A 113,537-nucleotide genomic window follows, 5' to 3' on the forward strand; every position below is an offset into this window, starting at 1 on the left:
CTGTCGCCGTGAAAACATGGCCGTCTCCCTAAATTCGCCGTGGTTTACATGGAACACAGCCTAGGCTTGAGTTGATCGCCAAATCCTCACGTGGAGTTAAACAATTCGTGATAACTCGCCGAGGGAAAACCCCGCACAATACGTGCACTGCGCAACAGGATTAAGCCCAGATGGATCAACCCAAACGCGTCCTGGTGGTCGAGGACGACAAACACATCGCCGACCTGATTTGCCTGCACCTGCGCGACGAGCAGTTCGAGGTCGTGCACAGCGCCGATGGCAACGAAGGCTTGCGCCTGCTCGAACAAGGCAGTTGGGATGCACTGATTCTCGACCTGATGCTGCCAGGCGTCGACGGTCTGGAAATCTGCCGCCGCGCCCGCGCCATGGCCCGTTACACCCCGATCATCATCACCAGCGCCCGGTCGAGCGAAGTGCACCGCATCCTCGGCCTGGAGCTGGGGGCCGACGATTACCTGGCCAAACCGTTTTCGATGCTTGAACTGGTGGCACGGGTCAAGGCCCTGTTGCGGCGGGTCGACGCCATGGCCCGCAACCTGAGAATGGACGCTGGCAGCCTGACCAGCGACGGACTGTTCATCGACCCGATTACCCGCGACGTGTCGCTCGACGGCAAGCGCCTGGACCTCACCCCACGCGAGTTCGACCTGCTGTACTTTTTCGCCCGGCAGCCAGGCAAGGTCTTCTCGCGCATGGACCTGCTGAACGCCGTCTGGGGTTACAGCCACGAAGGCTACGAGCACACCGTCAACACCCACATCAATCGGCTGCGGGCCAAGATCGAAACCGATCCGGCACAGCCGGTGCGCATTCTCACGGTGTGGGGCCGTGGCTATAAATTCGCCCCGGCGCAGGAGCAGCCATGAGACTGACACTCACCCAGCGCCTGTCGGCGGTGTTCGCTCTGTTGCTGTTGGTGTGCAGCGGCACCTCGGTGTGGATGCAGGTGCGCTCCAACCACATGCATGAGCTGGAAGTGGTGCAAGGCTTGTCCCGGGATCTGGCGCAGCACATCGCCCACGACACCCAGTTGATGGACGCCAATGGCTTGAAACCCGATGCGCTGCGTGAGTTGTTCAGCCAGTTGATGCTGGTGAACCCGAGTGTCGAGGTCTATCTGCTCGACAGCAGCGGCCGGGTGGTCGGCAATGCGGCACCCGAAGGCCACCTGCGGCGCGAGCAGGTCGATCTGACGCCCGTGTGGCGCTTGCTCAACGGTGAGGCCCTGCCGATTCTCGGCGACGACCCGCGCAGCGTCGACGGGCGCAAGGTGTTCAGCGCTGCACCGCTCAAGGTCAACGGTCAGCAAGCCGGCTATCTCTACGTGGTGCTGCTCAGCGAAGAACACGACCGCTTCGCCGAACGCGGTGCCACCAGCGTGGCGCTGAACACCGCGCTGTGGTCGATCGGTATGGTCGCGTTACTGTGCCTGATTGCCGGTCTCACCGCGTTTACCCTGATCACCCGACCGCTGCGCCGTTTGACCGACACGGTGGCGCATTTCGACATCGACGGCGCCCCGGTCGCCCCGCCGTCGCCGGCGCCATCAGGCACACCGGACACCCTCACCAGCCACGACGAAATCGCCGTGCTCGATGCCGCGTTCCGGCAGATGCAAAACCGTCTGGGTGAACAATGGCGCTCCCTGACCCGTCAGGATCAGGAGCGTCGCGAGCTGGTCGCCAATATCTCCCACGACTTGCGCACACCGCTGGCATCGCTGCATGGCTACCTCGAAACCCTGTCACTGAAAGACGCCAGCCTGACCCCGGCCGAGCGCCGCCGCTACCTGGGCATCGCCCTCGACCAGAGCCGCAAGGTCGGCGGTCTGGCGCAGTCGTTGCTGGAGTTGGTGCGCCTGGAGCACGGCTTCGTCCAGCCGGTGCTTGAGCGCTTTTCACTGACTGATCTGGTGCAGGACATCTTTCAGAAATTCGAGCTGACCGCCGAAGCCCGGCAAGTGCAGCTCAAGGCGAGCTTCGCACCGAATGTATCGGCGGTATGCGCCGACCTTGGGTTGATCGAGCGCGTACTGACCAACCTGTTCGACAACGCCTTGCGTCACACACCCGGCGGCGGGGAGATTGATATAAGCCTCGCCCCCCAAGGCAAGTTCGTCGAGATCACCGTCAGCGACAGCGGCCCGGGCATCGCCGCAGAACTGCGCGAAGGCTTGTTCCTGCGTCCGTTCAACATTGGCGGTGCGCGCCGTGACGGCGGTTTGGGATTGCGCATCGTGCACCGGATTCTACAACTGCATGGCCGCGAAATTCGCTTGATTGATATGCCGGGCCAGGGCGCGACCTTCCGCTTTTCGTTACCGGTGGATGAGGAAACGGCGAGCGCGTTGGCGGTTCGTTCGATGAATTTGAACTCGCCCCAGCGATAATCCGCTAGCCTCCCTGACACCCCTACTCTAGCAAGGACGCTGACCATGTTTTACCAAACCACCCCGCCTCAACCGCGCGCAGGTATCCACTGATGCTCGATACCCTGCAAGGCACGCCGCTATGGGTTTACGGGGTTTTCCTGCTGATCTGTTATTACGGGCTCAGGGCCAGAACGCCCAGCCGGGAAAGCAAACTCTCCCTGCTGATCACACCGGGCATCCTGACGATCTGGTCGTTCTTCTCGCTGAACTACCACGAACACACCGAGTTGGCGCTGGGCAGTTGGGTGGCCGGCATCGCGTTGGGCAGTCTGACGGCGATTACGCTGTTCTCACGCCGCGGGGTGACGCTGGACAGCGACGGTAAAGGGTTGATCGTTCCCGGCACCTGGAAGATCCTCTGCATCTCGCTGCTGTTCTTTGCGGTGAAATACTTCATCGGCTATCAAGCCGCCGTTCACCCGGAACGCTCGGTCAGCGTGCAGATGCTGGCGCTCACCGGCACCGCCTCGGGGTTTACGGTCGGGCTCTTTTGCGGCCGGGCAATCACGCTGTACTGTGAGTTGATGGCGCTGCTGGCACTCAAAAACACTTCCGTCGCGTAAAGAAAAGCCCGCACTTCATCGCGAAAGCGAAGGCGGGCTCCTTTCAATGGTGACCGAACCTAGCCGGCCACCACAACCATGTACACAAACCCAGCCAGCGCAAACGCCAGCGCAAACTTTGCGTGGCTTTCAAAACTGACCTTCCACGGCGATTCATTTACCGACGCCGCAGCCGTCACTGCGCTGATGGACACCGGCGAGATCAATTGCGAAATCATGAACATCGCGATCCACGCCTGATACTCGACCGTGACGGGAAGCTGAGTAATGGGATGGAAGATCGGAAATGCCGCAGCAAACAGAATCATCGGGTGAATGCCAATGATCGTCAGCAGTGGCATCAGCCCAAGGATCAACAGCAGTTGCACCTGAGCCGAGCTCAACAACAGTTTGAAGTCGCCGCTCAACGGGCTGAACAACTGCGCGGTTTCCGGCGCGCCAAGTGCCACTTGCAGCGTTCCGCAGGCGATGAACAGCAGGATTTCGGCACTTGAACGCTGAAAACCATCAGCTATGGTCTCGGCCAATTGCGCGATGCCATATTTGGCCCACAGCGACACCGCGCCGGTAATCGAAACCGCCAGCGCAACCGTCGTCACCGTGGCGTAACCGAGCAGCAGCTTACCGACCACAATCACACTGATGAAGATGGCCATCGGCAGCATCAATCCGCGGGAAGCGCCGTCTTTTTCCACAGGCACCCGTTCGATCGCCGGCTCTTTCTCGCTGCGGGTGAACAGCAGGCACAACAATGCCAGCGGCAACCCCGTGAGCAAGGCTTGCGACCAGCTCAACCCAGGGAACATCGCGCTGACCGCCGCTGCCCCCGCTGTGGTCGGCGCAATGAACATCGTTGCGCCCACCGCACGCATGGCCAGACGCAGGTGGTACATATGATTCAGGCGGGTGCTGCGGGTGAGTGAGCCGACAATCGGCACGGTCGCCAGGCTCAGGAAAAACGCCATCGCGCTATAGAGAAGAAAGATCGGCCGCGCACTGCGCCGAACGGCCGGGTGACTGAGTGCCCGCTCGATCCGGCCTTTGATGTCCTGTCGATCCAGGTAAGCGCGCAATTGCCCAATCCCCAGCAACAGCAAAATCACCCCTTCAAACGAACCGGCGCCGCGCACCGGACTAAAAGGAATGGCGGTGAAGACCGCGAGCGCGGCAACAATCACCAGCAAGCCCAGCCCCAGACGTGCAGAGGTTTTGCCGAGCCAACTGCTGAAGGTCAGCGCCAGCCCGGCGACGATCAGGCCGAAGGTCAGTGCATCCACCACCTTGCCGTGAGGAATGACCAGCGCCTTGGCCATCAACCCCATCACCAGCGCCGTGGCGATCACCGCCAGCGCGGTGCTGCGTGTCCGCCACTTCGACGCCACAGAAGAGTGGAGAGAGAGCGTGTCCCTGGACATTACAAATTCCTGAGCTGAGCCGTATCACAGTGAGCGATGGCAATCGGCAGCCGCTCCTTGGCCAGAGCGTTGGTAATCACCAGTGCATCGCACACCGTTTCAGAAAACGACGCCATGGCCGGCGTCCAGGTGTTCTGCTGCGCCGCCGCAAAATAGGTGTCGACGATCGCATAGCGCTCCGGCAGGTCGAGGCTATAGATGTTGAAGCGAGATCTCTGGGCCTCGACCGTGGACTTTGGCAGCACGGCGTACCCCATGCCCGCCGCGACACAGCCAAGCATGGCGTCCTGTGTGCCGAAATCGATGATACGCACGGCCGAAACACCGCAAGAGGCCAGCAGCAATTCAATGCTGTGGCGATAACTGCAGCCCTGGCGGAAGGCCAGGAAGGTGGCCGTCAGCAGGGTTTCCTTGGGCGGCATTTTCTCCAGCGGCCGGGAGGAAATCAGCACCAGCTCCTCGGTGAAGGCTTTGTACATGTGGAACCGTCGATGATCGACTTTGCCGGCCACAAACACACAATCGAAGCGTCCTTCCGCCAATCCCCTGACCAGATCTGCCGTCGGCCCGGTGGTGAGCTTGATATCGACTTCCGGATGATTGCCGTGAAAGCTCGCCAGGATTCCCGGCAAGCGAAACGCCGTGGTGGTCTCCATCGCGCCGATGCGCAACTCACCACTTAGGGACTGGTTGCCTCGGAAAAAGGCTACAGCCTCGTCGTGATTTCGCTGAATTCTGTCAGCGTATTCGCTAAGTGCGTGACCGGCAGAGGTGAGACGCGCCCGACCATTGCGGTCGATCAGTTGAGCACCCAACTCGGTTTCGAGTTTCTTGATATGTGCGGTGACGTTGGACTGCACGGTGTGCAGGCGTTCAGCGGCCGCCACAAAGCTGCCCGTCTCAGCCACAGCCAAAAAAATACGCAGTGATTTGAGCTGCATGGATCTGCCATCCCTGGACGCGAACATCTCGAAAAGTGATGCACAGTATCTCGGATAATCGTTGGCAAAGCTATTTTTGCGCTGCGTATCCTGCCCCGGATTTAAACGCATACGAGGTGGCGCTGAGCAGAACACGGCCTGATTCCAGGAATTGTCTTGCAAGACGTCGAGGTAACGCCTCTCTAAAAACAAGGGAGTTGGGCAGATGCAACACGCTACGCCAGCGATCGCGATTATCGGCATGGGGCCACGGGGCCTGAACGTGCTCGAACGAATCACCGCCTACGCTTGCGATCAAAAAACCGACAAGAAAATAGCCGTGCATCTCATCGACCCCGGTGTACCGGGCGAAGGCATTCACCACTCCTCGCAACCTGACTACCTGCAACTCAACACGGTAGCGTCGCAGATCACCCTGTTCATGGACCCGACCGTGGTCGATGCCGGGCCGTTGATTGAGGGGCCAAGCCTGTACGAATGGGCTGTCGGCAACTGGAAGCACCCGTTACCGCTGGGGCCCGACACCTACCTGCCACGCAGTGCTTTTGGCGAATACCTGAACTGGGTTTTCAAGTTCCTGATCGACCGACTGGAACAACACTGCGACGTGCACCTGCATACGTGCACGGCCACCGATATCGAGCAGACCGCCACCCAATCGTTTGTCATCCAGACTGCGCACGGAAAAACGATCAACGCCGACTACCTGTTCCTGACCACGGGCCACTCGGAAAATCATCCGGACGCGCTGGACATCGACCGTCGCGCTTTTGTCGCGACCCACCGTTTCAACAACGCCAACCTGCGCTACGTGGTCACCGGGCCACTGCCGATCCACAAGCAACTTGATGAGATTGCCCCTGACGCCTCGGTGGCTATCGAAGGCATGGGCCTGACGGCCATCGACGCGATCACCGCGCTGACCGTGGGTCGTGGCGGTCGCTTCAAGCGTGACGAAGCAACCGGCGTGTTGAATTATCAGCCGTCCGGTGCAGAGCCGTCGCTGGCGCTGTTCTCGCGCAGCGGCATTCCGTTCGCCGCCCGCGCAGTGAACCAGAAGGGTGTCTCGGGCCAATACCAGGCACGGTTCCTGACCCTCGACCGGATCAATCAATGGAAGCAGACCCACAAGCCCGGTGAGCTCGATTTCCACGGCCATATCTTCCCGCTGATTCTGCGCGACATGGCCCATGCTTATTACTTGTCCCATGCCACTCGGCTGCATGGCAGCTCCTTCGCCGAGTTGCTCGACACCACCCTGGTCCATCTCGACACGCCCGCAGCCGAAAACGTGCTGCGCCAATGCTGCCCACAGATTCCGCGTTTTTCCTGGGACAAACTCGCCAACCCCATCAGCCGCAATGACCTGACCAGCAAGGAACACTTCCATCAATGGCTGACTGACTACCTGGAGCAGGACCTGGCCGAAGCGCGCGAGGGCAATTGCGAAAGCCCGATCAAGGCCGCCTGCGATGTGCTGCGCGATATTCGCGACAACCTGCGCCGAGTGGTCGATTTCGGCGCGCTGTCAGCCACGTCGCACAAGCGCTTCATGAACGAGTTCATCCCGGTGATGAACCGCCTGGCCGTTGGCCCGCCACTGCAACGCACCGAAGAAATGCTCGCACTGATGCGTGCAGGTTACCTGATGGTCAGCTTCGGCCCTGGGGCTCGTGCGTACATGGACAGTGCGTCTTATTCGTTCGCGATCAAAAGCACGAGCCTGCCCGACCGCGAGTTCCTCGCCGATGTACTGATTCGTGCCCGGGTGCCGAAGTCGTCGCCCAACCAGGACAAATCACCGTTGCTCTATCGCTTGCTGGAAAGAGGCCTGGTTCGCCCGTTCACCAATCAGGGGATGGAGGTCAGCGGCATTGATGTCGATGAAGGCCTGCACATCGTCCCGCTGAGCGGCAAACCACTGAGCAATGCCTGGGCGTTGGGGACGATCTGCGAAGGTGCCAAGTTCTACACCTACATCGTTGCGCGACCGTTCGTGAACTCCACCGCACTGGTGGACGCCGGACGCAGCGTGGGCGAGTTGTTCCGGCAGATCAACGCGCCACAAATCGTGAAAAAACCGGCCGTCTACGTCATTGACTCATCGGCCACCCACAACCGGGAAAGGACCTTGGCGTATGAATGAGCACCGCAACCCTACAAACCTGACGCTGACGCAACGGCTCGGCATCCAGTACCCCATCATCCAGGCGCCCATGGTTGGCGTGTCCACACCGGCACTCGCGGCGGCGGTGTCGAATGCCGGGGCCTTGGGCTCGATCGGGATCGGAGCCAGCAACGTCAGCCAGGCCAAGGCGATGATTGCCGATACCCGAGCGCTGACCAACAAGCCCTTCAACGTCAACCTGTTCTGCCATCGCACACCCGAGCCGGACCAGGCCCGTCAGGCCGAATGGCTGAAGCACCTGCAACCGCTGTTTGCCGAGTTCGACGCGCCTGCACCCACCACGCTGAATGAGATCTACACCAGTTTCCTCGATGACCCGGACATCCTCGACATGCTGCTGGTCGAACGTCCGGCCGTGGTCAGCTTTCATTTCGGTTTGCCGCCAGCGGCCTGGATCGATGCCCTGAAGAGGGCTGGCATTGTGCTGCTGGCCACCGCGACCGATCCACACGAAGCCGAGCTGATCGAACGCGCCGGCCTCGACGCGATTATCGCCCAAGGTGTCGAAGCCGGCGGCCACCGTGGTGTGTTCAACCCGCAGCAGGACGCCCAGACCGGCACCCTGGCGCTGGTCAGAACCCTCAGCCAGCAGCGTACGATCCCGATCATCGCTGCGGGCGGGATCATGGACGGCCAGTCGATCAGCGCCATGCTCAAACTCGGCGCGCAAGGTGCGCAGTTGGGCACCGCGTTTATCCTGTGCCCCGAGTCCGCCGCCAATGCGCGCTACCGCGCCGACCTGAAAAGCCCGAAGGCCGCCCACACCCGCATCACCAGCGCGATTTCCGGACGACCGGCGCGGGGCATGGTCAATCGCCTGATCACCGACCTCGACGCCGCCGGCGCACCGCAATGCCCGGCGTACCCGCTGACTTACGACGCCGCCAAAGCCTTGCACGCCGCCGCCAGCGCCAAGGGTTGCAATGAGTTCGCGGTGCAGTGGGCCGGCCAAGGTGCCGCGCTGGCACGGGAAATGAGCGCGAAGGCAATGGTGGAAGTGCTGGTCGCCGAGATGAACTGATCGTCCGTTGGTCCGTGACAACATCGCAGCGGTCCAATAGATTAGGCGACCCGAAAACGCCGACGCCGTTCTCGTCTCAAATTCTGTTTAAAGAAGTAGTGAAATTTCAATGCCAGATTCCAACACCGCTGAATCCGTAATCACCTTGTCGTCCAAAGCGGAATACGAAAACTCCATCAATCTTTCACAACACGTGCCGCAGGCCAAAACCATCAGCGAGATGGTCCTGGACGCCTTCCACACCTCGAAAGAAAGCGATCAGATTCGCGAGCTGCGCACGGCTATCCGCCAGGCTCACGACCGCTTCGACGACGACACAGCCTACGAACTGATGGGCGAACTCAAACAACTCAAGGACGCCGAGGCCGCGGACATCGCCGCCCTGGAAGACCTGAGCAGCAAATTCCCGATCAGCCGGATTCTGTCGAGCTTCAAGGATGACCCAAGCTTTCAGGAGCTGGTCTACGGCTTGGCGCTGAAAGTGCTGAACCAGACTCATCAGGCGATCAGCAACCCAAGCAGCGGCAAAAGCAAGGCTGCGCGTGCCAAGAAAGAAATCGAAGTGTTCAGCATCAGCAAGGACGGCATCAGCGTCAGCCTGCCATTGCGCAATCCACGGATTAAACCGAACGCCGATCGTGAAGCCTTCGAATTCCTCGGCTTCACTTTTGTCGGTGAAGGCGATGAGGCGGAGCTGGAAAGCGAGACGTTCATCGACAATGCTGGCGCCGAGCAACCGGCTACGCGCAAGGCCATCGTTACTGCGCTTCAGCAGCAAACCGCTTTCGTCGGTTACAGCATCGCTGTGCAGTAAACACCAACACCGCCCGGCTCCTGTAGGAGCTGCCGCAGGCTGCGATCTTTTGACCTTGATGTTCAGCACGTTTGAAAACGTCAAAAGATCGCAGGCTTCGCCAGCTCCTACGGGGGGCTGCGGTGTCTGGCGGTTCCCACACAAAATCTTACATAAGCCAGTACATGGCTACGATTGCGCGCCCTCACCCTACCTACTAGCCTGAAACCGTTGCTGACCATTCAGCGACCGGGCCTGAGAACCCGGGTAATATGCGCGCGCACCAGCGCCAAAAATCACGATTGCCGGCGTTTTTTATGTCTGCATTTCCGTGTAATGGCGGCTGTGCGTGGGAGACCTTCGGGTCTGCCGGGTCGTGCATACCGGTTTCTCAGCCTGCGCACAGCTGCCACCCATTCGCCTGAGAACGAACGTGGCCGCTCTACTTTGATTCTGGAGTACTGCTAATGCACGCTATTGATCCGTCCAAAGTTCGCGCTTCTGCTCCGCCGGTCATCACCTCCCAACCCTCGGAGGTGTCCAATGACTAACCCCCAAGACCTGAAAACCGCCGGCTTCACCCCCTTCTCCATCCACTCCGACCAAGCGCTATTCCGCGTCAACAGCGGCGTCCCGATTCTCGAAGCCCTGTCCCACGTTTCCGACTTGCTCCACCTCTCCAAACTGCTGGCCGAAGACGCGGCAATGGAACGCGGCAAGGACCGTTATGCCTGGGCGTCGCATTATTTGCAGGAGATGAGTAAAGCGGTGATCGATGATGTGGTGAAGGTGCTGGGTGCGCCGGGTAACAACCGCAACTGAATAGAAAAAGCCCCGTGCTTCTCTTGAAGGCGGGGCTTTTCAGGTGTTCGGTTATCTGCTCAAACGGCGCCTAACCGCTCAACCATGTCGGGGAATTTCTCCACCAGCCTGATCAACAAGGCGGCCTGAGTATTGGGCGTCGACGTTTTCTTCCGCCCCCCTCACCAGATCCGGTTTGTCCTGCAGGGAATTACTGCGCAGCACGGTCTCGCCTTCGCGCTGAGCCACCATCTCGTCAACGCCCTGCATTAACTCTGCAAACAGGTCGCGCTTTTTCATCGAGCTACCTCGTGCTTTCAACTCTGCCTCAGTGGCTTTTTTGAGCCCATCGTCTTGGTCCACGACCATCGCAAAACTATAGGCATGTTGCTGAGAGCTCGGCAATTGGTGGCAGACCGCCAAGATCAAAAGATCGCAGCCTGCGGCAGCTCCTACAGATATCACCCACCCACCATGAAGTGGCGCGCCCCAACCACTCAGGCCGGCTGTCAGGCCGCCGTGCTTTGCTTTTGATCTACCCGCCCCTTCGGGAGGCCGAGTGGAGGTGTTCATCAGGGGGTTGGCGCGCAGCGCCGTACGGCGCAGCCGGACACATCGAGAGGAGGTCGTCGCGAAGCAGACCGGAGGCGATGCCCCCTGATGAATGCCGGAGCGAGGGAACGCCGAGCCTAAGCGAGGGGCCGGACGCTTGGGGCGAAGCCTTTTGGTTCCTTTTTGGCGTTTGAAAAAGGGACTCGCTGTAAGAGCGAAACCGTAAGTGGCCGTTACCGCAGGAATGGATATGTACACCTGCAAGAGGTTGGTCGGCTATCAGTCCGCCATCGCGAGCAAGCCCGCTCCCACAGTTTTGATTGGTGTACGTCTGCGGGAGATTGGTCGGCTTTCAGGCCGCCAAGATCAAGAGATCGCAGCCTTCGGCAGCTCCTACAGGGGGGGGCGGAAAATTCATGGCAATAAAAAGCCCCGCGTTTCTCTCGAAGCGCGGGGCCTTTAGTACAACCGCAAAACCTTAAGGCGCGTAAGTCAGCAACAACTCGCTCGGCACCTTGAAGTCCAGCGACATCATCACGCTCAAGGCCGTGATGGTGAAAATCGAAAACACGAACAGCTTACGTGCCCAAACCGTGTCATCCACCGCCTTGTAACCAGTCCAGGCCATGTACAACCAATACATGCCCATGGCCGCCGCAACAGCGAGGTAACTCATGCCGGCATAGCCGCTGAACGTCAGCATCAAGGTCGCCACCAGGAACGCCAGGATGTAGAGCAGGATGTGCCTCTTGGCCACCTGAATCCCACGCTTGACCGGCAACACCGGAATCGATGCCGCCAGATAATCATTGAAGCGGAAAATCGCGATCGCATAGGAATGCGGCATCTGCCACAAGCTGAACATCACCAACAACGTCAGCGCCGCCATGTCAAAGCTATTGCTCACCGCGACATAGCCAATCACTGGCGGCATCGCCCCCGACAAACTGCCCACCAGCGTGCCGTGAACCGACTTGCGCTTGAGGTACAGGCTGTAGAAGCCGACATAGATGACAAAACCGATCACCGCGAACAACGCCGCCAACGGATTCGCCACGCGGTACAACAGTGCAACGCCGACAACACCCAGCACAGTCGCGTAAACCAGTGCCAGTTTCAGGGAGATCAGGCCCTGCACCAGCACGCGGTTCTTGGTGCGCTCCATCTTCAGGTCGATGTCACGGTCGATGCAGTTGTTGAACACGCAACCCGACGCGACCACCAGGGACGTGCCGATCATCGCAGCCAGGAAAATGGCCAGATCGACATGCCCTTTCGAGGCCAGGAAAAACCCGCCTGCCACAGAAAGCACGTTACCGAAAATGATCCCCGGTTTGGTGATTTGGATAAAGTGCTTTAAGGACATCCGGACTTTCCTCAGTGCGCCATCATGACGGAATGGATGCTGAACATGATCCACAGCGACAGACCGACCAACAGGACGATCACCAGCGCAGCGAAGATAAACGCAATCACGTTGTTTCGCTGGGCGGCAGAGCGGTCCAGGTGGAGGAAGTAGACCAGGTGCACCAGCACCTGGATCACTGCGAAGGCCAGCACGATCCACAGGGTCATGGCTTTCGGCAGCGATGGGTACATCACCAGGCCGAACGGAATGACGGTCAGGATCACCGACAGGATAAAACCGATGGCGTAGGACTTGACGCTGCCGTGGCTGTCGTCGTGGCCATTGTGTGAGTGAGCTGCGTTAGCCATTTACAGAGTCCCCATCAGGTAAACAACGGTGAATACGCAGATCCACACAACATCCAGGAAGTGCCAGAACAGGCTCAGGCAGCTCAAACGGGTTTTGTTGGTCGACGTCAGGCCATGCTTGTTGACCTGATACATCATGATCGCCATCCAGATCAGACCGCTGGTCACGTGCAGACCGTGGGTGCCGACCAGGGTGAAGAACCCGGACAGGAAGCCGCTGCGGTTCGGACCGAAGCCTTCGGAGATCAGCGAGTGGAACTCGTTGATTTCCATGCCGATGAAGCCCAGACCGAACAGGAAGGTAATCGCCAACCAGCCCAGTACCTGAGTCTTCTTGCCTTTGAACAACGCCAGCATGGCGAAGCCGTAGGTGATCGAACTGAACAGCAGGCAGGCGGTTTCACCCAGCACGTACGGCAGTTCGAAGATGTCGTGGCCCGACGGGCCACCGGCTACGTTGTTTACCAGTACCGCGTACGCCGCGAAGATCGACGCAAACAGAATGCAGTCGGTCATCAGGTAGAGCCAGAAACCGAATACGGTCATCTCGCCCGAGTCGTGGTGATGGTCATCGTGCCCATGGTCATGACCATGGGCGTGTCCAACATTGGTCACTAAGTTCGACATGGTTTAAGCCTGTTCCAACGAGGTTTCAACACGGGTGGCGGTGGCCGGAATCGCTTTGGCCGCAACCAGACGCTTGTGCTGCTCGGCTTCAATGCGCTCGATCACATCGACCGGCACCATGTAGCCTTGATCATCACGGGCAGCGTGGATCACGAAATAGATCACGGTGCCAGCCAGGCCAAAGATGGCCATCCACCAGATGTGCCAGATCATCGCGAAACCGAACACCGTCAACAGAGCACCCATGACCACACCGGTCGCGGTGTTGTTTGGCATGTGGATCGGTTCGTAACGGCTTGGAGCCTGGTACGCAGTACCGTTTTCCTTGGCTTCGCTGAACGGGTCGATACCGTCGGCTTTCGGCAGTACCGCGAAGTTGTAGAACGGTGGTGGCGACGAGGTCGACCATTCCAGCGTGTGGGCATTCCACGGGTCGCCGGCTTCGCACATGTTCTGCGGCAGCTTGCGATCACGAATACTCACGTAGAGCTGGATCAACTGGCAGGCAATACCGAAGGCGATCAGTACCGCACCGACCATTGCCACGTGCAGGTACGGCGTCCACTCAGGGTTGGTGGTGCTGTTCAGACGACGGGTCATGCCCATGAAGCCCAGTACATAGAGCGGCATGAACGCGACGAAGAAGCCCGAGATCCAGAACCAGAACGCTGCCTTGCCCCACCCTTCGTGCAGCTTGAAGCCGAACGCTTTAGGGAAGTAGAAGCCGAAACCTGCGATGTAGCCGAACACGGCGCCGCCGATGATCACGTTGTGGAAGTGCGCGATCACGAACAGGCTGTTGTGCAGTACGAAGTCAGCACCCGGGATGGCCAGCAGTACGCCGGTCATGCCGCCGATGGCGAAGGTCACCATGAAGCCCAGCGTCCACAGCACCTGGCTGGTGAAACGCAGACGGCCCTGGTAAATGGTGAACAGCCAGTTGAACAGCTTCACCCCCGTCGGGATCGAAATCAGCATCGTCGCCAGACCGAAGAAGGCGTTGACGTTGGCACCCGAACCCATGGTGAAGAAGTGGTGCAGCCAGACCATGAAGCCGAGGATCGAGATCGCGCCGCTGGCGTAGATCATCGAGTGGTGGCCGAACAGTTTCTTGCCGGAGAAGGTCGAGATGACTTCGGAGAAGATCCCGAACGCCGGCAGAATCAGGATGTAAACCTCGGGGTGACCCCAGGCCCAGAACAGGTTGACGTACATCATCGGATTGCCACCAAGTTCATTGGTGAAAATGTGGAAATCCATGTAACGGTCAAGCGTCAGCAGTGCCAGGGTAGCGGTCAGGATCGGGAAGGAAGCGACGATCAGTACGTTGGCCCAGGTGCAGGTCCAGGTGAAGATCGGCATGTCCATCATTTTCATGCCCGGGGTACGCATTTTCAGCACAGTGGCCAGGAAGTTGACCCCCGTCAATGTCGTACCCAGTCCAGACAGTTGTAATGCCCAGATGTAGTAGTCCACACCCACGCCCGGGCTGTAGCCCAGTTCCGACAGCGGTGGATACGCAACCCAACCGGTACGGGCGAATTCGCCGACACCCAGGGACACGTTCACCAGCACGACACCGGAGACCAGCAGCCAGAAGCTCAGGGAGTTCAGGAACGGGTAGGCCACGTCGCGTGCGCCGATCTGCAGCGGCACGGCAAGGTTCATCAGGCCGGTGAAGAATGGCATCGCCATGAAGATGATCATGATCACACCGTGAGCGGTGAAGATCTGGTCATAGTGTTCAGGCGGCAGGTAGCCAGGCGAACCCTCGGTGGCCAGGGCCAACTGGGAACGCATCATGATGGCGTCGGCAAAACCGCGCAGCAGCATGACCATGGCGACGATGATGTACATCACGCCGATTTTCTTGTGGTCGACCGACGTCAGCCATTCGGACCACAAATAGGTCCACTTCTTGAAGTAGGTGATCAACCCGAACACCGCCAGACCACCGAGCGCGATCATGGCGATGGTAATCATCACAATCGGCTCGTGGAACGGGATCGCTTCCCAACTTAATTTACCAAACATCGTTTACTCCTCTGCCCTGGCAGCTGAATGCGAACTCATGTCCATCCCTTCCATACCGGCCACTTCCTTCTCTTCCTTCTCGTGGTGCATCGGCTTGCCCGGTTTCATGCCTTCATACTTGTCGATGATGGTCTGGAACAGGTTCGGCGCGTACGAAGAGTAGAGTTCAACCGGGTTGTTCTGGCTTGGTTTGGAAAGGGCTTCGTATTCAGCTTTTTCAAGCTGTTTAGGTGCCTTCTTGACATCACTGACCCAGGCATCGAAATCCGCCTGAGAGGTGGCGATTGCTTTGAATTTCATGCCAGTGAAGCCAGCACCGCTGTAGTTGGCGGAGATACCGTCAAACTCGGCATTCTGATTGGCGATCAGGTGCAACTTGGTCTCCATGCCCGCCATCGCGTAGATCTGACCGCCCAGGCCCGGAATGAAGAACGAGTTCATCACGGTGTCGGAGGTGATTTTGAAGTTAACCGGCGTGTTGGCCGGGAACACCATCTTGTTGACGGTGGCGATGCCTTGTTCCGGGTAGATGAACAGCCACTTCCAGTCCATGGCGACTACTTCAATGGTGATCGGCTTGACGTCGGACTCCAGCGGACGGTAAGGGTCCAGGGCGTGGGTCGACTTGTAGGTGACATAACCCAGGGCAATGATGATCAGCACTGGAACAGCCCACACCGCGACTTCAATCTTGGTGGAGTGCGACCATTTCGGGGTGTAGACAGCGTCCTTGTTGGAAGCGCGGTATTTCCAGGCGAACAGGAAGGTCATGACGATGACCGGAACCACGACCAACAGCATCAGCAGCGTTGCGGTGATGATCAGGTTGCGCTCATCCAGGCCGACCTGGCCCTTGGGATCGAGCAGGGTCATGTTGCAGCCTCCCAGCAACAGCGTGCCGAGCAGCGGCAATAAGCCTAGTAGTCTGGGGTACCTGTTTTTACTCATCTCACGACCTCTAAAGCAGCTTGCGCAATGCAGTTGGGTTTTGATCGCCAACACTTCACCCTGCCAAGGGTTGGCATTTCTCTTGGATTGAATAAGGGCTTGCCCGTCGCGCGTTAAACGCTGGTCGACACATCCTGGGCGAGCGGTGAGTTCTTATTCGATTTCGTGGTCAAAGGCCTTGTTACAGACCAATTCCATTTGGTGCGGATAGTTGGAAGGCGCCGACACCTGGCGTCGAATGAAGCCCGTTAAAGCCCCACGACCGCCCCTTGTGCCAAGGAGAGCGCCGCGCCGGAATTTCAGTGCGGGCGATTGTAGATATGTAACGTTGTATAAACCATGTCTCAACTCGAAATAATTTTTATCAGATACGGCAACAATCATTAACGAAATCCGCAAAGATCCGCCATGATATCGCGATTAATTCTCAACAAGAACCCCGAAAAATGTAGGTCTACTGTCCACAGTTCAGACAGCTTCAGCACCTCTCGAAGCATCGCCGACCTCGCCCAATCCCCCTTGTCACAAGGCCTTTGGCCATTCGTCCGGGCCTGTTAAAACTGCCTGCTGCAATGCATTTGCTGGCTTCCGGAGAGGCCCGTCAGCAAGGTAAATTCCTTGTCAGTTTCAGCGACGACAATCGTCTTTGAAATGAGTTGCGACACATGAGCTGTGACAACATGTCGCACGCTCGCCACACCCTTCTTTGCCGCACATCACAATCCTTTTACAAGGCCGCTGAAACGCAAAGCGCCCCGGCCTCTTTTCGAGGTCCGGGGCGCTTTATTCAAGGCCTGTGGCTGCGGCGAGAAGCCTCAGTTCAGGTGTTTGCGGTTACGCGAAATAAGCAGTGGCACCAGCACGACGGTCAACACGAAAGCCACCAGCGCCCACTGCGCCAGCGACAGGCCAAGGATCGGCGGGTACGGCGTCTCGCAGAAGCCGTCGACCTGGAAGCCCAGCGGAAAGATCTTCGCCAGCGGCAAGCCGTCGACAATCGGTTGCAGCACATCGATGCCGCAGCTGACCGCCGGGTAAAACTGCGTATAGACGTGATGCCCAGCCGCTGCAGCACCCGCGAGGGCGAAGATCACCACTAGCGTTTCAAACAGGGTGATGCTGCGACGGGTACGCATGGCCGCACCGATGAAGGCGCTGATCGCGATCAGCAACAGTGCGTAACGTTGCAGGATGCACAGCGGGCATGGCGCCTCGCCCAGCACCACTTGCATGTACAGCGCCCCACCGATCAGCGCCAGGCAGATGATGCCCAGCAACACCAGAAAGCGCCGCTCACGTCCCAACCGCCTCATTTCCTCATTCATCGCGTTTCCCTTCTAGATATCTGTTGCCGGGAAGTCTACACGCTGGCTCTGACGTTTGAGAGCCTGGCGCGTGCCGGTGGACAGGGGGGAATAGACGATAAGCCGGTTAAGAAGGGATTAACTTTCAAGTGTTTTGCAAGCATCGGGACCGCGGCGCGGCCATCGCGAGCAAGCTCGCTCCCACACTGGGCCGATGCGAACACACATCTTGCGTACGTCGCAGTTCCAATGTGGGAGCGAGCTTGCTCGCGATGAAGGCGACTCGGTCCCCCGAGTCGCCTTAGTACGCTTACTCCAGCGCAGCAGCCGGGCCGAAGAACTCGTAGCGGCTCTGCGTCTCTGGCACGCCCAGGGCCTTGAGGTGGCGCTTGATCGCGGTCATGAAACCTTTCGGGCCGAGGAAGTAAGCGTCCAGGTCGCGCTCTTCAGGCAACCAGTCCGCCAACTGCTCCTGGCTCAACAACCCGACCTTGTGCGCCGCCGGGCTGACGCCGTCATCTTCGGCGTAGCAGTAGAAGCGCTTGAGTTGCGGGTGACGCTCGGCCAGGCCATCGATCCAGTCGCGGAAGGCATGCACGCCGCCGTTACGCGCACAGTGAATAAAGTGCACTGGACGCTCGGTGGCCAGCGCCGCTTCAAGCATCGGCAGGGTTGGCGTGATACCGACGCCGCCGCTGATCAGCACCAGCGGCTTGTCGCTGGCGGTCAGGGTGAACTCACCTGCTGGCGGGAACAGCAGGATGCTCGCGCCGACAGGGAACTGGTCGTGCAGGTAATTCGAAGCGCGACCGCCCGCTTCGCGCTTGACGCTGATGCGGTACTGACCGTTGTCGCCCAGGGACGACAGCGAGTAGTTGCGACGAATTTCTTCACCGTCGAGGATCAGTTTCATGCCGATGTACTGGCCCGGTTCTGCCGCGAGAATCGGCCCCTTGTCCGCCGGTTCAAAGTAGAACGAGGTGATTTCCGCGCTCTCTTCCACGCGCTTGGCCAGTTTGAATTCCCGCGCCCCGCGCCAGCCACCATGGGCTTCGGCTTTCTGGTCGTAGATTGCGGTTTCGGCACCGATCAGGATATCGGCCAACTGGTTGTAGGCCGCGCCCCAGGCGCTCATTACTTCTGGCGTGGCGATCTCGTCACCCAGCACTTCGGAAATGGCCCGCAGCAGGCAAGTGCCGACAATTGGGTAATGCTCCGGAAGAATTTGCAGGGCCACGTGCTTGTTGATGATCTTCGCCACCAGGTCGCCCAACTGGTCGAGCTGATCGATGTGCCGCGCGTACATCAGCACCCCGCGCGCCAGGGCGCGAGGCTGGTCGCCGCTGGCCTGGTGCGCCTGGTTGAACAGCGGACGAACCTCCGGGTACTCGGAGAGCATCATGCGGTAGAAGTGAGTGATCAGGGCTTCGCCACCGCTTTCCAGCAGCGGTACGGTGGATTTGACGATGGCACGGTCTTGAGCGCTAAGCATTAAGGGGGGACTCCTGAACGACTGGGTTTATAGTTTTCTGCCCATGACGTATCAGTTTCCATGCCAAGAATTAAAACTATATAAATCAATAAGTTAATAAACAGGTAGTCATAACGACACAAGCGGATTTATAGTCACCTCGACTACATGGAGTCAATATGACTGCAAAATCCCTGCTCACCGCACTGCTGCCGCTGGTCTCCGACCTTTCCCGCGAACTGCCCGAAGGCGAGCGCTACCGGCGCCTGCTCGAAGCCATGCGCGCCCTGCTCCCCTGTGATGCCGCCGCCCTGCTGCGGCTCGACGGTGAATGGCTGGTGCCGTTGGCCGTGGATGGCCTGAGCACCGACACCCTGGGCCGGCGCTTCAAGGTCAGCGAACACCCGCGCTTTGCAGCACTGCTCAGCAGCTCGGAGCCGACGCGCTTCCCCAGCGACAGCACCTTGCCCGATCCCTATGACGGTTTGGTCGACGGCCACGGCGATCACCTGGAAGTCCACGACTGCATGGGTTGCCCGCTGTTTATCGATGAGCGTCCGTGGGGCTTGCTGACCCTCGATGCGCTGGACCCGGAGCGCTTCGAGCCGATCGAACTGGACGCCCTGCAAGCCTTTGCCAGCCTCGCCGCCGCCACGGTCAACGCCGCGGAACGCATCGAGCGGCTGGCCAATCGCGCAGAGGACGAGCACCAGCGCGCCGAGGTCTATCGCCAGGCCAGCGGCCAGCAGAACCGCGAAATGATCGGCCAGAGCAAAGCGCACAAGCGTTTAGTGGAAGAGATCAACCTGGTCGGCGGCAGCGACCTCACGGTGCTGATCACCGGCGAAACCGGGGTCGGTAAAGAGCTGGTGGCCCAGGCGATCCACGCCGCGTCACCGCGCGCCGACAAACCGATCATCAGCCTCAATTGCGCCGCGCTGCCCGACACCCTGGTGGAAAGCGAGCTGTTCGGCCATGTGCGCGGCGCGTTCACCGGGGCGATGAACGACCGGCGTGGCAAATTTGAACTGGCCAATGGCGGCACGCTGTTTCTCGATGAAGTCGGCGAGTTGTCGCTGACGGTGCAGGCCAAATTGCTCCGTGTACTGCAAAGCGGCCAGCTGCAGCGGCTCGGATCGGACAAGGAGCATCAGGTCGACGTGCGCCTGATCGCCGCGACCAACCGTGACCTCTCCGAAGAGGTGCGCAGCGGCCGCTACCGCGCCGACTTCTACCATCGCCTCAGCGTCTACCCGCTGCTGGTGCCGGCGCTGCGGGATCGCGGTCGGGATGTGTTGTTGCTCAGCGGTTACTTTCTTGAACAAAACCGCTCGCGGATGGGCCTCAACAGCCTGCGCCTGAGCAGCGACGCCCAAGCGTCACTGCTGGCTTACAGCTGGCCGGGCAACGTCCGCGAACTTGAGCACTTGATTGGCCGCAGCGCGTTGAAAGCGCTGGGCAACTCACGGGAACGGCCGAAGATTCTCAGCCTGAGTGCGGCGGATCTGGACTTACCCCACACGCCCCTTGAAACACCCCCACCGTCAGCGAGCACTGACCCGGCGCCCACCGGTGAAGTGTTCGGCGACCTGCGCCAGGCCACCGAACACTATCAACGCCAGCTGATCACCGCGTGTCTTGAACGCCACCAGAATAACTGGGCCAGCGCCGCCCGTGAGCTAGGCTTGGACCGGGCGAACCTTGGGCGGATGGCCAAGCGGTTGGGGATGAAATAGTCAGGCCAAAGCAAAGATCGCAGCCTTCGGCAGCTCCTACGCCGATCACATTTCCATGTAGGAGCTGCCGAAGGCTGCGATCTTTTGAGTCCGTCCGATATTCATTGGAGCTAAAGCCAGCCTCCAATACGTCGATAACCCGATATCAATAGTTGCTGGCGGTCCCACAATCGCCCATCACCTTTTTCCACAGAAGGTTTTTATGTCCTCCAACAAAGCCCGCGCAGATTCACTTTCGCTTCTGCTGTTTACCTTGCGCAGCGGCAAGCTGATGGCGATCAACCTGCTGAAAGTCAGTGAAATCATTCCCTGCCCGCCGCTGACCAAGCTGCCGGAGTCGCACCCGCACGTCAAAGGTATCGCCATCCTGCGCGGTGCCTCGTTGTCGGTGATCGACCTGAGCCGGGCGATCGGCGAACGGCCGCTGGTGGACCCGGACGGCGGCTGCCTGATCGTCACCGACGTCAGCCGCTCCAAACAGGGCCTGCACGTTCAGGCGGTGAGCAAGATCGTCCATTGCCTGACCACCGACATCCGCCCGCCGCCCTTCGGCTCCGGGGGCGTGCGCTCGTACATCACCGGCGTGACCTCGGTCGACGGCACGCTGGTGCAGGTGCTCGACATCGAGAAAGTCATCCACGGCATCGCCCCGGCGCAGATCGAAATGGCCCCGACCGAGCTGAGCATGGAAGACGCTGAAGTGCTGGGCAATGCACGCATTCTGGTGGTCGATGACAGCCAGGTGGCGCTGCAACAATCGGTACACACCCTGCGCAACCTCGGCCTGCAGTGCCACACCGCGCGCAGCGCCAGGGAAGCCATCGACTGCCTGCTGGACCTGCAAGGCACCGCGCAGCAGATCAACCTGATTGTCTCGGACATCGAAATGTCCGAGATGGACGGTTACGCCTTCACCCGAACCCTGCGTGAAACCCCGGATTTTTCTCACCTCTACATCCTGCTGCACACCTCGCTGGACAGTGCGATGAACAGCGAAAAGGCCCGTTTGGCCGGGGCGAACGCGGTGCTGACCAAGTTCTCCTCGCCAGAGCTGACCAAATGCCTGATCGAAGCCGCAAAAGCCGTCGCGCAGCAAGGTCATTGAGCCTTGGCTGAAGCGTATTGTTTGTTATTGCGGCGCTGCCTTGCCGGGGCGTTGCCGCCAGTTGTCTGGCCCGACGGTATCCAGCTGAGCCTCTATTGCCCGCAATTGGCTGAAGCCGTTCATGAGCTGATGGAGCAGGGTTATCAGCACGGCGGCGGTCGCGTACCGACGCTGGAGGTTTGGCGCGAGCGCTTTGAACGCGATGCCGAATATGACCCGGCGCTGTGTTTCATCGCCTCGGATACCCAAGGCATTGTTGGCGTGGCCCAATGCTGGACCAGCGCCTACATCAAGAACCTGGTGGTGCATCCACGCGCGCAGGGCCAAGGATTGGGACGAGCGCTGTTGTTGCATGCCTTCAGTGTGTTTCAACAACGACGCGAAGGCTTCGTTGATCTGAAGGTGCTGGAAGACAACCAGCGCGCTCGGCGCTTGTATGAAAACGCTGGAATGCGCGTAGTACGTCGGGAACTCGTTCCTGACTGACCCCGCTATCGCAAAGACGCCCCCACAACCCTCCTCAATCCTTCAGGCATACTTCATCCCTGGCCAAAACTCACCCAAGGATGCCCGAACCATGAAAGCCTCAAGCCTGATATTCATCAGCCTGACTGCAATCGCCAGCCAGGCCCTCGCTTCCAGCCCCGATGCCTGGGCCGCCCATGACACAGCCGTTCTTGCCAGCTGCACCAAGGCCAGCCAATTGAGTCATGTCAAACCCGTTGGCAATGCCGCGCAGTTCGATGATCGCGTCGGCTACACCGCGCTGTTGCTGCAAGGCCAGTACCCGCAAAAACACATGAAAGGCCAACAGGGCACTGAACTGTGCCTCTACAACAAGAAGAGCAAAACCGCGTATATCACCGAATGGGATTCGGTGCGTCCATGACTGGCGCACAACTTGCTTCGGGAGAGTCCCTCGCGGTGGTTTTTCGTCATCGCTGACGCCTCTGGAATGTGACCGGTCGCCCAATGAATACGACGTTTTCCTGCGTAGGTTGCGGCAAGTGCTGCAACGACCACCATGTACCTCTGACCCTCGCCGAGGCCCGGATGTGGGCGGCTGACGGTGGTGCCGTGATCGTGTTGGTGGAAGGTTTTCTCGGCAATGGTCTGGGCCTTCCGGCCTTGCAACGCGAGCACGCCGAACGCCGTTGCGTGGTGGTGCCCAGCGGCGCGACTCACGCCCATGTCGCGATCACCTTCGCCGCGTACAACGCCGGTCCCTGCCGGAATCTTGACGAAGACAACCTCTGCCGTATCTACGAACGCCGGCCTTTGGTCTGTCGTATCTACCCGATGGAAATCAATCCACACATTCCACTGACGCCAACGGCCAAGGATTGTCCGCCCGAATCGTGGGAACAAGGTCCTGCGTTGATCGTCGGCGGTCAGTTGGTCGATCAGGCGCTGGCCCATCTGATCCAACGCTCGCGTCAGGCGGACCGTGACGATATTCAAACCAAGGAAGCGATTTGCGAACGGTTGGGGATTCGAACCACGGCCCTCAAGGGGGACGGGTTTACCGCGTACCTGCCGGACATGGCGGCGTTTGCTTCGGCGATTGATCAGGTTCAGGCAGAGCCGTTGCCAGGTTCGGCCGGTGAATGGCAGTTCCATGTGTCGGGCAACGACATCGCCGAGCAACTACAGGCCGCCGGGGTGCAAGTGGCCACGGCAGAACCGCTGAACTATGCGTTTATCTCGTTGCGCGCGGCCTAGCCGCGCCTGTGCCAGAACTCCCGCGCCAGCGACCGCAAATCATCCGCCAGCCCCGCCACATCCCCCGAGTTGATATGGCTGCGCTGCCCCGCCAGCACCGTCACTTCGCTCGCCTGACGGATGCTGATGATGTTGCGGTTGATGTCTTCGCTGACTGCACTTTGCTGCTCTACCGCAGCGGCGATCTGCAGGCTCATTTCGGTGATCTGATTGACCCGCTGGCTGATGCCGTCCAACGCAGCGGTAGCACGTTCGGCCTGATCGACGCTGCTCTCGGCATGCTGACTGCTTTGCTGCATCACCAGCACCGCATCGCGCGCGCCGTTTTGCAGGGTGCTGATCATGCGCTGGATCTCGTTGGTCGACTGCTGAGTGCGCTGGGCCAGCCCGCGCACTTCGTCGGCCACCACCGCAAAACCACGACCGGCATCACCCGCCCGGGCCGCTTCGATGGCAGCGTTGAGCGCCAGCAAATTGGTTTGCTCGGCGATGCTGCGAATCACCTCCAGCACACCGGAAATGTCGCTGCTGTGGCCTTCGAGCTGATGAATCACCTCGGTGGCGCGCACCAGCTCGCTGGCCAGGCGCAGCACCGCGCTGCGGCTCTCTCCCACCAACTGATGACCTTCACAGGTTTCGCCTGTGGCCTGATCGGCAGCCTGAGACGCTTGCTGCGCATGACTGGCGACCTGTGCGACGCTGGCGGCCATCTGATGAATCGCGGCGGCGACCTGGTCGGTTTCCGCCTGCTGCTCCAGGATGCTGCGATGACTGCTTTGCAGGTGATCAACCAGCTCGGCGGCATGCCCGGCCAAGCGTTGCGAGGCATCGCCGATACGCCCGACCACCGCGCCCACCTGAGCCTCAAGCATCTGCAAGGCGAATTCGATCTGCCCCACTTCATCGCGCCGCCCGGTGTAGATCCCTTGGCTCAACGGGTTGTCGGCCATCAATCGGGCGCGCTCGGTCAAGCGCGCAAAGGGCCGCAACAGCAGGCCGACGCCAAGCCCTGCGGCCACACTGCCCACCGCCAGCACCGACAGTAACAACCACGGTGAAACAACCGTCAGCCAAACGGCGGCAACCAGGGTCAACGCCATCACCGCGCTGAACATCGCCCACAGCTTGAGGTTCATTCCGACTGCTGGCAGAGAACTCCATAGCGTTGAACGACGGCTGCGCAGTTGTGCGTAGGCTTTTTCCGCCGCCTCGATCTGCCGGACACTGGGCTTGGTTCTGACCGATTGATACTCCACCGCCGCCCCATTGCGAGTCACTGGTGTGACAAAAGCACTGACCCAATAGTGATCGCCGTTTTTGCAGCGGTTTTTCACCAGGCCCATCCACGAACGGCCACGCTTGAGTGTCTGCCACAGATGCTCGAACGCCGCCGTCGGCATGTCCGGGTGGCGCAACAGGTTGTGTGGGGAGCCCAGCAACTCTTCGCGGCTGTAACCGCTGATCTTGATGAAATCAGCATTGGCGTAGGTGATTGCGCTGGTCAGATCGGTGGTCGAGAGAATGTTCGCATCGGGGGCAAAATCCACATTTCGCCCCGTTACCGGGAGATTGATCTTCATGGAAAGCGCGCTCGTTTTAAGGGAAGAGTCGGCAGGGCTGCTGACTCTAAGCGCACTGATTCCGCAAACACTGATCTGGCTCAGCAAATGAGCACTTAGCCATCATTGGCGTTATACGCCGCCAATAATGGCCAAATCAGCCCAGGTTTCGACTCAGCGCTTACCCATCGAGCGACGGGTGCCAGGAGGCGCTGCGCCAGGGGTCTTGGTATGGCCATTCTTGGCGCCGTTCTTGTACCACGGCTGATTGGCGTTTTTGGCGGCTGCCAGCTCGCCCGGCTTGAACGGGAACTTGAAGGCCGGGATGGCGGCGCGGGTTTCGCTGTCGGCGCTGGAGTCGACGCTGTCTGGCAGGTCAGCCTGTTCGTCAGCAGCAGGCGCTTGTGTCGGGGAAGTCATGAATGCTCCGGGTGATGCACATAGAGTCGGGCCCGATGGGTGGACCGCGTAAGGCCGGCAGTATACCTGCGCGCCCCTGATCTTTAACCTCCCGACGCATGAATGGTCGCCTTTGCTGACAGCCCTGTCAGTTAGCGGTCACCCTGCTGACCGCAACGAAGGACTATAAATAGGCCATTATTCTCCGTCTTTTTTGCCCCGGCGCTCGATGCTCATGCCCATTCCAGGAAAAAAACTGCTGATCGCCGCGCTGCTGGTGACTGTCACTGCCGTGGCCATTGGGGTTGCGCTCAAACCCGCGACGAGCAAACTCTCGGCACCCACTGCGATTCCGGTCCGAGTGGTCAGCGTCGTCGAACGCGATGTACCGCGTTACGTCAGCGGGATTGGTTCGGTGCTGTCATTGCACAGTGTGGTGATACGTCCGCAGATCGACGGCATTCTCACCAGACTGCTGGTCAAGGAAGGCCAGTTGGTCAAGGCCGGTGATCTGCTGGCGACCATCGACGATCGCTCGATCCGCGCCAGCCTCGATCAGGCCCGTGCGCAACTGGGTGAAAACCAGGCACAGTTGCAGGTTGCGGAGGTCAATCTCAAACGTTACAAATTGCTGAGTGTCGATGACGGCGTCTCCAAGCAGACCTACGACCAGCAACAAGCCCTGGTCAATCAGTTGAAAGCCACCGCGCAGCGCAATCAGGCGGCTATTGATGCGGCGCAGGTGCAGCTCTCCTACACACAGATTCGCTCGCCGGTGACTGGCCGCGTCGGTATTCGCACCGTGGATGAAGGCAACTTCCTGCGCATGAGCGATACCCAAGGGCTGTTCTCGGTGACCCAGATCGACCCGATTGCCGTCGATTTCTCCCTGCCGCAGCAAATGCTGCCGACGCTGCAACAACTGATCAGCGCAACGACTCCCGCCGACGTGAACGCCTACCTCGGTGCCGACACCAATGGCCAGACCGGCGACTTGCTTGGCGAAGGCCACCTGACGCTGATCGACAACCAGATCAATACCAACACCGGGACCATTCGCGCCAAGGCCGAATTCAACAACGCCGGGCAAAAACTCTGGCCGGGACAACTGGTGACCATCAGGATCCAGACCGCCCTCGACAAGCATGCCCTGGTGGTGCCGCCGAGCGTGGTCCAGCGCGGGCTGGATCAGCCTTTCGTTTACCGGGTCAACGGCGACAAGGTCGAGTCCGTTCCGGTGCAAATGGTCTATCAAGACAGTGGGCTGAACATTATCAAGGGTGTGCAGGCCGGTGATGTGCTGGTCAGCGATGGTCAGTCGCGGCTCAAGCCCGGTGCCAGCGTGCAGATTCTCAGAGAGCCGCCAGCGCTCACGCAAAGCACTACGGCGGAGCAGCAACCATGAAGGTCCATGGCGGTATTTCTGCCTGGTGTATCGACCATCCGGTCGCCACGGTCCTGCTGACCTTCGCGCTGGTGCTGCTCGGTTTGATCGCCTTCCCGCGCCTGCCCATTGCACCTTTGCCAGAGGCCGAGTTTCCGACCATTCAGGTCGCTGCCCGATTGCCCGGCGCCAGCCCCGACACCATGGCTTCGTCGGTAGCGACGCCGTTGGAGGTGCAATTCAGTGCCATTCCCGGCATGACCCAAATGACCTCCAGCAGCGCCTTGGGTTCGACCAACCTGACCCTGCAATTCACCCTCAATAAAAGCATCGACACCGCCGCGCAAGAAGTTCAGGCCGCGATCAACACCGCCGCCGGCAAACTGCCCAAGGACATGCCGACGCTGCCGACCTGGCGCAAGGTCAACCCGTCCGACAGCCCGGTGCTGATCCTCAGCGTCAGTTCGACGCAAATGCCCGGTACCGAACTCAGCGACTACGCCGAAACCCTGCTGGCGCGGCAACTGAGCCAGATCGACGGCGTCGGCCAGATCTACATCACCGGCCAGCAACGTCCGGCGATTCGGGTCCAGGCCTCGGCCGACAAACTCGCCGCCATCGGCCTGACCCTGGCCGATGTACGCCTGGCCATTCAGAAAACCAGTCTCAACCTGGCCAAAGGCGCGCTGTACGGTGAGTCGAGCATTTCCACGTTGTCGACCAACGATCAGCTGTTCCATCCCGACGAGTATGGTCAGCTCATCGTCTCTTACAAGAACGGCGCACCGGTCCAGCTCAGGGACGTGGCCACCGTGGTCAGTGGCTCGGAAGACGCCTACGTCCAGGCCTGGTCCGGCGATCGGCCGGGAGTCAACCTGATTATCCTGCGGCAACCGGGCGCGAACATCGTCGACACCGTGGACCGGATTCAAACCGCATTGCCGAGCCTTCAAGCGATGCTCCCGGCGTCGATACAGGTCAGCGTGCTGATCGACCGGACCCAGACCATCCGCGCTTCGCTGCACGAGGTGGAAGTCACGCTGCTGATCGCGATTCTGTTGGTGATTGCGGTGATGGCGCTGTTCCTGCGCCAGTGGTCGGCGACGCTGATCGTCTCCAGCGTGCTCGGGGTTTCGCTGATCGCCAGTATCGCGCTGATGTACATCATGGGCTTCAGCCTGAACAACCTGACCCTGGTGGCGATCGTCATTTCCGTGGGTTTTGTGGTCGACGATGCGATTGTGGTGGTGGAAAACATCCACCGCCACCTGGAGGCCGGCGACGGCATGCGCGAAGCGGCAATCAAGGGCGCTGGCGAGATCGGATTTACGGTGCTCTCGATCAGCATCTCGCTGGTCGCGGCGTTCATTCCGCTGCTGTTCATGGGCGGAGTGGTCGGCCGGTTGTTCAAGGAGTTCGCCCTCACTGCGACCTCGACCATTTTGATTTCGGTGGTGGTTTCTCTCACCCTGGCACCCACCATGGCCGCCCTGTTCATGCGTGCGCCGGTACACGACGCCGACGCCAAACCGGGTTTCGGCGAACGCCTGCTGGCGCTCTATGAGCGCGCACTGCGCCGCGCCCTCGCCCATCAAAAGCTGATGCTGGGCGTCTTCAGCCTGACGTTAGGCATGGCGATTGCCGGGTATGTGTTCATCCCCAAAGGTTTCTTTCCGATCCAGGACACCGGGTTTGTCCTTGGCACCACGGAAGCAGCGGCTGATGTCTCCTACCCGGAAATGGTCAAAAAACACCAGGCCCTGGCCGAGATCGTCGCTGCCGACCCGGCGGTGCAGACCTTCTCCCATTCGGTCGGCGTATCAGGCAGCAACCAGACCATCGCCAATGGACGCTTCTGGATTTCCTTGAAAAAACGCGGTGACCGCGATGTGTCCGCCAGTGCGTTCATCGACCGGATTCGTCCGCAACTGATGAAGATTCCGGGCATCGTGCTGTACCTGCGCGCCGGACAAGACATCAACCTCAGCTCCGGCCCCAGCCGCGCTCAGTACCAATATGTGCTCAAGAGTAACGACGGCCCGACGCTGAACCTCTGGACCCAGCGCCTGACCGAAAAGCTGCGCGGCATTGCGGCATTCCGCGATATTTCCAACGACCTGCAACTGGGCGGCAGCATCACCCACATCAACATCGACCGTGCCGCTGCAGCGCGCTTCGGGCTGACCGCCAGCGATGTCGACGAAGCGCTCTACGACGCCTTCGGCCAACGGCAGGTCAACGAGTTCCAGACCGAAATCAACCAGTACAACGTGATCCTCGAACTCGACACCCGCCAACGCGGCAAGGCTGAAAGCCTCGCCTACTTCTACCTGCGCTCGCCGCTGAGTGGCGAGATGGTGCCGTTGTCGGCACTGGCCCGTTTCGATGCGCCGACCATCGGCCCATTGTCCATCGCCCACGACGGCATGTTCCCGGCCGCCAACCTGTCGTTCAACCTCGCTCCTGGCGTGGCGCTGGGCGATGCGGTGATTTTGCTCAATCAGGCGAAGAACGAAATCGGCATGCCGGCCTCGGTCAACGGTAATTTCCAGGGCGCGGCCCAGGCATTCCAGAGTTCTCTGGCCAGCCAGCCGTGGCTGATTCTGGCGGCGCTGGTGGCGGTGTACATCATTCTTGGCGTGCTTTATGAGAGTTTCGTGCACCCGCTGACGATCATCTCGACCTTGCCTTCCGCTGGCCTCGGCGCCTTGATTTTGCTGTGGCTCCTCGGCCAGGACTTCTCGATCATGGCGCTGATCGGCCTGGTGCTGCTGATCGGTATCGTCAAGAAGAACGGCATCCTGATGATCGACTTCGCCCTCGATGCCCAGCGCAATCGTGGGCAGTCCTCGGAAGAAGCGATCTTTGAGGCGTGTCTCACGCGGTTTCGGCCGATCATGATGACCACCCTCGCCGCCCTGCTCGGCGCCCTGCCGCTGATGCTCGGTTATGGCACCGGTGCCGAACTGCGCCAGCCGCTGGGGATCGCGGTGGTCGGCGGTTTGCTGGTCAGCCAGGCGCTGACGCTGTTTACCACGCCAGTCATATACTTATGGCTTGAGCGAGTGTTCCATCGGTCCACACCAGCGCCTGCGCTGGCGACCACACACTGAGGCGGGTCATGCGCGTTCTGATTATCGAAGACGAAGAGAAAACCGCGGATTATCTGTACCGCGGCCTGACCGAACAGGGTTACACCGTGGACCGGGCCCCGGACGGGGTCGAAGGCCTGCACCTGGCGCTCGAAAACGATTACGCGGTGATCATCCTCGACGTGATGCTGCCGGGCCTCGACGGCTATGGCGTGCTGCGCGCCCTGCGTGCCCGCAAACAGACCCCGGTGATCATGCTCACCGCCCGCGAGCGCGTGGAAGACCGGATCAAGGGCCTGCGCGATGGTGCCGACGATTACCTCGGCAAACCCTTTTCGTTTCTCGAATTGGTCGCCCGCCTGCAAGCCTTGACCCGCCGCAGTGGCGGTCATGAGCCGGTGCAAGTGACCATCGCCGACCTGTGGATTGATTTGATCAGCCGCAAGGCCACCCGTGCCGGCACGCGGCTGGACCTGACCGCCAAGGAGTTCTCGCTGCTCAGCGTGCTGGCCCGGCGCCAGGGTGAAATCCTCTCGAAAACCGCAATTGCCGAGATGGTCTGGGATATCAATTTCGACAGCGACGCCAACGTCGTCGAAGTCGCGATCAAGCGTCTGCGGGCGAAGATCGACGGGCCGTTCGAAGAGAAGTTGCTGCACACCATTCGCGGTATGGGTTACGTGCTGGAGAGCCGCAGTGCGCAGTAACAGTATCGCGTTGCGCCTGAGCGGCATGTTCACGCTGGTGGCGGCGCTGGTGTTTCTGTTGATCGGCTGGGCGCTGTACCAACAGGTCGAAAAGGGCCTGGCGCTGTTGCCGGAAGCCGAACTGGATGCGCGTTACAGCGTGCTCGAATCCACGGTCGGGCGCTTTGGCACGCCGGAGCATTGGCTGAAGATCAACAACAAACTCAAGCTGCTCGGCGAAGAAGACAAGCGCATCAGTTTCTGGATCATCAGCGGCGATGCCAACTACGAATACGGCAACATCACCCCACAGATCCGCGCCTTTGCTGAAGGCCCGATGGGCAGGCGTGACTTGAAACTGCCCGATCACCCCTATCCGCTGAAGGTCCTGGTCAGCCAGTTCCCGGCCAAGGACCAACGGCCACCGCTGCGTTTCATGATCGGCATCGACACCGAAACCTTTTACCAGACTCAGCATCACTTGCTGACGGCCTTGATCAGCCTGGCGATCATCGGCGTGCTGCTGGCTTCGGTGCTGGGTTACTGGGTGGCGCGGATCGGCCTCAAACCCTTGATCAAGTTGTCTCAGGAAGCCCAACGACTGGCGCCGCCGTTGCTGTCCGGACGGCTGCAACTGTCGCCTCTGCCGCCGGAACTCAACCAGTTCGTCAGCTCGTTCAACTCGACGCTGGAGCGGGTCGAGCAAGCCTATACCCGTCTCGAATCGTTCAACGCCGACGTCGCCCACGAACTGCGCTCGCCGCTGACCAACCTGATCGGTCAGACCCAGGTTGCCCTGACGCGTGGGCGCTCGGCGGAACACTACTTCGAAGTGCTGCAATCAAACCTCGAAGAGCTCGAACGGCTGCGGTCGATCATCAACGACATGCTGTTTCTGGCCAGCGCCGACCAAGGCAGCAAGGCCACCCAGCTGACCTCCACCTCACTGGCCGGCGAAGTAGCCACCACCCTGGACTACCTGGACTTCATTCTCGAAGACGCTCAGGTCAAGGTTCAGGTCAGCGGCGACGCCCAGGTGCAAATCGAGATTGCGCACCTGCGCCGGGCGCTGATCAACCTGCTGAACAACGCCGTGCAACACACCGCCCCCGGCCAGGTCATTCAAGTGCAGATCGATGTTCAGGAACACCAGGTGTGCATCGGCGTCACCAACCCTGGCGAGCCGATCGCCAGCGAACACCTGCCGCGCTTGTTCGAGCGCTTCTACCGGGCCGACGCCTCGCGCAGCAACAGCGGTGCCAACCATGGCCTGGGGCTGGCCATCGTCAAGGCGATTGCGCTGATGCACGGCGGCGATGTGTTTGCGCGCAGTGATAACGGCGTAAATACGTTCGGGATCTATTTGCCGGTTTGATACCCCCCAGGTCTCGCTCTTATCGCTCCCACGCCCCCTCCAGGAAAGTTTCTGCACCATGGCCAGCACCTTCGCTGGCCTTTTTTATCTCCGGGATCTATACAGGGAGCTGGGCACAAACGATCAACGAACTGATATCTGCAATGCTGCCCGGCCCGTTCGGGAACTACGCTGATGATGTCCCTCTGCAGAAATCAGAACCATGAGCGCAAGCCGTCCGCACACCCACATAACGGGCACTACCCGTCGACCGGAATTCATGCTGATTCTCGGCAGCTCGCTGACCGTCATCGCGATCATCTCCATCGTCACTTTCCTGCTGATCCGCGAACACGCCACTGCCATGCAAGCAGCCACTCGCGGCGCGACCAACATCGTGCAACTGATCGACGCCGATGTGTTGCGCAACGTCGAACTCTATGACCTGTCACTGCAAGGGTTGATTGCTGCCGCCCAACGCGACGACTTGCAGAAGGTTTCCGCTCAGATCCGTCACCTGGTGCTGTTCGACCGATCCAGCACGGCACGTTTCAAGGGCGATATCCTGTTGCTCGACAAGCGTGGCGAGGTGATCGCCGATTCGTCGCTGGTTCAGCCAAAACCCGCCAACTTCGCCGACCACGACTACTTCCAGGCCCACGTTTCCAACAGCGACACCGGGATGTTTATCAGTCGCCCGTTCAAACCCCATTGCGACTGCGCCGACAGCGATCAGTGGCGCATCAGCTTCAGCCGGCGCATCTCTTCACCCACCGGGGAGTTTCTCGGCGTTGCCGCCGCCTCGATGCGCCTGGCGTACTTTGATGAGCTGTTCAACAGCTTGAACATCGGCGTCGACAGCACCCTCAACGTGCTCGACAAGGACGGCATTCTGCTGGCGCAGAAGCCCATGCTGACGGACGACAGCATTGGCAAGAGCTTCGGCAGTCGACCCAACGTCATCCGCATCATGCGTGCTGGCAGTGGCAGCTTCGTCAGCGTCTCGAACACGGACCACCAGGACCGTCTGTACACCTTCTCGCGCGTCGGCAACCTGCCGTTGACGGTCATCGTCGCGCTCTCCATGGACGAAGTCTTCGCCTCCTGGAAACGCACCGCCTACGTTATCAGTGGTGCCACCGGTGTGCTGTGTATCGGCCTGATGTGGCTGACCTTGCTGCTGTGCCGCGAGTTGCGCCTGCGCCGTCACGCCGAGCAGGAACTGGCGCAACAGGCGGCCATCGATGCCCTCACCGGCGTGGCTAACCGCCGGACGCTCGACCAGGCTCTGAACCGCGAATGGTCCCGTGCTCAGCGCTCAGGCAAGCCGCTGTCGGTGCTGATGATCGACGCCGATCACTTCAAGTCGTTCAACGACCGCCACGGCCATCAGGGCGGCGACGATGCCTTGCGGGTGCTCGCCAGGGTCATCAGCGAAAACCTTCGTCGTCCGTCCGATCTCGCCGCACGGTATGGCGGTGAGGAGTTTTCTGTGGTGCTGGCCGAGACTGACACCGCCGGTGCGCTGCGGATTGCCGAAAATATCCGTGCGGCAGTCGAGCAACTGCCGCCGTTCGAAGGCGACGAGTCACCGGTCACCGTCAGCATCGGCCTCAGCACCTCGACAGGGCAACCGGGCGAGAGCCTGGAAAACCTGATGTACGCCGCCGACAAAGCGCTGTATCAGGCCAAGCACCGTGGGCGTAACCGGGTGGAGGCTGCCAACTGAGGATTTGTGCCGCGGCGACTGGCCTCTTCGCGGGCAAGCGAACGTCGCCCGGACCATCCCACATTTGATCTTCAGTGCCCAGAGCATCTGTGCTCGACGACGATCCCCTGTGGGGCGGGCTTGCCCGCGAAGAGGTCATCACAGACAACACAACAATCAAGGCAATAAAAAAAGGCCACCCGAAGGCAGCCTTTAAAAACTAGAGAGGTTTTTGCTTACACAGCCGCAACTGGACGCATGTAAGAGATCGGTGCAGTGCTGGCGTCTTCAAAGGTCACGACTTCCCAGGCATCTGTCTGCTCAATCAATTTGCGCAGAAGCTGGTTGTTCAGTGCGTGGCCCGACTTGAAGCCTTTGAACTCACCAATCAGGCTATTGCCCAGCAGGTAGAGGTCACCAATTGCATCAAGGATCTTGTGCTTCACGAATTCGTCTTCGTAGCGAAGGCCGTCTTCGTTCAGTACACCATCCGCGTCGACCACGATGGCGTTTTCAACGCTACCGCCGAGTGCGAGGTTGTGCTTGCGCAGGTACTCGATATCACTCATGAAACCAAAGGTCCGGGCGCGGCTGACTTCTTTTACGAACGAAGTGCTGGAAAAATCCACGCTGGCACTTTGAATGCGGTCACGGAACACCGGGTGATCGAAATCGATCTCGAAACTCACTTTGAAGCCTTCGAAAGGGACGAAAGTGGCGCGCTTGTCGCCGTCTTCCACTGTCACTTCACGCAGGATCCGGATGAACTTCTTGGCGGCGTCCTGTTCTTCCAGGCCAGCCGATTGAATCAGGAATACGAAGGGTCCAGCGCTACCATCCATGATCGGGACTTCGGACGCGGAGAGCTCGACGTAGGCGTTATCGATGCCCAGGCCAGCCATGGCCGAGAGCAAGTGCTCCACCGTGTCCACTTTGACGTCACCGTTGACCAGCGTCGTCGACATAGTGGTTTCACCAACGTTTTCCGCGCGAGCAGGAATCTGCACCACAGGGTCCAGGTCGGCACGACAAAACACGATGCCGGTGTCTACAGGTGCGGGCTTGAGGGTCAGGTATACCTTCTCCCCGGAGTGCAGACCTACACCTGTGGCACGGATAATATTTTTCAGGGTGCGTTGTTTAATCATGGCTTGGGCCGCTTCAGCGCAAATTGCGAACTGGTATCAACAAAGGCTGGCGATAATAGCAGACCAGACCTTTGCTGAACACCAATCACCTTCATAGCCCTGATACATTCCATCAATCGGCCTGACGACGCAGGAATGCCGGGATGTCCAGGTAGTCCAGATCGTCTTGCGGATTCATCTTCGCGGCAGTCGCAGCACCGGCCTGAGCCTGGTTGCGCATGACAGTCGGACGGTCCAGGTCACGGTAGTTTACCGCTGGCTGCTCCTGCCGTGCAGGGGATTGTTGTTGTGGCTGCGAGGCCATGGAGGTGTGAACGGTGTTGTCGATGACCTTGACAGGCTTCTCGATTTTCGCGCCAAGACCTGTGGCAACCACAGTCACGTGCAGCTCGTCGCGCATGTCCGGATCGATAACGGTACCGACCTTGACCATGGCGTGCTCGGAAGCGAAGGCTTCGATGATGCTACCCACGTCGGAGTACTCACCCAGAGACAGGTCAGGACCGGCGGTGATGTTCACCAGAATGCCGCGTGCGCCTTGCAGGTTCACGTCTTCGAGCAGCGGGTTACGGATAGCCGCTTCAGTCGCTTCACGTGCACGGTTCGGACCGCTGGCGCAGCCAGTGCCCATCATCGCCATGCCCATTTCGCTCATCACGGTACGTACGTCAGCGAAGTCGACGTTGATCATGCCCGGACGCTTGATGATGTCGGAGATACCGCGAACGGCACCGGCCAGTACATCGTCGGCCTTGGCGAAAGCCGACAGCAGGCTTGCGTCTTTACCGAGGATGGTCAGCAGCTTCTCGTTGGGAATGGTGATCAACGAGTCAACGCTTTCAGACAGCAGACGGATGCCTTCGTCGGCGATCTGCATGCGCTTGCGACCTTCGAACGGGAACGGACGGGTCACCACCGCAACGGTGAGGATCCCCATTTCCTTGGCCACTTCGGCAATGATCGGCGCAGCACCGGTACCGGTACCGCCGCCCATGCCCGTGGTGATGAACACCATGTTGGTGCCTTGCAGCACTTCGGCGATGCGCTCGCGGTCTTCCAGTGCGGCTTGACGGCCGACTTCCGGATTGGCGCCGGCGCCCAGGCCTTTGGTCACACCAGTGCCCAATTGCAGGATGGTCCGCGCGCCGATGCTTTTCAGCGCCTGGGCATCAGTGTTGGCGCAGATGAACTCAACGCCTTCAATGTTGCTCTTGACCATGTGATTGACAGCGTTGCCGCCGCCACCGCCAACACCGATAACTTTAATAACCGGGCTTGCGGGGATGTTGTCTACGAGTTCGAACATTTTCCCTCTCCTTACATTCTCTAGTTTTTTCGCCTACTGCGCCTACTGCCTACAACGGTATAACGGTGTTTCGGTAATTCTTTAGAAATTGCCCTGGACCCAGCTTCTGATGCGATCGAACAACGGGCTCTTGGCCTCGTCGCTGCTGTAGTTATCGCGACTGCTGCTGATCCCCGAGAAGGAAATGCCGTCGGACTGTTTTTGCAGGCCGTACATCAGCAAACCAACACCGGTGGAATAAATCGGGTTGCGCACTACGTCGTCCAGGCCTCTGACGCCATGGGGTACACCCAGGCGAACCGGCATGTGGAAAATCTCTTCGGCCAGCTCGACCGCGCCTTCCATCTTCGAAGTACCGCCGGTCAGCACGATGCCGGCCGGGATCAGGTCTTCGTAGCCGCTGCGACGCAGCTCGGCCTGGATCAGCGTGAACAGCTCGTCGTAACGCGGCTCGACCACTTCGGCCAGGGCCTGACGGGACAGCTCGCGCGGCGGACGGTCACCGACACTTGGGACCTTGATGGTTTCACCGGCGCCGGCCAGTTTGGCCAGGGCGCAGGCGTAGCGAATCTTGATTTCTTCGGCGTACTGGGTCGGGGTGCGCAACGCCATGGCGATGTCGTTGGTCACCTGATCACCGGCAATCGGGATCACTGCGGTATGACGGATCGCGCCTTCGGTGAAGATCGCGATGTCGGTAGTACCGCCACCGATGTCCACCAGGCACACGCCCAGCTCTTTCTCGTCATCGGTCAGCACCGAGTACGCGGAAGCGAGCTGTTCGAGAATGATGTCGTCGATTTCCAGACCGCAACGACGCACGCACTTTTCAATGTTCTGTGCCGCGTTCACCGCGCAGGTGACCACGTGGACCTTGGCTTCCAGACGGACGCCGGACATGCCCAGAGGCTCACGCACGCCTTCCTGGTTATCGATCACGTAATCCTGCGGCAGCGTGTGCAGCACCCGCTGATCCGCCGGAATGGCCACGGCCTGGGCGGCATCGAGTACGCGCTCAAGGTCGGCCGAGCTGACTTCGCGATCACGAATCGCCACGATGCCGTGGGAGTTCAGGCTGCGAATGTGATTGCCGGCCACACCGACGAACGCCGAGTGAATCCGGCAACCCGCCATCAGTTGCGCTTCTTCGATCGCGCGCTGAATGGACTGCACGGTGGATTCGATATTCACCACCACGCCTTTCTTCAGACCGCGGGACGGGTGAGTACCGATCCCGACGATTTCCAGTTGACCATCGGCCGCGACCTCGCCTACCAGCGCCACCACCTTGGAGGTACCGATATCCAGACCGACGATCATTTTGCCGCTTTGCACGTTTGCCATGGTCCTGCCTCTTCTCAATTCTTCGCGACAGCGGGTTGGGCCGTCGTGGGCGCTACAGGTTCCCGCCAGCCGACGGCGAGGCCGTTGGCATAACGCAGGTCGATGCGCGCAATGTTCGTAATCTGTTCTTTAAGCGTCTTGTCGTAGATGGCAATGAAGCGGCGCATCTTTTCCACCAGGTGATCGCGTCCCAGCAACAGTTCGATCCCGGGGCCCGCGCTACCCGCGCCAGTGGTCAGAAACCAGCTGCCGCGTTCACGCAATTCCAGCCGGGCAATCGAGAAGCCCAATGGCCGTAACATTTGGCTCAACACCTGATACTGCTGCATCACTTGCTGCTGAGCCCGCTGTGGGCCGAACAACTGTGGCAAATGTTCGTAGTTGGCCAATTCACGCGGCGTAAACGCCTGCCCCTGGTTGTTCAACAGCGCTTCGTCACCCCAACGGGCCACGGGCAGTTGTTCTTCCAGACGAATCACCACCTGGTCGGGCCAGACGCGACGCACTTCGGCGTGAGCGATCCATGGCATCTGTTCCAGCTCGGTACGCATGCTCGCCAGGTCAATGGTGAAGAAGCTCGCCGCCACGTACGGGGCGATCCGCTGCTGCACTGCTTGCTGGCTGATGTAACTCAAATCGCCCTGCACGTTGATCTTGGTGATCGGCCGGTCGGCGTACGGCAGCAAGCGCTGTGCACCTTCGTAAGTACCGAACCCCAACGCAACCAACAGCACGGGCCAGAACAAGGCTTTGAGAAAACCAAAATCGGCTTTCGGCAGGCGCACCGACATCGGCTCTTTGGCCACCATTCGGCTGGCACCCCGCGGCACCGGCTTGCGGCCGGGTGCGGGTGGCTGATGACGTAGCTGGGCGCCTTGCATGTTTAACCTCGCGGCTCTTTGTTACCGGCAGCGTTACCGGCAACACTTTCCGCCAGGATCGCCAACACCAACTGTTGGAAATCCAGACCGGCGGCGCGTGCGGCCATCGGGACCAGACTGTGATCGGTCATGCCCGGTGCGGTGTTGACTTCCAGGAACCAGAACTGCCCATCGGCGTCCTGCATCACGTCAGCCCGTCCCCAACCGGCGATACCCAGCGCCTCACAGGCTTTTGCCGTGAGGTCCATGAGCTCTTGTTCTTTGGCGCTATCGAGGCCACACGGGATCCGGTACTGAGTATCGGAAGCCAGGTACTTGGCGTCGTAGTCATAGAAAGTGTGTGGCGTGCCCAGAGCGATCGGTGGCAACACCTGATCACGCAGGGTGGCGATGGTGAACTCCGGACCTTGAATCCATTGCTCGACCAGCACTTGCGAATCGTAGGTACTGGCCGCTTTCCAGGCTTCGATCAATTCAGCTGCCGAAGTCACTTTGGCCATACCGATACTTGAACCTTCATGCGCCGGTTTGACGATCAAAGGGAAGCCCAGTTCCGTCGCCGCCAAAATACAGTCGGTTTCGCTGCAAAGGACCGCGTGACGTGGCGTCGGAATGCCCAGGCTGTGCCAGACCTGTTTGGTCCGCAGCTTGTCCATGGCCAGTGCCGAAGCCAGGATGCCGCTGCCGGTGTACGGAATCCCTGCGCATTCGAGCAGGCCCTGCATGCTGCCGTCTTCACCGCCACGACCGTGGAGAATGATGAAGGCGCGGTCGATTTTTTCGTTCAGCAGGCGTTGCAGGAAATCGTCGCCGACGTCGATGCCGAACGCATCCACGCCAGCGGTTTGCAGGGCTTCAAGCACCGCGTTACCGGATTTCAGCGAAACCTCGCGCTCGGCACTTTTGCCACCGAACAGCACGGCCACACGGCCGAAGTCTTTCGGGGCGATGGTCGAGAACAGGTTAGCGTAGGCAGCAGTCATTTCAACTTCCCCTCGCCAGGAGCGACAACGACACCCGCGAACAACGGACTATTCAACAGTTTCGGTGCAAGACCGCCGATATCGCCGGCGCCCTGGCACAGCAGGATGTCGCCGGCACGCAGCAGCGGCTTGACCAGCGGCGCGAGGTCGACACCGCGCTCGATGTAGATCGGATCGAGCTGACCGCGCTGGCGGATGCTGTTGCACAACTTGCGGCTGTCGGCACCCGGGATCGGTTCTTCGCCGGCCGGGTAGACTTCCATCAGCAGCAACACGTTGGCGTCGGCCAGCACATTGACGAAATCGTCGTACAGGTCGCGGGTGCGGCTGTAGCGGTGCGGCTGGTAAACCATCACCAGACGGCGATCTGGCCAGCCACCGCGCACGGCTTTGATTACCGCAGCGACTTCAGTCGGGTGGTGACCGTAGTCGTCCACCAGCATCACGTTGCCACCTTCGACCGGCAGCTCGCCGTAGACCTGGAAGCGTCGGCCGACACCCTGGAAGCCCGACAGCCCCTGCACGATGGCTTCATCGCTGACGCCCTCGTCAGTCGCGATGCAGATGGTCGCCAGCGAGTTCAGTACGTTGTGGTTGCCCGGCATGTTCACCGAGACATCCAGCGGTTCACGATCAGGGCGCAGCACGGTGAAGAAGGTCTGCATGCCTTGCTGGCGAACATTGATGGCGCGCACATCGGCGTCTTCGCTGAAGCCGTAGGTCATGGTCGGACGTTTGACCAGCGGCAGGATTTCACGCACCACCGGGTCGTCCAGGCACATCACCGCCAGACCGTAGAACGGCAGGTTGTGGAGGAACTCGACGAAGGTTTTCTTCAGCTTGTTGAAGTCACCGTCGTAGGTCGCCATGTGGTCGGCGTCGATGTTGGTGACCACGGCCACCAGCGGCTGCAAGTGCAGGAAACTGGCGTCGCTTTCGTCGGCTTCGGCGATCAGGTAACGGCTGGTGCCCAGCTGGGCATTGGTGCCCGCTGCATTCAGGCGGCCGCCGATCACGAAGGTCGGGTCCAGGCCACCGGCCGCGAACACCGAAGCGATCAGGCTGGTGGTGGTGGTTTTGCCGTGAGTACCGGCGACGGCGATGCCGTGGCGGTAGCGCATCAGTTCAGCGAGCATTTCGGCACGCGGCACCACCGGAATACGACGCTCCAGGGCCGTCGCGACTTCCGGGTTGGAGGTGTTCACAGCGCTCGACACCACCAGCACATCGGCGGTTACGGCGTTCTCGGCGCGGTGACCGATAAAGATCTGTGCGCCGAACGATTCGAGACGCTCGGTCACCGGCGTTGCTTTCAGGTCGGAACCGGACACTTGATAGCCCAGGTTCAGCAATACTTCGGCAATCCCGCACATGCCCACACCACCGATTCCGACGAAGTGGATGCGACGGATGCGGCGCATTTCCGGTTGCGGCATGGCTTTCTGATTTTCAACCATGAACCACCTCCAGGCAGATATCGACCACGTTGCGGGTTGCATCAGGTTTGGCCAGGCGACGAGCGGCGCCAGCCATGTCGTTAAGTCGTTGCGGTTGCATCAAGACCTCTGTCAGGCGTGCAGCGAGATCCGCTGCGCCAGTCGTTCTTTGCGGCATCAGGAAGGCAGCGCCTTCACGAGCCAAATAATCGGCATTGCGGGTCTGGTGATCGTCGATCGCGTGGGGCAAAGGCACCAGCATCGAGGGCAGACCGGCAGCAGCCAGCTCACTGACAGTCAGCGCGCCTGCGCGACAGACCACCAGGTCGGCCCAGCCATAGGCTTGGGCCATGTCTTTGATGAAAGGCTGCACTTGCGCCTCGACACCGGCCGTGCGATAGCGCTCGGCAGTCACTTCATCGTGGTTTTTACCGGCCTGATGAAACACTTCCGGACGCAGTTCAGCAGGAACCAGCGACAGGGCTTCAGGCAGCAATTTGTTCAACGGTTCTGCGCCCAGGCTTCCGCCCAGGATCAGCAAACGCGCTTTGCGTCCGGCCAGGGCTGGACGCGGTGTATCGAGGAACAACTCGGTGCGCACCGGGTTACCGGTAGTGCGCCGGCTGCCACTGGCAGCAAAGGTGTTCGGGAAAGCTTCGCAGACTCGCGCGGCCAACGGCACCAGCAACCGATTGGCGGTACCGGCCACGGCGTTCTGCTCATGAACGATGACCGGCACACCGGCCAATTTGGCCGCTACACCACCGGGGCCGGTGACATATCCGCCAAAGCCCAGTACACAGATCGGCTGCACCTGACGAATGACGGCACGTGCCTGCCAGATCGCCTTGAGCAATACAAAAGGTGCCTTGAGCAACGACAACTTGCTCTTGCCACGCAGGCCGCTGACGTTGATCAGATGCAACGGCAGTCCGGCATTCGGGACCAGTTCGTTTTCGATTCCGCGTGGCGTCCCGAGCCAGTGCACGGTATAGCCGCGCGCCTGAAACTCGCGCGCGCAAGCCAGCGCCGGGAACACGTGGCCACCGGTGCCGCCCGCCATGATCAGCACGTTAGCGCCCATGGGTCGGCTCCTCGGCGAAGTCGCTCTCACTGAACTCCATCTCTTCGCTGCCCAAGTGGGTTCGACTCTCCCATTCGATGCGCAACAACAAGCCAAGACAGGCGCAGCAGATCACCAGCGAACTGCCGCCGTAACTGAGGAACGGCAAGGTCAGACCCTTGGTCGGCAGCAGGCCGACGTTCACCCCGATGTTGATCAGGAACTGGCCAATCCACAGGAACGACAGGCCGTAGGCGACATAAGCGGCGAAAAACTGCTTGGCCTTCTCTGCCCACAAACCGATGTACATGCCACGAATACAGACAAAGACGAACAGTGCGACCGTGCACAAGGAACCCACGGCGCCCAGCTCTTCGGCCAGGACCGAGAACACGAAGTCAGTGTGGGCTTCCGGCAGATAGAACTGTTTCTGCACGCTGTTGCCCAGGCCAACGCCCAGCCATTCGCCGCGACCGAAGGCGATCAATGCTTGAGACAACTGATAGCCGGCGCCGAACTGGTCGGCCCATGGATCCGCAAAGTTGGTCAGGCGCGCCATTCGATACGGCTGCACTTGAATCAACAGCACCACCGCCGCGACCGCCAGGACCACCATCAAGGAAAAACGGAACAGCCCGACCCCGCCCAGGAACAGCATCGCCGCAGCAGCCGCCATCATCACGACGGTCGCACCGAAGTCCGGCTCCATCAGCAACAGACCGGCCATCGGCAGCAGAACGATGAACGGCTTGAAGAAGCCCATCCAGCTTTCGCGTACTTCTTTTTGGCGACGCACCAGATAACCGGCGAGGTAGATCACCACGAACACCTTGGCGATCTCGGAAGGCTGAACGTTGAAGAAACTGAAGCCGATCCAGCGCATCGAACCGTTCACTTCGCGGCCGATCCCCGGGACGATCACCATCACCAGCAAACCGAATGCACCAATCAGCATCAGCCAGCCCAGGCGTTGCCAGGTGGCGATCGGGATCATCATGGTGACGATGCAGGCACCCAGGCCGAGCACAACGTAAATCAGGTGACGAATCATGTAATACAGGGCGCTGCCCGACTGCACCGCCGCCACTTCGGTCGATGCCGAGGCGATCATGACCAGCCCCAGCCCCAGCAACGCCAGGCAACCGGCGAGCATCGGGAAGTCGAGATCAATACCACGCCCGGTGATGATCGGCGACGGGTACGGCTTGATGATGTTTCTCAAGCTCATGCCAAGTCCTCCGCGGCCAGATTTTTCACGGATTGGACAAACAAATGCCCACGCTCTTCGTAGTTCCGAAACATGTCGAAACTGGCGCAGGCCGGCGACAGCAGCACGGCATCGCCTGGCTGGGCGATAGCGCGGCATTGCTCGACCGCTTCGATCAGCGAGTTGACGCGAATCAGTGGCACGGCATCGCCGATGGCCTGACCAATCAGTTCGGAATCACGGCCCATCAACACCACGGCGCGGCAGTTGGCCGCGACCGGATCACGCAAATCCTTGAACTCGGCCCCTTTGCCGTCGCCACCGGCGATCAGCACCAGTTTGCCTTCGATGTCCGCGCCCAGACCTTCGATGGCGGCCAGAGCGGCGCCAACGTTGGTGGCTTTGGAATCGTTGTAGTAACTCACGCCGTCCAGGTCTCGGACCCACTGGCAGCGATGCTCAAGCCCGGCGAAGGTGCGCAGGCTCGAGAGCATGGCGTCGAACGGCAGGCCAACCGCGTGCCCCAGGGCCAAGGCCGCAAGAGCGTTGGACTGGTTGTGGGCACCACGAATTTTCAGCTCGCGCACCGGCATCAGGTTCTGGAATTCAAAGGCCAGATACTTCTCGCCATTTTCCTCGCGCAGACCGAAAGCCTTGAAATCAGGTTTGTTCAGACCAAAGGTCCAGCACGGCAGGCCCTCGCCCATCAACGGACGGCTCAGTGCATCCTGACGATTGACCACCACTTGCTTCGCCCCACGGAAGATCCGGTGCTTGGCCAGGTGATACGCCGGCAGGCCGCTGTAACGGTCCATATGGTCTTCGCTGACGTTCAGCACGGTGGCCACTTCGGCGCCCAGGTGATCGGTGGTCTCCAGCTGGAAGCTCGAAAGCTCCATCACGTACAGCTCGACGTCGTCACTCAGCAGATCGAGTGCCGGGGTACCGAGGTTGCCGCCCACTGCCACGCGCTTGCCGGCCGCTGCCGCCATTTCGCCGACCAGGGTGGTCACGGTGCTTTTCGCATTGGAACCGCTGATGGCAATAATCGGCGCCTTCGCGTTTCGCGCGAACAGCTCGATGTCACCCGACAGCTTCACACCACGGGCCGCGGCCGCTTGCAGGGCCGGAGTCGCCAAGGCCAGGCCCGGGCTCACGTAGAGCTCGTCAGCACGGCAGAGGAATTCGACATCCAGCTCGCCACAACGCACTTCCACCTGCGGATAGTCACGGCGCAGCGTGGCCAGCTCCGGTGGATTTTCCCGCGTATCGGCGACGGCGAACGACACGCCCCGGTTCGCCAGAAAGCGAACCAGGGACATGCCGCTCTTGCCGAGGCCGACAACGATGCGGAAGTGGTCAGAAGCGATCAGAGACACTCGTTCTACCTCAGCTTCAGGGTGGCAAGGCCGACCAGTACGAGAATGACGGTGATGATCCAGAAACGGACGATCACGCGTGGCTCGGGCCAGCCCTTGAGTTCAAAGTGGTGGTGAATCGGTGCCATGCGGAACACACGGCGACCGGTCAGTTTGAAGGAGGCAACCTGAATGACCACCGACAGGGTTTCCATCACGAACACACCGCCCATGATGAACAGGACGATTTCCTGACGAACGATCACCGCGATGGTGCCCAGGGCCGCGCCCAGCGCCAGTGCGCCGACGTCGCCCATGAAGACTTGAGCTGGATACGTGTTGAACCAGAGGAAACCCAGCCCGGCGCCGATCAATGCGCCACAGAACACGATCAGCTCACCGGCGCCCGGCACATAAGGGATCAGCAGGTATTCGGCGAATTTCACGTTACCCGACAGGTAGCAGAAGATCCCCAGCGCGCCGCCGACCATCACGGTTGGCATGATCGCCAGGCCGTCGAGGCCGTCAGTCAGGTTGACCGCGTTGCTGGAGCCGACGATCACGAAGTAGGTCAGGACGATGAAGCCTGCGCCCAGCGGAATGCTGTAGTCCTTGAGCATCGGCAGGATCAGGGTGGTTTCCACCGGCGACGTTGCGGTCATATAAAGAAAGATCGCCGCGCCCAGACCGAACACCGACTGCCAGAAGTATTTCCAGCGACTCGGCAAGCCACGGGAGTTCTTCTCGATCACTTTGCGGTAATCGTCGACCCAGCCCACGGCACCGAACAGCAGGGTGACCAGCAACACGACCCAGACATAGCGGTTGTGCAAGTCAGCCCAAAGCAAGGTGCTGACGCCGATGGCGGTCAGAATCAGTGCGCCGCCCATGGTCGGAGTGCCCGACTTGGACAGGTGCGATTGCGGGCCGTCATTGCGGACCGACTGACCGATCTGGCGGTTCTGCAAGGTGCGGATCATCCATGGACCCAGGCACAGCGACAACGACAAGGCGGTCAGCACACCGAGAATCCCGCGCAGGGTCAGGTACTGAAAGACCGCGAAGCCTTTGTAGAACTGTTGCAGATACTCCGCTAACAACAGCAGCATTAATGGTTCTCCCCGCTCGAACCGCACAAAGCCGCAACGACGTTTTCCATCGCAGCGCTGCGCGAGCCCTTGATCAAAATAGTGGTGTTTGTATCGTGTTCGGCGCCCAGCGCCGCGATCAGATCAGCCTGATTGGCAAAGTGACGAGCCTGCTCACCGAAGGCTGCGACGGCATGCGCCATCATCGGGCCAACGGCGTAAAGCGCGGAAACCTTGCCGCTGGCATACGCGCCAACGTCGCGGTGCCCCTGCTCCGCCCACTCGCCCAACTCGCCAATATCTCCGAGCACCAGAACGGTGCGACCGGAAAAGCCGGCGAGTATATCAACGGCAGCGCACATCGAGGTGGGGTTAGCGTTGTAAGTGTCATCAATCACGCGCATGCCGTTGGTCGCCAGTTGCGCCACGCCCCGGCCTTTGACCGGTTGTACCGCATTGAGTCCCGAGACGATGTGGGACAGCGACACCTTCAAGGCATGAGCGGCGGCGGCGGCAGCGACTGCATTGGTGACGTTGTGACCACCGAGCAGGTTCAACTGAACACGCGCAACACCGTTCGGCGTGTGCAGTTCGAATGCAGGGCAACCGCGCGCATCAGCAATAATGAAGCTGGCATAGAAGTCGGCGGCAGCATCAAGCTGAGAAAAGCTCAGCACCTGACGACCAGCGGCACGTTTCTTCCAGATATCAAAGGCCTTGTCGTCGAGGTTCAGAACGGCGACGCCATCGGCGTCCAGCCCTTCCAGAATCTCGCCCTTGGCTTCAACGATTTTGTCCGGACCGCCGAACTCGCCGACGTGGGCGGTTCCGGCATTGTTCAACAGCGCGACATGGGGTTTGGTCATGGCCACGGTGTAGGCGATCTCGCCGAGCCGCGAAGCACCGAGTTCGATCACCGCCGCCGTGTGTTCAGGGGCCAGTTCGAGCAGGGTCAGCGGAACGCCGAGGTCGTTGTTCAGGTTGCCGCGCGTCGCCAGCACCGGACCCAGGGTGCGCAGGATGCTGGCGAGCATTTCCTTGACCGTGGTCTTGCCGCTGGAACCGGTAATGGCCGCAACAGGCTGGGTAAACGCCGCACGGTTCAGCGCCCCAAGTTGCCCCAGAGCCTGACGGGTGTCCTTGACCACCAATTGCGGCAGATCAGTACCGGTCACTTCACGCTCGACCAACGCCCCAACCGCGCCTTTGGATGCTACGTCGTTCAGGTAGTCGTGACCGTCGAAACGCGGCCCGGTCAGGGCGATAAAGAGTTGCCCTGGCTTGATGGCACGGCTGTCGATGCTGACGCCGTCAAAGCTGCAATCGGCAGCCAGCAGACGGCCAGCCAATGGGCCCGCCACTTCGCTCAGTTTCAACGCTTTAAGCATGGGCCACCTCCCACGCGGTCAAGGCACGATCGGCCTCCACCAGATCGGAGAAGTCATGGCGTTCGCCGTTGATTTCCTGGTAATCCTCGTGACCTTTGCCGGCCAGAACAATCACGTCATCCGCGCTGGCGCTGGCGATGAACTGGGCAATCGCCTGGCCACGGCCGGCGACGAAACGGACGTTATCCACTGCCGTGAAACCGGCGCGGATATCGTCGAAAATCTGTGCAGGGTCTTCGCTGCGCGGGTTGTCATCGGTGACCAGCACACCATCCGCCAGACGCTCGACCACTTCGGCCATCAGCGGACGCTTGCCGCGATCGCGATCACCGCCGCAGCCGAACAGGCAGAGCAATTTGCCCTTCGCGTGCGGACGCAGAGCCATCAGGACTTTTTCCAGCGCATCCGGGGTATGGGCGTAATCGACCACCACCAGCGGCTGAGTGCCGCCGCCCAGGCGCTGCATGCGACCGGCCGGGCCTTCGAGTTTTGGCATCACATGGAGGATTTCATCCAGTGCGTAATCCAGACCGAGCAAGGCACCGACAGCAGCCAGCACGTTGCTCAGGTTGAAACGACCGAGCAAGGTACTGCGCAAATGGTGTTCGCCCTGCGGCGTCACCAATGTAGCGCGCACGCCTTCGTCGTCGAATTGCGCTTCACGGCAATACAGGTAAGCGCCGGAGTCTTCCAGGCTATAGGTGATCAGGCGCGACTCTCGTTTTTCAGCGGCCAGTTGCCGACCGAATTCGTCGTCGAGGTTGATCACCCGGCACTTCAGATCGCTCCAGTCGAACAGCCTGGCCTTGGTTTCGCCGTAGGCTTGCATCGTCCCGTGATAATCCAGGTGATCACGCGACAGGTTGGTCATCACCGCCACATCGAACGCCAGTGCAGTCACGCGCCCTTGATCCAGACCGTGGGAGGACACTTCCATGGCCACGGCTTTGGCGCCGGCCTTTTTCAGGTCGGCCAGGGTCGCCTGTACGGCAATCGGGTTCGGTGTGGTGTGCAGGCCACTTTCCAGTGCGCCGTAGAAACCAGTGCCCAGGGTGCCAACGATGCCGCAATGCTGACCCAGCAGGTCCAGCGCTTGCGCGACCAGTTGGGTCACGCTGGTTTTTCCGTTGGTGCCGGTCACGCCAATCAGGTTCAGGTTACGGCTCGGATCGCCATAAAAACGCCCGGCAATGTCAGACAGTTGCGCAGCCAGGCCCTTGACCGGAATCAGCGGTACTTCGGTAATCGGCAGAACGCTCGCGCCTTCAACTTCATAAGCGACAGCCGCGGCACCGCGCTGCAAGGCGTCGGCAATGTGTGCACGACCATCGAACTTGCCACCGGGGACGGCCAGGAACAGGTCGCCTGCACGGACATTACGGCTGTCCAGGGTCAGTTCGCGAATCAACAGATCACGGCCAGCGTGGGCGAAAATCTTGTTCAGGCTAAGAGACATCAGCCGCGCCCTCCATTGGTTTTAACAGGGATGACCGGGGCAGCGTTGGCTTGCTGAGTGGCCGGTAGGTTGTCCGGCGTAACGTTCATCAGACGCAGGGTTCCAGACATCACTTTGCTGAACACCGGCGCCGAAACCAGACCACCGAAGTAACCAGCCTTGCTCGGTTCGTCGATGACCACGACGATCGCGTAGCGCGGGTCGCTCATGGGGCCAAAACCTGCGAACAGCGAGCGGTAGGAGTTCTCGGCGTAGCCTTTGGTGCCCACCGATGTCTTACGTGCAGTACCGGACTTGCCAGCGACGTGATAGGCCGGCACTTGCGCACGGAATACACCGCGCGGTGCTTCGATCACTTGCTGCAACATGCCCTGCATGGTTTTCGCCACGGCTTCCGGAATCACCTGGGTGGTTTGCGCTGCCTTGTCGGTCTTGATCAGGGTCAGCGGTGCAATACGGCCGTTGTTGGCCAGCGCCGAGAAGGCGTGGACCAGTTGAATCGCGGTTACCGAAATGCCATAGCCGTACGACAGCGTGGCCGTCTCGGCTTTGCGCCATTCGCGATAATTCGGCAGGTTGCCGACACGCTCGCCCGGGAAGCCCAGGCCGGTGTCCTGGCCGAGGCCGACTTTCTGCGCCAGGCGGAAAATGGTTTCGCCGCCAATATCGAAGGCGACCTTACTCATGCCGACGTTACTGGAGTTGATCAGAATACCGGTCAGGTCGAGCACCGGACCTTCGGTCTTGGAGACGTCCTTGATGGTGTACTTACCAATCTGCAAGGAGCCTGGATATACCTCGACGGTGTCGCTCGGTTTCCAGCGGCCGGTTTCGATCGCGGCGCTCATGGAGATCGCTTTCATGGTCGAACCCGGCTCGAACACGTCAATCATGGCGCGGTTGCGCATCATCGCCGGTTGCAGGTTGCGACGGTTGTTCGGGTTGTAGGTCGGCTGGTTGACCATGGCGAGGATCTCACCGGTCTTGACGTCCATGATCACCAGGCTGCCAGCCTTGGCACCGTTCTCGATGATCGCGTTGCGCAGTTCGCGGTTCGCCAGGTATTGCAGACGCAGGTCAATCGACAACGCCAAGGGCTTGCCAGCCTTGGCGTTTTTGGTCACTTGAACATCTTTGATCAGTCTGCCGCGCCGGTCCTTGATGACCTGACGCTTGCCGGCGACACCGGCCAGCCATTCGTCATAGGCCAGTTCCACGCCTTCGCGCCCGTGGTCATCGATGTCGGTAAAGCCGACCATGTGCGCTGTGACTTCACCGGCCGGGTAGAAACGCCGGAACTCTTCGATGCCATAAACACCTGGCACTTTCAGATCGAGCACGACCTGGCCCTGCTCGGGGGTCAACCCGCGCACCAGATAGATGAATTCTTTATTGGCCTGAGCTTCGAGTCGTTCGGTCAGGGCTTTAGGGTCTTGACCCAGGGCAGCCGCCAGTGCCGGCCACTTTTCCTTGGCCAGTTGCATTTCCTTGGCGTTGGCCCACAGGGTGGTGACCGGGGTACTCACGGCCAATGGCTCGCCGTTACGGTCGGTGATCAAACCACGGTGAGCCGGAATCGGGATGTGTCGAACGCTGCGCGCGTCGCCCTGACCAATCAGGAAGTCACGGTCGACCACTTGCAGGTCGATAATGCGCCAGGCGATGGCTGCCACCATGACACCCAGCAAACCAAGCACCACGCGAAACCGCCAGGGAAAGAGTGCCCCTTCGAGTTTCATCATGGCGCCACCATTCGTACTTCAGCGGCGCCGGGAATGCGCATCTTCAGTTGTTCGGTGGCCAATATTTCGATGCGGCTGTGGGCAGTCCAGGTGCTCTGTTCAAGAATCAACCGGCCCCACTCTGCCTGCGCCTTGTCGCGCACGCTCAACTCGTTGTACAGCGAGTTCAGCAGCTGACGGTTCCAGTGCGCGCTATAGGAAACTCCAATCGCGGAGACCAATACAGCGATAAATAGCAGCAGCATGAAAAAGCTTCCGCCAGGAAGTGGCTTGGCGAAGAGCTTGCTCACCGAAGTTTCTCCGCGACACGCATGACGGCGCTACGGGAACGAGGGTTGGCTTTGAGCTCGGCTTCGCCGGCGAATTGCGGTTTGCCATGAATTTTGATTTTCGGCACAAAGGCTTCGAAACGTACCGGCAGGTTGCGCGGCAGGTTATCGGTTTCACCCTTGACCAGTTTGCGCATGAACAGTTTGACGATACGGTCTTCCAGCGAGTGGAAGCTGATCACCACCAGACGACCGCCCACTTCGAGGGCTTCCAGCGCGGCTTCGAGGCCGGTCTCCAGATCGCCCAGTTCGTTGTTGACGTGAATTCGCAGGCCCTGGAACGCACGGGTAGCCGGGTTCTTGCCCTTTTCCCAGGCAGGGTTGGCGACTTTCAGGACTTCAGCCAGATCGCCAGTGCGCTCGAACGGCTTGATGTCACGGCGCTCGGCCACGGCACGGGCCATACGGCCGGAGAAACGCTCTTCACCGTATTCCTTGAACACGCGGGCGATTTCTTCGACGGGCGCGGTGTTGACGAACTCTGCCGCGCTGATCCCGCGAGACGGGTCCATGCGCATATCCAGCGGGCCGTCATTGAGGAAGCTGAAGCCACGCTCCGGGTCGTCGAGCTGTGGCGATGACACGCCCAGGTCGAGCAGAACGCCGCTGACCTTGCCGGCCAGACCGCGCTCGGCAACTTCCGAACCGAGCTCGGCAAAGCTGCGCTGCACAACGACAAAGCGGCCGTCTTCGGCCGCTAGCGTTTGCCCGGTGGCAATCGCCTGAGGATCTTTGTCGAACCCCAGCAACCGACCATCGGGACCGAGCTGGCTGAGTATCAGGCGACTATGGCCGCCGCGCCCGAACGTGCCATCCAGATAGCAGCCATCAGGGCGTACGGCGAGAGCCTCAACGGCTTCGTCAAGCAGTACGGTGATGTGGTTAAAGCCGCTATCAATAGTCACAGGATCAAATCACGCAGTTCATCAGGCATAGCGCCCGGTTGTTGAATAGCAGCCAGGTCAGCAGCAGAAACCGCATCCCAGGCATCCTCGTCCCACAATTGGAACTTGTTCAGTTGGCCTACCAGCATCGCGCGCTTATCCAACCTGGCGTATTCGCGCAGACGCGGTGGAACCAGAAAACGACCACTGCCATCGAGCTCGAGGTCGACGGCATTACCAATCAGCAAACGTTGCAAACGGCGGTTCTCTTCGCGGAGCGAAGGCAGTGCGCGCAGTTTGGTTTCAATCAGCTCCCACTCATCGAGTGGGTAAACACATAAACAAGGATCAACGGCATCAATTGTGACAATTAATTGCCCGGAACTTCGCGAAACGAGCTCGTCACGATACCGGCTCGGCATGGCGAGACGGCCTTTTGCATCGAGACTGATAGCGTTAGCTCCGCGAAACACGTCAGCGCTTCTCCAAATTCTAGCGTTTTACGCTCAAAAAACCCACTTCATGCCACTTTCCGCCACTTGCGCACACTATAGGAATGCGCCCACCACACCGTCAAGGCGCGGATTAAAGGAAAACCCTTACAGATCGGAGATTTAGCGCTGTAAAAGGAGGTGTTACGAGTATTTGGCGGATGTTTGAGCCCGATAACTTGAAGCAGCACTGAAGGCTACGTTCAGAAGTTAAAGTGATTTGTTAAGAGTAAGATTTTTTCGGTATTACAAAAGCGCTTCTGCTATTGATTCAAGCAGGGAGGGTAATCGCCATTACATCGATGCCACTACCAGGGGATCAGCAGGTGGCTAATCAGTATTACCAAGTCCTTCTGCCTATGATTCAAGCAGAAGGAAAAAAAGGTGGAGAGTCGATCTATAAGCCGGGTTCTGTCTTGAACAGTCATTCGTCTACGATGGCCATCACTGGACATCTTTAGCAACCTACCCGGTCCCAGCGCGGGCCACGCCTTGGGACCCTATTTGGTCTTGCTCCAAGTGGGGTTTACCTAGCCACGAACTGTTGCCAGTCGTGCGGTGCGCTCTTACCGCACCTTTTCACCCTTACCGGCACCGAAGTGCTTAGGCGGTTATTTTCTGTGGCACTTTCCGTAGGCTCACGCCTCCCAGGCATTACCTGGCACTTCGCCCTATGGAGCCCGGACTTTCCTCCCCCCCCTAATTTTCATAGAGGGCAGCGACTGTCCAATCGACTCTCCGCCGCAAAGGTTAACGGCAGAGAGCCCGAAGAACAAGCGATAAAAGCCTTTTGCCGCCCTGCAACCCGCGTTCTTACTCGCCTTTCTGTTTATCCAGGGCGACTTGATAGAGAACATTCTTGCGTTCACCGGTAATTTGCGCCGCCAGAGCCGCGGCACGCTTGAGTGGCATTTCTTCGAGCAACAGATCGAGAATACGCATCGCCTCGCTACTCACTGCCTCCTCACTCTCTGGCGCCGACCAACCCGCCACCAACACCACGCACTCGCCGCGCTGCTGATTGCTATCGTTTTCAACGAATGCCCGCAACTCGGCCAACGGCAGCCCCTTGAGGGTTTCGAAGGTTTTGGTCAGCTCACGAGCGAGCAAGGCCGGACGCTCTGCACCGAACACCAGCTCCATATCCTGCAAGCACTCAAGAATCCGGTGCGGCGCTTCGTAAAAGATCAGCGTGCGCGGCTCTTCTTTTATGGTCTCCAGACGCGCACGTCGACCCACGGCCTTGGCCGGCAAAAAGCCTTCGAAGATGAACCGGTCAGATGGCAACCCCGCCGCAGACAAGGCCGCAATCAGCGCGCAAGCACCGGGAACCGGTACTACATTGATACCTGCCGCCCGCGCCTGACGCACCAGGTGATAACCCGGATCGGAGATCAGCGGCGTACCCGCGTCGGAGATCAGCGCGACATTGTCACCGGCCAGCAAGCGCGTGATGAAGCGACTGCCCTCATCGCGCTCGTTGTGCTCATGACAGGCTGCCAGCGGCGTGGCGATCCCGAAATGCTGCATCAACCGCAAGGAGTGACGCGTGTCTTCAGCAGCGATCAACGCCACCTCACGCAGTATTTTCAGTGCCCGCGCGCTGATGTCGTCCAGGTTGCCGATGGGCGTCGCCACCACATAAAGCGAGCCAGCAGCGGAATTCAAAGCACCTGGAGCAGTCAAAGCGCACACCTCATGATCGGTAAAACCGGCATTGTAGCGCGTAGAAGTGCTTTGAATGCGCGCAGCGATCATCTTGCGCCGAGCCCTTTTGTTGAGCTCGGTAACATTTACACGATCTAAATTGAACGTTTAACGCCAGTAACATCGCGCCCCGGCCAGTGCTTGGGTACAATTCCACGCTAATTTGATCGAGTATCAGGAACATTACATGATCGCTTGCCTGCGGCTGTTCTCTGCCCTCTGCCTCGCTGCCCTGTTGGCGGCTTGCGCCAGCTCGCCCTCGTCCAGCCTTGGCGACCTTCCACGGACCACGGATGCCAGTATCGAGCAACTGCTCGAACAGGCTGCCACCAACAACACTCCGGAAAAGGCCGCCCTGTTGCGCCTGAGCGCGGCAGACCTGGCCTACCGCCAGGGCAACGCCGGCCAGTCTGCACAAATACTTCAACAGGTCCCGATGGACCAACTGAAGCCCGGCCAACAGGTTTTTGCCAGCACCCTGGCCGCCGAACTGGCGATGACTCGCAACCAGCCCAAGGCGGCGCTGACCGCCCTGAGCCATCCGAGCCTGCAACGCCTGAGTGAAATGCCGGTCGAGCAGCAAGTGCGCACCGGCACCGTGCATGCCCGCGCCCTTGAAGCTGACGGCCAGACCTTGGCCGCCGCCCGCGAGCGCATCTTCATCGCCCCAATGCTTAGCGGCGATGCGGCCAGTAAAAACCATGAGGCCATCTGGGCACTCATTGCGTCGCTGCCAACCGATCAACTGCAACCCATCACCACCGACGACCTCGGCGGCTGGATGAGCCTGGCCGTGGCGGTGAAAAACGCCGCTACGCTGGAACAGCAACAGGCCGCCATCGATAACTGGCGCGCCCAGCACCCTAAACACCCTGCCGCCATTGTGCTGCCACTGCCGCTGACCAAACTCAAGGAACTGGCAAGCCAACCGGTCAGCAAGATCGGCCTGCTGCTGCCGCAAGACGGCCCGCTGGCTTCGGTCGCCAAAGCCCTGCGCGAAGGTTTCATGGCCGCGCACTATCAGGCCCAACAAGCCGGACAGAAGCCGCCTGCCATCGAGTTCTATGACAGCTCGCGCCTGACTTCGCTGGACGACTTCTATCGCAAGGCACAAGCCGACGGCGTGCAACTGGTCATCGGCCCGCTGGAAAAACCGCTGGTCAAACAACTCAGCGCTCGCCCGCAACTGCCGATCACCACGTTGGCGCTGAACTATAGCGAAGGCGAACAAGGTCCGGCCCAACTGTTCCAGTTCGGCCTGGCTGCCGAAGACGAAGCCCGCGAAGTTTCCCGCCGGGCACGTGCCGACGGCCTGCACCGCGCCGCTGCCCTGGTGCCGAAAGGCGAATGGGGCGATCGCGTGCTCAAAGCCTTCCGCCAGGATTGGGAAGCCAACGGCGGCACCGTCGTGGGTATCGAGCGTGTTGATCAGCCGGTGGCCCTGGCCCAGCAAATCGCCGATCTGTTCCAGCTGCGTCAGAGCGAAGGCCGCGCCAAGAGCCTGCAAAGCACCGTAGGCTCACAGGTTGCTGCACAGCCTTCGCGCCGTCAGGACATCGAGTTCATCTTCCTCGCCTCGACACCGCAACAAGCCCAGCAGATCAAGCCAACGCTGAACTTCCAATACGCAGGTGACGTACCGGTTTACGCCACCTCCCACGTGTTCAGTGCCAGTGGCGACCAGAACCAGTACAACGACATGAACGGCATTCGCTTCTGCGAAACCCCATGGTTGCTGGACGCCAACGACCCACTGCGCAGGCAAGTGACCACCCAATGGCCACAAGCCGCAGGCAGCCTGGGTCGCCTGTACGCGATGGGTGTCGACGCCTACCGCCTGGCTCCGCGCCTGGGCCAACTCAAGGCACTGCCAGACAGCAGCGTCGAAGGTCAGTCGGGCAGCCTGAGCATGACATCGTCGCAACGCATTCAACGTCAGCTGCCGTGGGCACAGTTCATCAACGGTCAGGTTCAACGCCTGCCCGACACGCCACGCTGATGCCCGACAGGTCACGCCAACAAAGCGGTCGAGAGGCTGAAAGCCAGGCGCTCAAGCATCTCCAGCAACAAGGTCTGCGCCTCCTGGCGCAGAACTGGTTGTGTAAACGCGGCGAGCTTGATCTGGTCATGCTTGACGGCGATACAGTAGTATTCGTCGAAGTCCGTTACAGACAAAACACCCAATGGGGTGGCGCGCTCGGCAGCATCGATGCGCGCAAGCGTCAGAAATTGATACTCGCCGCGCAGTATTTTCTGCAGCGCGAGTCGCGCTGGGCCAACTCCCCCTGCCGTTTCGACGTAGTTGCCATAGACGGCAGCGCGGCTCATTTGAACTGGCTAAGGAACGCCTTTGACAGCTGACTGCTCAAAGGCAAGGCCGATCTTCACTCAACACTTTTGCTCTTTGCTTTGCGGGCCGCACATTGCTGTGCCACCAAGCCGCGCTACTTAAGGTCACACAGATGGACATGCAATCCCGAATTCGCCAGCTTTTTCAGGCCAGTATCGATACCAAGCAACAGGCGATGGACGTACTTGCACCGCACATCGAGCAAGCCAGCCAGGTGATGGTCAACGCCCTGCTCAACGAAGGCAAAATGCTCTCGTGTGGCAATGGCGGTTCAGCCGGTGACGCACAACACTTCTCCTCCGAATTGCTCAACCGCTTCGAGCGCGAACGCCCGAGCCTGCCGGCCATTGCGCTGACGACCGACAGCTCGACAATCACCTCGATCGCCAACGACTATAGCTACAACGAAATCTTCTCCAAACAGATCCGCGCGCTCGGCCAACCCGGCGACGTGCTGCTGGCGATCTCCACCAGCGGCAACTCGGCAAACATTATTCAAGCGATTCAGGCCGCACATGATCGTGAAATGATTGTCGTAGCATTGACCGGACGCGATGGCGGCGGCATGGCTTCGCTGTTATTGCCCGAAGACGTTGAAATTCGCGTACCGGCCAATGTCACTGCACGTATTCAGGAAGTCCACCTGCTGACGATCCATTGTCTTTGCGACTTGATCGACAGCCAATTGTTCGGGAGTGAAGAATGACCCTTAATCGCCTTGGCCTTCTGGCCTTGACTCTAAGCTTGGGCATCAGCGGCTGCACCTCGGTACTCACCGCGACCCGCGAAGCCCCCATTGAAGACGATCGCGGCACTCGAACCTTCGGCAGCAAGATCGACGACTCCCTGATCGAAACCAAGGTCGGCGTGAACGTGGCCAAGGCCAGCCCAGACCTGGACAATGGCTCGCACATCATCGTCACCAGCTTCAACGGTGTCGTGCTGCTCGCCGGGCAAACGCCACGCCCGGACCTCAAGGAACTGGCCGGACAAGCCGCCGCTGCGGTTCAGCGGGTAAAGACCGTGCACAACGAACTGCAAGTGATGCAGCCTTCGTCGATACTGGCCCGCAATAACGATGCCTGGCTGACCACCAAGATCAAAACCCAGATGATCGCCGACGCCAGCATTCCCGGCTCGCGCATCAAGGTCGTGACCGAGAACGGTATCGTCTACTTGCTGGGCCTTTTGACCAAACAGGAAGCCGACCAGGCCACCAACCTGGTGCAAGGCGTTTCCGGCGTACAAAAGATTGTGAAACTGTTCGAGTACATCGACTGATGAACGGTCTGTAGGAGCTGCCGAAGGCTGCGATCTTTTGACTTTGCTTTTTAAAATCAAAAGATCGCAGCCTTCGGCAGCTCCTACGTAATAAAAAAGGCGATCCATGCGGATCGCCTTTTTTATTACTTCACTACCTTCAAGCTTGGCCGGCCGCTGGGACGCGGTGGCTCGCTGTCGGGTGGCGGAAGATCATCGTCCGGCTCGATCTCTTCCTCGTCTTCCATAGGCGATTCCAGATCGAACACCATGCCCTGGCCGTTCTCCCGGGCGTAAATACCCAGGATCGCAGCGATAGGCACGTACAGTGTATGCGGCACGCCACCGAAGCGCCCTTCAAAGCTGACCGCATCGTTGTCCATGTGCAGATGACGCACCGCCGCAGGCGATACGTTCAGGACAATCTGCCCGTCACTGGCAAAGCCTTGCGGCACCTGCACCGACGGATACTCGGAATTGACCAGCATGTGCGGGGTGCAATCGTTGTCCACAATCCACTCATAGAGCGCGCGGACCAAATAAGGTCGACTGGAGTTCATAGCGGCTCCTTAAGCCTCAGCGCATATCGCGTTCGACACCAGACAGACTCGCCTGGAAAGCCTCACGCGCAAACTGGCGCTCCATGTAATCAAGCAGCGGCTTGGCAGGCCGCGGCAGTTCAATACCCAGAATCGGTAAACGCCAGAGTATTGGCAGTAGGCAACAATCCACCAGACTTTGTTCCTCACTTAAGAAAAACGGCTTGTCGGCGAACAGCGGCGAAACGCCCGTCAGGCTTTCACGTAATTCCTTGCGAGCCTGCACACGTGCCGGCTCCTTGGTCCGCGAATCCAGAATCAGATCCACCAGCACACACCAGTCACGCTGAATACGGTGAATCAGCAGACGGCTGTTGGCACGCGCCACTGGATAAACCGGCAGCAAAGGTGGATGCGGGTAACGCTCATCCAGATATTCCATCACCACGGTCGACTCCCACAACGCCAGGTCACGATCGACCAGGGTGGGCAAGCTGCCGTAAGGGTTCACTTCGATCAGTTTTGGCGGATGACGACCCGCCTCCACACTGATGATCTCGGCGCTGACACCCTTCTCTGCCAGTACGATGCGCACTCGGTGGGAATAGTGGTCGGCGGGGTCGGAGTAACAGGCCAACCGATTGGTCACGCCCATGGCGGTCCTCCTCGCTTGTTGAAATGATCGGGAGCGGAAAAACGAGCGCGCCCAGAGGGCGCCTCTCGTAACGCCTGGATGACCAGACTCGTTACACGTTCAGAGACGCCCTTGGGCGCGCACGATTAACAGCAATTGCTTAACGCTTTATCAATGCACGTCTTTCCAGTATTCACGCTTGAGCAAGTAAGCGAATACGAAGAAGAACGCCAGGTACAGCAACACATAGGTACCGATGCGCTGATGCTGCAGCTTCACCGGGTTGGCCGAGTAGGCCAGGAAGGTCACCAGATTCTTGACCTTCTCGTCGAACTGCTCTTCGTTCAGCGCTCCGGTTTTCGGCACGATGGTCAGTTGATCACACGCTTCATGAGTCAGCGGCGTGCCAGTCAACGGGTCATATTGCTTCTTGCCGTTTTCGACGATTTGAACTTGTTTGCATCCTACCACCTGACGACCCTGCAGGCCGACCAGAACGTTAGGCATACCGACGTTCGGGAACACCTTGTTGTTCACGCCCCAAGGACGAGCCGGGTCTTCGTAAAAAGACCTCAGGTAACCGTAGAGCCAGTCAGTCCCACGAACGCGAGCCACCAGCGTCAGGTCAGGCGGCGCTGCGCCGAACCAGGCCTTGGCGTCTGCCGGCTGCATGCCGGTGCTCATGTGGTCGCCGATCTTGGCGCCAGTGAACACCAGGTTCTTCAGCATCAGATCATGAGGAATCCCCAGATCGTCGGCAACGCGCTCATAGCGCTGGAACTTGGCACTGTGGCAGCCCATGCAGTAGTTGGCGAACGTACGTGCGCCATCTTGCATTGCCGCTTTATCGGAGACGTCGATATCGACTTTTTCCAGCTCTGGACCACCGTGCTCGGCCGCGAAGGACAAGACAGGCAAAGCAGCAAGAATCAGTACAGCAAATAGCTTTTTCATCAGCCAGTCACCCTTTCCGGAACCGGTTTGGTCTTCTCGAGCCTGGTGTAGAACGGCATCAGAATGAAGTAGGCAAAGTACAGGAAGGTACACACCTGCGACAGCAATGTACGTTCCGGGGTAGGCGCCATGACACCCAGCCAGCCAAGAATCACGAAGGAGATGCAGAACACCCAGAGCCAGATTTTGCTCAGCCAGCCCTTGTAGCGCATCGACTTGACCGGACTCCGGTCAAGCCACGGCAGGACGAACAGCATGGCAATCGAAGCCCCCATGGCAACCACGCCCATGAGCTTGTCCGGAATCGCCCGCAGAATCGCGTAGAACGGGGTGAAGTACCAGACCGGGGCAATGTGTTCCGGGGTCTTGAAGGCGTTCGCCACTTCAAAGTTCGGCTTCTCGAGGAAGTAACCGCCCATTTCCGGGAAGAAGAACACGATCGAGCAGAAGATGAACAGGAACACCACCACGCCGACGATATCTTTCACGGTGTAGTACGGGTGGAAGGCAATGCCGTCCAGCGGTACGCCGTTTTCGTCTTTGTGTTTCTTGATGTCCACGCCGTCGGGGTTGTTCGAACCGACTTCATGCAGCGCCAGAACGTGCAGCACCACCAGACCGAGAATCACGATCGGCAAGGCCACGACGTGCAAGGCGAAGAAGCGGTTCAGGGTGATGCCCGAAATCAGGTAGTCACCACGGATCCACTGGGTCAGGTCGTTACCGATGACCGGGATCGCACCGAACAGCGAGATGATCACCTGGGCGCCCCAGTAGGACATCTGGCCCCACGGCAGCAGGTAACCCATGAAGGCTTCAGCCATCAGCGCCAGGTAGATCAGCATGCCGAAGACCCACACCAGCTCACGCGGTTTCTGGTACGAACCGTAGAGCAAGCCACGGAACATATGCAGGTAAACCACGATGAAGAACGCCGAAGCGCCAGTGGAGTGCAGCAGACGCAGGATCGAGCCGTACTCGACGTCGCGCATGATGTATTCGACGGAGGCGAATGCCTCTTCCGCCGACGGGGTGTAGCTCATTGTCAGCCAGACACCGGTTACGATCTGGTTAACCAGAACCAACAGCGCCAGGGAGCCAAAGAAATAGAAGAAGTTGAAGTTCTTCGGGGCGTAGTACTTGCTGAGATGGTCTTCCCACATTTTAGTGGCGGGAAAGCGCGCATCAACCCAATCCATGAACTTGCTCATCACGCTTTCTCCGTATCGACGCCGATGACAATAATGTCGTTCGACTCATAGGAATGCGGGGGAACTGGCAGATTCAAAGGCGCAGGTTGCGACTTGAAGACGCGGCCAGCCAGATCGTAGTGGGAACCGTGGCAAGGGCAGAAATAACCACCTACCCATTTCGGGCCAAGATCGGCGGGTGCTACTTCTGGACGGAAAGTCGGCGAACAACCCAAGTGCGTGCAAATACCGATCAGCAGTAGAACTTCCGGCTTGATCGAACGCGTCCTGGGGTCCACGTAAGTCGGTTGTACCGAATTCTTGGAGTCTGGATCAGAGAGGTCACCCTCGATCTTTGTGAGATTCCCCAAAATCTCCTGGGTACGGCGGACGATGAATACCGGCTGGCCGCGCCATTCAGCAATCATTTGCTGACCTGGTTCGATTTTGCTGACATTCACTTTCACCGGTGCACCTGCGGCTTTCGCCTTGGCACTGGGAAACCATGACCCCACGAACGGGACCGCAGCCCCCACCGCTCCTGCAGCACCCACCACGGATGTGGCTGCTACCAAGAAGCGACGCCGGCCTGCATTCACGCCGTCATTGCTCATTCAGTCCTCTCCCATCAGCTTTGTGGCCTGTTAAATCAGGCATCTACTAAGTAAAAATCTGAACTTATAAAAATTTTGCAGAATGGTAATGAAAAGCCCCAGTTCTGACAAGGTAATTACCACCCGGCCTCAGCGCCAAGCCTTGTAGTATAGGGGCTCTACGGATGTGGCAAGTTGTCACATCATAAATCTTCAAACAAAAAAAACGCCCAGCTCCGCGAGGAGACTGGGCGCTTTGAACGCGAAAGCGAATTAACGCTTCGAGTACTGCGGACGCTTACGCGCTTTACGCAGACCCACTTTCTTACGTTCAACTTCACGTGCATCGCGAGTAACGAAGCCCGCTTTGCGCAGAGCACCGCGCAGAGTTTCGTCGTACTGCATCAGAGCGCGAGTGATACCGTGGCGGATTGCGCCAGCTTGACCACTTACACCACCACCGATCACGGTGACGTAGATATCGAACTTCTCGACAGTCTCAGTCAATTCCAGCGGCTGACGAACTACCATGCGGGCAGTTTCGCGACCGAAGAAATTATCCAGGGAGCGGTTGTTGATGGAGATGTTACCAGTACCCGGACGCAGGAAAACGCGTGCGGTTGCGGTCTTGCGACGGCCAGTGCCGTAATTTTGAGTCGCCGACATAATGAACTATTCCGTTAAAACTTCAGTTCTTGGGGCTGCTGAGCAGTATGAGGGTGTGCAGCGCCCGCATAGACTTTCAGCTTACGATACATGTCGCGACCCAGCGGGTTCTTAGGCAGCATGCCTTTGACCGCGGTCTCGATCACGCGCTCAGGGGCTTTAGCGATCAGCTTTTCGAAGTTGATCGACTTGATGCCGCCCGGGAAACCGGAGTGGGAGTAGTAGATTTTGTCGGTGGTTTTAGCACCGGTTACACGAATCTGCTCGGCATTGATAACGACGATGTAGTCGCCGGTGTCAACGTGAGGAGTGTACTCAGGCTTGTGCTTGCCACGCAGACGGCTCGCGATCTCGGTGGCCAGACGACCCAGGGTCTGACCAGCAGCGTCGACGACAAACCAGTCGCGCTTTACTGTTTCCGGTTTAGCAGTAAAAGTTTTCATTCTTTATAGCCTCAGGGGCCGCCCTGTAAATTTAGACGGCGGATCTTACTGAATAGTGCGTACTTTGACAAGTCAAAGGCAGCCGGGTACAGACGCTATCGGGGGCTCGGGTCGGCGCGTCCGTTCAACGGCAAGATTCTTCGGCAGGCGGCGCATCACTTCCACTGCAGAAAGAGGTGCGCAATTATGCAGATTGCGAAAAAAAATTCAACCTGCTTTTATGATTGTTTTCCTCCAAGGACTACCCGATGGACTATCGACAGCTGGGCCGTACCGATCTGAACGTGAGCGCAATCTGCCTCGGGACCATGACCTGGGGCGAGCAAAACAGCGAGGCAGAGGCCTTCGCACAGATTGAACGGGCCAAGAGCGCCGGAATCAATTTCATCGACACCGCCGAGATGTACCCAGTGCCGCCCAAGGCTGAAACCTACGCCACCACCGAGCGCTATATCGGCAACTGGTTCAAGAGCCGTGGCGATCGCGCCGACTGGATTCTGGCGAGCAAGATCGCCGGCCCCGGCAACACCATCGACTACATCCGCGATAAAAACCTGCGGCACAACCGCCAGCACATCACTGAAGCCGTCGATGCCAGCCTCAAGCGCTTGCAGACCGACTATATCGACCTCTATCAGTTGCACTGGCCGGAACGCAGCACCAACTTCTTCGGTCAGCTGGGCTACAAACACAAAATCGAAGCCAACCTCACCCCACTGGAAGAAACCCTCGAAGCGCTGGACGAGCAAGTAAAGGCCGGCAAGATCCGCCACATCGGTCTGTCCAATGAAACGCCGTGGGGCACCATGCGTTTCCTCGCCCTGGCCGAAGCCCGTGGCTGGCCGCGCGCGGTATCGATCCAGAACCCCTACAACCTGCTCAACCGCAGCTTCGAGATCGGCCTGTCGGAAATCGCCATCCGCGAACAATGCGGGCTGCTCGCCTATTCGCCGCTGGCGTTCGGTTTTCTCTCAGGCAAGTACGAAGGTGGGGCTCGCCCGGCGAAAGGTCGTCTGAGCCTTTACAGCCGCTTCAGCCGCTATTTCAACCCGCAGTCGGAAGCCGCATGCAGCCGTTACGTGGCACTGGCCCGTGAACACGACCTGGACCCGGCACAAATGGCCCTGGCGTTCGTGACCCAGCAATCGTTCGTCACCAGCAACATCATTGGCGCGACCACGCTGGAACAGCTGGACAGCAACATCGCCAGTGTCGATCTGAAGCTGTCGGATGAAGTGCTGGCGGGGATCGAGGCGATTCACAAGGATCACCCGAATCCGGCACCTTGATCGATTCATGAACCCAATCGCGAGCAAGCTCGCTCCCACAAGGATTACGCTGTACCTGTGGGAGCGAGCTTGCTCGCGATGGCGGCCGCCCGGTCAGCTCACGATCAAAGCGACCGAGCGATGATCTCCTTCATGATTTCATTGGTCCCGGCATAAATCCGCTGCACCCGCGCATCCGCCCAGGCTCGGGCGATCGGGTATTCCCACATGAATCCGTAACCGCCATGCAGCTGCACGCATTCGTCGAGCACCTTGCATTGCAGGTCGGTGCCCCAGTATTTGGCCATCGCCGCCGTCGGCACATCGAGCTTGCCTTGCAGGTGCAGCTCCAGGCAGCGGTCGACGAAGACCCGGCCAATCTGAATCTCCGTGGCCATCTCCGCCAGTTTGAAGCGGGTGTTCTGAAAGTCCGCAATCGCCTTGCCGAACGCCTTGCGCTCGCGGGTGTAATCCAGGGTCCACCGCAACGCCGCCTCGGCTGAGGCCAAACCGCCGATGGCGACCGTCAGACGCTCCTGCGGCAATTCCTGCATCAGGTAGGCGAACCCCATCCCGGCCTGCCCCAAGAGGTTTTCCTTGGGCACACGGACGTCCTGGAAGAACAGCTCGGAAGTGTCCTGCGCTTTCATGCCGACCTTCTCCAGGCGTTTACCCTTTTCGAAGCCCGGCGTGTTCGCCTCCACCAGAAACAGACTGGTGCCCTTGGCCCCGGCCTTCGGATCGGTTTTGGCCACAACGATCACCAGATCAGCGAGAAAGCCGTTGGTGATGAAGGTTTTCGAGCCGTTGATCACGTATTCGTCACCATCCAGCACCGCAGTGGTTTTCACCCCTTGCAGGTCGGAGCCGGCGCCTGGCTCGGTCATGGCAATGGCGGTGACCATTTCGCCCGAGACCAGCTTCGGCAGGTATTTGTGCTTCAGCACTTCGCTGCCGTAATGCAGGATGTACGGCGCCACAATGTCCGAATGCAGGGAAAAACCGATACCGGTCAACCCCAGCCGCCCCACCTCTTCGATCACCACGGCGCTGTAGAGGAAGTCCGCATCGAACCCGCCGTACGCTTCCGGCAGATGGGAGCAGAGCATCCCCGCCTCCCCTGCCTTGTTCCACAGTTTGCGGTCGATATAGCCCTGTTTTTCCCACTGAGCATGAAATGGCACGGCCTCTTTTTCGAGGAAAGTTCGTACGCTGTCGCGAAACTGTTCGTGCTCGGAACTGAACAAGGTTCTGGGGATCATCGGGGCACCTGTCATTATTGTTAATCGCAAATGAATCCCAGAGCCTAAGCCTCCAGTAGATAACAGGACACTGGACACATCAGACAAAAAATAAGACGATCCAGCCGCTTGGTGACCACTTTCCCCTATAAGAATAAATTGAATATGTCTATCCAACTCTCCACGCCCTTGCGGCGCGTCAGCATCCTGGCTATCGACGGGGTTTTTGCTTCCACCCTCATGCAAGCCAAGGATTTCTTCCATCTGGCCAGCCTGCGTTACGGCAAACAACTGGGCCACGGCCTGACCCCGGCGTTCGAAACCCGCCTGGCCAGCCCCGATGGCAAACCGGTCAACAGCTTCAGCGACGTGATCATGCCGGTGGACGGTGGCCTGGAAAACGCCGATATCATCATCCTTCCGGCATTCTGGGACGATTTCGAAACCCTCTGTAAACGTTATCCACAGGTGCTGCCGTGGCTGCGCGAGCAACACGCGCGCGGTGCGGTGCTCTGCGGCGAAGCCACCGGGGTGTTCTGGCTCGCCGAGGCCGGCCTGCTCGATGGCAAGGAAGCGACCACTTACTGGCGCTTCTTCAACGCCTTCGAAGAGCGCTTCCCTAACGTTCAGCTCAATCAGGACAAGCACCTGACCGACGCCGACAACCTGTACTGCGCCGGCGGCACCACCTCGGCCTGTGACCTCTACATTTACCTGATCGAGCGCTTCTGCGGAGCGAACGTGGCCCAAGCCGTGGCCCGCGACATTCTGTATGAAGTGCAGCGCAGCTATTCACCCGGGCGCATCGGTTTCGGCGGGCAGAAGCTGCACCAGGACGTGATCATCCTGCAGATCCAGCACTGGCTCGAAGAGCATTTTGCCGACAAGTTCCGCTTCGAAGACGTCGCCCGCGAACACGGCATGAGCATCCGCAACTTCATGCGCCGGTTCCAGACCGCCACCGGCGACAAGCCGCTGCACTACCTGCAACGGCTGCGCATCGAAACCGCCAAGGGCCTGCTGTCCGCCAGCCGCAAAAGCATCAAGACCATCAGCTACGAAGTCGGTTACGACGACGCAAGCTTCTTCGCCCGGCTGTTCCGCCAGCACACGGAGTTGTCACCGAACCAGTATCGGCAGCAGTTTCAGCAGGCCGCGTAAACCAAGGGCTCAATACACATCCCACATTGGTTCCTCGGCGCACAAAAAAGGGTCTGCATTGCAGACCCTTTTTCAAGGTATTCGCGTTCGAGTCCGGCATCCCTGCCCTCCACATCAATACCGCCCGAACCGCTGCCGGTACTCCAACGGAGTCAACGTTGTCAGCTCCTTGAACATGCGCCGCAGGTTGGAGTCGCTGCTGAAGCCCAACTCCGCACTGATCGTGTTGACCGCAGTGGACGTGAGGATGAGGCGTTCGCTGACCTGGTTCAGCTTGATACAGCGAGCATAGGTTGCGACGGCAACACCGGTTTCACTGCTCACCTTACGCGACAGGGTGCGCTCGGACATGCCGAGATGCTCTGCCAATCGCTGCACGGTTATCTGTTCAGCCGGCAACTGCTCAACCAGTGCATGCAACTGGCGCAGTAGCTTGCTGGACTGCTCGATCAGGCTCATGGCCGCAAAGGCGCTATGCGCCTGGGCCGGACGCGCAAGCACCATCAGCCTGGTGAGGTCGCGAAACACCTCCGGGCTGACATACCGCTCAATCAAGGCCTGAGCAATGGGCAAGTAACCGTTCACACCGGACGCGGTAGCCGTCAGCGCATTAATGATGCAGTGACGCTCGCTTTGCCACTTCACGGCCTTATGCCGCTGCGCCATAACGTCTGCCAGCCACCACGTCACTGTCGCCGGCTGCCCCTCCAGTTTCCCGCTCGCGGCCAACAGACAGACCCCGCTGCAATAACTCCACAACTGCAGTTTCTTCGAACGTGCCGACAAAGCCGCAACCAAAGAGACATTGGCGGCCAGCATCTCGTCGACCTGCTGCGCTGACTCGGCCCAGAAACCGGGGATCAACAGCGCGTCAAAATCAGCCTCCGCCAATGAGCTGTCGACGTGTAGCGACAGGCCCTGAGCGCATTCAACCGCACCCGCCTGCACTGCAACGAAGCGCGTTTCAAAGAGCGTACTCGAGGCTCGGCGATTGGCCGCGTGCAACAAATCGGCAAACGCAAACAACCCGGCGGGCATGCAACGAGGGAAAAGCAGCAAACCGATTCGAAGAGGTGGGGTCATGGCTGAAATCGAATTAATTATGTCTGGGCCTGCCATTCTGTGGCGCAACGCGACTGGACACAATGGCGGCTCTTCCCAGAGGTACTGCCATGAAAATCCATCAGCTACGCAACGCGACGATTATTGTGGAACTCGGTCCCCATCGAATTTTGATCGACCCGATGCTGGCTCGAAAACACGCACTTCCACCCTTGCGCATCTTCAGCGCAAGAGACCGCAACCCACTGGTCGAGCTACCCGGCTCGGCATCGGCCGCACTGGAGTCCGTCACCCACTGCCTGATTACCCATTGCCAGAAAGGACACTTCGACCACCTCGATCGCGCCGCCAAGAAGTGGCTGCGCGAGACTCGAATTCCAGTCATCTGCACGCCGCACGACGCTGCCCATCTGACCGAGCATGATTTGAATGTTCAGCCTTTACCGGCTGATCACGAGCAACCGAGCGCCCTCCTCGGAGGTCAGATCCGCACGATTCGCTGCACCCATGGGCGGGGACTGGTCGGCAAGATGATGGAACATGGCGTGGGCTATTTGATTGAAATGCCTGGCGAGCCAAGCCTCTACCTGACGGGCGATACGCTGCTCACGCCGGCCGTTCAGGCGTTCGTTGCGCGCCACCGCCCAGACGTTTCTGTGGTGCCGGCTGGCGGCGCGCGTTTCGATTTGGGTGGGGACATCATCATGGGGATTGATGAGGTGCTTGCATTCACTCAGCAGTCATCAGGCACAGTAGTCGCCAATCACCTTGAAGCACTCAGCCACTGCCCCGTGACACGCCAGTCACTGGCCAGCGCCGCCCAACAGGCCAGCCTCGAGGCGCGCCTGCTGATCCCGAACGACGGAGACCTGCTGGAATTCCCGGCCCCGGCTCAATGAGGACGCGGCAGCCCCATGGAAAGGGTCCGCCGCGCCTCACGTAGACCGTTACGGCTTGTGCGCCCGCGCCGTGGGACTGCATTTCCAGCAGACGACTGAGGAGCGGCGCCTGTTTCAGCAGCGTTATGTAACTAACAATTCCAACTCGACATTGCGATCTAAACGCAACACCTCGCTTCGCGAGCCTTTATCCTACGAGAAAATCGGAAACCAGAGTAATAGATAACTCAGCCTTACACTTGTTAGCCGACTGCTCAAGACCTCAACATACATCCCTGCAAACAAAATATGCACACATCAGGGAAGATCAACAATGACTATCGGCTCCAGTTACAACTACCCGTCACATATTGCTAACGATATCATTCGAACAAAGCGCTCATCTGATAACAAGTGGAGCGCTCGTTTCCCGAACCCGCCAGACTTATGTTTTGACTATCGAGCATTAGTAGAACAAGAACACGGCATCGCAAACGCGTCCAACCCCAATCATAAAATATGCGTCATTGGTGCAGGTGTGACTGGACTCACTGCCGCCAGAGAGCTTTATCGTTGCGGCTTTACCAATATAACGCTTATAGAACAATCCAAGCGCATAGGCGGCAGACACCTTACAATCCCCGGAAGCCGAAACTCCGTAGAAAGTCATACACCCTTTGAAATGGGGGCGATGCGTATGCCCTTCTTCAACAAAGCAGACGAACCGCCTAAAGAAGGTAAGTCCCTGATGGCTTACTACGCCAAGGAGTTTGACTTGGCTATTTCAGACTTCCCCAATCCCGGAAGCCAGTGGGTAACGTCGACTGGCATCTATCTTCGAGAAGGAAGCATGGGAGGCGGCGCTACTCCACAGATGTTGATATGGACAAATGAAGACGGTCTGACACCACCTCCTGGCGAGGAGCTTCAACGGGTTTACGCCAAGTGGAAAGCATTTGCTGACCGCATGACCCACCACGTAGCAGAGGTTTATGCCAGCCAACGATGGGAAGCCATGTGGGCTGACATCGTCAAAAAATACGAGGGCATTTCTTTTCGCGACCTGGTCAGCATGCCAATAGTAGACGCTTGGCATGAAAGCTCGCCAGGAGACTTCGGCGGGATGGGAATGTCCCCGGACGAGTCCGCCATTTTCTATTCGATAGGCATCGGTGACGGTAGCTGGGGCGCCTTCTACGATGTCTGCTCGCTTTATCCCCTGCGTACGGCAATTTTTGGATTCAGCAGCCAGCTGCAACTGATTCATGGCCGAGTGGACGCGACCGGTGAACCGATAGCCTCACCACACCTGCACAGCGAAGCCGTTTTTGACTCCAAGGGGCTGGGTTTCGACAGACCTCGCTATATCGGGCTCGCCTCTTTGGATGAATGCCTGTTATTCATGAAAACAGACGAAACCGGAAAATCCTTCTACGAACACTGCCTTGAGCGCAGTAACGGTTTCCTCACGGACTCGTCTGTCACAAAACTGAAAAAACTGGACAATCAAAAAATACGCGTTTACTACAACTGGAAATCGAGCCACCCCGGGCAAACTCAGGAATTATTCGACGACTTTGATTCAATCATCATGACCCTTCCCTCATGGCTGATCGAGACTCGAATCAAGCTCGAGAACTTCAATCAAGAAATGCTTCCATTCGAAACGATCAATGCCTATAAAACCGCTCATTGGGAAACCAGTTGCAAAGTCTATGCACCGTTAAAAAAATCATTCTTGTCGAAAAACACCAACATCCCACAAGCCATCGTCACAGACAGCTTCATTCATGACATCTATACCTATCGCTATAACGATAGCTATAACTATGACTGCATCCTTCTTAGTTACACATGGGAGGATGACGCAACCAAACTCGCGTCCTTCACTGACAAAGAGCTGGTTACGAAATGCGCAGAAGAGCTTGATCGAATCCTTATGAACTCCGCCAATATCCAGGAAAAATTCTCTCCCTATATCGGCATTGATCAAGCAGTCGTCCAACGCTGGATGACCGATAAAAATGCTTTGGGGTGTGCAAAATTGTACAGGCCCGGAACCTACTACGACGCCGTGGGTTTGATGAAGTACAACAGAGATTTTTCACATATTTCTGGCCTCTATTTTTCTGGCGAGTCTTTTTCAGTCGATGCAGGCTGGACAGAGCCTTGCTTTCGAGGTGCCGTCGATGCAGTCATTCATATCTGCAATAAGACCGAAGCCACATTCAATGGCGGCTTTTCCATGAGTGACTATCCAGAATACAAGCTCAGGACCTGACCTAGACCTTCCCCGCTAAAGAGTCGATGCACGCTGTGTATTGGCTCAACCTCGTTCATCTTGGGAAAAGGACTACACACTTAACGGAAGCCGCTGACTTTCGCTCACTCACCGGTTCAACTCTTATAAACACACAACTACACAGGTTGAAAAACAATAATAAGAGGTCAGCGCAAATGAGTGAGTCAACGAGTCCTGTTCGTGTTGCAGTCGTGCAATTCGACCCACAAGTCGGCATAGAGAATCGTGAAGGGAATTTGCATCACAGCCTGGAGCTGGCGCTACAAGCGGTCAATGAAGGGGCAAATCTCATCGTTATGCCTGAGCTTACAAATACCGGCTATTTCTTCAGCAATCGGCAGGATGCTTTCGATCACTCCGAGGCGGTTCCCGGCGGACCGAGCATGCAAAGCTGGATGGATTTCGCCTGCAAACACAAGGTTTACCTCGTGGCCGGCCTGACCGAACGCGACGGCATGCGGCTCTTCAACACCGGCGTTCTTGTTGGACCTGACGGTTTTATCGGGAAATATCGGAAAGCCCATTTGTGGAACCTGGAAAAACTCTGGTTCACTCCAGGCGATCTGGGCTTCCCGGTTTTTGATACACCAATAGGCCGTATCGGATTGTTGATCTGCTGGGATATCTGGTTCCCGGAAGTGCCGCGCATCCTGAGTCAGCAAGGCGCGGACATCATTTGCAGTTTGAACAACTGGGTCTGGACGCCTCCGCCCCTGTTCGATGACGCCGGCAAATGCATGGCTTCGTATCTGACGATGACGGCAGCTCACGTCAACAACGTGTTTATTGCAGCCGCCAGCCGGATCGGCGAAGAACGAGGTGCCCGATACCTGGGCTGCTCACTGATTGCCGGCACCAATGGCTGGCCGATTGGCGCAGTAGCTTCAGCGGACAAGCAGGAAATCCTGTTTGCCGACATAGACCTGACCAGCTCCCGTAGCGCGCCCATCTGGAACAACTTGAACGATCTGCATCGCGATCGTCGAGCCGATCTCTACGATCAAATGCTCGGTTACACCCAACACCCTTGTCTCCCGCGCTGATAAGGGGTCATCACTCATGGATACCGCAACCGAAAAACATCGGCTGAACCGACTTGCCAGCAGATCGCCGCTTGATACTGCGATCTTCCTGCTGATGATCGGCACAACACTCCTGATTATCTGGCTTTCATTCACCAACCGCTCTTCCTGGTCAGCCCATTGGCCAGACTACAGTCACATGGTGACGAGCCTCCCCGAGCCGAGTGCCTGGTTGCGCTGGGTACTGGGAGACATCAGCGAGGTTGCATTCTACAAGCACGAGTTCGCCTCTATTGGACTCTTGGCGGGAGCCTATCTGGGTTACTGGGCCAATCGAACGGGGAAATCCTGGCAAGGCTTTGCAATCTCCTATGGCAGCGGGCTATGGCCGTGGCTGATCACCAGTTCGCTGCTTGGACTGCTGCTGAGTAACCTGCTGTGGGGCTGGACGGTCACGGCCACCCGTTGGCAACCGACGTTTGCAGCCTTTGTTTCACTGCCAGCGGCGATGGTGCTGATGTTTGGCGGTGGCTGGAAAGTGACGATCAACGGAGCCATCATGGGTGCCATTCTTGTCACCCCAATGTGTTTACTAATCGTTAACTACGTCTGCAATCCACTGGGCTTACCCGCCGTGATCGGCAATGTCACGGGCATGGCCGTCGCCAGCGTCTTTGCCTTTCTGCTCTGTCGTTACGTGCCGAGCCTGGTGAAGTCCGAGCAATCCGCCCCATTTGAGGAGCCATCCGAATCTGCGGCCACACCCGCCCTATCAAAGACGCCCGACTACGGAATCTTCTGGAGCCTGCGTCGGGTGTTGGCAGACTTTTCGGAAGCGCCCTTCTTTGGCAATGAACTGGCCAGCCTCGGCCTGTTACTCGGTGCATTGCTGGCTTACACCTTGAACCCCATGAGTCCGGCATACGGCTCAGGTTTGCTGCCACAACTGATCGGAGCGCAGGCTTTGACGTCAGCTTTAGGCGTGGTGATCTGGCGTCGACAATGGATATTGCGCGGCTGGTATCCCACCTACATTCCGCTGGTGTCCGTAGTGCCGGCGGTGGTTCTGACCTATGGCGGCAGTTGGCAGGTAATAGGTTCAAGTGCGCTGTTAGGGGCACTTATTGCGCCACCTTTGGCGTGTGTGATTGCCAAGAGGTTACCGGCTGATATGCACTCCTACATAGGGAATGTCCTGTCCATGGCCATCAGCACCTTGCTGATTGTTCCGCTAATCGGGTTCCTCATAACCCCATAAATTTCATGCCGCACTTCTCCCATTCGGCTGTACCGAAGTCCTGTCGCTCAAGACTGGGTACAGCCACCTTTTTAATCACATCCAATCGAACGAGGTATGACATGAACCTCCCCAAACTGGCTATTGCTGCGCTCGGCGGTACCGTGAGCATGCAAGCCAGGCATGCTGGTGAAGGTGTTATCCCGACCGTCAGCGGTGAAACCCTGCTGGCCTCAGTACCGGAACTGAAGAAACTGGCCCGAGTGACCGTTGAAACACTCGGCCTATTCCCAAGTGCCTCACTGGATTTCGAGCTCTTGCTGAGCGTCCTTTCCTGGGCGAGATACCAGGTTGAGCAAGGCGCTATTGGCGTTGTCATCACTCAGGGCACGGACACCCTCGAAGAAACCGCAACATTTTTCGATTACTTGTGGGACCACGACGAACCACTGGTCCTGACCGGCGCCATGCGCTCGGCAGCCCAAGCAGGGGCCGATGGTCCGGCGAATCTGCTGGATGCTTGCCGAGTCGCACTGGCTGAAAACAGCCGTCAGCGAGGCGTTCTAGTGGCAATGAACGGCCAGATTCACCAAGCGAGCGTCGTCCGCAAAACCGATTCATTGGCGTTGCAGGCGTTTTCCTCCCCAGTCGCTGGTCCCGCAGGAATGCTCCTGGAGGGAACCGTCCGCTATCTACGCCAGCCGTCCCGCCGGAAGCTTTTACCCTTGCCACAACAGACAACACAGACGATTGCCATGCTGGAAGCATCTCTGTCTGCCGACACCTTGATGTTAGAAAACATCCTCGAACTGGGCTACGACGGGCTGGTGATTGCTGGTTTCGGCGCAGGACACGTCTCAGAGCGCTGGGCTGACGCCATCGAAGCAATCGCAAAAGAAATCCCGGTCATCATTGCGACCCGGACCGGCTCAGGCTCCACCGCTCAATCCTCCTACGGCTTCATCGGCGGCGAGATGGATCTGATCCGTAAAGGCGCAGCGATGGCTGGATTTCTCTGTCCGCGCAAAGCCAGAATCCTGCTTTGGCTGCTCATTGGCTGCCAGCGACTAGATGAGCTGGCTCACTATCTCAAAGATGACATCCAGTTTCGAAATTGACGCAAACAAAGAAAGGCCTGCAATGCAGGCCCTTTTTTATTTTCCGAAACGTCCTACGGCTTGTGCGCCCGCGCCAGGAACTCGTGGGACTGCATTTCCAGCAGACGGCTGAGGGTGCGCTGGAACTCGAAGTTCAGACGACCGCCGGTGTAGAGGTCTTTGAGCTCGACTTCGGCGGAAATGATCAGCTTGACGTTACGGTCGTAGAACTCATCGACCATGTTGATAAACCGTCGGGCGATGTCGTCGGTGGTGACGCTCATCTGCTCCACTCCGCTGAGCAACACGGCGTGGAAGATCTTGCCGAGTTCGATGTAGTCGTTCTGGCTACGCGGGCCGTCGCACAGTTCGCGGAAGTCGAACCAGGCCACGTCGTCGCACGTACGAACGGCGCGAATCTCACGGTTCTCGATCATCAGCACATCGTTTTCGATGGCCTGAGTGCATTCCGGCGTGAGTGCGCGGAAGCTCCTGCGCAGGCTCTCGTGGGACGCTTCGTCGAGCGGGGAGTGAAACAGCTCGGCTTGCTCGAGATGGCGCAGACGGTAATCGACACCGCTGTCGACGTTGACGATCTCCGTGCTCTGCTTGATCAGCGCGATGGCTGGCAGGAAGCGCGCACGTTGCAGACCGTCCTTGTACAGACCGTCCGGCACGATGTTCGACGTGGCGACCAGGGTCACGCCGTTCTTGAACAACTCTTCCATCAAGGTGCCGAGGATCATCGCGTCAGTGATATCAGACACGAAGAACTCATCGAAACAGATCACCCGCGCTTCGTCGGAGAAACGCTTGGCAATGATGGTCAGCGGGTTTTTCTCGCCGCCGAGGGTCTTCATCTCTTCATGCACACGCTTCATGAAGCGGTGGAAGTGAGTGCGGACCTTTTCCTTGAACGGCAGCGCTTCAAAGAAGGTGTCGACCAGGTAAGTCTTGCCGCGACCTACGCCGCCCCAAAAATACAGGCCCTTGACCGGCGCCAGGTCTTTCTTGCCAAACAGCTTGCCGAGCAGGCCCGGCTTGTTCTGCGAGGCCGCGACCAGATCGTCGTACAGGCGCTGCAAATGACGCACGGCAGTTTCCTGGGCCGCGTCATGGAAGAATTCCGGGCGTTTCAGATCAGCTTGATATCGTTCTAGGGGCGTCATAATTCGTTAGCAAGGCAACAAAAACGGGCCGACACTGTAGCGACGACCCTTGAGAATGGCAATCAGCCCTTGGTCGGGCCGAGCCGTTGATTATTCCTGAACAGGCGTCAGAGCAACCCGCAAGGCGTCGATGGCGACATCCCGCGCAGCGCTGTCAGCAAAGGCCGGGCTGTCGGCGACGCACTCGCCTTCGAGCCAGACGCTGAAGCTCAGGTCTTCACTGCGAACGTCCAGCGCCTGGCCGGATTGCAGCTGTTTGGTCACTTGGCCGGCGGTTTTGCCATCCGCGAAGTTGCGCGACAACAGCAGTTGCTCGCCATCGGCCGCCAGCAGACGGAAACGGAAGCTGCCGTCGTCTTCACGGAAGCTGACGAAACGCGCGGCTTTCGCGGCTTTCTTCTTGGTGGTAGTCGCGACTTGCGTCTGATTGACGAAAGAACGCAGGCCGACCGCTTCACGCAGTTCCTTGAGGAACGGCGTCGCCACGGCGCGGGCCTTCTTGGCGCCGTGCTGCAGCATGTCTTCGAGGTCTGCCGGGCGCTCGATCAACTCGTAGTAACGCTCGCGGGACTCGCCCAGCTCGTTGTCCAGCAGTTGGAACAGACGGTTTTTCGCCTCGCCCCAACCCAGGCCCTGCAACAGTTCGCTGCGGAACTCGTCGGACTGCGCCGGGGTGGCGAAGGCCTGGAACAGGGTGAACAGGTGCGAATTGTCCGGATCCTTGGCTTCGCCCGGCGCACGGGAGTCGGTGACGATCCGCGAAATCGCGTCCTTCATCTCTTTGGCGCTGGAGAACAACGGGATGGTGTTGTCGTAGCTTTTCGACATCTTCCGGCCATCGAGGCCCGGCAGCGTGGCGACGCTTTCTTCGATCAACGCCTCCGGCATGGTGAAGAATTCTTTGCCCTGGCCAAACAAGTGGTTGAAGCGCTGGCCGATGTCGCGGGCCATTTCTACGTGCTGGATCTGATCGCGACCGACCGGAACCTTGTGCGCGTTGAACATCAGAATGTCCGCCGCCATCAGCACCGGGTAGCTATACAGGCCCATGGTGATGCCGGCGTCCGGGTCTTCACCGGTTTCGACGTTCTTGTCCACCGACGCCTTGTAGGCGTGCGCACGGTTCAGCAGGCCTTTGGCGGCGACGCAAGTCAGCAGCCAGGTCAGCTCAGGGATTTCCGGGATGTCGGACTGGCGATAAAACGTTACCCGATCCACATCCAGACCACCGGCCAGCCAGGTCGCAGCGATTTCCAGACGCGAGCGCTGGATGCGCAGCGGGTCATCGCACTTGATCAGGGCGTGGTAGTCGGCCAGGAAGTAGAACGAATCGGCATTGCTGTCGCGGCTGGCGAGGATCGCCGGACGGATCGCGCCGGCGTAGTTGCCCAGGTGCGGGGTGCCGGTGGTGGTGATGCCGGTGAGGATGCGCGTACGAGTAGTCATGGGTAATCGCTTATCAGACTGCAATCAATTCGAAAGGCGCGGCAGGATCAGATCCTTGAGATCGGTCAGCTTGCCGTGAAAAAAGTGTCCGCATTCTGCCACTTTCAGCAGCTCATGGGGGCGATCGAGGGCGTCAGACCAATCGTAAACCCGCTGCGGATCGATGACTTCGTCGGTTTCTGGCTGAATCAGCGTCAGTTCGCCGTGCTGGGGCAGTTGATCCTGATCCCCCAGACGCATCACCGCCGGCGCAACCATGAACAAGTGCTTGAGCTGCTCACCCTTGGCTTCCAGGCGTCCGCCGAGGCTGGCCGCGACGAAACCACCAAAGGAGAAACCGAACAGGGTCATTGGCAATTCAGGGTGTTTGGCGCGCAACCATTCGGCCACGGCTTGAGCGTCGTCGACCTCACCAGTGCCCATGTCATGAGTGCCAGCGCTGGCGCCGACGCCACGGTAATTAAAACGTAATGTGATCAACCCGGCGTCGCGAGCGGTGCGCTGCAAGGTCGAAACGACTTTATTGAGCATGGTGCCGCCCTGCACCGGGTTGGGGTGGCAGATCAGCGCCAGGCCACGTGGCTCGGGGGAGTCCAGGTACAAGGCTTCCAGTTGGCCCATCGGGCCATCAATCAATACAGGGGTTTCACGCATAAGCAAGGAAGGAACTCCGTGACCTCTCGAAGGGTCGACTCGTCTAGCTAAAAGTCTGCGCCTGGCATGATTGCGATCTCGTCGCGGTATACAGCGCAGGTCCGAGCCGTTAACGTAAAGCAAAGCCGTTTATAGAGGAAGGACTCGTGGAACACTCGCTCTTAGTTTGGTTGTTGCCGACTCTTGCCCTGGTTGCCGGTGTCGCCATTGGATTCCTGGTTGCCCGCCTTCTGCCGAATGCCGCGCCTAGCAGCACGCAACGTCAGCTGGATGACATTCAGGAACGTTTTGACAGCTATCAGAATGAAGTGGTCACCCACTTCAACAGCACCGCAACGCTGGTCAAGAAGCTCACTCAGAGCTATCAGGAAGTGCAAGACCACCTCGCCGAGGGTGCCAACCGCCTGGCCCTGGACGAACAGACTCGCCAACGCCTGCTGGCTGCCCTGCATTCCGATGTCGCCGTGCAAGCGCCACGGGAACGCCTGACGCCGCCACGCAATCAGGAGCCGCCACGCGATTACGCGCCGAAAATGCCAAACTCCCCTGGCATGCTCGACGAGCATTACGGCTTGAAGAAGTAACCCGGTTTTACGCGACATAAAAAAGCCCTCGGACAGGTGATGTCCGAGGGCTTTTTTGTTGCTGAGAGCTTGAGCGCCTGTGCGGGCCTCATCGCGAGCAAGCTCGCTCCCACATTTGATCTTCAGTGGACACAAAATCTGTGCCCTACGCGGTCCAGTGTGGGAGCGAGCTTGCTCGCGATGGCGTCAGAACAGGCAACAAAAAAAAAGCCCACCCGATCTGCTGAGAATCGGGCGGGCTTTTTACACCTGGGGTTCAGTCAGGTTTTTTGTTACTGGTACTGCTGACCTTGCTGCTGGGCAGGCTGGCCATACTGCTGACCTGGAATCGCCTTGAGGTTGACCTCTACACGACGGTTCTGCGCCCGACCATTCACATCACCATTGCTGGCAATCGGGTTATCCGGACCAGCACCACGCGCCGACAAGTTGGTACCGCTGACGCCTTGCGACGTCAGGTAGGTTGCCACGCTTTGAGCACGACGCTGGGACAGGTCCATGTTGTGCTGACGGCTGCCAGTGCTGTCAGTGTAGCCGACGATTTCAATTTGGTTCTGGCTGAACTCTTTAAGCGAACCGGCCAGGTTGTTCAGCGGCTGGTAGAAGCTTGGAGCGATGTTCGCCGAATCGGTGCCGAACGTGATGTTGCCCGGCATGATCAGCTTGATCTGATCGCCCTGGCGCTGCACTTCAACCCCGGTGTTGGCCATGCTGGCACGCAGTTTCTTTTCCTGCTGGTCGGCGTAGTAACCGTAACCGGCAGCGGAAGCACCAACGACAGCAGCGCCAATCAGCGCGCCCTTGCCACGGTTGTTGTGGTCGATGGCAGCACCGGCCAAAGCACCGGCCAGCGCACCCAGGCCGCCGTATTTGGCGGTTTTGCTCATGCCCGTGGAGCCGCTGTCGGCCTGACCCTGATTGTCATACGGGTTCTGGTTCGCACAGCCAGCCAGCATGGCCACGGCAGTAGCGACAATAATCAAACGACTCGAGGTGAACATGGAGAGCTCCTACTTTTACATTCTGTGGTGCAACGGACGTTGGCAATAGACCCGTGCGGGCGTTGGAACACGACCTACGGCAAAAATTCCATCAGGTCGTTCTGCAGCCTGGAATATCAGGCCCGCACAAAAGGATTTTCACGCATTTCATCGCCCAGACGGGTATCGGGACCATGTCCGGTTATTACGGTCGCCTCTTCATCGAGGGTGTACAGACGCTGCTTGATCGACCGCACGATGGTCGCCTGATCACCGCCCCACAAGTCCGTACGCCCTACCCCACGACGAAACAGCGTGTCACCGGCAATCAGCAGCTTAGCCTCGGAAAACCAAAAGCTCATGGACCCCGGCGTATGACCCGGCGTGTGCAACGCCACGCCACAGCCACAGGCCAACGCTTCATCATCGGCCAACCAACGATCCGGCGACGGCACCGGCGTGTACGGCACCCCGAACATCTGGCACTGCATTTCCAGATTGTCCCAAAGGAACTGATCCTCTTTATGCAGGTGCAACGTCGCGCCGGTTTTCTCCTTCAACTGACCCGACGCCAGGAAGTGATCAAGGTGCGCGTGCGTATGAATAATGCTCACCACCTTCAACCCCAACGCCTCCAACCGCGCCAGAATCAACTCATGATTACCACCCGGATCGACAACGATGGCCTTCCTGGTGATCGGATCACCGATGATCGTACAGTTGCACTGCAACGGCCCAACGGGGAAGGTTTCGCGGATCAGAGCGGGTTTGGCAGCGTCCATGGGCGTTCCTGAAAAAATCGATGGCGTATTCTGGCACAGCCCACCCGCCCCGCCGATGGCTGTCCTGTTACAAAGCGGACAATCCCCGTCAACCTGCAACGAGAGATAAGTCCTACTCGCAAAGCTCGAAACAACAAAGATCAAATGTGGGAGCGGGCTTGCTCGCGAAGAGGCCATCACATTCAACATCTCAGTTGACTGTCAGTCCGCTTTCGCGAACAAGCCCGCTTCCACACCAGACTCGCTTCGGTTTACAGAATGTATTGCCCCCTCCTGGCCACACTATGGTGCTACGGCGCCTCCGGCTGATCAAAACTATCCAGCGCCCGATTCACCAACAACTCCCCCAACGAAATCATCTGCTGAATCGCCAACGCCACATGCCGACGCGCGCCCTCCAGCTCAAACGCCAAATCACTGGCCAGCACATTCACCGAAGCCAGCGTTTCCGAGGCATGCGCCAACAGCGTCTCGTTATCCAGATCAGGAATCACCGCGAAGATGTTGGAGGGACGTTGATCGGGCAGATTTCCCTTGTCAAACGGCGGCTTGAGGTAATGATCCAGCGCCCGCTCGGCAGCGTCGTGGAGTTTTTTGGAATCGCTGGAGGCGTAAGGGGAAGCGCTTGGGGTTTCTACGGAATCGGGAGTGACCTTGTGCATGGTGAAGCTCCTAAACAAAGTTTTTGGGGGCTGTATCACCTATACCTGTTCAGGTCGCTAAACCCGGTCGCTGAATTGGCAGCGACACCCGGAGGTTATCCACAGACCTTCCTACCCGGCAACCTTGAAAAGCTGTCGGAAAATTCTCCCGAAAGTGGTTTTTTTGTAGCCGCCTCCTAGGACTGATCGAACTGCCTACGTTGGGTCGTTTCCAACTGATCGCGACAGGCAGGAAATGGCCGATTACTGCCTGTCGCGACCGGCTGAATACGTCAGACTGGTGGTGATGCTGACGACATGGCCGCTGCCTTGTTTTTCCATCTCGGCGATGGCGAGTTGGGTGATGTAGAAGAAACCATTCAGGTTCACCGACAGCACAGCAGCGTAGTCTTCGTGGGTAGGCTTTGGATCTTGACGCAGGATCGGCTAACGGGTGTCCCCCATTTCCTCATTTCGCGCCGAACAGCATCGTCCAATAGACGCCGTTGTCGCTACGCGAGTTCGCGGCATAGGCCGCGCCAACCTGGGTAAACATCGGGTTCATCAGATTGGCGCAATGCCCGGGGCTGGCCAGCCAGCCTTCCATAGCCTTGCCCGGCGAACGCTGCCCGGCGGCGATGTTCTCTCCGATCTGCCGGCCACCGTAGCCGGCGGCCTTCGCTCGGTCCCACGGCATATCACCGTTGGGGTCCTGGTGCGCGAAGTAATTGTCGTTGGCCATCGCCCGGCTGTGCCCCTGCGCCGCTGTCCCCAGGGCGGCATTCCAGGTCAGCGGCGGTGCAGCGGCGAAGCGCTGACGACCACACAGGCGCGGTTTCGCCCGTGCCGCGTTGACTTGTGCCAGCAACGTCTCGCCCGCCGCTCGCGGGTCGTCCAGATGCCCATCGAGCAAGGGCCGCGCCAGCACCACCTGCCATTCACTCTCGTCGCGATGCACGCCAATATCAGCGAACTGGGTATCGAGCAGGGCCCCACAGTAGCGGCTCTGGAGCATGTCAAAGGCCTCCTCGGCATCTTCAGCGCCGACCAGACGGATAGTCCGCACAGACACCGCCTGATAGCCGGAATCCTTCAACGTCTCCCGCGTAACGCCTCCATAGCCGATCGGCAAGGCCAGGTTCGACTTCAGAGCCAGCGGCGTCAAGGCTTGGACCGTGCGCCCCGCGCAGCGCTGCGGTTGGGCGCGGTAGTCGTTGATGTCCTCCACCAGTTGCCTTTCCCCGCCGGCATGGGCGGGACTGGCGAACAGGGGGAGCAAAGGAATAAGGCAGAGCGAGAAAACGCAGGAGGAGCGAACGGTCTGGCGCATAAGGCGGGCAGCTCTGATGGGATGACGACGGTAATGGCGATAGTGGGCTGAGGAATGACCGCAGAGCGCTTCGCTGTATTGGCTCGCAAATGGATTCCAAGGCTGGGCTAAGACTGTGGGCCTCAACACAAGTTTCACGAGCAAAGGGGGGAATTTATTGTTGGAGTCGTGCGTCCGCTCCTGGCCGATTTCTGTCTGCCGCGACTGACGGAAATCGACCCGAAGCAGTCATCGAGAAGAGACCGATAGGGATACGCTAAAGTTATGCGGGTCGTCGATCAATGGTGATCCACTGTTCGTGCTGCGTCCGTCCCTGGAGCGCCCAATGCCGCCCATCACCACGCGCCTGGTGGCGCTGTTTGTTCTTTGCCTGACTCTTGAAGTGCCAGCGCAGACCAACGCCTGCCCAGCTGGCGAGAAACAAGTGTGCCTGGACGGCTGCATCTGCCTGCCGGATCTGGGGCAGATGCCTGATGGTATCTACCAGATCGCGGCACCTGCCCTGGCGCTGTGGCTGACCCAAGCCCGCGCTGAAGCAGCCAACGCCGGCATCCAGCCCATTCCGCCGCACATCCGGGAGCAGTTGCTGCGCTGGTACGCCCCCAGCGTTCTCGATGCCGCGCACTACAAAGTTAGCGACAACGGTCAATTAAGCGCCGCCACTGCCATGCTGCAAAACCCCGATGTCGGTGCCGTGACGCTGATCAACATCATCCTCTTCCGGGACGCTCAAACCGCGGAACAGGACATCGCGCTCTGGGCTCACGAACTAAAGCATGTGCAGCAGTATCAGGAATGGGGGGTAGAAGGATTTGCCCAGCGGTATACACAAGATTTCAATGCTGTGGAGGCGCCGGCTTATGCCATACAGGCTGAGGTCAGACGGTCGGTGCGGGAAGGGACTCACTGAAGATTGCCAAGTTGAAGAGGGCAAAATACCGTGTCTTATCCGCAAGCTGGAGCCTTTGCCGCGGGAACTTCAGGGTACTAGCCAGGTCAGTTGGGAGTTGTTTTACGGCAGTGCCGTCCGAGATCAGTCGAGTCCGCCCCCTGATGCCAACCAAGAGTTTTCTGCCGGGTCTCATCCTGGTGTTCTGCGCCGTCGCGTCGCTTTGTTCGGTTGCCGCCGAGCGAGGAGCGCCCTCGCAAAGTAACAGCGCATCAACCACCCTGATCGAAACGGCCTCGCGGCAGTATGGAGATGGTCAGTTGGACCAAGCCGCTGCCACGCTGGAGCGTGCCCTGCACATCCAGCCGAATAATCCCGCGACACTGCATTACCTCGGCGTATTGCGTCTTCAGCAGGGTCAGTACCAGCAGGCTGAAACGTTGGCGGTGCGTTCGAACATGCGGGTTGGTCGCAACGTCGCGTTACGCAACCGCAACTTCCAATTGATCCAGGCGGCGCAGCAGGCCCAGGCTTCGAGTACCCCACCCAACACCAAAGAGGACCTGATCGCCGTACAGAAGGGGCTGGAAGAGGAGACCCAAAGGCGCCGCGAAGCAGAAATGGCCGTTGCTGAACAATCCACCCTGGATGCTGGGCGCGACGCTGGCAACTTCGCTCACGCAAAGGCCGATGGGGTATCGGATTCACCAACGGCTGGCAGACCCCGGCCCGAAGGACAATTGCAAATGACTTTCGTCGAGCCAGAGCCCGCGTACGACGAGGTTGAGATTCCCCGCGGCCATCTGCCGCCTCCGGGCAAATGCCGAATCTGGTTTCCTGATCGCCCGCCGGGGCATCAGCCCGCACCCGGCAGCTGCAAGAAGTTGCGATATCAGGTTCCGTTAGGGGCCTACTTGGTGCGCGGTTGAGTTTCTGAGTGTCCACCTCTGGCCGATTCTGTTGAAAAAGTCGGCCATGGTTTGCGCATCAGAAAAGTACGCGTCCGAGATTGAAATCTTTACTTTTGGCAGAGTCTTCCAGACTCGGATTTCACGTAGCAGCGTGCAAAAACGACGTTTTCACCAGTCAATGATCAGGCAGTTTGGGCAGAGCGACTTTTTCAACAGAATCGGCCGATCTCTGCCTTTGGCCAACGGTAGCTTTGGGTCCAGGCTGTGTGAAAACGCACTGAATACGTCGAAAGTTGAGAGCTACGGGCGTTGCCTGCGAAACCAGCAGACTGAAGCGCGAATTGCCCTCGTTAGCTACATAGGCATTCGTAATGCCGTTAGGGCCGCGTCAGCGGCCCAAACAGCCACTCACGGACGATCAAACGGTTGGATTCACGCCCTGATCGCCTCAAGCAGTCCTACGATGCCGAAGATGCTCATCATCCGTTTGAGGTTGTAGGCGAGCACGTGAAGGCTCATTTCGGTGCTTACCCTTGGTAGGGTTTTGGTCAGGAAGTGGGTACTTCCCATCCAGTATTTGAGCGTTCCAAAAGGATGTTCAACGGTCTGTCGGCGAACCTTCATCTTCCCCGGGTCATGTTCCAGCCGAACCTGCATCGCGTCGATTACCGCCTCATGTTCCCAGCGCTTCACCCGGCGCTCCTTACCCGTCGTACATTGCTTATGCATTGCGCAGGACTGGCAGCCCGAGAACCAATAACAGTGCAGTAGCATGCCGTCTTCCACCGAAGAATGCCGCCGGGTCAGTAACTGTCCCGCAGGGCATCGATACTCGTCCGATGCAGCAACGTAGATGAAGTCCTGCTTACCAAATCGGCCTTCGGCTTTGCTGCCTGATGTCAGGGGTTTCGGCACGAAAGTAGTGATGCCGGCTTGCTCGCAAGCACGGATTTCCAGACCTTTGTAATAGCCTCGGTCGGCCACCACCGTTAGCGATTCTGCCTCGATTTCTTCACGCGCCTGGTTCGCCATATTGCTCAGCTGCCCACGATCATTACCAACGTTGGTCACCTCATGGGCAATGATCAGATGGTGTTTGTCGTCGACAGCTGTTTGTACGTTGTAGCCAACCGTTCCGGTGCCTCGGCCGCTCGTGGCCATTGAGCGTGCATCTGGGTCTGTGAGAGAGATCTGCTGGTCTGGACTTTCGTGGAGCTGCGCCTCGATTTCCTTGAGTTTCTGCATCTGCTTTTTCAGTGTTTCTATCTTTTCTTTAAGCCGCTCTGCTTTGGCCTCGGCCACTTCGGGCGTTGCCCGATCCGCCGAATCCATCGCCGCCAGATATCGATCAATGCTTTGTTCGATCTGTTGCATGCGTGCCTTCACTTTGCCCTGGGTGAAGTTACGGTCACGGTTGTTGACGGCTTTGAATTTGCTGCCGTCGATGGCGATGATCGATTGGGAGAAGAGGTCGAGGTTGCGGCAAAGCACAACAAATTGCCGGCAGACACTGCGAATGGCCTTGCCGTTGTTCTTGCGAAAGTCGGCAATGGTTTTGAAGTCTGGAGCCAATCGCCCCGTCAGCCACATCAACTCGACGTTACGCTGGGCTTCACGCTCAAGCCGGCGGCTGGACTGAATCCGATTCAGGTAGCCGTAGATATAGATCTTCAGCAAGATCGCGGGATGGTAGGCCGGACGCCCTGTTGCAGCAGGATCAATACCTTCAAACCCAAGTGCACCCAGGTCGAGTTCATCGACGAAAACGTCGACCACTCGGACTGGATTTTCTTCGGCTACGTAATCGTCCAGGCACTCCGGCAGCAACGTCACTTGCGTCCGAGCCTCACCTTCGATGAATCGCTTCATGATCGCCCCCGATACGATCTCGACGATCAGAAGGTTAGCCAATCACTGGCGTTTTCACACAGCCTGGGTCATAAGCAGCCGGTTTCCCCCATCAAAACGCCAATTGCAACGTCTCCTTCCCCTCCAATGTAAGCAAAAACTGCTTCGCCCCCAACCCACCCGCAAACCCGGTCAAACTCCCCGAAGCCCCAATCACCCGATGGCAAGGCGCAACGATCGAAATCGGATTCTTCCCATTCGCCGCCCCCACCGCCCGAACCGCTTTCGGATTTCCAATCTGCACCGCAATCTGGCTATAACTCCGCGTCTCACCAAACGGAATGGTCAGCAGCGCGTGCCAGACCTTCTGCTGAAAATCAGTCCCGGCAAAATCAAGCTCCAGCTCAAAGCAATCACGCTCACCCGCAAAGTACTCATTGAGTTGGCGCTCAGCTTCCAGCAACACGGGGCCGTGGATATCTTCATGCAGCGGGCCGAGACGAACCCGATCAGGTTTATCGTTCTCCCACAGGATGGCGCAGAGTTTGCTGCCCTTGGCGACCAGCGTAAGAGTGCCGACGGGGGATTTCATCAGTTTGAATACGTACGACATGGGTTGACTCCTTGATCCGACGAAGGCTTCAGACGTCGTTGGGCGTTGAAGGCGATCGTTCATCTTTGTCAGAGGACGTATTCAGAGTAATGGTGTGTTCAACCGCAAGAACTACGTTTCTTGCGATTGAATGTTTGACTGGGCGTACCGCAATCAACCGTGGCGAGGGCGCTCACGCCAACAACCCCAACTCCTTGGCTCGGGCCACGGCCTGGGTGCGGCGTTCGACGCCGAGTTTGCTGTTGATGTGGCTGGCGTGGGTTTTGACGGTGTGCAGCGAGATAAACAGCTGATCGCTGATTTCCTGGTTCGAGCAGCCTTGAGCGATCAATTGCAGTACTGCCTGTTCGCGGGCGCTGAGCGCTTCACTGGGGTGCTGCGGCTCAACCATCTCGCGGGCTACGGCTTGGGGCAAACGCTCGATCAGACTCTCACGCAGTGCACCGGTCGGACACTGCGCCAGTTGTTCACGCAGCCAGTCCGGGCGTTCGCGCAGTAACCATCCGAAGGGTTGCAGGACGCCACCGGCCGCCGCCTCGAAGGCCTGCCCCAAGGCCTGACGCGCTTCAGGTTCACGGTCATTGTTCAGCAGCAGCGCAACCTTCTGATTCAACGCCATCACGCTGAGCATCTGCCTTCCGGTCTTCTGCCCATGTTCCAGCAGTGCGTTCAAACGCCCTTCGGCCAGCATCGGCTGCCCTTGAATGGACTCCAGCAACGCTTGTTGCAATTCGATGTGCAGCGGCATTTGCGGATGAAACTCCGGTGGTGCCCCGGCCTGCACTCCGTTGTAGGTCTGGCCCAGTCGCGCCAGCCAGGCTTCGGCCAGATCGGTGCGGCCCTGAGCCAGCCAAAGCTCGCATTTGACCAGCGTGATCATTGCCAGATAGTAAATCGGCGGCACGTCCCAGATGTGCATCAGCCGTTCGGCCTCGGCCAGTTCGGCAAAGGCCTTGGCGAACTCGCCGTTGTTGCCTTCAAGCTTGGCGATCACACAGTGACCGATCAGCACACTGATGTCGCGACAGGCCCGCGCTTCGTTCAGTCCGGCCCGCAAACGCGCCAGCCCGGCTTCGGGTTGCAGGCGCAGGGTCAGCAGAAAACCTTCATACAAGGTCAGGCGTGCACGAACCGCGTACAGCCGCTGCGGCGATAAACCCTGCAAACGTTGCTGGCCCTGATGCACTTCATCCAGCGAACGGAGAATTTCCCCTCGCGCTTGCAGCACCCGTGCGCGGTCGTAATGGGCCAGCGCCTCGAACAGCGGATTACCGACTCGTTGCGCCAGTTCCAGCGACTCACGGTTCAAACCCCGGGCGCGCCACAGATCCGCGTCGGCGATTGCCAGGTTGGACAAGGTCGACAAGCACATCAAGCGCTGCCCGTAGCGTTTGTGCGGCAGGCTCTCCAGCGCTTCGGTGCAATACAACAGCGTCAGTTCACGCTGGCCGCGACCACGGGCGATGATCCCGCTCAACGCCAACCACTGCGCGAGCATGGACTTCTGTGCGGTGGCTGACGGTGCCGGCAGGAAGCGACTCAAGTGGCTCGCCAACTCTTCAGCAGCATCGAGTTGGCAGGCCAGACCCAACGCCCAGCTGTACAGCACGATCAGCCGCGGGGTGCTGATCAGCAGGCTGTCAGGCAAGTCCATTTTCCAGCGCAGCAGCATGCCGACGTTCTGTTCGGCCAGCAGTTGTTCTTCGGAAAGGTTCTGCACCAGGTTCGCCGCTACATCCAGGTGCCCGGCGCGTAGTGCCTGCTCCACTGCTTCATCGAGCAAACCCTGGGCGTTGAACCAGCGGCAAGCACGCAGGTGCAGGCTGGCGGTGGGCACCATGGCGTTGGCGGTCGGTCGGCTGCGCAACAGGTCGGAAAACAGATGGTGATAACGATACCAATGGCCGTGCTCGTCGAGCGGCACCAGGAACACTTGATGGGACAACAGGAAGCGCAGGATCTCGGCGCTGTCATGGGCTTCACGCACGGCGTCGCAGAGTTCGCTGCAAAAGCGCTCTTGCGGTGCGGTGTCGTACAAAAATGATTGCACCTCGGCGGGCAGGCAATCGATGACTTCTTCAAGCAGGTAGTCGCGTATCAAGCCTTCGCCACCGTGCAGCGGTTGCGGCAACGCGCCGCCATTCCCCGCTTCGGAGGCGGCCAGCAACCAGAAACGCAGCCCCGCAACCCAGCCTTCGCTGCGCTGGATCAGATTTTCCAGCGCCTCGCCACGCAATGAACTGCTGTGTCGATCCAGCAGGGCCAGGGATTCGTCGTGGGTCAGGCGCAGGTCCTGTTCGTTCAGCTCAAGCAATTGCCGCGACAGACGCAAACGCGCCAGGTGCCAGTCAGGACGTTGGCGACTGGTCACCAGCACCAGCAGGCCATCGGGTAGATGATTGAGGAAAAATTGCAGGCAGCGATCGAGCACCGGCCCCTGGGCCAGATGGTAGTCATCCAGAACCAGCAGCAGCGGCGTGCTCGGTGACAGGTGGGTGGCCAGTTCATCGAGTAGCCCGTCCAGCCATTCTTCGAAGGCGAACGGTTGATGGCGTTGGCGCATTTTCAGCAGGCCAAGGGCCTGGCTGCCCAACTGTGGAAAGTAGTTTTGCAGACCTTCAAGCAGTCGTTCGAGGAAACGCCCGGGATCGTTGTCGCGCGGACTCAACCCTAACCAGAGGCTTTGCCAATGCGCCGGCAGACTCTGACAGAACTCCACCGCCAATGAGCTTTTACCGAACCCCGCCGGCGCGCTCACCAGCAGCAATCGCCCCTGCAATCCGGCACTCAGCCGCTCGCACAGACGAGACCGCAGCACATAGCCGTCGGGCAAGGGTGGCCGGTAAAAACGCCCCTCCAGCACAGGCATTGCCGCGCCGGATGGCCTTTGGATTCGGAACAGGTCAGTCATAGCCAACTCTTGTTGAAGTGCTGTTGTCGGCATTGCAGCTGTCCGCAGACTAGCGGTAAACCGGAGAGGATTGAAGGTACCTGCTACAAATGGCTACAAAAAGACTACAAACCAATGTTGCCAGACTCGTAATGCGCCGATCTTTATTGAGGCAAAAAAAAACGCCCCGAACCAGTCGGGGCGTTTTTCGAGGATGCGACCTCTGTGTTACGGCACTTTAGCGAACGCCGTCCTGAGCCAGTGCAGCTGGGGTGAAATCACTGGTGCTCGCGGTGAAGCCGAAGTCATACGCGCGTTTTTCTTCGTTCTTCATGCCCAGCGCCAGATAGCGGCCGGACTGCAGGTCGTAGAGGGTTTCCAGGGCGTACCACGGCACTTGTTTGTCGTAGTAGTTCTCGGAATGGGCTTCAGCCACGCGCCACAGTTGACCACGACCGTCGTAGTGATCGATAACCGCGGCTTGCCAGGTGTCTTCGTCGATGTAGAAGTCACGCTTGGCGTAAATGTGACGCTGACCTTCCTTCAGGGTTGCAACCACATGCCAGACGCGACGCAGCTCGTAACGCGCCAGGTCCTGGTTGATGTGACCGGCCTTGATGATGTCGTCGTACTTGAGCGTTGGCGAGTCGAGTTTGTAGCTGTCGGAGGCGATGTACATCTCTTTCTTGCCTTCGAGCTTCCAGTCGTAACGATCCGGTGCACCGTTGTACATGTCCAGGTTATCGGAAGTACGCAGGCCGTCGGCAGCCGTACCCGGACCGTCATACGACACTTGCGGGGCACGACGCACACGACGCTGACCGGCGTTGTAGACCCACGCCGAACGCGGCTCCTTCACCTGATCGAGGGTTTCGTGAACGAGCAGCACACCACCGGCCAGACGTGCCGGCGCGGTCACTTTCTGCTTGAAGTAGAACAGGATGTTGCCCGGGTTTTTCGGGTCGTAATCCTTCATTTTGTCGCGGAACACGAACTGGTCCTGGAAATACACCAGGCTGTACGAGCCATTCGGTTGCGGCGTGGCCTGGGTCACCAGACGGGTCACGCTGCCGCCACGATAGCGGGTGATGTGGTTCCAGATGACTTCGACGCCGGTTTTCGGAATCGGGAACGGCACGGCGGTTTCGAAGTTTTCCAGGCCATTGCCGCCGGACACCAGGTTGGTGTTGGTGGCGTTCTTTTTGATAGAGGCGAACACCTCATCCGGCACGGTCGCACCGCGATGGGACGGGTAAACCGGCATTTTGAAGGTGTCCGGGTAACGCTTGAACATCGCGTATTGGCCCGGCGCCAGTTTGTCTTTGTATTGGTCGACGTTTTGCGCGGTGATGGTGAACAGCGGTTGCTCACTGGCAAACGGGTTGGCCAGGAAGCCTTTGCTGTCGACGGCGCCGGCGTTTTTCTCCAAGGGTTTCCAGGCCGGGATCGAGCCATCGGCATTGCCTGCCATTTCCGCGCCCATCGGTGTCAGGCTCTTGCCCAACTTGTCCGCTTCGGCAGCAGGCACCGCCGCCATGACTGCGGTCGCCAGCAGCGAAAGCCCAAGGACACCCGCTTGCAAAAGACTTTTGGTTACTTTCATATTGTTGTTCGTCCTGAAGATGCAGTGCTTAGAAGTTCACGCCGACGCTGAGCGCAACGAAGTCGCGATCATCCACGGTGCTGTACTTGCCGCCAAAGAAGTTGGTGTACGCGAGGCTCGCGGTATAGGTGTTCTGGTACTCGGCATCGAGCCCCAGGCTGACCGCTTTGCGACCTTCCTCGAAGTTGCCACCAGGACCTGGCGAGTAACCGCTGACGTCATGGGACCAGGCCACGTTCGGCTTGAGGTTCACACCGGCGAAGACGTCCGGGTATTCCCAAATGGCGCGGGCGCGGTAGCCCCAGGAGTTGGCGGTGGTGAAACCATCGTTGTTGCAGTTGGTGCTACGGTTGTTGGCTGACGCACCCGCCCCGGCACCGTTGATGGTGGAGGTGTTGAGGATCTGCGAGCAGGTGTCCAGACCACCCGTGGCGGGCAGTTCGCCTGGGCCGAAGACCGGATCGCGGCCATAACGGACATCCGACGTGCTTTCCAGGCCACCGACGTGAGTCAGTCCGACTTCACCCACCAGGGTCAGACGCTGGGCGCCCATGACCTGATCGAAGAAGTGCGTGAAGGTGGTCTGGATCTGGGTGATTTCCTTGCGGCGATAGCCGTGCAGGTCTTCACCCGGTGCGGCACTGAGCAAGGACGCATTGGTCAGCGCGCCACCCAGTGGCCGAACACCGGCGAACAGGATGTCGGTGGAGTTCAACTGCACCGGCGCATTCGGCCGGTAGCTGATCTCACCACTCCACGCCGTACCGGTAGGCAGGGTGGTGGAGAAGCTCAGACCGTAAAGGCGGATGTCTTCCGGGTACTCGACGAAGTACTGCGAGTTACCCGCGACCAGCAGCGGACCCAGCGCCTGGAATGGCCCCGGCAGTGCCTTGACGCCGTTATAGACCGACTGCGGAGCACCAGTGGCGCTGAAGATCGGCGCTCGGCTGTGGTAGTTCATGAAGTAGGCGCCGAACTCGGTGTCCAGCGGATCGAACATGTACTTGAAGGCCGCGCCCCACTGACCGCCGTTGCTCGCATCGCGGTCCGCCGCGCGACGAACCAGTACACCCTCTTCGTTGACATCGACACCGTTCGCGGCCAATGGCCCCAACGCGACGCTCGGGATGGTCGAGCGCTTGTTCAGGACGCGCAGGTTGTCTGTGCAGCCATTGGCAATGATGTCTGGCTGGGAGAAGAAGGTGCCGCAGTTGTCGACAACGGTCTGGTCCCAGCCGATCTGGTAGAACGCTTGAGCCGACAGGCTCTCGGTCAGGCTTTGCGAGATGTAGAACATGTTGACCGGGATCAGGCCTTCCTTGATCTCGGCACCGGGACGACGGAATGCGGACACGTCGATCGGGTTGATCGAGTTGATGCCGCCGCCGATGAAGGTACTTTCACCCCAGTTGACCACCTGTTTGCCCAAGCGCACGGAACCCGGCTCATCGGCAATGGAGTAGTTGTGGTAGACGAAGGCGTCGAGGATTTCCCCACCCGACGACCTGGCGCCTTCCTTGCGTCCGTCGTTGCTGACGTTCTTGAATTCCAGGTCCTGGTTTTGCAGCGCGAAGTCGTACCAGTATTTACCGCGCACGAAGACGCCGGTATCGCCGTATTTCAACTCAAGGTCATGGATGCCCTTGAAGATCTTCGAAAAGGCCTGCCCGCTCTTGAAGTTCAAGTGACCGTCATCGGAGGTCTGGGACAGCCCTCTGCCACCGTTGTTGACGCCGATCAGGTTCTTGTTCGGCTGCTGGGTGGACACACTCATGCCCAGGGAGAGGGACGAGTCGAACTGACCTTCGATTTCACCGACGTTGAAACTGACGCCGAATGCCGGCCCGGCGAGCGTAGAGGCGAGACTGACTGCCAGAGGCAGTTTCGCCCGGCGCCAGAACTGGTTTATTGATGTCATCGACGCTACTCCATGTGCTTTTATTGTTATGGCAGTGAGCACTTTTAAAAACGCTCTGAAGGACGGCGAGCCATGCGCTCGCGAAGTCATTCAAAGTTGCATCGCCGCTTTCTTGTGCGTTTGCCGCGTTCTTAAAAATCCATGAGCGGACTATAGCCAGCAGGTGGTACTGCTTGATCCCTCTAAAGTGTGATTTGCAACCCCCGACCACTCTGGAACAGTCCTGCTGCCAGTCCGACAGATGTCGGCCCGGCAAGGATGGCTGATAACTCGGAATAAACAAGTCAAGCGCTTGCTTGGTGGGCTTGCCGGGCCCTTTCGGGCACGGCAAAGGACGCTTAAAGCGTCGAAAGGAAGGTGCTGTTGTTGGCTTGCCATTGCGTGATGTCGACGCGGATGCGCTTCTTGTCGAGCTTGCCGACACTGGTCTTGGGAATTTCAGTAACAAGGGCGATCTGGCTCGGGATGGCCCACTTGCTCAGGTGCCCCAACTCGACGAAAGGCTTGAGGTGTTCCTTGAGCTCTTTGGCCCCAATCGCATGGCTTTCACGGAGCACCAGCAAGGCAAACGGGCGCTCGCCCCATTGCGGATCCGGGATACCGACCACTGCTACTTCGCGTACCGCCGGATGGCGGCTGATCAGGTCTTCGAGGTCCAGCGAGGAGATCCACTCGCCACCGGTCTTGATCACGTCCTTGATCCGGTCGCGGATGTCGATCACCCCCATGCTGTCGAGGGTCGCCACGTCACCGGTGTGCAGCCAGCCCCCGGCCCAGAGCTCTTCGCCCTTCTGCGGCTCGTTGAAATAACCCTCGGTGAGCCAAGGCGCACGCAGCACCAGTTCGCCCTGGGACTCGCCGTCCGCCGGCAGGAAGTGACCGTCAGCATCGATGATCGCCGCGTCGACCAAGGGGCCTGGCACGCCGGCCTTGATGCGATACGTGGTGCGCTCATCTTCGGTGCCGGCCATCAGCTCATCGTTGAGGTGAGCGCAGGACACCAGCGGCCCGGTTTCCGACATGCCATAGGCGGCGGTCAACTGAATGCCCTTGGCCTTGGCCGCTTCGTACAGCGCACGGTTCAGGGCGCTGCCGCCGATGACGATTTTCCAGCCGCCGAAATCCGTGCCTTGCGCGGCCTTGGAATTGAGGACCATTTGCAGGATGGTCGGCACGCAATGGGAGAAGCTGACCTTCTCCTTGCGCCACAACTCGACCAGGTATTCCGGGTCGTAACGGCCGGGGTAAACCTGCTTGAGCCCCAGCATCGTCGCCACGTACGGCAAGCCCCAGGCATGCACGTGGAACATCGGCGTGATCGGCATGTACACGTCGTTGGTGCCCAGCAGGCGCACGCTGTCGATGCTGCCCATGATCGTCGACACGCCCATGGTGTGCAGCACCAGTTGCCGATGGGTGAAATACACGCCCTTCGGATTGCCGGTAGTGCCGGTGGTATAGAAGGTGGTCGCCACCGAGTTTTCGTCGAAATCTTCGAAGCTGTACTGCGGGCTCGCGGCGGCCAGCAGTTGCTCGTACTCGCCCACCAGATTAGGCAGATCGGCGGTTTTCTCCGGCAAGTCGGTGAGCAGCAGGGTTTTCTCGACCGTGGTCAGGTGCCCGGCAATCGCCTGGTACAGCCCGACGAACTCACTGTTGACCAGCACGAAGCGGTCCTCGGCGTGGTTCATGGTGTAGAGGATCTGCTCGGGTGACAGGCGCACGTTGATGGTGTGGATCACCGCACCGATCATCGGGATGGCGAACATGCACTCCAGGTAGCGATGGCTGTCCCAATCCATCACCGCCACGGTATCCCCGGCCTTGACCCCGGCGGCCGTGAGCACGTTGGCCAGCCGTGCGACACGCTCGATGAGGGTCGGGTAGCTATAGCGCAACTGGTCGCGGTAAACGATCTCGCGGGTTTTCTCGTAGCGACTGCCGGACATCAGCAACCGCTTGATCAACAGTGGGTATTGATAAGCGCCTTTGGCTGGCGGAATAACGCGAGTCTGCAACATAAGCATCCCTTTATCTGACTGCACGGTCTGGGCTGAAAGATATGCACTTTAGTCAGCCTGAGCGCCAGCTAAATCAGCCAAAGGGATGATTTGCGGAGCCGTACAAATGCTAGCTTTGCGCCAGCATCCTTCCTGCCACCACGCAATCAACCGTAGGAGCTGCCGCAGGCTGCGATCTTTTGATCTTCGGCGTAATTGAAAACGCCAAAAGATCGCAGCCTTCGGCAGCTCCTACGAGCGAATCCCGATCAATGCATCTCGGTAAAGGCCAGCTTCACGCCGATAGCGATCAGCACCACGCCCATCGTGCGGTCGAACCAGTGACCCATGCGGGCAAAACCGGCGCGTACGCGCTGTTGGCTGAACAGCATCGCCACCAGGCAGAACCAGATCGCAGTGGCCGCTGCCAGGTAAACGCCGTAACCGGCCTGAATCGCCAGCGGTGTTTGCGGGCTGATCACCACGGTGAACAGCGACAGGAAGAACAGCGTGGCTTTCGGGTTCAGGCCGTTGGTCACGAACCCTGCGGTGAACGCCCCGCGTGCGGTGCGCTCGCCGGCTTCCTTGTGCAGGTCTTCGGTCGCAGGTTTGGCCGCTTGCGCGCGCAAGGCCTTGAAGCCGATGTACAGCAGGTAGGCGGCCGCCAGCCATTTCAGCGCATTGAACAGCACGATCGACTGCGACACGATCAGGCCGATACCGAGCAACGAGTAGCCCACGTGCAGGAAGATCGCCGAGCCGACGCCCAGCGCCGTCCAGGTCCCGGCACGACGGCCGTGGGTCACCGCCTCACGCACCACCACGGCAAAGTCCGGGCCTGGGCTTGCCACGGCAAGCAGGTGAATCAGGGCGACGGTCAAAAACTCGGTCCAGTACATAGGGGGCTCCTTTAGGCCAAGCGTAACGACTTGTTTCATCTGGTAGGCTCGGCAGATTACGCCTTCAGACTCACGTGCAAAAGGTACAGTTAATGACGAACCATCGCCGCGCCGTATTCCTCGACCACAGTTCCCTGGACCTCGGCGACCTCGACCTCAGTGGATTACAGCAGTGCTTCGATGACTTGCAGCTGCGCTCACTGACCACGCCTGACAACATCGTCGAACGGCTGCAAGGCGCCAGCGTGGCGATCAGCAATAAAGTCCTGCTGAACGCCGAAACCCTCAAAGCCTGCCCCGAACTGAAGCTGATCCTGATCGCTGCCACCGGCACCAACAACGTCGACCTGGCCGCTGCCCGCGCCCAAGGGATTACCGTGAGCAACTGCCAGGGTTACGGCACGCCGTCGGTGGCGCAGCACACGATCATGTTGCTGCTCAACCTGGCCACCCGTCTGAGCGACTATCAGAAAGCCGTCGGCGAAGGTCGCTGGCAGCAGGCCAAACAGTTCTGCCTGCTGGATTTCCCGATCATCGAGCTCGAAGGCAAAACCCTTGGCCTGCTCGGCCATGGTGAATTGGGTGGCGCCGTTGCGCGGCTGGCCGAGGCCTTTGGCATGCGCGTGTTGCTCGGCCAACTGCCAGGACGCCCGGCCCGCGCCGACCGTTTGCCACTGGATGAGCTACTACCGCAAATCGACGCGCTGACCCTGCACTGCCCGCTCAATGAACATACCCGTAACTTCATCGGCGCCCGCGAACTGGCGCTGCTCAAACCCGGTGCGTTTGTGGTCAACACCGCACGCGGTGGCTTGATTGATGAACAGGCCTTGGCCGATGCGTTGCGCAACGGTCATCTGGGCGGCGCGGCGACCGACGTGCTGAGTGTCGAGCCCCCCACCGCTGGCAATCCATTGTTGGCCGCCGACATCCCGCGCTTGATCGTCACCCCGCACAACGCCTGGGGCAGCCGCGAGGCGCGGCAACGGATCGTCGGTCAACTGACCGAAAACGCCCAAGGCTTTTTCAGCGCTACAGCGCTGCGGGTCGTCAGTTGATAAACTGCCGCACTTTTTTTCAAGGAGCAGAGTATGGATCCGCGCAGTGAAGTACTGCTTCGTCAGGCTGAGTTGTTTCAAGGCGAGTTGTTGCTGGCCGGTTTGCCCGCCGATGACCTGCTGGGCAAATTGCCCAACGCCCACGGCTGGTGCTGGCATGCAGGTGACCAAGCGGCGCTAGACGCACGCTTTGCCGAGCGCAGCCACTTTGGCGTGCATGCGCCGAGCCGTGAATTTGAAACCGCCGTGGTGTTTCTGCCCAAATCCAAGGAGTTGACCGACTACATCCTCAACGCCCTCGCCTCGCGCCTGGCCGGGCGTGAACTGTACCTGGTGGGTGAAAAGCGCAGCGGCATCGAAGGTGCGGCCAAACAGCTGAGCCCCTTCGGCAAACCGCGCAAGCTCGACAGCGCACGCCATTGCCAGCTCTGGCAGGTAACCGTGGCCAATGCGCCCGAGGCTAAATCCCTCGAGAGCCTGGCGCAGGAATACGAACTGCCGCTGGCTGAAGGCCCGCTGAAAGTCATCAGCCTGCCGGGCGTGTTCAGTCACGGTCGACTGGATCGCGGCAGCGCCCTGCTGCTCGAACACCTGGACAAACTGCCGAGCGGTCACTTGCTGGACTTCGGTTGCGGTGCCGGCGTTTTGGGCGCGGCGGTGAAACGGCGTTATCCACACAACACCGTCACCCTGCTCGACGTTGATGCGTTCGCCGCGGCCAGCAGTCGCCTGACATTGGCCGCCAACGGTCTGGAGGCCGAAGTGCTGACCGGCGATGGCATCGACGCCGCACCAATGGGTTTGAGCGCGATCCTGAGCAATCCGCCATTCCATGTCGGGGTACACACCGATTATCACGCCACCGAGAACTTGCTGCGAAAAGCAGCCAAACACCTGAAAAACGGCGGCGAACTGCGCCTGGTAGCCAACAGCTTCCTGAAGTATCAACCACTGATCGAGGAGCATCTCGGTGTGTGCGCGATCAAGGCCGAAGGTCAGGGTTTTCGAATTTATCGAGCCAAGCGCGGCTAGAAATTAGCACTTGCCGAATGGATTCTGCCTAGGCAGAATCCGCTCCGTCCTAGGGGAGTAGTCTCCCACGAGCGCCATGCTCGTCCGGCATACGTCAACATACTTGGTCAACAGACCATGGCGTATGCGACCCAAGCGTCCGCACAGAGGATCGCAGGGTTTGACAAGACCTATGACACGCACACCTTACCCGGGGCGGGGAGGTTGTACGTGTCATAGCCGTGTCGACCCGCCCCTTAGGAAAACCCTGATGCTGGATTCTCTACTCGTTCCTACCGCAGTCGTTGCCTTGGCCGAAATCGGCGACAAGACGCAATTGCTCGCGCTCATTCTCGCCGCACGCTTTCGCAAACCCTGGCCGATCATCGCCGGTATCGTCGCGGCAACCCTGGCCAACCACGCGGCAGCGGGTGCCGTTGGTGCCTGGTTCGGGAGTTTCTTCTCGGATGCGACGCTGCACTGGATCCTCGCCGCGAGCTTTACCGCGACGGCGCTGTGGACCCTGGTGCCAGACAAGATGGATGACGACGAAGCCAGCACCGCACGCAAGTTCGGGCCGTTCCTGACCACGCTGATTGCGTTCTTCCTCGCGGAAATCGGTGACAAGACCCAGATCGCCACCGTGATGCTTGCCGCTCAGTACCCTGAGCTGTGGCTGGTAATCATCGGCACCACGCTCGGCATGCTGATTGCCAACGTGCCGGTAGTGCTGGCGGGTAATTTTGCGGCGGACAAACTGCCCCTGACCCTGATCCGTCGCCTGGCCGCGTCGGCGTTCTTCATTCTTGCCATCGTTGCGGTGTACAAGGCGATGCAAAGCAGCGGGTGGATCTGACGTGGTAGGTCGGTAGACCGCGTTATCGTTCATCGCGAGCAAGCTCGCTCCCACACTGGTCCCGTGTACACCAAAGATCAAATGTGGGAGCAGCCGGTCGACGCTCGATTGCTCGCGATGAGGCCATTACTGACGATATAAAACCATCAGGACTTTTTGGCCTTCAGGTAAAGCGGCATGACTTTCGGAATCGCTGCCTGAAGCGACTCGATCCGGCTGCTGGAGGCTGGGTGAGTGCTCATGAACTCAGGCGGCGAGCCTTCGGAAACCTTGCTCATTTTGTCCCACAGAGTGATCGCCGCGTTCGGGTCGTAACCGGCGCGGGCGGCCAGCTCCAGACCGATCAGATCGGCTTCGTTTTCGTTGGCACGGCTGTTGGGCAACGTCATGCCATAGTTGGCCACCGTATCGGCCAGTGCCAGGGTGTCCTGGCCCAACCCGAGCAAGGCACCCGCGCCCTGCTTGGCCATTTCGATGCCATAGGCCTTGGACATCGCTTCACGACCATGCTCACGCAAGGCGTGGGCAATTTCATGGCCCATGATCGCGGCGATTTCATCGTCGGTGAGCTTCAGCGTGTCAATGATCCCGGTGTAGAAAATGATCTTGCCGCCAGGACCACAGTTGGCGTTGAGTTCGTCACTCTTGATCAGGTTGACCTCCCACTTCCATTGCGCCGCGTCCGGGCGAAAAGTCGGCGCCTGGGCGATCAGCCGATCGGCAATCGCCTGAACCCGCCTGGCCTCTTTACTGGATTTGTCCAGCACACCCTTGTTACTCGCCTCACCCACGGTCTTTTGGTAGGACTGGGCATACATCTGATTGACCTCATCGGTCGACAGCATGCTGAACATCCACTGCGAGCGCTCCACACCCACCGCGCCACCGTTGGTGGTGTTGACCGACTGACAACCACTGAGCAGCAGACTTGCGCTCAGCGCACACAAAACCAATGTTTTATTCATGAATACGCTCCCTGGAAACATGGCGCGTATCCTAGGCGGTGCAATGTATCGGCGCCAGATACAACAGACGTGTAGCACGGCATTTCCCGATACATCCCCCCTTCAAGTCCAAACATACAAGCGTCACGGGATGCATTCCCACGCGGGAGTGGAAACGATCAGGCTGGCTAGCCCGGCGTCAGGCATTCCGGCGCATTGAGCTTCGGATCGTTCACCAGGTTCGCCAGCACCCGCTCACGCAATACGGCAGGTTCGCTGGCGAGCAGCGCCTGCAAGGTGTGCAACGGGGTGTCGGGGTTGAGCCAGGCTTCCTGACCTGCTGCATCGAGAATCAACGGACGACGCTGATTCGAGGCTGCCTGAGTCACCACCGCAGTGCTCAACCACACCTGTTCCTGCACCGGATACGCTTCCCAGATCGCCGCAAAAAACAATGCCGAACCTTCTCCCGGCGTTAGCCAGTACGGGCGCTTGCGGGTGGTGCCGCGCCATTCGTAGAACCCGTTGGCCGGTAACAGGCAGCGGCGTTGACGGAAGGCCTCGCGAAACATCGGCTGCTCGGCGACGGTCTCTGCCCGGGCATGGGCCGGGGTCTTCGACAAGTCGGTCAGCCACGGCGGCGTCAGCCCCCAACGTGCGCGGGCAAGCGTGCGCTGGCCCGCTTCGGCGCGCAGGATCAGCACCGAATCATTGGGCGAAATATTCCACTGTGCCTGCTGATCGGCCGGGAAGCCGGGCAAGGCCGCGAACGCGGGGTTCCAACGAAACAGGGCAAAACGTCCACACATGGGGCAACACGACTCTGAACGAAAACGGACGCCAGCCTAACAGACCAGGACGTCGGGAAAGCTATCCGGCTCGTCACCGGGCATCGGCAGCGCGGCATTGTACGCAGCGATCAACTCGCGCGCGTATTGCGCCTGATCGTTATCCACCGCCAACCCAAGCAGCCCGAACACCGGCAATTCACCCGCGCCACCCAGCAGATCACGCCCCACCAGATGCGCCTCGACCCCTTCGCTGGCCAGCATGCCTTGCAGCAACTCGCCTTCCATCAGGTTTTCCGGATCGTAAATGCGCTGCATAGAAGCCACCCTTCACTCGTTTTCGCTGTGAACTTCGAGCATCCATTCATGACCATCAGTTTGCAGCGTAAATTTGATCGGCCGACAACACACGGGGCAATCCTCGATATACGTCTGATCCCCTCCCGACAAATCCAGAACGGCCTCTGCCTCTTCACCACAATAAGGACATTCGTAGCGCTCGGTTTCCAGCATCGCGGTCTCCCAAGTGACTTGTGCGTATAATCGCCGGTCTATTTGCAGGGCCATTTTTGTATGAGCGTTTTTTCAGACTGTACTCCTGCCGTAATCGATCTAATCCATTACTTACCCTAGCCGTTTCTAACAAGAGAGCATGATGGGCGAATTCGATGCCATCCGACCTTACGACGACAGCGAAGTCCCAGCAGTGCTGGCACGATTGCTGGGCGACCAGGCGTTTCTAGATATCCTCACCCACTTCCGCTTCCCGCGTTTTGCCGGTGCTTTCGGCTGGATGCTCAAACCACTTATAGCTTATCGGCTGCGCCGTGAGTTTGCCGGCATCAGTTCGGTGGCGACCTTGCAGGACAAGGTCGAGTTTTATGTGGACCACACCATCGAGCGGGCCACCGACGGCGTGACCTATACCGGCGTCGAACAATTCAAGACCGGCAGCGCTTATCTGTTTCTGGCCAACCACCGCGACATCGTGATGGACCCGGCCTTCGTCAACTACGCGATCTATCACGCAGGCCTGCCGACGCCGCGCATCGCGATTGGTGACAACCTGCTGCAAAAGCCCTTTGTCAGCGATCTGATGCGCCTGAACAAAAGCTTTATCGTGCACCGCTCCATCAGCGGTCGTCGCGAAAAGATGGCGGCGTATCAGTTGCTGTCGGCCTACATCAATCACTCGATCCGCAGCGACTGTCAGTCGATCTGGATCGCCCAGGCCGAAGGCCGCGCCAAGGACGGTGACGACCGTACCGAGTCGGCGATCCTCAAGATGTTCCACATGAGCCGCAAGGACGAGCCGTTTGGCAAGGTCATCCAGTCGCTGAACCTGACCCCGGTGTCGATCAGCTACGAGTACGACCCGTGCGATCAGGCCAAGGCCCGCGAGCTGTACATCCGCGCCACCACCGGCAGCTACACCAAGGTGCCCGGTGAGGATGATGCGAGCATCGCCAAAGGCATCACCGGCTACAAAGGCCGGGTCCACGTGAACTTCGCCGCACCGATCAACGAGCTGTTCGAAGACACCAAGCAATTGGCAATCGAGATGGACCGGCAGATCCTCGGCGGTTACCGGTTGTTCCCGGTGCACTACCTGGCGTACGCCCAATGGAGCAACGCTGACCTGCACCTGCAAGTGCCAAGCGCTGCGCAGTTGTTCTCGGCCGAGGAGCTGGCCAAGGCCCGGCAAGAATGGCAAAGCCGTCTCGACGCCTGCCCCGAGGAACATCGGCCGTTCCTGGTGCTGCAATACGCAACACCGGTACGCAATCAGTACCGGGTCAAAGCGGGTTTGCCGCTGTAAGGTTGGACTGAATACAAAAACGGCGCCTCAGGGCGCCGTTTTCATGGGTGATGCAAACCTCAAAAATGCCTGCTGATCCACGACAGCAGTAGCGCCAAGGCCAGGCAGACAAAGCCGAATCGGTAGAAAAACCGGTTCATGCGCAAGGTCGCGGAGTCCAGAAACAGCATCGGTTCATCGATCGCCCGTACCGCGCTTTGCGCCGCCAGATTCTCCAGCGCCCGCTGTTCGCGGCGACGGGTCGCGTGCAACAGCCAGGCACCGGGCAAGGCGATCAACAACGCGAATAAATTCATCAGACTCCCGGGATGGGCACTGACAGCAGACCAGCTCATGTACAGCGACATCATGACCCTCACATAAAAAAAGCACCTGTGACCTGAAAACCGCTGTCATCGGACAGACGTTTTTTACGCCCTGTGCTCTGCAATCCAGTGACCGGTAATTTACTGATTAATGTGCGCTGTCACCTGAACGTCACCTTAACGAGCCAGTCTGTCGCCCCTAGAAACCGACACGGAGCCTGTCATGTTGCACGCAGAAAACCAGGATTGCCTCTACCTGATCACCCCCAGCGACGAACAACAAAACCTCGTCGGCAGCCTCGCCTTCAACGTCCAGGACCGCCACTGGCTCGTCTACTGCGCCCTGAGCGGCCACCAACACGCCGACCTGCCGGAAACCGACCTGCTGACCGGCGTGAGCATGCTGGATTTTTATGTAGAAGCGGCCTAGAAGCCGCGGTACCCCGTCAAAAAGCCAAAGTCAAAAGATCGCAGCCTGCGGCAGCTCCTACAGATATCACCTAGCCATGCCCCAACCACTCAGGCCGGCTGTCAGGCCGCCGTGCTGTTGCTCTTGATCCACCCGCCCCTTCGGGAGGCTGAGTGGAGGTGTTCAGCAGGGGGTTGGCGCGCAGCGCCGTACGGCGCAGCCGGACACATCGAGAGGAGGTCGAAGCGAAGCCGACCGGAGGCGATGCCCCCTGATGGACGCCGGAGCGAGGGAACGCCGAGCCTAAGCGAGGGGCCGGACGCTTGGGGCGAAGCGTTTTGGTTACTTTTGGGCGTCTGCAAAAGTGACACGCCGTAAGGGCGGAACCCTAAGTGGCCGTTACCGCAGCAACGGATATGTACACCTGCAAGAGATTAGTCGGCTATCAGGCCGCTATCGCGAGCAAGCTCGCTCCCACAGTTTTGATTGGTGTACGTCTGCGGGAGATTGGCCGGCTGTCAGGCCGCCTTCGCGAGCAAGCCCGCTCCCACAGAAAGCCCCAAAAAAACCAGCAGACACAAAAAACCCGGCGCCATCACTGACACCGGGTTTATTGAATACAGCGAACCGTTATTCGCCGAGCATCTGACCCACCGTCGGATCCTTGAACAACCGGGTCAACGCATCGCTCAACACATCGCTCACCAGCTTGGTGTTGGTTTCCTGATTCGGCGCCATACCAAAACGCTGATTCAGCGACGCCGCATAACGACCACTGTAACGATGGTTGGCGTTCTGCACATCAGAGCGGAAAGCCGCGCCAATAGTCGCCTCAGTCACATACATGCCCTCTTTGGGCGACTGATAGCTCAGTTCTGCCAGCGTCACCGTCAACTGCGGCGCGTTGTAAGCGTTGGGCGTCGGGGTGAACCCCAACAGACGCACAGCCGCCTCGGCCTGAGCCTGCAACTTCGGCAGAATTTGCGCACCTTGCACCGTGATTGCGCTGGTTTCAGGGTACAGGCCACCACGGGTGCCCAACGTTGGCGACGGACGGCCATCGACCACCCTCACCACCACCGGCTGACCATGCCCGACCGGCGCCAGCTGCGTCGTGAGCTTAGGCTCCGGGGCTAGTTGTTGCGGGCTGTTGGCGCAGCCAACCAGGGTCAAACTGGTCACAGTGATCAAACCGAACAACAGGCGTTGCAACATGCGCGACTCTCCAGATACAAAAACGAACTGATCAGCAGTATAGCGGTGGGCACGCGCTTCAAACCAGCAACCCGGAACACTTGCTGAAGACTTCTGCAAAGTCTGCGCTTGCGGGCGCTCGGTAACCTCAGTGTCATGCCGCACTGCTAACTTGCGGGTGGATATCGAAGAAAAACGCCTCAACGGGTTACACCCGCCGCTACCGGCCAGCGCCTGCCTGAGCCCGCGCACTCCTCACGCACGGTTGCAGACGGTTCAGTCCATCTGACCGAACGGCTAATAAAAGTCATTAAACACGACCATTTCCCTGCGTTTCTTCGCTACAATCTCCCCCCGATTATAAGGACGTCTCCTGATCGGGCCTCGCAGCATCGCTGATACGCGAGTATCAGCTCCCCCGCACCGCCCACAGAGAGCCGCCCACACAGATCGAGTGAAGCTGGCGAGCTTGCTGTTTATCCTGCAAACCACCACTTTTCGCGAATCTGCCAGAGCTGTCGTTACGCTCGGTCACTGAGCTGTTTGCCCGTTTTGCCTGCCCTGTATCCCATGGCGGCAATCCATCCGGGCACAGTGCCAGGCTGGGACAGCCCTTTTTTGAGGTTCACGTCTTCAAAAGAGCGTGAAAAAAACGGGTTTTCACAACTTCACAAGAGTGTGGCGAGCAAATGAATAGTTTTGCGTCTGAACATGCACCATTAGCGTCTACAACAGCCCAACGACACAGGACCGAGTACTCCTCAAGAACTGGAGCCTGAAGCCTGTCCACTACGGATTTGGTTGCACAAACGGACGTATCGACCATAAGTCGAATTGCCTCCCGCGCGCTGAAGTGAGTTCATAGGAACCCTGAGCCCGGTAGGTAGCGTCTGTCGAAGTTGCAAAAAATTGCGAAGATTCGGACATGGCGATCCTGGCCGTGGGTGACCCGGGGCTCTACAGAGCATGCCCCGTCACTCCTGGCAGCTATGCCGACAATTTGGTGCTGCAGATTTTGGAGACGCGTTAAATGGCGCATAACGAAGCAGTCGACGTAGTACTGGTTGGGGCCGGCATCATGAGTGCCACCCTGGCTGTATTGCTCAAAGAGCTCGACCCCGCGATCAAGCTGGAAGTCGTCGAGCTGATGGATTCCGGTGCCGCGGAGAGTTCCAACCCGTGGAACAACGCCGGTACCGGTCACGCCGGGCTGTGTGAGCTGAACTACACGCCACAGGCCGCTGACGGCAGCGTCGACATCAAGAAAGCCGTGCACATCAACACCCAGTTCGAGGTGTCGAAGCAGTTCTGGTCCTACCTGACCCGAAAAGGCACCTTCGGCTCGTCGAAATCCTTCATCAGCCCGGTTCCGCACCTGAGCTTCGTGCAAGGTGAGGCAGGCGTTTCGTTCCTCAAGGAACGTTTCAAGGTGCTGAGCAAGCACCACGCCTTCACCGAGATGGAGTACACCGAAGACAAGGCAAAAATGGCCGAATGGATGCCATTGATGATGCCTGGTCGTCCGGCCGACGAAGTCGTCGCCGCGACCCGCGTGATGAACGGCACCGACGTCAACTTCGGCGCCCTGACCAATCAACTGCTCAAGCACCTGACCAGCGCACCCGATGCCCAGGTCAAGTACTGCAAGCGCGTGACCGGTCTCAAGCGTAACGGCAACGGCTGGACCGTCAGTATCAAGGACGTCAACACCGGCAACAGCCGTGACGTCGACGCCAAATTCGTCTTCCTCGGCGCTGGCGGCGCAGCATTGCCGTTGTTGCAGACTTCGGGCGTCGAAGAAAGCAAAGGCTTCGGCGGCTTCCCGATCAGCGGCCAATGGCTGCGTTGCGACAACCCGGAAGTGGTCAAACACCACCAGGCCAAGGTCTACAGCCAGGCAGCGGTAGGTTCGCCACCGATGTCCGTGCCGCACCTGGACACCCGTGTCGTCGATGGCCAGAAGTCCCTGTTGTTCGGACCTTACGCCGGTTTCACCACCAAGTTCCTCAAGCACGGCTCGTTCATGGACCTGCCGATGTCGGTTCGCGCCGGCAACATCGGCCCGATGCTGGCCGTGGCGAAAAACAACATGGACCTGACCAAGTACCTGGTCAGCGAAGTGATGCAATCGATGGAACAACGTCTGGAATCGCTGCGCCGCTTCTACCCTCAAGCCAAGGCCGAAGACTGGCGTCTGGAAGTCGCTGGCCAGCGCGTGCAGATCATCAAGAAAGACCCGAAAAAAGGCGGCATCCTGCAGTTCGGTACCGAACTGGTTGCAGCCAAGGACGGGTCCCTTGCCGCGCTGCTCGGTGCATCGCCTGGCGCTTCGGTCACGGTGTCGATCATGCTTGAGCTGATCGAACGCTGCTTCCCGAACAAAGCCAAGGGTGAATGGGCGTCCAAGCTGGCGGAAATCTTCCCGGCTCGGGAAAAGGTCCTGGAAACCGACGCTGCGCTGTATCGCAAGATCAACGCGCAGAACAACGTCGCGCTGGAACTGGTTGAAGAAAGCAGCGAGACCCCAAGCTACGCTTGATTGTCGCGCATAAAAAACGCCCCGTTCGCGGGGCGTTTTTTATGGTTTTAAAAGATCGCAGCCTTCGGCAGCTCCTACATGGGAATATGAACCCCCGTAGGAGCTGCCGCAGGCTGCGATCTTTTGATCTTAACCGCGAGCCTTGTTGATCAGCTCGATGTACTCAGCAGCGTTGCGCTGATCCTGGATCAGGGCGATGAAGTCCTTGCCGTGCTCATCCTTGCCGTCCAGATCGTAACCGGCCTCGACGAAGAACCCCAGGAAACGCTCGAAATCGTCGATACGCAGACCGCGGTAGGCCTTGATCAGTTTGTGCAGGGACGGTGAAGTGGCATCGATTGGTTCGAAATCGAGGAACAATTTGATCTGCGCATCGCCGATCTCGTCACCAATCACTTGTTTCTTATCTTTACGCATTGCCGACTCCAGCTCGCAGACATTACACGGGGCGGGCAGTTTACCCCTGCGCCGACCCAAGCCTCAACGACCAGCGCTCATTCGGAAAAGCGCTTGGCGCCCTGACGCGCTCGTATACAATATTCGCCATCACGCCTGCCGGGACTCATTCACGTGCCTCTACCCAGCTTCAATGCCCCCAATCTGGGGATTGCGCCCTCGGCTTCGGAAGTCATCGCCAAGCACCTGCGCGAGGCCATCATCGGCGGTCATTTTGCCGAAGACGAACCGATCCGTCAGGACGACATCGCCCGCCTGTTCAACGTCAGCAAGATCCCCGTGCGCGAAGCGCTCAAACGCCTTGAGGCGGAAGGCCTGGTGCAATTTCAGCGCAACAAGGGCGCGGTGGTGACCAAGATTTCCGAGCCCGAGCTGGCGCAGATCTTTGAAGTCCGGGTGCTGCTCGAAGTCCAGGCGATTCGCCTGGCGGTGCCGAACATGACCGAAGCCACGTTCGCCCGCGCCGAAAGTATCTGTGCCGAGTTCATCGACGAAAACAACATCGGCCGCTGGGCCGAATTGAACTGGGCCCTGCATGCTTGCCTCTACGAGCCGGCGCAGCGACCGTTCCTGCTCAACCTGATCCGCTCGATTCACGACAAGGTCGAACGCTACCTGCGCATGCAGATGAGCTTTTCCGAAGGCAAGGATCGTGCGGACCACGAGCACCGCGACATTCTCGCCGCCTGCCGGGCCGGCGATGCCGACAAAGCCGCCGAACTGATCGAGCAGCACATCATTGGCGTGTGCCGCACGCTCTATGAACACCTGCCGAACGCCCCCGCGCGGATCTGATCGAGTGTGCCGATTTCGTCATCGGTAACGGTTAAATCCCTCAAGCCATCCCGCGCCTCAAACGCCAGTCTTGCACAGACATTTCCTGTGCAAGGTGGCGCCCTTCATGAAACGTATCCACGTCCTCGACTCTCACACTGGCGGTGAACCGACACGTCTGGTCATCGCCGGTTTTCCGGAACTGGGCGCAGGCTCCATGGCCGAACGCAAGCGCCGCCTCGCCGAGGAGCACGATCATTGGCGCGCCGCCACGGTGCTTGAGCCACGCGGCAGCGATGTGCTGGTTGGCGCCCTGCTCTGCGAGCCGCAGGATCCCGGTGCCTGTGCCGGGGTGATTTTCTTCAACAACAGCGGCTACCTCGGCATGTGCGGTCACGGCACCATTGGCCTGGTGGCCTCGCTGGCTTATCTCAAACGCATCGAGCCCGGCGTACACCGGATTGAAACCCCGGTCGGCACGGTCGAGGCGACCTTGCACGAGGATCGCTCGGTCAGCGTGCGCAATGTCCCGGCTTATCGCTACCGCAAGGCCGTGCAGCTGACGTTACCGGATTACGGCACAGTCAGTGGTGACATTGCCTGGGGCGGCAACTGGTTTTTCCTGATCGCCGAACACGGCCAACGCATCGCCAGCGACAACCTCGAGGCCCTGACCGCTTACACCTGGGCGGTCCGCGAAGCGCTGGAGAACCAGGGCATTCGTGGCGAGGACGGCGGCGAAATCGATCACATCGAACTGTTTGCCGACGACCCGGTGGCCGACAGTCGCAACTTTGTCCTCTGCCCCGGCAAAGCCTACGACCGCTCGCCTTGCGGCACTGGCACCAGCGCCAAGCTGGCGTGCCTGGCAGCCGACGGTAAATTGCAACCCGGTGAAGTCTGGCGCCAGGCCAGTGTGATCGGTAGCCAGTTCGAAGCCAGTTACGAGCGGCTCGACGAGCAGCGCATCATTCCGACCATTCGCGGTCGCGCCCACATGAGTGGCGAGAACCAATTGCTGCTGGAGGAACACGACCCGTTCGTCTGGGGCATCGGTTCATGAATGCCGATGTCATTGTCATCGGTGCCGGCATTGTCGGCAGTGCCTGTGCCTATGAGCTGGCGCAACGCGGGCTCGACGTGCTGGTGCTCGACAGCCAGCGCGGTGGCGCCACGGCGGTCGGTATGGGTCACCTGGTCGTGATGGATGACAACCCGGCCGAACTGGCGCTGAGCCAATACTCCATCGAGCTCTGGCGACAATGGGCACCGCGCCTGGATCCCGGCTGCGCCTACCGCAATTGCGGCACGCTGTGGCTGGCCGCCAATGACGAGGAAATGGCCGGCGCCGAGCACAAACGTCAGACGCTCAAGGCCCAGGGCATTGCCTGCGAAATGCTCGACCCGCGTGCACTGTACGCGGCCGAGCCGATGCTCCGTCCCGGCCTGAGAGGCGCGCTGAAGGTCAGCGGCGACGGCATTCTCTACGCGCCGAATGCCGCTCACTGGCTGCTCAGCCAAAGCGCTGGGCGGATTACTCGGCGCACGGTCGAGGTCACGCAGGTCGACGGTAATCAACTGCGCTTGAACACCGGCGAGCGGCTGCGTGCCGAAGCGGTGGTGCTGGCCAACGGCATTCACGTCACCGAGCTGTGCCCCGACCTGCCGATTCGGCCGAAGAAGGGTCATCTGCTGATCACCGACCGTTACCCCGGCAAGATCCATCATCAGTTGGTCGAGCTGGGGTATGTCACCAGTGCTCACGCCAGCGAAGGCACCTCGGTTGCCTTCAACGCCCAGCCACGCCCGACCGGGCAAATCTTTCTCGGCTCATCGCGTCAGTTCGACACCACCGACCTAAGCGTCGAGGCCACGGTACTGGCGCGCATGCTGCACCGGGCAATCGACTATTTGCCGGCGCTGGCCGGGATGAACGCCATCCGCAGCTGGACCGGCCTGCGCGCGGCCACGCCCGATGGCTTGCCGCTGCTCGGTGAGCATCCACAGCAAGCGGGTTTGTGGCTGGCGGCCGGGCATGAAGGGCTGGGCGTGACCACGGCTCCCGGCAGCGCGCAGCTGCTGGCCGCACAGCTGTGCAAAACCACTCCGGCCATCGACCCGACGCCTTATCTGCCGGGGCGTTTCCTGACCACCGCACAAGGGTTACGCGCATGATTGAATTGAGTCTCGACGGCCGCACGGTAGCGGTCGACGCCGGTACAACGGTTGCGGCGCTGCTCTATCTGGCAGGCGACGGCTGCAGTCGAACCTCGGTCAGCGGTCAGCGCCGGGCACCTTTTTGCGGGATGGGCGTTTGTCAGGAGTGCCGGGTGAACATCGACGGTCAGCGCCGTCTCGCCTGCCAGACGGCGTGTCGCGCGGGCATGTGCGTGGAGACCCGGCCATGAAAGTCGATCTGCTGATTATCGGCGCGGGGCCTGCGGGCATGGCGGCAGCATTGGCGGCCGCACCGAGCACGGCACGCATCGCCGTCATCGATGACAACCCGGCACCCGGCGGGCAAATCTGGCGTGATGGCGTCAATGCGCACTTGCCGGCCAATGCTCAAACTCATCGTCAGAAACTGGCGGCGGCAAGTAACGTACAGGTGTTCAACTCAACGCGTGTGGTCGCCTTGGCCGGTGCCAGACAGCTCTTGTTGGAAGACCCTGAGCACGGTTGGATCATCGAATACCAGCAACTGATTCTGTGCACCGGTGCCCGCGAATTGCTGCTGCCGTTTCCCGGCTGGACCTTGCCCGGTGTCACCGGCGCGGGCGGGCTACAAGCGCTGATCAAGGGCGGCATGCCGGTGGCCGGTGAGCGGCTGGTGATCGCCGGCAGTGGTCCGCTGCTGCTGGCCAGCGCCGCCACCGCGAAAAAGGCCGGTGCCCAGCTACTGCACATCGCCGAACAAGCGTCGCTGAGTGCCGTCGCCGGATTTGCCCTGCAACTGCCACGATGGCCGGCCAAGTGGCTACAAGCCTTGCAGTTGTTTGACCGGCATTACCGCAGCGACAGCCATGTCATCGAAGCCTATGGTGACGGCCACCTGCAAGGCGTACGCCTGAAGCGCCAGGGCCGGATCGTCGACATCCCCTGCGAGCGACTGGCCTGCGGCTTCGGCCTGATCCCCAATACCCAACTGGCCCAAGCGCTCGGTTGTGAATTGAAGGACGACGCGATCGCCGTCGACGCGTACCAACTCAGTAGCCTGAACGGACACTATGCCGCGGGCGAATGCACAGGTTTCGGCGGCAGTGAACGGGCATTGGTCGAGGGAGCCATCGCCGGGTTGATGGCCATCGGTGAAATACAGCAAGCCCGCGCACTCTGGCCGCAGCGGCAACGCTGGCAAGGTTTCGCCGATCAGTTACGGCGCAGCTTTGCCTTGCGCGATGAACTGAAGCATCTGGCCACGCCCGACACGCTGATCTGCCGTTGCGAAGACGTGGCGCTGTCAGCGCTCAAGGCCTGCACCGGCTGGAACCAGGCCAAACTGCACACCCGTTGCGGCATGGGCGCCTGCCAGGGACGGGTCTGCGGTGCGGCGACTCGCTATCTGTTCGACTGGCCACAACCGGCGCCACGTCCGCCCTTCTCGCCAACGCGCATCGACACGCTGTTGCAGCTTGCCGAGCTTCCCAATCCCGCGTCCGTCACCGTAGAGTAAGGCCCTCTTCCCAGCGGATCGCCACCTGATGACGTTCCCTTTGCCACTGCCCTGCCCCCGCGACCTGCCCGAGCTGCTGGGCAGTTTGCAACTGATCTCTGCGCTGCTCGACGCCATGCCCGGTGTGGTGTTCTTCATCAAGGACACCGCTGCCCGCTACGTGCTGATCAATCAGACCCTGGCCCAACGCTGTGGCGCCAAAGCCCCCAACACACTCCTCGGCAAAACGGCTGAGCAGGTGTTTCCCTCGCACTTCGGCCCGCATTACACCGAGCAGGACCTGCGGGTGCTGAGTGACGGCAGCCCGTTGAACGATCAGCTTGAATTGCACCTTTACCCGGGTCGCGAACCTGGCTGGTGCCTGACTCACAAACTGGCGCTGCGCGATGCACAGGGTGCCATTATCGGCATGGCGGGGATTTCCTACGACCTGCTCGCGCCCCAGTCCAGTCATCCGGCCTATGAAAAACTCGCAGCGGTCGACGGGCATATCCGCGAACACTATGCGCAACACATCGCGCTGAGTGAGCTGACTGCGCTCAGCGGTTTCTCCGTGGCGCAACTGGAGCGCTTGTGCAAACGGATCTTCCAGCTGACCCCACGGCAGATGATTCACAAGGCACGTCTGGGCGCTGCCACGCAGCTGCTGTCGGGCGAGCTGCCGATCACCGAGATCGCCTTGCGCTGCGGTTACACCGACCACAGCGCCTTCAGCCGTCAGTTCAAGGCACTCACCGGCGTTTCTCCTTCGCAGTACCGCGATAATCATCGCTGACTGTTACCCGTTACTGAGCACCCCGCCAAACCCTGCTCCCTTTTGTGACACGGCGCCCGCCTTCGAAGCGTTCGTCTCGCCGCGCATTTCCTTGGCCGGTTTTTGCACCGTTGGCTGTTGCCCTCTGTTTCGGGCCTCGCAGCCCGTCACCCGTTGAACGCGATGTGAACTCCAGATTTTTGGCACATCCAGTGCATATCAAATATCGTATACGAAATTCTAAATACCCATTTGATAAGAACTGCCCAACGCTCGACACCATCCGACAACGAGGCCCCTTATGAAAAATCCTGCATCCGCCGTCTTCATCACCGCCCTGCTGAGTAGCGCGTTCATCGCCCAGGCCCAGGCCGACAAACTCGACGACATCATTGAGTCCGGCAGCTTGCGTTGCGCGGTCACTCTGGACTTTCCGCCCATGGGGTTTCGCGATGAGAAGAACACCCCGGCCGGCTTCGATGTCGACTACTGCAACGACCTGGCAAAAACCCTTGGGGTCAAAGCCGAGATTGTTGAGACCCCGTTCCCGGACCGAATTCCGGCACTGGTTTCCGGCCGCGCTGACGTGATCGTCGCCTCCACCTCCGACACCCTGGAGCGGGCCAAGACCGTGGGCATGACCATTCCTTACTTCGCCTTTCAGATGGTGGTGTTGACCCGCAGCGATGCCGGGATCAAGGGTTACGCCGACCTCAAGGGCCATTCGGTGGGCGGCCCGGCCGGCACGTTTGAAGCCATCGCGCTGGAAAACGACGTGAAAAAATGGGGCGACGCCAAGGGCGCTTTCCATGCCTACCAGTCGCTGGCTGACGCGGTACTGGCCCTGAGCCAAGGGCAAATCGACGCGACGACCGTGACCTCGACGGTCGCCTCGTCACTGATCAAATCCGGCAAGTACAAAAACCTCAGCGTCGCCGGCACCGCGCCTTATGACATCGATTACGTGTCCCTGGGTGCCAAACGCAATGAGTTCGGCTTGATCAACTACCTCAACCTGTTCGTCAACCATCAGGTGCGCTCCGGGCGGTATCAGGAGTTGTTCGCGCAGTGGGTTGGCGGCACGGCGCCACAGCTGACGGCCAGCGGCGTGTACCGCTAAGCCTGCGCTCGTGGCAGTGGGCACAGCGCCAACTGCCACGGCTGCCCCCGCTGGATTCCATCAGTTGAAAACCAAGGAACTCCTTTGATGTTCGACTACACCTTCCATTGGCGCGCCGCCTTCCAGGCGTTGCCGGACATGCTCGACGGGGCCCGGATCACTCTGGAGATCGCGGTGCTGTCGATGCTCGCCGGCACGCTGATCGCAATGTTCCTGGCCCTCGGCCAACTGTCCGACAAGCGCCTGTTCCGGGCGATGGCCGCCAGCTGGGTGTCGATCGCCCGCAACACGCCGGCCCTGTTTCAGGTGTACATCCTGTACTTCGGCCTCGGCGCCTTTGGCATTCACATGGGCTCATGGCTGGCGTTGCTGATCGGCATCACCTTTAACAACGCCGGCTACCTGGCCGAGACCTTTCGCGGCGGCCTCAACGCCGTGCCGGAAACCCAACTGCGCGCCGCCCGCTCGCTGGGCATGAGCGCGCCGAAGGCTTATCGGCTGGTGGTCCTGCCGCAATTGTTGCGCGTGGTGTTTTACCCGCTGACCAATCAAATGGTCTGGGCCTTGCTGATGACATCTCTGGGCGTGGTGGTCGGGCTGACCAGTGACCTGACCGGCGTGACCCAGGCACTGAACGTGAAGACCTTTCGCACCTTCGAGTTCTTCGCCATCGCCGCCGTTCTCTACTTCGTCCTGGCCAAGCTGGTGGTGGTGATCGCCCGCCTGCTGGCCTGGCGTTTGTTCCGGTACTAGGAGGTCTGCATGTACACCTCAAGTTTTACCTCGGGCGACTTCTTCTACCTGCTGCAAGGCGCCGGCACCACGCTGTTGCTGACGTTCTGGGCGATGTTGATCGGCACGTTGCTGGGTGTCGCGTGTGGCCTGACTCGGGCCTTGCTGCCGCGTGTGAGTCTGCCGCTGGCCTGGGTGCTGGACGTGTTTCGCAGCGTGCCGCTGTTGATTCAGTTCGTGCTGCTCAACTCGTTCAAGTCGATCGTCAGCCTGAACTGGAGCGCGTTTACCGTGGCCTGCGTGATCCTCGGCGCCTACTCCACCGCCTACTGTGCAGAAATCGTCCGTGGTGGCGTGTTGTCGGTGCCGTTGAGCACGCGGCGGGCCGCCCGCTCGCTGGGCCTGAGTCACCGCCAGGACTTGCTGCACATTGTCCTGCCGATGGCCACGCGGGTGGCGTTTCCGGGCTGGATCAACCTGACGCTGGCCGTCATGAAGGACACCTCGCTGGTGCTCTGGATCGGCATCGTCGAACTGCTGCGCGCCTCGCAAACCATCGTCACCCGGCTCCAGGAACCGTTGTTCGTCCTGGCCCTGGCCGGCCTTATCTACTACGTCATGAGCCTGGTGATCGCTCGTCTGGGCGCGCGGCTCGAACAGAGGTGGCAG

Annotated in this window: 105 protein-coding genes, 1 other RNA gene, 3 pseudogenes and 1 riboswitch (2 of these 110 only partly in view); of the genes and pseudogenes, 46 read left to right on the forward strand and 63 right to left on the reverse strand. The window is 59.4% G+C overall.

The genetic code is table 11. The features are described from left to right. Positions 1–18 carry the start of a peptide-methionine (R)-S-oxide reductase MsrB gene (gene msrB, locus AC1RPZ_RS07125; RefSeq protein ID WP_493136192.1) on the reverse strand. It extends 501 nt beyond the left edge of the window, so the window shows 18 of its 519 coding nt (coding positions 1–18); it begins with the start codon at positions 16–18; the stop codon falls past the left edge of the window. A gap of 152 nt (positions 19–170) precedes the next feature. Here msrB and AC1RPZ_RS07130 point away from each other — a divergent pair, with 152 nt between their 5' ends. The 3 genes from AC1RPZ_RS07130 to AC1RPZ_RS07140 all read left to right on the forward strand — a co-directional run bounded on the left by AC1RPZ_RS07130 (position 171) and on the right by AC1RPZ_RS07140 (position 3,015). Then, positions 171–887 (forward strand): response regulator transcription factor, encoded by a 717-nt coding sequence (locus AC1RPZ_RS07130; protein WP_493136194.1) that lies wholly within the window; start codon positions 171–173, stop codon positions 885–887. Next, entirely contained in the window at positions 884–2,410 is a 1,527-nt protein-coding gene (locus AC1RPZ_RS07135; protein WP_493136196.1) for a sensor histidine kinase, read from the forward strand. The genes AC1RPZ_RS07130 and AC1RPZ_RS07135 overlap by 4 nt, the downstream gene beginning before the upstream one ends. Positions 2,411–2,502: 92 nt before the next feature. Continuing rightward, positions 2,503–3,015, forward strand: coding sequence for a hypothetical protein (locus AC1RPZ_RS07140; protein WP_493136198.1), 513 nt, complete (start codon positions 2,503–2,505; stop codon positions 3,013–3,015). 59 nt (positions 3,016–3,074) lie between these two features. Here AC1RPZ_RS07140 and AC1RPZ_RS07145 read toward each other — a convergent pair whose 3' ends face one another. Both AC1RPZ_RS07145 and AC1RPZ_RS07150 read right to left on the reverse strand, forming a co-directional pair. Continuing rightward, complete coding sequence (locus tag AC1RPZ_RS07145; protein WP_493136200.1) at positions 3,075–4,430, reverse strand: hypothetical protein; 1,356 nt, start codon at positions 4,428–4,430, stop codon at positions 3,075–3,077. Beyond that, positions 4,430–5,533, reverse strand: a complete 1,104-nt coding sequence (locus AC1RPZ_RS07150; RefSeq protein ID WP_493136201.1) for a LysR substrate-binding domain-containing protein — start codon at positions 5,531–5,533, stop codon at positions 4,430–4,432. The genes AC1RPZ_RS07145 and AC1RPZ_RS07150 overlap by 1 nt, the downstream gene beginning before the upstream one ends. A 43-nt stretch (positions 5,534–5,576) precedes the next feature. Between AC1RPZ_RS07150 and AC1RPZ_RS07155 the strand changes: the two genes are divergently transcribed. The 4 genes from AC1RPZ_RS07155 (at position 5,577) to AC1RPZ_RS07170 (ending at position 10,195) form a co-directional block, all read left to right on the forward strand. Next, positions 5,577–7,517 (forward strand): FAD/NAD(P)-binding protein, encoded by a 1,941-nt coding sequence (locus AC1RPZ_RS07155; protein ID WP_493136203.1) that lies wholly within the window; start codon positions 5,577–5,579, stop codon positions 7,515–7,517. After that, positions 7,510–8,580 (forward strand): NAD(P)H-dependent flavin oxidoreductase, encoded by a 1,071-nt coding sequence (locus AC1RPZ_RS07160; protein ID WP_493136205.1) that lies wholly within the window; start codon positions 7,510–7,512, stop codon positions 8,578–8,580. Before AC1RPZ_RS07155 ends, AC1RPZ_RS07160 begins: the two co-directional genes overlap by 8 nt. Positions 8,581–8,689: 109 nt before the next feature. Next, entirely contained in the window at positions 8,690–9,394 is a 705-nt protein-coding gene (locus AC1RPZ_RS07165; RefSeq protein WP_493136207.1) for a hypothetical protein, read from the forward strand. A gap of 522 nt (positions 9,395–9,916) precedes the next feature. Next, a complete protein-coding gene (locus tag AC1RPZ_RS07170) occupies positions 9,917–10,195 on the forward strand; it encodes a DUF3077 domain-containing protein (RefSeq protein WP_493136209.1) in 279 nt (92 codons plus the stop codon). 59 nt (positions 10,196–10,254) lie between these two features. On the opposite strand, the pseudogene AC1RPZ_RS07175 reads toward AC1RPZ_RS07170, so the two are convergent. The 8 genes and pseudogenes from AC1RPZ_RS07175 to hmpA all read right to left on the reverse strand — a co-directional run bounded on the left by AC1RPZ_RS07175 (position 10,255) and on the right by hmpA (position 18,847). Then, positions 10,255–10,474, reverse strand: a pseudogene (locus tag AC1RPZ_RS07175) (transcriptional regulator). 730 nt (positions 10,475–11,204) lie between these two features. Next, complete coding sequence (cyoE, locus tag AC1RPZ_RS07180; RefSeq protein ID WP_493136210.1) at positions 11,205–12,092, reverse strand: heme o synthase; 888 nt, start codon at positions 12,090–12,092, stop codon at positions 11,205–11,207. An 11-nt stretch (positions 12,093–12,103) separates the two neighbouring features. Further along, on the reverse strand, positions 12,104–12,442 hold the full coding sequence (gene cyoD / locus AC1RPZ_RS07185; protein ID WP_493136212.1) for a cytochrome o ubiquinol oxidase subunit IV: 339 nt from the start codon (positions 12,440–12,442) through the stop codon (positions 12,104–12,106). Next, positions 12,443–13,069, reverse strand: a complete 627-nt coding sequence (locus AC1RPZ_RS07190) for a cytochrome o ubiquinol oxidase subunit III (RefSeq protein WP_493136214.1) — start codon at positions 13,067–13,069, stop codon at positions 12,443–12,445. It lies immediately after the preceding gene. A gap of 3 nt (positions 13,070–13,072) precedes the next feature. After that, positions 13,073–15,103, reverse strand: coding sequence for a cytochrome o ubiquinol oxidase subunit I (gene cyoB / locus AC1RPZ_RS07195; protein WP_493136216.1), 2,031 nt, complete (start codon positions 15,101–15,103; stop codon positions 13,073–13,075). Between the two features lie 3 nt (positions 15,104–15,106). Continuing rightward, positions 15,107–16,051 carry a ubiquinol oxidase subunit II gene (gene cyoA / locus AC1RPZ_RS07200; protein ID WP_493136218.1) on the reverse strand — a complete coding sequence of 315 codons (945 nt, stop codon included), beginning with the start codon at positions 16,049–16,051 and terminating at the stop codon, positions 15,107–15,109. A gap of 815 nt (positions 16,052–16,866) precedes the next feature. Further along, a complete protein-coding gene (locus tag AC1RPZ_RS07205) occupies positions 16,867–17,376 on the reverse strand; it encodes a disulfide bond formation protein B (protein ID WP_493136220.1) in 510 nt (169 codons plus the stop codon). A 289-nt stretch (positions 17,377–17,665) separates the two neighbouring features. Continuing rightward, on the reverse strand, positions 17,666–18,847 hold the full coding sequence (gene hmpA, locus AC1RPZ_RS07210) for an NO-inducible flavohemoprotein (RefSeq protein WP_493136222.1): 1,182 nt from the start codon (positions 18,845–18,847) through the stop codon (positions 17,666–17,668). A gap of 158 nt (positions 18,848–19,005) precedes the next feature. Here hmpA and norR point away from each other — a divergent pair, with 158 nt between their 5' ends. From norR to AC1RPZ_RS07235, 5 genes are all read left to right on the forward strand, one after another. Then, complete coding sequence (gene norR, locus AC1RPZ_RS07215; protein ID WP_493136224.1) at positions 19,006–20,562, forward strand: nitric oxide reductase transcriptional regulator NorR; 1,557 nt, start codon at positions 19,006–19,008, stop codon at positions 20,560–20,562. Between the two features lie 202 nt (positions 20,563–20,764). Continuing rightward, complete coding sequence (locus tag AC1RPZ_RS07220; RefSeq protein ID WP_493136226.1) at positions 20,765–21,667, forward strand: chemotaxis protein CheV; 903 nt, start codon at positions 20,765–20,767, stop codon at positions 21,665–21,667. A 3-nt stretch (positions 21,668–21,670) separates the two neighbouring features. After that, positions 21,671–22,153 carry a GNAT family N-acetyltransferase gene (locus AC1RPZ_RS07225; RefSeq protein WP_493136228.1) on the forward strand — a complete coding sequence of 161 codons (483 nt, stop codon included), beginning with the start codon at positions 21,671–21,673 and terminating at the stop codon, positions 22,151–22,153. Positions 22,154–22,244: 91 nt separating this feature from the next. After that, positions 22,245–22,556 carry a hypothetical protein gene (locus AC1RPZ_RS07230; protein ID WP_493136231.1) on the forward strand — a complete coding sequence of 104 codons (312 nt, stop codon included), beginning with the start codon at positions 22,245–22,247 and terminating at the stop codon, positions 22,554–22,556. Positions 22,557–22,639: 83 nt separating this feature from the next. After that, positions 22,640–23,389 (forward strand): YkgJ family cysteine cluster protein, encoded by a 750-nt coding sequence (locus AC1RPZ_RS07235; protein ID WP_493136234.1) that lies wholly within the window; start codon positions 22,640–22,642, stop codon positions 23,387–23,389. On the opposite strand, the gene AC1RPZ_RS07240 is transcribed toward AC1RPZ_RS07235, so the two are convergent. The 3 genes and pseudogenes from AC1RPZ_RS07240 to AC1RPZ_RS07250 form a co-directional block, all read right to left on the reverse strand. Further along, entirely contained in the window at positions 23,386–24,489 is a 1,104-nt protein-coding gene (locus AC1RPZ_RS07240) for a methyl-accepting chemotaxis protein (RefSeq protein ID WP_493136448.1), read from the reverse strand. The two genes, AC1RPZ_RS07235 and AC1RPZ_RS07240, sit on opposite strands and share 4 nt — an antisense overlap. 198 nt (positions 24,490–24,687) lie before the next feature. Continuing rightward, a pseudogene (locus AC1RPZ_RS07245) lies at positions 24,688–24,969 on the reverse strand (PAS domain-containing protein); the annotation flags it as partial. Between the two features lie 153 nt (positions 24,970–25,122). After that, the gene (locus AC1RPZ_RS07250; RefSeq protein WP_493136236.1) at positions 25,123–25,368 is read right to left on the reverse strand and encodes a hypothetical protein; all 246 of its coding nucleotides are present in this window, start codon (positions 25,366–25,368) and stop codon (positions 25,123–25,125) included. Between the two features lie 214 nt (positions 25,369–25,582). Between AC1RPZ_RS07250 and AC1RPZ_RS07255 the strand changes: the two genes are divergently transcribed. The 5 genes from AC1RPZ_RS07255 to AC1RPZ_RS07275 all read left to right on the forward strand — a co-directional run bounded on the left by AC1RPZ_RS07255 (position 25,583) and on the right by AC1RPZ_RS07275 (position 33,592). After that, a complete protein-coding gene (locus AC1RPZ_RS07255) occupies positions 25,583–26,752 on the forward strand; it encodes an efflux RND transporter periplasmic adaptor subunit (RefSeq protein WP_493136238.1) in 1,170 nt (389 codons plus the stop codon). After that, positions 26,749–29,844 (forward strand): multidrug efflux RND transporter permease subunit, encoded by a 3,096-nt coding sequence (locus tag AC1RPZ_RS07260; RefSeq protein WP_493136240.1) that lies wholly within the window; start codon positions 26,749–26,751, stop codon positions 29,842–29,844. Before AC1RPZ_RS07255 ends, AC1RPZ_RS07260 begins: the two co-directional genes overlap by 4 nt. An 8-nt stretch (positions 29,845–29,852) precedes the next feature. Then, positions 29,853–30,530 carry a heavy metal response regulator transcription factor gene (locus tag AC1RPZ_RS07265; protein ID WP_477768028.1) on the forward strand — a complete coding sequence of 226 codons (678 nt, stop codon included), beginning with the start codon at positions 29,853–29,855 and terminating at the stop codon, positions 30,528–30,530. Continuing rightward, positions 30,520–31,884, forward strand: a complete 1,365-nt coding sequence (locus AC1RPZ_RS07270) for a heavy metal sensor histidine kinase (RefSeq protein ID WP_493136242.1) — start codon at positions 30,520–30,522, stop codon at positions 31,882–31,884. The genes AC1RPZ_RS07265 and AC1RPZ_RS07270 overlap by 11 nt, the downstream gene beginning before the upstream one ends. Positions 31,885–32,086: 202 nt before the next feature. Beyond that, complete coding sequence (locus tag AC1RPZ_RS07275) at positions 32,087–33,592, forward strand: sensor domain-containing diguanylate cyclase (protein WP_493136244.1); 1,506 nt, start codon at positions 32,087–32,089, stop codon at positions 33,590–33,592. Positions 33,593–33,807: 215 nt separating this feature from the next. Here AC1RPZ_RS07275 and lpxC read toward each other — a convergent pair whose 3' ends face one another. The 18 genes from lpxC to rsmI all read right to left on the reverse strand — a co-directional run bounded on the left by lpxC (position 33,808) and on the right by rsmI (position 53,361). Further along, positions 33,808–34,719: a UDP-3-O-acyl-N-acetylglucosamine deacetylase gene (gene lpxC, locus AC1RPZ_RS07280; RefSeq protein WP_493136246.1), complete on the reverse strand. Its 912-nt coding sequence runs from the start codon at positions 34,717–34,719 to the stop codon at positions 33,808–33,810. A gap of 112 nt (positions 34,720–34,831) precedes the next feature. Then, positions 34,832–36,025 carry a cell division protein FtsZ gene (ftsZ, locus tag AC1RPZ_RS07285; RefSeq protein WP_054595719.1) on the reverse strand — a complete coding sequence of 398 codons (1,194 nt, stop codon included), beginning with the start codon at positions 36,023–36,025 and terminating at the stop codon, positions 34,832–34,834. An 81-nt stretch (positions 36,026–36,106) separates the two neighbouring features. Continuing rightward, positions 36,107–37,369 carry a cell division protein FtsA gene (gene ftsA / locus AC1RPZ_RS07290; protein ID WP_493136248.1) on the reverse strand — a complete coding sequence of 421 codons (1,263 nt, stop codon included), beginning with the start codon at positions 37,367–37,369 and terminating at the stop codon, positions 36,107–36,109. 14 nt (positions 37,370–37,383) lie between these two features. Then, positions 37,384–38,250 carry a cell division protein FtsQ/DivIB gene (locus AC1RPZ_RS07295; RefSeq protein ID WP_493136250.1) on the reverse strand — a complete coding sequence of 289 codons (867 nt, stop codon included), beginning with the start codon at positions 38,248–38,250 and terminating at the stop codon, positions 37,384–37,386. A 2-nt stretch (positions 38,251–38,252) separates the two neighbouring features. Then, entirely contained in the window at positions 38,253–39,233 is a 981-nt protein-coding gene (locus AC1RPZ_RS07300; RefSeq protein WP_493136252.1) for a D-alanine--D-alanine ligase, read from the reverse strand. After that, the gene (gene murC, locus AC1RPZ_RS07305; RefSeq protein ID WP_493136254.1) at positions 39,230–40,690 is read right to left on the reverse strand and encodes a UDP-N-acetylmuramate--L-alanine ligase; all 1,461 of its coding nucleotides are present in this window, start codon (positions 40,688–40,690) and stop codon (positions 39,230–39,232) included. Before murC ends, AC1RPZ_RS07300 begins: the two co-directional genes overlap by 4 nt. After that, positions 40,683–41,753, reverse strand: a complete 1,071-nt coding sequence (murG, locus tag AC1RPZ_RS07310; RefSeq protein WP_493136256.1) for an undecaprenyldiphospho-muramoylpentapeptide beta-N-acetylglucosaminyltransferase — start codon at positions 41,751–41,753, stop codon at positions 40,683–40,685. The genes murC and murG overlap by 8 nt, the downstream gene beginning before the upstream one ends. Beyond that, positions 41,743–42,960 carry a putative lipid II flippase FtsW gene (gene ftsW, locus AC1RPZ_RS07315; RefSeq protein ID WP_493136258.1) on the reverse strand — a complete coding sequence of 406 codons (1,218 nt, stop codon included), beginning with the start codon at positions 42,958–42,960 and terminating at the stop codon, positions 41,743–41,745. Before ftsW ends, murG begins: the two co-directional genes overlap by 11 nt. Beyond that, a complete protein-coding gene (gene murD / locus AC1RPZ_RS07320) occupies positions 42,957–44,318 on the reverse strand; it encodes a UDP-N-acetylmuramoyl-L-alanine--D-glutamate ligase (RefSeq protein WP_493136260.1) in 1,362 nt (453 codons plus the stop codon). Before murD ends, ftsW begins: the two co-directional genes overlap by 4 nt. Positions 44,319–44,323: 5 nt before the next feature. Then, positions 44,324–45,406: a phospho-N-acetylmuramoyl-pentapeptide-transferase gene (mraY, locus tag AC1RPZ_RS07325; RefSeq protein ID WP_071553419.1), complete on the reverse strand. Its 1,083-nt coding sequence runs from the start codon at positions 45,404–45,406 to the stop codon at positions 44,324–44,326. Further along, positions 45,406–46,773: a UDP-N-acetylmuramoyl-tripeptide--D-alanyl-D-alanine ligase gene (locus tag AC1RPZ_RS07330; RefSeq protein WP_493136262.1), complete on the reverse strand. Its 1,368-nt coding sequence runs from the start codon at positions 46,771–46,773 to the stop codon at positions 45,406–45,408. Before AC1RPZ_RS07330 ends, mraY begins: the two co-directional genes overlap by 1 nt. After that, positions 46,766–48,229, reverse strand: coding sequence for a UDP-N-acetylmuramoyl-L-alanyl-D-glutamate--2,6-diaminopimelate ligase (locus AC1RPZ_RS07335; protein ID WP_493136264.1), 1,464 nt, complete (start codon positions 48,227–48,229; stop codon positions 46,766–46,768). Before AC1RPZ_RS07335 ends, AC1RPZ_RS07330 begins: the two co-directional genes overlap by 8 nt. Continuing rightward, positions 48,229–49,968 carry a peptidoglycan D,D-transpeptidase FtsI family protein gene (locus AC1RPZ_RS07340; RefSeq protein WP_493136449.1) on the reverse strand — a complete coding sequence of 580 codons (1,740 nt, stop codon included), beginning with the start codon at positions 49,966–49,968 and terminating at the stop codon, positions 48,229–48,231. Before AC1RPZ_RS07340 ends, AC1RPZ_RS07335 begins: the two co-directional genes overlap by 1 nt. Continuing rightward, on the reverse strand, positions 49,968–50,261 hold the full coding sequence (gene ftsL / locus AC1RPZ_RS07345) for a cell division protein FtsL (protein ID WP_493136266.1): 294 nt from the start codon (positions 50,259–50,261) through the stop codon (positions 49,968–49,970). Before ftsL ends, AC1RPZ_RS07340 begins: the two co-directional genes overlap by 1 nt. After that, on the reverse strand, positions 50,258–51,205 hold the full coding sequence (gene rsmH, locus AC1RPZ_RS07350; protein ID WP_410017501.1) for a 16S rRNA (cytosine(1402)-N(4))-methyltransferase RsmH: 948 nt from the start codon (positions 51,203–51,205) through the stop codon (positions 50,258–50,260). The genes ftsL and rsmH overlap by 4 nt, the downstream gene beginning before the upstream one ends. After that, on the reverse strand, positions 51,202–51,657 hold the full coding sequence (gene mraZ / locus AC1RPZ_RS07355; protein WP_493136269.1) for a division/cell wall cluster transcriptional repressor MraZ: 456 nt from the start codon (positions 51,655–51,657) through the stop codon (positions 51,202–51,204). Before mraZ ends, rsmH begins: the two co-directional genes overlap by 4 nt. Before the next feature lie 402 nt (positions 51,658–52,059). Further along, an RNA gene (rnpB, locus tag AC1RPZ_RS07360) (RNase P RNA component class A) lies at positions 52,060–52,413 on the reverse strand. Between the two features lie 75 nt (positions 52,414–52,488). Further along, complete coding sequence (gene rsmI / locus AC1RPZ_RS07365; RefSeq protein WP_493136271.1) at positions 52,489–53,361, reverse strand: 16S rRNA (cytidine(1402)-2'-O)-methyltransferase; 873 nt, start codon at positions 53,359–53,361, stop codon at positions 52,489–52,491. A 208-nt stretch (positions 53,362–53,569) separates the two neighbouring features. Between rsmI and AC1RPZ_RS07370 the strand changes: the two genes are divergently transcribed. The 4 genes from AC1RPZ_RS07370 (at position 53,570) to AC1RPZ_RS07385 (ending at position 57,013) form a co-directional block, all read left to right on the forward strand. Further along, entirely contained in the window at positions 53,570–55,381 is a 1,812-nt protein-coding gene (locus AC1RPZ_RS07370) for a penicillin-binding protein activator (RefSeq protein WP_493136273.1), read from the forward strand. Next, positions 55,381–55,743, forward strand: coding sequence for a YraN family protein (locus tag AC1RPZ_RS07375; RefSeq protein ID WP_493136274.1), 363 nt, complete (start codon positions 55,381–55,383; stop codon positions 55,741–55,743). Before AC1RPZ_RS07370 ends, AC1RPZ_RS07375 begins: the two co-directional genes overlap by 1 nt. Positions 55,744–55,844: 101 nt before the next feature. Continuing rightward, entirely contained in the window at positions 55,845–56,438 is a 594-nt protein-coding gene (locus AC1RPZ_RS07380; RefSeq protein WP_003171862.1) for a phosphoheptose isomerase, read from the forward strand. Next, on the forward strand, positions 56,435–57,013 hold the full coding sequence (locus AC1RPZ_RS07385; protein WP_493136277.1) for a BON domain-containing protein: 579 nt from the start codon (positions 56,435–56,437) through the stop codon (positions 57,011–57,013). The genes AC1RPZ_RS07380 and AC1RPZ_RS07385 overlap by 4 nt, the downstream gene beginning before the upstream one ends. A 125-nt stretch (positions 57,014–57,138) precedes the next feature. On the opposite strand, the gene AC1RPZ_RS07390 is transcribed toward AC1RPZ_RS07385, so the two are convergent. The 7 genes from AC1RPZ_RS07390 to rplM form a co-directional block, all read right to left on the reverse strand. After that, positions 57,139–57,552 (reverse strand): ClpXP protease specificity-enhancing factor, encoded by a 414-nt coding sequence (locus AC1RPZ_RS07390; protein ID WP_493136279.1) that lies wholly within the window; start codon positions 57,550–57,552, stop codon positions 57,139–57,141. A 16-nt stretch (positions 57,553–57,568) separates the two neighbouring features. After that, positions 57,569–58,186 (reverse strand): glutathione S-transferase N-terminal domain-containing protein, encoded by a 618-nt coding sequence (locus AC1RPZ_RS07395; RefSeq protein ID WP_103319119.1) that lies wholly within the window; start codon positions 58,184–58,186, stop codon positions 57,569–57,571. A 150-nt stretch (positions 58,187–58,336) separates the two neighbouring features. Further along, on the reverse strand, positions 58,337–59,119 hold the full coding sequence (locus AC1RPZ_RS07400; protein ID WP_493136281.1) for a cytochrome c1: 783 nt from the start codon (positions 59,117–59,119) through the stop codon (positions 58,337–58,339). Continuing rightward, positions 59,119–60,330: a cytochrome b gene (locus AC1RPZ_RS07405; RefSeq protein ID WP_201120579.1), complete on the reverse strand. Its 1,212-nt coding sequence runs from the start codon at positions 60,328–60,330 to the stop codon at positions 59,119–59,121. Before AC1RPZ_RS07405 ends, AC1RPZ_RS07400 begins: the two co-directional genes overlap by 1 nt. Further along, positions 60,330–60,923 (reverse strand): ubiquinol-cytochrome c reductase iron-sulfur subunit, encoded by a 594-nt coding sequence (gene petA, locus AC1RPZ_RS07410; RefSeq protein WP_493136284.1) that lies wholly within the window; start codon positions 60,921–60,923, stop codon positions 60,330–60,332. Before petA ends, AC1RPZ_RS07405 begins: the two co-directional genes overlap by 1 nt. 252 nt (positions 60,924–61,175) lie before the next feature. Further along, positions 61,176–61,568, reverse strand: a complete 393-nt coding sequence (gene rpsI, locus AC1RPZ_RS07415; RefSeq protein ID WP_002555064.1) for a 30S ribosomal protein S9 — start codon at positions 61,566–61,568, stop codon at positions 61,176–61,178. A 14-nt stretch (positions 61,569–61,582) separates the two neighbouring features. Next, positions 61,583–62,011 carry a 50S ribosomal protein L13 gene (rplM, locus tag AC1RPZ_RS07420; protein ID WP_019693576.1) on the reverse strand — a complete coding sequence of 143 codons (429 nt, stop codon included), beginning with the start codon at positions 62,009–62,011 and terminating at the stop codon, positions 61,583–61,585. A gap of 248 nt (positions 62,012–62,259) precedes the next feature. On the opposite strand from rplM, the gene AC1RPZ_RS07425 reads away from it, so the two are divergent. Continuing rightward, a complete protein-coding gene (locus AC1RPZ_RS07425; RefSeq protein ID WP_493136286.1) occupies positions 62,260–63,300 on the forward strand; it encodes an NADP(H)-dependent aldo-keto reductase in 1,041 nt (346 codons plus the stop codon). Between the two features lie 104 nt (positions 63,301–63,404). Here AC1RPZ_RS07425 and AC1RPZ_RS07430 read toward each other — a convergent pair whose 3' ends face one another. Next, positions 63,405–64,541 carry an acyl-CoA dehydrogenase family protein gene (locus tag AC1RPZ_RS07430; RefSeq protein ID WP_493136288.1) on the reverse strand — a complete coding sequence of 379 codons (1,137 nt, stop codon included), beginning with the start codon at positions 64,539–64,541 and terminating at the stop codon, positions 63,405–63,407. A gap of 243 nt (positions 64,542–64,784) precedes the next feature. Between AC1RPZ_RS07430 and AC1RPZ_RS07435 the strand changes: the two genes are divergently transcribed. Continuing rightward, positions 64,785–65,681 (forward strand): GlxA family transcriptional regulator, encoded by an 897-nt coding sequence (locus AC1RPZ_RS07435; RefSeq protein ID WP_493136451.1) that lies wholly within the window; start codon positions 64,785–64,787, stop codon positions 65,679–65,681. A 114-nt stretch (positions 65,682–65,795) separates the two neighbouring features. Here AC1RPZ_RS07435 and AC1RPZ_RS07440 read toward each other — a convergent pair whose 3' ends face one another. Further along, positions 65,796–66,764: a GlxA family transcriptional regulator gene (locus AC1RPZ_RS07440; RefSeq protein ID WP_493136290.1), complete on the reverse strand. Its 969-nt coding sequence runs from the start codon at positions 66,762–66,764 to the stop codon at positions 65,796–65,798. Positions 66,765–66,853: 89 nt separating this feature from the next. On the opposite strand from AC1RPZ_RS07440, the gene AC1RPZ_RS07445 reads away from it, so the two are divergent. From AC1RPZ_RS07445 to AC1RPZ_RS07465, 5 genes are all read left to right on the forward strand, one after another. Continuing rightward, on the forward strand, positions 66,854–67,642 hold the full coding sequence (locus tag AC1RPZ_RS07445) for an MBL fold metallo-hydrolase (protein ID WP_493136292.1): 789 nt from the start codon (positions 66,854–66,856) through the stop codon (positions 67,640–67,642). 313 nt (positions 67,643–67,955) lie between these two features. Then, entirely contained in the window at positions 67,956–69,902 is a 1,947-nt protein-coding gene (locus tag AC1RPZ_RS07450) for a flavin monoamine oxidase family protein (protein ID WP_493136294.1), read from the forward strand. A gap of 176 nt (positions 69,903–70,078) precedes the next feature. After that, positions 70,079–70,966: a nitrilase family protein gene (locus tag AC1RPZ_RS07455; RefSeq protein WP_493136296.1), complete on the forward strand. Its 888-nt coding sequence runs from the start codon at positions 70,079–70,081 to the stop codon at positions 70,964–70,966. 16 nt (positions 70,967–70,982) lie between these two features. After that, positions 70,983–72,203, forward strand: coding sequence for a hypothetical protein (locus AC1RPZ_RS07460; RefSeq protein WP_493136298.1), 1,221 nt, complete (start codon positions 70,983–70,985; stop codon positions 72,201–72,203). Between the two features lie 101 nt (positions 72,204–72,304). Then, a complete protein-coding gene (locus tag AC1RPZ_RS07465) occupies positions 72,305–73,300 on the forward strand; it encodes an asparaginase (RefSeq protein ID WP_493136300.1) in 996 nt (331 codons plus the stop codon). Between the two features lie 53 nt (positions 73,301–73,353). Here AC1RPZ_RS07465 and zapE read toward each other — a convergent pair whose 3' ends face one another. The 3 genes from zapE to AC1RPZ_RS07480 all read right to left on the reverse strand — a co-directional run bounded on the left by zapE (position 73,354) and on the right by AC1RPZ_RS07480 (position 76,548). Then, positions 73,354–74,448 carry a cell division protein ZapE gene (zapE, locus tag AC1RPZ_RS07470; protein ID WP_493136302.1) on the reverse strand — a complete coding sequence of 365 codons (1,095 nt, stop codon included), beginning with the start codon at positions 74,446–74,448 and terminating at the stop codon, positions 73,354–73,356. Between the two features lie 90 nt (positions 74,449–74,538). After that, a complete protein-coding gene (locus AC1RPZ_RS07475; protein WP_493136304.1) occupies positions 74,539–75,894 on the reverse strand; it encodes a tryptophan--tRNA ligase in 1,356 nt (451 codons plus the stop codon). 24 nt (positions 75,895–75,918) lie between these two features. Further along, a complete protein-coding gene (locus AC1RPZ_RS07480) occupies positions 75,919–76,548 on the reverse strand; it encodes an alpha/beta hydrolase (protein WP_493136306.1) in 630 nt (209 codons plus the stop codon). A gap of 146 nt (positions 76,549–76,694) precedes the next feature. Here AC1RPZ_RS07480 and AC1RPZ_RS07485 point away from each other — a divergent pair, with 146 nt between their 5' ends. Then, positions 76,695–77,132 carry a Z-ring associated ZapG family protein gene (locus AC1RPZ_RS07485; RefSeq protein WP_493136308.1) on the forward strand — a complete coding sequence of 146 codons (438 nt, stop codon included), beginning with the start codon at positions 76,695–76,697 and terminating at the stop codon, positions 77,130–77,132. Between the two features lie 272 nt (positions 77,133–77,404). Here the strand turns inward: AC1RPZ_RS07485 and AC1RPZ_RS07490 are convergent, their stop codons facing one another. The 5 genes and pseudogenes from AC1RPZ_RS07490 to AC1RPZ_RS07510 all read right to left on the reverse strand — a co-directional run bounded on the left by AC1RPZ_RS07490 (position 77,405) and on the right by AC1RPZ_RS07510 (position 80,865). Further along, the gene (locus tag AC1RPZ_RS07490; RefSeq protein ID WP_493136310.1) at positions 77,405–78,133 is read right to left on the reverse strand and encodes a YiaD family glycine zipper/OmpA-like lipoprotein; all 729 of its coding nucleotides are present in this window, start codon (positions 78,131–78,133) and stop codon (positions 77,405–77,407) included. Positions 78,134–78,249: 116 nt separating this feature from the next. Continuing rightward, the gene (locus AC1RPZ_RS07495; RefSeq protein ID WP_071553396.1) at positions 78,250–78,894 is read right to left on the reverse strand and encodes an MBL fold metallo-hydrolase; all 645 of its coding nucleotides are present in this window, start codon (positions 78,892–78,894) and stop codon (positions 78,250–78,252) included. A gap of 290 nt (positions 78,895–79,184) precedes the next feature. Beyond that, positions 79,185–79,556, reverse strand: coding sequence for a DUF6124 family protein (locus AC1RPZ_RS07500; RefSeq protein ID WP_493136312.1), 372 nt, complete (start codon positions 79,554–79,556; stop codon positions 79,185–79,187). Between the two features lie 273 nt (positions 79,557–79,829). Continuing rightward, positions 79,830–79,955: pseudogene (locus tag AC1RPZ_RS07505) on the reverse strand (SDR family NAD(P)-dependent oxidoreductase); the annotation flags it as partial. A 49-nt stretch (positions 79,956–80,004) separates the two neighbouring features. Continuing rightward, entirely contained in the window at positions 80,005–80,865 is an 861-nt protein-coding gene (locus AC1RPZ_RS07510; RefSeq protein ID WP_493136314.1) for a CAP domain-containing protein, read from the reverse strand. A 325-nt stretch (positions 80,866–81,190) separates the two neighbouring features. On the opposite strand from AC1RPZ_RS07510, the gene AC1RPZ_RS07515 reads away from it, so the two are divergent. Further along, entirely contained in the window at positions 81,191–81,775 is a 585-nt protein-coding gene (locus tag AC1RPZ_RS07515) for an eCIS core domain-containing protein (RefSeq protein ID WP_493136316.1), read from the forward strand. A gap of 143 nt (positions 81,776–81,918) precedes the next feature. Further along, positions 81,919–82,683, forward strand: coding sequence for a tetratricopeptide repeat protein (locus tag AC1RPZ_RS07520; protein WP_493136318.1), 765 nt, complete (start codon positions 81,919–81,921; stop codon positions 82,681–82,683). 414 nt (positions 82,684–83,097) lie between these two features. Here AC1RPZ_RS07520 and AC1RPZ_RS07525 read toward each other — a convergent pair whose 3' ends face one another. The 7 genes from AC1RPZ_RS07525 to AC1RPZ_RS07555 all read right to left on the reverse strand — a co-directional run bounded on the left by AC1RPZ_RS07525 (position 83,098) and on the right by AC1RPZ_RS07555 (position 94,436). After that, complete coding sequence (locus tag AC1RPZ_RS07525) at positions 83,098–84,534, reverse strand: IS1182 family transposase (RefSeq protein ID WP_493136320.1); 1,437 nt, start codon at positions 84,532–84,534, stop codon at positions 83,098–83,100. 91 nt (positions 84,535–84,625) lie between these two features. Next, complete coding sequence (locus tag AC1RPZ_RS07530; RefSeq protein WP_493136322.1) at positions 84,626–85,126, reverse strand: methylated-DNA--[protein]-cysteine S-methyltransferase; 501 nt, start codon at positions 85,124–85,126, stop codon at positions 84,626–84,628. A 172-nt stretch (positions 85,127–85,298) separates the two neighbouring features. Further along, positions 85,299–88,037, reverse strand: coding sequence for a winged helix-turn-helix domain-containing protein (locus AC1RPZ_RS07535; protein ID WP_493136325.1), 2,739 nt, complete (start codon positions 88,035–88,037; stop codon positions 85,299–85,301). Between the two features lie 217 nt (positions 88,038–88,254). Beyond that, the gene (locus tag AC1RPZ_RS07540) at positions 88,255–89,619 is read right to left on the reverse strand and encodes a DUF1329 domain-containing protein (RefSeq protein ID WP_493136327.1); all 1,365 of its coding nucleotides are present in this window, start codon (positions 89,617–89,619) and stop codon (positions 88,255–88,257) included. Between the two features lie 28 nt (positions 89,620–89,647). Then, positions 89,648–91,537 carry a DUF1302 domain-containing protein gene (locus AC1RPZ_RS07545; protein ID WP_493136329.1) on the reverse strand — a complete coding sequence of 630 codons (1,890 nt, stop codon included), beginning with the start codon at positions 91,535–91,537 and terminating at the stop codon, positions 89,648–89,650. A 338-nt stretch (positions 91,538–91,875) separates the two neighbouring features. Continuing rightward, positions 91,876–93,558 carry a fatty acid--CoA ligase gene (locus AC1RPZ_RS07550; RefSeq protein WP_493136331.1) on the reverse strand — a complete coding sequence of 561 codons (1,683 nt, stop codon included), beginning with the start codon at positions 93,556–93,558 and terminating at the stop codon, positions 91,876–91,878. Between the two features lie 248 nt (positions 93,559–93,806). Next, complete coding sequence (locus AC1RPZ_RS07555; protein WP_493136333.1) at positions 93,807–94,436, reverse strand: LysE family translocator; 630 nt, start codon at positions 94,434–94,436, stop codon at positions 93,807–93,809. Between the two features lie 92 nt (positions 94,437–94,528). On the opposite strand from AC1RPZ_RS07555, the gene AC1RPZ_RS07560 reads away from it, so the two are divergent. From AC1RPZ_RS07560 to AC1RPZ_RS07570, 3 genes are all read left to right on the forward strand, one after another. Then, positions 94,529–95,494 (forward strand): 2-hydroxyacid dehydrogenase, encoded by a 966-nt coding sequence (locus AC1RPZ_RS07560; protein ID WP_493136335.1) that lies wholly within the window; start codon positions 94,529–94,531, stop codon positions 95,492–95,494. Between the two features lie 33 nt (positions 95,495–95,527). Further along, a complete protein-coding gene (locus tag AC1RPZ_RS07565) occupies positions 95,528–96,526 on the forward strand; it encodes a methyltransferase (protein WP_493136337.1) in 999 nt (332 codons plus the stop codon). A 39-nt stretch (positions 96,527–96,565) separates the two neighbouring features. Next, positions 96,566–96,688, forward strand: a riboswitch (yybP-ykoY riboswitch). 88 nt (positions 96,689–96,776) lie between these two features. Continuing rightward, the gene (locus AC1RPZ_RS07570) at positions 96,777–97,361 is read left to right on the forward strand and encodes a TMEM165/GDT1 family protein (RefSeq protein ID WP_401121528.1); all 585 of its coding nucleotides are present in this window, start codon (positions 96,777–96,779) and stop codon (positions 97,359–97,361) included. A 146-nt stretch (positions 97,362–97,507) separates the two neighbouring features. Here the strand turns inward: AC1RPZ_RS07570 and AC1RPZ_RS07575 are convergent, their stop codons facing one another. The 4 genes from AC1RPZ_RS07575 to AC1RPZ_RS07590 form a co-directional block, all read right to left on the reverse strand. Further along, positions 97,508–98,326 carry a M48 family metallopeptidase gene (locus tag AC1RPZ_RS07575; protein ID WP_493136339.1) on the reverse strand — a complete coding sequence of 273 codons (819 nt, stop codon included), beginning with the start codon at positions 98,324–98,326 and terminating at the stop codon, positions 97,508–97,510. Positions 98,327–98,493: 167 nt separating this feature from the next. Next, positions 98,494–99,114 carry an SOS response-associated peptidase gene (locus AC1RPZ_RS07580; RefSeq protein ID WP_493136341.1) on the reverse strand — a complete coding sequence of 207 codons (621 nt, stop codon included), beginning with the start codon at positions 99,112–99,114 and terminating at the stop codon, positions 98,494–98,496. 36 nt (positions 99,115–99,150) lie between these two features. Further along, a complete protein-coding gene (locus AC1RPZ_RS07585; RefSeq protein WP_019693603.1) occupies positions 99,151–99,411 on the reverse strand; it encodes a putative signal transducing protein in 261 nt (86 codons plus the stop codon). Between the two features lie 12 nt (positions 99,412–99,423). Then, positions 99,424–99,606 (reverse strand): CPXCG motif-containing cysteine-rich protein, encoded by a 183-nt coding sequence (locus AC1RPZ_RS07590; protein ID WP_493136344.1) that lies wholly within the window; start codon positions 99,604–99,606, stop codon positions 99,424–99,426. A 139-nt stretch (positions 99,607–99,745) separates the two neighbouring features. Between AC1RPZ_RS07590 and AC1RPZ_RS07595 the strand changes: the two genes are divergently transcribed. Then, positions 99,746–100,912: a 1-acyl-sn-glycerol-3-phosphate acyltransferase gene (locus tag AC1RPZ_RS07595; protein ID WP_493136345.1), complete on the forward strand. Its 1,167-nt coding sequence runs from the start codon at positions 99,746–99,748 to the stop codon at positions 100,910–100,912. A gap of 59 nt (positions 100,913–100,971) precedes the next feature. On the opposite strand, the gene AC1RPZ_RS07600 is transcribed toward AC1RPZ_RS07595, so the two are convergent. Then, entirely contained in the window at positions 100,972–101,259 is a 288-nt protein-coding gene (locus AC1RPZ_RS07600) for a hypothetical protein (protein WP_493136452.1), read from the reverse strand. A gap of 181 nt (positions 101,260–101,440) precedes the next feature. Between AC1RPZ_RS07600 and AC1RPZ_RS07605 the strand changes: the two genes are divergently transcribed. Beyond that, positions 101,441–101,647 (forward strand): hypothetical protein, encoded by a 207-nt coding sequence (locus AC1RPZ_RS07605; protein ID WP_493136347.1) that lies wholly within the window; start codon positions 101,441–101,443, stop codon positions 101,645–101,647. Between the two features lie 609 nt (positions 101,648–102,256). Here the strand turns inward: AC1RPZ_RS07605 and AC1RPZ_RS07610 are convergent. Further along, the gene (locus AC1RPZ_RS07610) at positions 102,257–102,841 is read right to left on the reverse strand and encodes a YajG family lipoprotein (RefSeq protein ID WP_401121540.1); all 585 of its coding nucleotides are present in this window, start codon (positions 102,839–102,841) and stop codon (positions 102,257–102,259) included. Between the two features lie 1,009 nt (positions 102,842–103,850). Between AC1RPZ_RS07610 and mqo the strand changes: the two genes are divergently transcribed. Continuing rightward, a complete protein-coding gene (gene mqo / locus AC1RPZ_RS07615; protein WP_493136350.1) occupies positions 103,851–105,359 on the forward strand; it encodes a malate dehydrogenase (quinone) in 1,509 nt (502 codons plus the stop codon). A 129-nt stretch (positions 105,360–105,488) separates the two neighbouring features. Here mqo and AC1RPZ_RS07620 read toward each other — a convergent pair whose 3' ends face one another. After that, complete coding sequence (locus AC1RPZ_RS07620; RefSeq protein WP_493136351.1) at positions 105,489–105,776, reverse strand: PA4642 family protein; 288 nt, start codon at positions 105,774–105,776, stop codon at positions 105,489–105,491. 153 nt (positions 105,777–105,929) lie between these two features. On the opposite strand from AC1RPZ_RS07620, the gene AC1RPZ_RS07625 reads away from it, so the two are divergent. From AC1RPZ_RS07625 to AC1RPZ_RS07665, 9 genes are all read left to right on the forward strand, one after another. Beyond that, the gene (locus AC1RPZ_RS07625) at positions 105,930–106,610 is read left to right on the forward strand and encodes a GntR family transcriptional regulator (RefSeq protein ID WP_401121546.1); all 681 of its coding nucleotides are present in this window, start codon (positions 105,930–105,932) and stop codon (positions 106,608–106,610) included. Between the two features lie 106 nt (positions 106,611–106,716). After that, a complete protein-coding gene (locus AC1RPZ_RS07630; RefSeq protein WP_493136353.1) occupies positions 106,717–107,652 on the forward strand; it encodes a 4-hydroxyproline epimerase in 936 nt (311 codons plus the stop codon). After that, the gene (locus AC1RPZ_RS07635; RefSeq protein WP_493136355.1) at positions 107,649–108,764 is read left to right on the forward strand and encodes an NAD(P)/FAD-dependent oxidoreductase; all 1,116 of its coding nucleotides are present in this window, start codon (positions 107,649–107,651) and stop codon (positions 108,762–108,764) included. Before AC1RPZ_RS07630 ends, AC1RPZ_RS07635 begins: the two co-directional genes overlap by 4 nt. Beyond that, positions 108,761–108,997: a (2Fe-2S)-binding protein gene (locus tag AC1RPZ_RS07640; protein WP_493136356.1), complete on the forward strand. Its 237-nt coding sequence runs from the start codon at positions 108,761–108,763 to the stop codon at positions 108,995–108,997. The genes AC1RPZ_RS07635 and AC1RPZ_RS07640 overlap by 4 nt, the downstream gene beginning before the upstream one ends. After that, positions 108,994–110,262 carry an FAD-dependent oxidoreductase gene (locus AC1RPZ_RS07645; protein WP_493136358.1) on the forward strand — a complete coding sequence of 423 codons (1,269 nt, stop codon included), beginning with the start codon at positions 108,994–108,996 and terminating at the stop codon, positions 110,260–110,262. Before AC1RPZ_RS07640 ends, AC1RPZ_RS07645 begins: the two co-directional genes overlap by 4 nt. A gap of 28 nt (positions 110,263–110,290) precedes the next feature. After that, the gene (locus tag AC1RPZ_RS07650) at positions 110,291–111,037 is read left to right on the forward strand and encodes an AraC family transcriptional regulator (protein WP_493136360.1); all 747 of its coding nucleotides are present in this window, start codon (positions 110,291–110,293) and stop codon (positions 111,035–111,037) included. Positions 111,038–111,317: 280 nt separating this feature from the next. Further along, on the forward strand, positions 111,318–112,136 hold the full coding sequence (locus tag AC1RPZ_RS07655; RefSeq protein ID WP_493136362.1) for an ABC transporter substrate-binding protein: 819 nt from the start codon (positions 111,318–111,320) through the stop codon (positions 112,134–112,136). A gap of 87 nt (positions 112,137–112,223) precedes the next feature. Beyond that, complete coding sequence (locus AC1RPZ_RS07660) at positions 112,224–112,889, forward strand: amino acid ABC transporter permease (RefSeq protein ID WP_493136363.1); 666 nt, start codon at positions 112,224–112,226, stop codon at positions 112,887–112,889. A 9-nt stretch (positions 112,890–112,898) separates the two neighbouring features. Beyond that, positions 112,899–113,537: the 5' portion of an amino acid ABC transporter permease gene (locus AC1RPZ_RS07665; protein ID WP_493136365.1), read on the forward strand. 12 nt of this gene lie beyond the right edge of the window; 639 of the gene's 651 nt are visible here — the first part of the coding sequence; its start codon is at positions 112,899–112,901; its stop codon lies off the right edge, out of view.

It is taken from the genome of Pseudomonas sp. GW822-FHT02D10, from assembly GCF_058802345.1.

What these genes read in the sequence shown, in the direction of transcription:
- AC1RPZ_RS07520 (WP_493136318.1), top strand. Translation starts at nt 81,919, where the DNA reads ATGCCAACCAAGAGTTTTCTGCCGGGTCTCATCCTGGTGTTCTGCGCC.
- AC1RPZ_RS07170 (WP_493136209.1), top strand. Translation starts at nt 9,917, where the DNA reads ATGACTAACCCCCAAGACCTGAAAACCGCCGGCTTCACCCCCTTCTCC.
- AC1RPZ_RS07400 (WP_493136281.1), bottom strand. Translation starts at nt 59,119, where the DNA reads ATGAAAAAGCTATTTGCTGTACTGATTCTTGCTGCTTTGCCTGTCTTG.
- petA (WP_493136284.1), bottom strand. Translation starts at nt 60,923, where the DNA reads ATGAGCAATGACGGCGTGAATGCAGGCCGGCGTCGCTTCTTGGTAGCA.
- AC1RPZ_RS07220 (WP_493136226.1), top strand. Translation starts at nt 20,765, where the DNA reads ATGTCCTCCAACAAAGCCCGCGCAGATTCACTTTCGCTTCTGCTGTTT.
- AC1RPZ_RS07135 (WP_493136196.1), top strand. Translation starts at nt 884, where the DNA reads ATGAGACTGACACTCACCCAGCGCCTGTCGGCGGTGTTCGCTCTGTTG.
- AC1RPZ_RS07500 (WP_493136312.1), bottom strand. Translation starts at nt 79,556, where the DNA reads ATGCACAAGGTCACTCCCGATTCCGTAGAAACCCCAAGCGCTTCCCCT.
- AC1RPZ_RS07490 (WP_493136310.1), bottom strand. Translation starts at nt 78,133, where the DNA reads ATGTTCACCTCGAGTCGTTTGATTATTGTCGCTACTGCCGTGGCCATG.
- AC1RPZ_RS07390 (WP_493136279.1), bottom strand. Translation starts at nt 57,552, where the DNA reads ATGAACTCCAGTCGACCTTATTTGGTCCGCGCGCTCTATGAGTGGATT.
- AC1RPZ_RS07605 (WP_493136347.1), top strand. Translation starts at nt 101,441, where the DNA reads ATGTTGCACGCAGAAAACCAGGATTGCCTCTACCTGATCACCCCCAGC.
- murC (WP_493136254.1), bottom strand. Translation starts at nt 40,690, where the DNA reads ATGGTTGAAAATCAGAAAGCCATGCCGCAACCGGAAATGCGCCGCATC.
- AC1RPZ_RS07655 (WP_493136362.1), top strand. Translation starts at nt 111,318, where the DNA reads ATGAAAAATCCTGCATCCGCCGTCTTCATCACCGCCCTGCTGAGTAGC.
- AC1RPZ_RS07575 (WP_493136339.1), bottom strand. Translation starts at nt 98,326, where the DNA reads ATGAATAAAACATTGGTTTTGTGTGCGCTGAGCGCAAGTCTGCTGCTC.
- AC1RPZ_RS07545 (WP_493136329.1), bottom strand. Translation starts at nt 91,537, where the DNA reads ATGACATCAATAAACCAGTTCTGGCGCCGGGCGAAACTGCCTCTGGCA.
- AC1RPZ_RS07535 (WP_493136325.1), bottom strand. Translation starts at nt 88,037, where the DNA reads ATGACTGACCTGTTCCGAATCCAAAGGCCATCCGGCGCGGCAATGCCT.
- AC1RPZ_RS07595 (WP_493136345.1), top strand. Translation starts at nt 99,746, where the DNA reads ATGATGGGCGAATTCGATGCCATCCGACCTTACGACGACAGCGAAGTC.
- ftsZ (WP_054595719.1), bottom strand. Translation starts at nt 36,025, where the DNA reads ATGTTCGAACTCGTAGACAACATCCCCGCAAGCCCGGTTATTAAAGTT.
- ftsA (WP_493136248.1), bottom strand. Translation starts at nt 37,369, where the DNA reads ATGGCAAACGTGCAAAGCGGCAAAATGATCGTCGGTCTGGATATCGGT.
- AC1RPZ_RS07235 (WP_493136234.1), top strand. Translation starts at nt 22,640, where the DNA reads ATGAATACGACGTTTTCCTGCGTAGGTTGCGGCAAGTGCTGCAACGAC.
- AC1RPZ_RS07260 (WP_493136240.1), top strand. Translation starts at nt 26,749, where the DNA reads ATGAAGGTCCATGGCGGTATTTCTGCCTGGTGTATCGACCATCCGGTC.
- AC1RPZ_RS07465 (WP_493136300.1), top strand. Translation starts at nt 72,305, where the DNA reads ATGAACCTCCCCAAACTGGCTATTGCTGCGCTCGGCGGTACCGTGAGC.
- AC1RPZ_RS07430 (WP_493136288.1), bottom strand. Translation starts at nt 64,541, where the DNA reads ATGATCCCCAGAACCTTGTTCAGTTCCGAGCACGAACAGTTTCGCGAC.
- AC1RPZ_RS07510 (WP_493136314.1), bottom strand. Translation starts at nt 80,865, where the DNA reads ATGCGCCAGACCGTTCGCTCCTCCTGCGTTTTCTCGCTCTGCCTTATT.
- AC1RPZ_RS07460 (WP_493136298.1), top strand. Translation starts at nt 70,983, where the DNA reads ATGGATACCGCAACCGAAAAACATCGGCTGAACCGACTTGCCAGCAGA.
- AC1RPZ_RS07395 (WP_103319119.1), bottom strand. Translation starts at nt 58,186, where the DNA reads ATGGGCGTGACCAATCGGTTGGCCTGTTACTCCGACCCCGCCGACCAC.
- AC1RPZ_RS07555 (WP_493136333.1), bottom strand. Translation starts at nt 94,436, where the DNA reads ATGTACTGGACCGAGTTTTTGACCGTCGCCCTGATTCACCTGCTTGCC.
- cyoB (WP_493136216.1), bottom strand. Translation starts at nt 15,103, where the DNA reads ATGTTTGGTAAATTAAGTTGGGAAGCGATCCCGTTCCACGAGCCGATT.
- AC1RPZ_RS07610 (WP_401121540.1), bottom strand. Translation starts at nt 102,841, where the DNA reads ATGTTGCAACGCCTGTTGTTCGGTTTGATCACTGTGACCAGTTTGACC.
- AC1RPZ_RS07425 (WP_493136286.1), top strand. Translation starts at nt 62,260, where the DNA reads ATGGACTATCGACAGCTGGGCCGTACCGATCTGAACGTGAGCGCAATC.
- cyoA (WP_493136218.1), bottom strand. Translation starts at nt 16,051, where the DNA reads ATGAGTAAAAACAGGTACCCCAGACTACTAGGCTTATTGCCGCTGCTC.
- AC1RPZ_RS07370 (WP_493136273.1), top strand. Translation starts at nt 53,570, where the DNA reads ATGATCGCTTGCCTGCGGCTGTTCTCTGCCCTCTGCCTCGCTGCCCTG.
- mqo (WP_493136350.1), top strand. Translation starts at nt 103,851, where the DNA reads ATGGCGCATAACGAAGCAGTCGACGTAGTACTGGTTGGGGCCGGCATC.
- AC1RPZ_RS07340 (WP_493136449.1), bottom strand. Translation starts at nt 49,968, where the DNA reads ATGAAACTCGAAGGGGCACTCTTTCCCTGGCGGTTTCGCGTGGTGCTT.
- AC1RPZ_RS07440 (WP_493136290.1), bottom strand. Translation starts at nt 66,764, where the DNA reads ATGACCCCACCTCTTCGAATCGGTTTGCTGCTTTTCCCTCGTTGCATG.
- AC1RPZ_RS07635 (WP_493136355.1), top strand. Translation starts at nt 107,649, where the DNA reads ATGAATGCCGATGTCATTGTCATCGGTGCCGGCATTGTCGGCAGTGCC.
- AC1RPZ_RS07480 (WP_493136306.1), bottom strand. Translation starts at nt 76,548, where the DNA reads ATGCGTGAAACCCCTGTATTGATTGATGGCCCGATGGGCCAACTGGAA.
- AC1RPZ_RS07450 (WP_493136294.1), top strand. Translation starts at nt 67,956, where the DNA reads ATGACTATCGGCTCCAGTTACAACTACCCGTCACATATTGCTAACGAT.
- rpsI (WP_002555064.1), bottom strand. Translation starts at nt 61,568, where the DNA reads ATGTCGGCGACTCAAAATTACGGCACTGGCCGTCGCAAGACCGCAACC.
- cyoE (WP_493136210.1), bottom strand. Translation starts at nt 12,092, where the DNA reads ATGTCCTTAAAGCACTTTATCCAAATCACCAAACCGGGGATCATTTTC.
- AC1RPZ_RS07385 (WP_493136277.1), top strand. Translation starts at nt 56,435, where the DNA reads ATGACCCTTAATCGCCTTGGCCTTCTGGCCTTGACTCTAAGCTTGGGC.
- AC1RPZ_RS07660 (WP_493136363.1), top strand. Translation starts at nt 112,224, where the DNA reads ATGTTCGACTACACCTTCCATTGGCGCGCCGCCTTCCAGGCGTTGCCG.
- AC1RPZ_RS07405 (WP_201120579.1), bottom strand. Translation starts at nt 60,330, where the DNA reads ATGAGCAAGTTCATGGATTGGGTTGATGCGCGCTTTCCCGCCACTAAA.
- murG (WP_493136256.1), bottom strand. Translation starts at nt 41,753, where the DNA reads ATGGGCGCTAACGTGCTGATCATGGCGGGCGGCACCGGTGGCCACGTG.
- AC1RPZ_RS07580 (WP_493136341.1), bottom strand. Translation starts at nt 99,114, where the DNA reads ATGTGTGGACGTTTTGCCCTGTTTCGTTGGAACCCCGCGTTCGCGGCC.
- AC1RPZ_RS07190 (WP_493136214.1), bottom strand. Translation starts at nt 13,069, where the DNA reads ATGTCGAACTTAGTGACCAATGTTGGACACGCCCATGGTCATGACCAT.
- AC1RPZ_RS07265 (WP_477768028.1), top strand. Translation starts at nt 29,853, where the DNA reads ATGCGCGTTCTGATTATCGAAGACGAAGAGAAAACCGCGGATTATCTG.
- AC1RPZ_RS07620 (WP_493136351.1), bottom strand. Translation starts at nt 105,776, where the DNA reads ATGCGTAAAGATAAGAAACAAGTGATTGGTGACGAGATCGGCGATGCG.
- lpxC (WP_493136246.1), bottom strand. Translation starts at nt 34,719, where the DNA reads ATGATTAAACAACGCACCCTGAAAAATATTATCCGTGCCACAGGTGTA.
- AC1RPZ_RS07455 (WP_493136296.1), top strand. Translation starts at nt 70,079, where the DNA reads ATGAGTGAGTCAACGAGTCCTGTTCGTGTTGCAGTCGTGCAATTCGAC.
- AC1RPZ_RS07630 (WP_493136353.1), top strand. Translation starts at nt 106,717, where the DNA reads ATGAAACGTATCCACGTCCTCGACTCTCACACTGGCGGTGAACCGACA.
- AC1RPZ_RS07130 (WP_493136194.1), top strand. Translation starts at nt 171, where the DNA reads ATGGATCAACCCAAACGCGTCCTGGTGGTCGAGGACGACAAACACATC.
- rplM (WP_019693576.1), bottom strand. Translation starts at nt 62,011, where the DNA reads ATGAAAACTTTTACTGCTAAACCGGAAACAGTAAAGCGCGACTGGTTT.
- AC1RPZ_RS07645 (WP_493136358.1), top strand. Translation starts at nt 108,994, where the DNA reads ATGAAAGTCGATCTGCTGATTATCGGCGCGGGGCCTGCGGGCATGGCG.
- AC1RPZ_RS07155 (WP_493136203.1), top strand. Translation starts at nt 5,577, where the DNA reads ATGCAACACGCTACGCCAGCGATCGCGATTATCGGCATGGGGCCACGG.
- AC1RPZ_RS07550 (WP_493136331.1), bottom strand. Translation starts at nt 93,558, where the DNA reads ATGTTGCAGACTCGCGTTATTCCGCCAGCCAAAGGCGCTTATCAATAC.
- AC1RPZ_RS07640 (WP_493136356.1), top strand. Translation starts at nt 108,761, where the DNA reads ATGATTGAATTGAGTCTCGACGGCCGCACGGTAGCGGTCGACGCCGGT.
- AC1RPZ_RS07590 (WP_493136344.1), bottom strand. Translation starts at nt 99,606, where the DNA reads ATGCTGGAAACCGAGCGCTACGAATGTCCTTATTGTGGTGAAGAGGCA.
- AC1RPZ_RS07600 (WP_493136452.1), bottom strand. Translation starts at nt 101,259, where the DNA reads ATGTCGCTGTACATGAGCTGGTCTGCTGTCAGTGCCCATCCCGGGAGT.
- AC1RPZ_RS07560 (WP_493136335.1), top strand. Translation starts at nt 94,529, where the DNA reads ATGACGAACCATCGCCGCGCCGTATTCCTCGACCACAGTTCCCTGGAC.
- AC1RPZ_RS07300 (WP_493136252.1), bottom strand. Translation starts at nt 39,233, where the DNA reads ATGACTGCTGCCTACGCTAACCTGTTCTCGACCATCGCCCCGAAAGAC.
- AC1RPZ_RS07650 (WP_493136360.1), top strand. Translation starts at nt 110,291, where the DNA reads ATGACGTTCCCTTTGCCACTGCCCTGCCCCCGCGACCTGCCCGAGCTG.
- AC1RPZ_RS07145 (WP_493136200.1), bottom strand. Translation starts at nt 4,430, where the DNA reads ATGTCCAGGGACACGCTCTCTCTCCACTCTTCTGTGGCGTCGAAGTGG.
- zapE (WP_493136302.1), bottom strand. Translation starts at nt 74,448, where the DNA reads ATGACGCCCCTAGAACGATATCAAGCTGATCTGAAACGCCCGGAATTC.
- AC1RPZ_RS07140 (WP_493136198.1), top strand. Translation starts at nt 2,503, where the DNA reads ATGCTCGATACCCTGCAAGGCACGCCGCTATGGGTTTACGGGGTTTTC.
- AC1RPZ_RS07525 (WP_493136320.1), bottom strand. Translation starts at nt 84,534, where the DNA reads ATGAAGCGATTCATCGAAGGTGAGGCTCGGACGCAAGTGACGTTGCTG.
- AC1RPZ_RS07160 (WP_493136205.1), top strand. Translation starts at nt 7,510, where the DNA reads ATGAATGAGCACCGCAACCCTACAAACCTGACGCTGACGCAACGGCTC.
- AC1RPZ_RS07565 (WP_493136337.1), top strand. Translation starts at nt 95,528, where the DNA reads ATGGATCCGCGCAGTGAAGTACTGCTTCGTCAGGCTGAGTTGTTTCAA.
- AC1RPZ_RS07330 (WP_493136262.1), bottom strand. Translation starts at nt 46,773, where the DNA reads ATGCTTAAAGCGTTGAAACTGAGCGAAGTGGCGGGCCCATTGGCTGGC.
- cyoD (WP_493136212.1), bottom strand. Translation starts at nt 12,442, where the DNA reads ATGGCTAACGCAGCTCACTCACACAATGGCCACGACGACAGCCACGGC.
- AC1RPZ_RS07240 (WP_493136448.1), bottom strand. Translation starts at nt 24,489, where the DNA reads ATGGCGTTGACCCTGGTTGCCGCCGTTTGGCTGACGGTTGTTTCACCG.
- AC1RPZ_RS07445 (WP_493136292.1), top strand. Translation starts at nt 66,854, where the DNA reads ATGAAAATCCATCAGCTACGCAACGCGACGATTATTGTGGAACTCGGT.
- AC1RPZ_RS07530 (WP_493136322.1), bottom strand. Translation starts at nt 85,126, where the DNA reads ATGTCGTACGTATTCAAACTGATGAAATCCCCCGTCGGCACTCTTACG.
- ftsW (WP_493136258.1), bottom strand. Translation starts at nt 42,960, where the DNA reads ATGAGCTTGAGAAACATCATCAAGCCGTACCCGTCGCCGATCATCACC.
- AC1RPZ_RS07275 (WP_493136244.1), top strand. Translation starts at nt 32,087, where the DNA reads ATGAGCGCAAGCCGTCCGCACACCCACATAACGGGCACTACCCGTCGA.
- AC1RPZ_RS07475 (WP_493136304.1), bottom strand. Translation starts at nt 75,894, where the DNA reads ATGACTACTCGTACGCGCATCCTCACCGGCATCACCACCACCGGCACC.
- AC1RPZ_RS07585 (WP_019693603.1), bottom strand. Translation starts at nt 99,411, where the DNA reads ATGCAGCGCATTTACGATCCGGAAAACCTGATGGAAGGCGAGTTGCTG.
- AC1RPZ_RS07570 (WP_401121528.1), top strand. Translation starts at nt 96,777, where the DNA reads ATGCTGGATTCTCTACTCGTTCCTACCGCAGTCGTTGCCTTGGCCGAA.
- AC1RPZ_RS07495 (WP_071553396.1), bottom strand. Translation starts at nt 78,894, where the DNA reads ATGGACGCTGCCAAACCCGCTCTGATCCGCGAAACCTTCCCCGTTGGG.
- norR (WP_493136224.1), top strand. Translation starts at nt 19,006, where the DNA reads ATGACTGCAAAATCCCTGCTCACCGCACTGCTGCCGCTGGTCTCCGAC.
- AC1RPZ_RS07540 (WP_493136327.1), bottom strand. Translation starts at nt 89,619, where the DNA reads ATGAAAGTAACCAAAAGTCTTTTGCAAGCGGGTGTCCTTGGGCTTTCG.
- AC1RPZ_RS07335 (WP_493136264.1), bottom strand. Translation starts at nt 48,229, where the DNA reads ATGTCTCTTAGCCTGAACAAGATTTTCGCCCACGCTGGCCGTGATCTG.
- hmpA (WP_493136222.1), bottom strand. Translation starts at nt 18,847, where the DNA reads ATGCTTAGCGCTCAAGACCGTGCCATCGTCAAATCCACCGTACCGCTG.
- AC1RPZ_RS07375 (WP_493136274.1), top strand. Translation starts at nt 55,381, where the DNA reads ATGCCCGACAGGTCACGCCAACAAAGCGGTCGAGAGGCTGAAAGCCAG.
- AC1RPZ_RS07295 (WP_493136250.1), bottom strand. Translation starts at nt 38,250, where the DNA reads ATGCAAGGCGCCCAGCTACGTCATCAGCCACCCGCACCCGGCCGCAAG.
- mraY (WP_071553419.1), bottom strand. Translation starts at nt 45,406, where the DNA reads ATGCTGCTGTTGTTAGCGGAGTATCTGCAACAGTTCTACAAAGGCTTC.
- AC1RPZ_RS07205 (WP_493136220.1), bottom strand. Translation starts at nt 17,376, where the DNA reads ATGAATGAGGAAATGAGGCGGTTGGGACGTGAGCGGCGCTTTCTGGTG.
- AC1RPZ_RS07255 (WP_493136238.1), top strand. Translation starts at nt 25,583, where the DNA reads ATGCCCATTCCAGGAAAAAAACTGCTGATCGCCGCGCTGCTGGTGACT.
- AC1RPZ_RS07515 (WP_493136316.1), top strand. Translation starts at nt 81,191, where the DNA reads ATGCCGCCCATCACCACGCGCCTGGTGGCGCTGTTTGTTCTTTGCCTG.
- AC1RPZ_RS07380 (WP_003171862.1), top strand. Translation starts at nt 55,845, where the DNA reads ATGGACATGCAATCCCGAATTCGCCAGCTTTTTCAGGCCAGTATCGAT.
- AC1RPZ_RS07230 (WP_493136231.1), top strand. Translation starts at nt 22,245, where the DNA reads ATGAAAGCCTCAAGCCTGATATTCATCAGCCTGACTGCAATCGCCAGC.
- AC1RPZ_RS07165 (WP_493136207.1), top strand. Translation starts at nt 8,690, where the DNA reads ATGCCAGATTCCAACACCGCTGAATCCGTAATCACCTTGTCGTCCAAA.
- AC1RPZ_RS07250 (WP_493136236.1), bottom strand. Translation starts at nt 25,368, where the DNA reads ATGACTTCCCCGACACAAGCGCCTGCTGCTGACGAACAGGCTGACCTG.